The sequence below is a fragment of the Pseudomonas putida genome, from assembly GCF_050990305.1.
Lineage (GTDB): Bacteria > Pseudomonadota > Gammaproteobacteria > Pseudomonadales > Pseudomonadaceae > Aquipseudomonas > Aquipseudomonas putida_AH.
The window spans coordinates 4,408,204-4,523,546 of the sequence record NZ_CP158817.1 but is presented as its reverse complement, the minus strand read 5'-3'; the positions used below and the strand labels follow the sequence as shown (position 1 = coordinate 4,523,546).

Annotated in this window: 78 protein-coding genes and 2 pseudogenes (1 of these 80 running past the window's edge); 32 read left to right on the top strand and 48 right to left on the bottom strand. The window is 60.6% G+C overall.

Annotated features, from left to right (window positions below; genetic code table 11):
• From ABTV22_RS20225 to ABTV22_RS20210, 4 genes are all read left to right on the top strand, one after another.
• A protein-coding gene (locus tag ABTV22_RS20225) for an amino acid adenylation domain-containing protein (RefSeq protein ID WP_433736261.1) crosses the window boundary here: on the top strand, positions 1–6,783 show its 3' portion. 4,302 nt of this gene lie to the left of the window's left edge; the window shows 6,783 of its 11,085 coding nt (coding positions 4,303–11,085); its start codon lies off the left edge, out of view; it ends in the stop codon at positions 6,781–6,783.
• On the top strand, positions 6,783–18,530 hold the full coding sequence (locus ABTV22_RS20220) for a non-ribosomal peptide synthase/polyketide synthase (protein WP_433736260.1): 11,748 nt from the start codon (positions 6,783–6,785) through the stop codon (positions 18,528–18,530). Before ABTV22_RS20225 ends, ABTV22_RS20220 begins: the two co-directional genes overlap by 1 nt.
• 236 nt (positions 18,531–18,766) lie before the next feature.
• Complete coding sequence (locus tag ABTV22_RS20215) at positions 18,767–19,723, top strand: alpha/beta hydrolase (protein WP_433736259.1); 957 nt, start codon at positions 18,767–18,769, stop codon at positions 19,721–19,723.
• Between the two features lie 569 nt (positions 19,724–20,292).
• The gene (locus ABTV22_RS20210; RefSeq protein WP_433736258.1) at positions 20,293–20,592 is read left to right on the top strand and encodes a DUF6124 family protein; all 300 of its coding nucleotides are present in this window, start codon (positions 20,293–20,295) and stop codon (positions 20,590–20,592) included.
• A gap of 212 nt (positions 20,593–20,804) precedes the next feature.
• Here the strand turns inward: ABTV22_RS20210 and ABTV22_RS20205 are convergent, their stop codons facing one another.
• The 6 genes from ABTV22_RS20205 to pvdM all read right to left on the bottom strand — a co-directional run bounded on the left by ABTV22_RS20205 (position 20,805) and on the right by pvdM (position 29,293).
• Positions 20,805–23,285 carry a TonB-dependent siderophore receptor gene (locus ABTV22_RS20205; RefSeq protein ID WP_433736257.1) on the bottom strand — a complete coding sequence of 827 codons (2,481 nt, stop codon included), beginning with the start codon at positions 23,283–23,285 and terminating at the stop codon, positions 20,805–20,807.
• A gap of 215 nt (positions 23,286–23,500) precedes the next feature.
• Positions 23,501–25,150, bottom strand: coding sequence for a cyclic peptide export ABC transporter (locus ABTV22_RS20200; protein WP_433736256.1), 1,650 nt, complete (start codon positions 25,148–25,150; stop codon positions 23,501–23,503).
• Positions 25,151–25,335: 185 nt separating this feature from the next.
• Positions 25,336–25,500, bottom strand: coding sequence for a hypothetical protein (locus ABTV22_RS20195; RefSeq protein WP_433736255.1), 165 nt, complete (start codon positions 25,498–25,500; stop codon positions 25,336–25,338).
• Positions 25,501–25,613: 113 nt separating this feature from the next.
• On the bottom strand, positions 25,614–26,474 hold the full coding sequence (gene pvdO, locus ABTV22_RS20190) for a dihydropyoverdine dehydrogenase (protein WP_433736254.1): 861 nt from the start codon (positions 26,472–26,474) through the stop codon (positions 25,614–25,616).
• A 148-nt stretch (positions 26,475–26,622) separates the two neighbouring features.
• On the bottom strand, positions 26,623–27,915 hold the full coding sequence (locus tag ABTV22_RS20185) for an aminotransferase class V-fold PLP-dependent enzyme (RefSeq protein ID WP_433736253.1): 1,293 nt from the start codon (positions 27,913–27,915) through the stop codon (positions 26,623–26,625).
• A gap of 28 nt (positions 27,916–27,943) precedes the next feature.
• Positions 27,944–29,293, bottom strand: coding sequence for a pyoverdine-tailoring dipeptidase-like protein PvdM (pvdM, locus tag ABTV22_RS20180; RefSeq protein ID WP_433736252.1), 1,350 nt, complete (start codon positions 29,291–29,293; stop codon positions 27,944–27,946).
• A gap of 238 nt (positions 29,294–29,531) precedes the next feature.
• Here pvdM and pvdP point away from each other — a divergent pair, with 238 nt between their 5' ends.
• Together pvdP and ABTV22_RS20170 are read left to right on the top strand one after the other, a co-directional pair.
• Complete coding sequence (gene pvdP / locus ABTV22_RS20175; RefSeq protein ID WP_433736251.1) at positions 29,532–31,151, top strand: pyoverdine maturation tyrosinase PvdP; 1,620 nt, start codon at positions 29,532–29,534, stop codon at positions 31,149–31,151.
• Between the two features lie 301 nt (positions 31,152–31,452).
• On the top strand, positions 31,453–31,884 hold the full coding sequence (locus tag ABTV22_RS20170) for a hypothetical protein (protein WP_433736250.1): 432 nt from the start codon (positions 31,453–31,455) through the stop codon (positions 31,882–31,884).
• A 101-nt stretch (positions 31,885–31,985) separates the two neighbouring features.
• Here ABTV22_RS20170 and ABTV22_RS20165 read toward each other — a convergent pair whose 3' ends face one another.
• Genes ABTV22_RS20165 through ABTV22_RS20155 form a run of 3 tightly spaced genes read right to left on the bottom strand, consistent with a single transcriptional unit; the run spans position 31,986 to position 36,534 of the window.
• Positions 31,986–33,380, bottom strand: a complete 1,395-nt coding sequence (locus ABTV22_RS20165) for an efflux transporter outer membrane subunit (protein ID WP_433736249.1) — start codon at positions 33,378–33,380, stop codon at positions 31,986–31,988.
• Positions 33,381–33,387: 7 nt separating this feature from the next.
• The gene (locus tag ABTV22_RS20160; protein ID WP_433736248.1) at positions 33,388–35,361 is read right to left on the bottom strand and encodes a MacB family efflux pump subunit; all 1,974 of its coding nucleotides are present in this window, start codon (positions 35,359–35,361) and stop codon (positions 33,388–33,390) included.
• Positions 35,362–36,534 carry an efflux RND transporter periplasmic adaptor subunit gene (locus tag ABTV22_RS20155; protein WP_433736247.1) on the bottom strand — a complete coding sequence of 391 codons (1,173 nt, stop codon included), beginning with the start codon at positions 36,532–36,534 and terminating at the stop codon, positions 35,362–35,364.
• A 1,074-nt stretch (positions 36,535–37,608) separates the two neighbouring features.
• Between ABTV22_RS20155 and ABTV22_RS20150 the strand changes: the two genes are divergently transcribed.
• The 6 genes from ABTV22_RS20150 to ABTV22_RS20125 all read left to right on the top strand — a co-directional run bounded on the left by ABTV22_RS20150 (position 37,609) and on the right by ABTV22_RS20125 (position 47,449).
• Positions 37,609–38,091: a sigma-70 family RNA polymerase sigma factor gene (locus ABTV22_RS20150; RefSeq protein ID WP_433736246.1), complete on the top strand. Its 483-nt coding sequence runs from the start codon at positions 37,609–37,611 to the stop codon at positions 38,089–38,091.
• Between the two features lie 147 nt (positions 38,092–38,238).
• Positions 38,239–39,576, top strand: coding sequence for a lysine N(6)-hydroxylase/L-ornithine N(5)-oxygenase family protein (locus ABTV22_RS20145; protein ID WP_433736245.1), 1,338 nt, complete (start codon positions 38,239–38,241; stop codon positions 39,574–39,576).
• A 551-nt stretch (positions 39,577–40,127) separates the two neighbouring features.
• On the top strand, positions 40,128–42,845 hold the full coding sequence (gene mgtA, locus ABTV22_RS20140) for a magnesium-translocating P-type ATPase (protein WP_433736244.1): 2,718 nt from the start codon (positions 40,128–40,130) through the stop codon (positions 42,843–42,845).
• A 229-nt stretch (positions 42,846–43,074) separates the two neighbouring features.
• Positions 43,075–43,488, top strand: a complete 414-nt coding sequence (locus ABTV22_RS20135; protein WP_433736243.1) for a response regulator — start codon at positions 43,075–43,077, stop codon at positions 43,486–43,488.
• 94 nt (positions 43,489–43,582) lie between these two features.
• The gene (locus ABTV22_RS20130; RefSeq protein ID WP_433736242.1) at positions 43,583–44,209 is read left to right on the top strand and encodes a response regulator; all 627 of its coding nucleotides are present in this window, start codon (positions 43,583–43,585) and stop codon (positions 44,207–44,209) included.
• Positions 44,210–47,449 carry a transporter substrate-binding domain-containing protein gene (locus ABTV22_RS20125; RefSeq protein WP_433736241.1) on the top strand — a complete coding sequence of 1,080 codons (3,240 nt, stop codon included), beginning with the start codon at positions 44,210–44,212 and terminating at the stop codon, positions 47,447–47,449.
• Positions 47,450–47,470: 21 nt separating this feature from the next.
• On the opposite strand, the gene dkgB is transcribed toward ABTV22_RS20125, so the two are convergent.
• Positions 47,471–48,274: a 2,5-didehydrogluconate reductase DkgB gene (gene dkgB, locus ABTV22_RS20120; protein ID WP_433736240.1), complete on the bottom strand. Its 804-nt coding sequence runs from the start codon at positions 48,272–48,274 to the stop codon at positions 47,471–47,473.
• A gap of 447 nt (positions 48,275–48,721) precedes the next feature.
• On the opposite strand from dkgB, the gene ABTV22_RS20115 reads away from it, so the two are divergent.
• The 3 genes from ABTV22_RS20115 to ABTV22_RS20105 all read left to right on the top strand — a co-directional run bounded on the left by ABTV22_RS20115 (position 48,722) and on the right by ABTV22_RS20105 (position 51,891).
• Positions 48,722–49,588, top strand: coding sequence for a pirin family protein (locus tag ABTV22_RS20115; protein WP_433736239.1), 867 nt, complete (start codon positions 48,722–48,724; stop codon positions 49,586–49,588).
• Positions 49,589–49,748: 160 nt separating this feature from the next.
• Positions 49,749–51,194, top strand: coding sequence for a mechanosensitive ion channel domain-containing protein (locus ABTV22_RS20110; protein WP_433736238.1), 1,446 nt, complete (start codon positions 49,749–49,751; stop codon positions 51,192–51,194).
• A gap of 256 nt (positions 51,195–51,450) precedes the next feature.
• Positions 51,451–51,891 (top strand): carboxymuconolactone decarboxylase family protein, encoded by a 441-nt coding sequence (locus ABTV22_RS20105; RefSeq protein ID WP_433736237.1) that lies wholly within the window; start codon positions 51,451–51,453, stop codon positions 51,889–51,891.
• A gap of 147 nt (positions 51,892–52,038) precedes the next feature.
• On the opposite strand, the gene ABTV22_RS20100 is transcribed toward ABTV22_RS20105, so the two are convergent.
• The 4 genes from ABTV22_RS20100 to ABTV22_RS20085 all read right to left on the bottom strand — a co-directional run bounded on the left by ABTV22_RS20100 (position 52,039) and on the right by ABTV22_RS20085 (position 57,585).
• Positions 52,039–53,631 carry a DHA2 family efflux MFS transporter permease subunit gene (locus ABTV22_RS20100; RefSeq protein ID WP_433736236.1) on the bottom strand — a complete coding sequence of 531 codons (1,593 nt, stop codon included), beginning with the start codon at positions 53,629–53,631 and terminating at the stop codon, positions 52,039–52,041.
• On the bottom strand, positions 53,628–54,749 hold the full coding sequence (locus tag ABTV22_RS20095) for an HlyD family secretion protein (RefSeq protein ID WP_433736235.1): 1,122 nt from the start codon (positions 54,747–54,749) through the stop codon (positions 53,628–53,630). Before ABTV22_RS20095 ends, ABTV22_RS20100 begins: the two co-directional genes overlap by 4 nt.
• 245 nt (positions 54,750–54,994) lie before the next feature.
• Complete coding sequence (locus tag ABTV22_RS20090) at positions 54,995–55,930, bottom strand: choline ABC transporter substrate-binding protein (RefSeq protein ID WP_433736234.1); 936 nt, start codon at positions 55,928–55,930, stop codon at positions 54,995–54,997.
• Positions 55,931–56,103: 173 nt separating this feature from the next.
• On the bottom strand, positions 56,104–57,585 hold the full coding sequence (locus ABTV22_RS20085; RefSeq protein WP_433736233.1) for an aldehyde dehydrogenase family protein: 1,482 nt from the start codon (positions 57,583–57,585) through the stop codon (positions 56,104–56,106).
• A gap of 202 nt (positions 57,586–57,787) precedes the next feature.
• Here ABTV22_RS20085 and ABTV22_RS20080 point away from each other — a divergent pair, with 202 nt between their 5' ends.
• Positions 57,788–58,540 (top strand): class II aldolase and adducin N-terminal domain-containing protein, encoded by a 753-nt coding sequence (locus ABTV22_RS20080; protein ID WP_433736232.1) that lies wholly within the window; start codon positions 57,788–57,790, stop codon positions 58,538–58,540.
• Positions 58,541–58,843: 303 nt separating this feature from the next.
• On the opposite strand, the gene ABTV22_RS20075 is transcribed toward ABTV22_RS20080, so the two are convergent.
• From ABTV22_RS20075 to ABTV22_RS20055, 5 genes are all read right to left on the bottom strand, one after another.
• The gene (locus ABTV22_RS20075) at positions 58,844–59,905 is read right to left on the bottom strand and encodes a GlxA family transcriptional regulator (RefSeq protein ID WP_433736231.1); all 1,062 of its coding nucleotides are present in this window, start codon (positions 59,903–59,905) and stop codon (positions 58,844–58,846) included.
• Between the two features lie 9 nt (positions 59,906–59,914).
• Complete coding sequence (locus tag ABTV22_RS20070; RefSeq protein WP_433736230.1) at positions 59,915–61,576, bottom strand: choline dehydrogenase; 1,662 nt, start codon at positions 61,574–61,576, stop codon at positions 59,915–59,917.
• 143 nt (positions 61,577–61,719) lie between these two features.
• Positions 61,720–62,889, bottom strand: a complete 1,170-nt coding sequence (locus tag ABTV22_RS20065) for an aromatic ring-hydroxylating oxygenase subunit alpha (RefSeq protein WP_433736229.1) — start codon at positions 62,887–62,889, stop codon at positions 61,720–61,722.
• A 237-nt stretch (positions 62,890–63,126) separates the two neighbouring features.
• Positions 63,127–63,381, bottom strand: coding sequence for a hypothetical protein (locus tag ABTV22_RS20060; RefSeq protein ID WP_433736228.1), 255 nt, complete (start codon positions 63,379–63,381; stop codon positions 63,127–63,129).
• 35 nt (positions 63,382–63,416) lie between these two features.
• On the bottom strand, positions 63,417–63,803 hold the full coding sequence (locus ABTV22_RS20055; protein ID WP_433736227.1) for a DUF6124 family protein: 387 nt from the start codon (positions 63,801–63,803) through the stop codon (positions 63,417–63,419).
• 393 nt (positions 63,804–64,196) lie between these two features.
• Between ABTV22_RS20055 and ABTV22_RS20050 the strand changes: the two genes are divergently transcribed.
• Together ABTV22_RS20050 and ABTV22_RS20045 are read left to right on the top strand one after the other, a co-directional pair.
• Positions 64,197–64,796 carry a helix-turn-helix domain-containing protein gene (locus ABTV22_RS20050; RefSeq protein WP_433736226.1) on the top strand — a complete coding sequence of 200 codons (600 nt, stop codon included), beginning with the start codon at positions 64,197–64,199 and terminating at the stop codon, positions 64,794–64,796.
• Positions 64,786–65,655 (top strand): queuosine precursor transporter, encoded by an 870-nt coding sequence (locus ABTV22_RS20045; protein ID WP_433736225.1) that lies wholly within the window; start codon positions 64,786–64,788, stop codon positions 65,653–65,655. Before ABTV22_RS20050 ends, ABTV22_RS20045 begins: the two co-directional genes overlap by 11 nt.
• A 52-nt stretch (positions 65,656–65,707) precedes the next feature.
• On the opposite strand, the gene queC is transcribed toward ABTV22_RS20045, so the two are convergent.
• The 3 genes from queC to ABTV22_RS20030 all read right to left on the bottom strand — a co-directional run bounded on the left by queC (position 65,708) and on the right by ABTV22_RS20030 (position 69,595).
• The gene (queC, locus tag ABTV22_RS20040; protein ID WP_433736224.1) at positions 65,708–66,403 is read right to left on the bottom strand and encodes a 7-cyano-7-deazaguanine synthase QueC; all 696 of its coding nucleotides are present in this window, start codon (positions 66,401–66,403) and stop codon (positions 65,708–65,710) included.
• Positions 66,404–66,486: 83 nt separating this feature from the next.
• Positions 66,487–67,521 (bottom strand): hypothetical protein, encoded by a 1,035-nt coding sequence (locus ABTV22_RS20035; protein ID WP_433736223.1) that lies wholly within the window; start codon positions 67,519–67,521, stop codon positions 66,487–66,489.
• Between the two features lie 28 nt (positions 67,522–67,549).
• The gene (locus tag ABTV22_RS20030; RefSeq protein WP_433736222.1) at positions 67,550–69,595 is read right to left on the bottom strand and encodes a lipase family protein; all 2,046 of its coding nucleotides are present in this window, start codon (positions 69,593–69,595) and stop codon (positions 67,550–67,552) included.
• Between the two features lie 487 nt (positions 69,596–70,082).
• Here ABTV22_RS20030 and ABTV22_RS20025 point away from each other — a divergent pair, with 487 nt between their 5' ends.
• Complete coding sequence (locus tag ABTV22_RS20025) at positions 70,083–70,433, top strand: hypothetical protein (RefSeq protein WP_433736221.1); 351 nt, start codon at positions 70,083–70,085, stop codon at positions 70,431–70,433.
• Between the two features lie 396 nt (positions 70,434–70,829).
• Here ABTV22_RS20025 and ABTV22_RS20020 read toward each other — a convergent pair whose 3' ends face one another.
• Complete coding sequence (locus tag ABTV22_RS20020; RefSeq protein WP_433736219.1) at positions 70,830–72,011, bottom strand: acetyl-CoA C-acyltransferase family protein; 1,182 nt, start codon at positions 72,009–72,011, stop codon at positions 70,830–70,832.
• A 20-nt stretch (positions 72,012–72,031) separates the two neighbouring features.
• Positions 72,032–72,790, bottom strand: a complete 759-nt coding sequence (locus ABTV22_RS20015) for an enoyl-CoA hydratase-related protein (RefSeq protein WP_433736218.1) — start codon at positions 72,788–72,790, stop codon at positions 72,032–72,034.
• A gap of 218 nt (positions 72,791–73,008) precedes the next feature.
• Between ABTV22_RS20015 and ABTV22_RS20010 the strand changes: the two genes are divergently transcribed.
• From ABTV22_RS20010 to ABTV22_RS20000, 3 genes are read left to right on the top strand one after another with little or no spacing between them, the layout of a single operon-like run.
• Positions 73,009–74,115, top strand: a complete 1,107-nt coding sequence (locus ABTV22_RS20010) for a polyamine ABC transporter substrate-binding protein (RefSeq protein ID WP_433736217.1) — start codon at positions 73,009–73,011, stop codon at positions 74,113–74,115.
• A gap of 30 nt (positions 74,116–74,145) precedes the next feature.
• On the top strand, positions 74,146–75,579 hold the full coding sequence (locus ABTV22_RS20005) for an aminotransferase (RefSeq protein ID WP_433736216.1): 1,434 nt from the start codon (positions 74,146–74,148) through the stop codon (positions 75,577–75,579).
• Complete coding sequence (locus tag ABTV22_RS20000; RefSeq protein WP_433736215.1) at positions 75,576–76,484, top strand: helix-turn-helix domain-containing protein; 909 nt, start codon at positions 75,576–75,578, stop codon at positions 76,482–76,484. The genes ABTV22_RS20005 and ABTV22_RS20000 overlap by 4 nt, the downstream gene beginning before the upstream one ends.
• A gap of 133 nt (positions 76,485–76,617) precedes the next feature.
• Here the strand turns inward: ABTV22_RS20000 and ABTV22_RS19995 are convergent, their stop codons facing one another.
• The 16 genes and pseudogenes from ABTV22_RS19995 to paaF form a co-directional block, all read right to left on the bottom strand.
• Positions 76,618–76,932, bottom strand: a complete 315-nt coding sequence (locus ABTV22_RS19995; protein ID WP_433736214.1) for a hypothetical protein — start codon at positions 76,930–76,932, stop codon at positions 76,618–76,620.
• Positions 76,933–77,533: 601 nt separating this feature from the next.
• Positions 77,534–77,674 (bottom strand): annotated as a pseudogene (locus ABTV22_RS19990) (DNA-binding protein); the annotation flags it as partial.
• Between the two features lie 413 nt (positions 77,675–78,087).
• Positions 78,088–80,142 (bottom strand): phenylacetic acid degradation bifunctional protein PaaZ, encoded by a 2,055-nt coding sequence (gene paaZ, locus ABTV22_RS19985; RefSeq protein WP_433736213.1) that lies wholly within the window; start codon positions 80,140–80,142, stop codon positions 78,088–78,090.
• Between the two features lie 138 nt (positions 80,143–80,280).
• Positions 80,281–81,357: a 1,2-phenylacetyl-CoA epoxidase subunit PaaE gene (paaE, locus tag ABTV22_RS19980; RefSeq protein ID WP_433736212.1), complete on the bottom strand. Its 1,077-nt coding sequence runs from the start codon at positions 81,355–81,357 to the stop codon at positions 80,281–80,283.
• Between the two features lie 32 nt (positions 81,358–81,389).
• The gene (gene paaD / locus ABTV22_RS19975) at positions 81,390–81,923 is read right to left on the bottom strand and encodes a 1,2-phenylacetyl-CoA epoxidase subunit PaaD (protein ID WP_433736211.1); all 534 of its coding nucleotides are present in this window, start codon (positions 81,921–81,923) and stop codon (positions 81,390–81,392) included.
• Complete coding sequence (gene paaC / locus ABTV22_RS19970) at positions 81,910–82,671, bottom strand: 1,2-phenylacetyl-CoA epoxidase subunit PaaC (RefSeq protein WP_433736210.1); 762 nt, start codon at positions 82,669–82,671, stop codon at positions 81,910–81,912. The genes paaD and paaC overlap by 14 nt, the downstream gene beginning before the upstream one ends.
• 8 nt (positions 82,672–82,679) lie before the next feature.
• Complete coding sequence (paaB, locus tag ABTV22_RS19965) at positions 82,680–82,961, bottom strand: 1,2-phenylacetyl-CoA epoxidase subunit PaaB (RefSeq protein ID WP_007943393.1); 282 nt, start codon at positions 82,959–82,961, stop codon at positions 82,680–82,682.
• Between the two features lie 133 nt (positions 82,962–83,094).
• Positions 83,095–84,084 (bottom strand): 1,2-phenylacetyl-CoA epoxidase subunit PaaA, encoded by a 990-nt coding sequence (paaA, locus tag ABTV22_RS19960; protein WP_433736209.1) that lies wholly within the window; start codon positions 84,082–84,084, stop codon positions 83,095–83,097.
• Positions 84,085–85,088: 1,004 nt separating this feature from the next.
• Positions 85,089–85,883: pseudogene (locus ABTV22_RS19955) on the bottom strand (AMP-binding protein); the annotation flags it as partial.
• A 147-nt stretch (positions 85,884–86,030) separates the two neighbouring features.
• A complete protein-coding gene (locus ABTV22_RS19950) occupies positions 86,031–87,494 on the bottom strand; it encodes a hypothetical protein (protein ID WP_433736208.1) in 1,464 nt (487 codons plus the stop codon).
• 231 nt (positions 87,495–87,725) lie between these two features.
• A complete protein-coding gene (gene paaK, locus ABTV22_RS19945; protein WP_433736207.1) occupies positions 87,726–89,051 on the bottom strand; it encodes a phenylacetate--CoA ligase PaaK in 1,326 nt (441 codons plus the stop codon).
• Positions 89,052–89,150: 99 nt separating this feature from the next.
• Positions 89,151–90,362: a 3-oxoadipyl-CoA thiolase gene (gene pcaF, locus ABTV22_RS19940; RefSeq protein ID WP_433736205.1), complete on the bottom strand. Its 1,212-nt coding sequence runs from the start codon at positions 90,360–90,362 to the stop codon at positions 89,151–89,153.
• Positions 90,355–90,804: a hydroxyphenylacetyl-CoA thioesterase PaaI gene (paaI, locus tag ABTV22_RS19935; RefSeq protein ID WP_433736204.1), complete on the bottom strand. Its 450-nt coding sequence runs from the start codon at positions 90,802–90,804 to the stop codon at positions 90,355–90,357. The genes pcaF and paaI overlap by 8 nt, the downstream gene beginning before the upstream one ends.
• On the bottom strand, positions 90,797–92,314 hold the full coding sequence (gene paaH / locus ABTV22_RS19930) for a 3-hydroxyacyl-CoA dehydrogenase PaaH (protein WP_433736202.1): 1,518 nt from the start codon (positions 92,312–92,314) through the stop codon (positions 90,797–90,799). The genes paaI and paaH overlap by 8 nt, the downstream gene beginning before the upstream one ends.
• Positions 92,315–92,317: 3 nt before the next feature.
• Positions 92,318–93,109 (bottom strand): 2-(1,2-epoxy-1,2-dihydrophenyl)acetyl-CoA isomerase PaaG, encoded by a 792-nt coding sequence (paaG, locus tag ABTV22_RS19925; protein WP_433736201.1) that lies wholly within the window; start codon positions 93,107–93,109, stop codon positions 92,318–92,320.
• 45 nt (positions 93,110–93,154) lie between these two features.
• Positions 93,155–93,928 (bottom strand): 2,3-dehydroadipyl-CoA hydratase PaaF, encoded by a 774-nt coding sequence (gene paaF / locus ABTV22_RS19920; RefSeq protein ID WP_433736200.1) that lies wholly within the window; start codon positions 93,926–93,928, stop codon positions 93,155–93,157.
• Between the two features lie 350 nt (positions 93,929–94,278).
• On the opposite strand from paaF, the gene paaY reads away from it, so the two are divergent.
• The 3 genes from paaY to feaR all read left to right on the top strand — a co-directional run bounded on the left by paaY (position 94,279) and on the right by feaR (position 96,943).
• Entirely contained in the window at positions 94,279–94,878 is a 600-nt protein-coding gene (gene paaY / locus ABTV22_RS19915) for a phenylacetic acid degradation protein PaaY (RefSeq protein ID WP_433736199.1), read from the top strand.
• A gap of 141 nt (positions 94,879–95,019) precedes the next feature.
• Entirely contained in the window at positions 95,020–95,943 is a 924-nt protein-coding gene (gene paaX, locus ABTV22_RS19910) for a phenylacetic acid degradation operon negative regulatory protein PaaX (RefSeq protein ID WP_433736198.1), read from the top strand.
• An 85-nt stretch (positions 95,944–96,028) separates the two neighbouring features.
• Positions 96,029–96,943 (top strand): transcriptional regulator FeaR, encoded by a 915-nt coding sequence (gene feaR, locus ABTV22_RS19905; protein ID WP_433736197.1) that lies wholly within the window; start codon positions 96,029–96,031, stop codon positions 96,941–96,943.
• Positions 96,944–97,134: 191 nt separating this feature from the next.
• On the opposite strand, the gene ABTV22_RS19900 is transcribed toward feaR, so the two are convergent.
• A complete protein-coding gene (locus ABTV22_RS19900; protein WP_433736196.1) occupies positions 97,135–97,878 on the bottom strand; it encodes an anti-sigma factor family protein in 744 nt (247 codons plus the stop codon).
• Positions 97,871–98,383: a sigma-70 family RNA polymerase sigma factor gene (locus ABTV22_RS19895; RefSeq protein ID WP_433736195.1), complete on the bottom strand. Its 513-nt coding sequence runs from the start codon at positions 98,381–98,383 to the stop codon at positions 97,871–97,873. The genes ABTV22_RS19900 and ABTV22_RS19895 overlap by 8 nt, the downstream gene beginning before the upstream one ends.
• Before the next feature lie 168 nt (positions 98,384–98,551).
• On the opposite strand from ABTV22_RS19895, the gene ABTV22_RS19890 reads away from it, so the two are divergent.
• On the top strand, positions 98,552–99,520 hold the full coding sequence (locus ABTV22_RS19890) for a metallophosphoesterase family protein (RefSeq protein ID WP_433736194.1): 969 nt from the start codon (positions 98,552–98,554) through the stop codon (positions 99,518–99,520).
• Between the two features lie 14 nt (positions 99,521–99,534).
• Positions 99,535–99,843: a cupredoxin domain-containing protein gene (locus ABTV22_RS19885; protein WP_433736193.1), complete on the top strand. Its 309-nt coding sequence runs from the start codon at positions 99,535–99,537 to the stop codon at positions 99,841–99,843.
• Between the two features lie 232 nt (positions 99,844–100,075).
• Here ABTV22_RS19885 and tynA read toward each other — a convergent pair whose 3' ends face one another.
• Positions 100,076–102,364: a primary-amine oxidase gene (gene tynA, locus ABTV22_RS19880; protein WP_433736192.1), complete on the bottom strand. Its 2,289-nt coding sequence runs from the start codon at positions 102,362–102,364 to the stop codon at positions 100,076–100,078.
• Between the two features lie 629 nt (positions 102,365–102,993).
• Here tynA and ABTV22_RS19875 point away from each other — a divergent pair.
• The 4 genes from ABTV22_RS19875 (at position 102,994) to ABTV22_RS19860 (ending at position 108,744) form a co-directional block, all read left to right on the top strand.
• A complete protein-coding gene (locus ABTV22_RS19875) occupies positions 102,994–104,388 on the top strand; it encodes an MFS transporter (protein WP_433736191.1) in 1,395 nt (464 codons plus the stop codon).
• Positions 104,389–104,589: 201 nt separating this feature from the next.
• Positions 104,590–105,090 carry a sigma-70 family RNA polymerase sigma factor gene (locus ABTV22_RS19870; RefSeq protein ID WP_433736190.1) on the top strand — a complete coding sequence of 167 codons (501 nt, stop codon included), beginning with the start codon at positions 104,590–104,592 and terminating at the stop codon, positions 105,088–105,090.
• Positions 105,091–105,235: 145 nt separating this feature from the next.
• Positions 105,236–106,219 carry a FecR family protein gene (locus ABTV22_RS19865; protein ID WP_433736189.1) on the top strand — a complete coding sequence of 328 codons (984 nt, stop codon included), beginning with the start codon at positions 105,236–105,238 and terminating at the stop codon, positions 106,217–106,219.
• A 98-nt stretch (positions 106,220–106,317) separates the two neighbouring features.
• Positions 106,318–108,744: a TonB-dependent siderophore receptor gene (locus ABTV22_RS19860; protein ID WP_433736188.1), complete on the top strand. Its 2,427-nt coding sequence runs from the start codon at positions 106,318–106,320 to the stop codon at positions 108,742–108,744.
• 208 nt (positions 108,745–108,952) lie between these two features.
• Here the strand turns inward: ABTV22_RS19860 and ABTV22_RS19855 are convergent, their stop codons facing one another.
• Positions 108,953–110,104 carry an MFS transporter gene (locus ABTV22_RS19855; RefSeq protein ID WP_433736187.1) on the bottom strand — a complete coding sequence of 384 codons (1,152 nt, stop codon included), beginning with the start codon at positions 110,102–110,104 and terminating at the stop codon, positions 108,953–108,955.
• A 168-nt stretch (positions 110,105–110,272) separates the two neighbouring features.
• On the opposite strand from ABTV22_RS19855, the gene ABTV22_RS19850 reads away from it, so the two are divergent.
• On the top strand, positions 110,273–111,265 hold the full coding sequence (locus tag ABTV22_RS19850) for a diaminopimelate epimerase (RefSeq protein ID WP_433736186.1): 993 nt from the start codon (positions 110,273–110,275) through the stop codon (positions 111,263–111,265).
• A gap of 104 nt (positions 111,266–111,369) precedes the next feature.
• Here the strand turns inward: ABTV22_RS19850 and codA are convergent, their stop codons facing one another.
• The 4 genes from codA to ABTV22_RS19830 all read right to left on the bottom strand — a co-directional run bounded on the left by codA (position 111,370) and on the right by ABTV22_RS19830 (position 115,327).
• Positions 111,370–112,614 carry a cytosine deaminase gene (gene codA, locus ABTV22_RS19845; RefSeq protein WP_433736185.1) on the bottom strand — a complete coding sequence of 415 codons (1,245 nt, stop codon included), beginning with the start codon at positions 112,612–112,614 and terminating at the stop codon, positions 111,370–111,372.
• A gap of 187 nt (positions 112,615–112,801) precedes the next feature.
• Positions 112,802–113,632, bottom strand: coding sequence for an alpha/beta fold hydrolase (locus ABTV22_RS19840; protein ID WP_433736184.1), 831 nt, complete (start codon positions 113,630–113,632; stop codon positions 112,802–112,804).
• Between the two features lie 196 nt (positions 113,633–113,828).
• Positions 113,829–114,185, bottom strand: a complete 357-nt coding sequence (queD, locus tag ABTV22_RS19835; protein ID WP_433736183.1) for a 6-carboxytetrahydropterin synthase QueD — start codon at positions 114,183–114,185, stop codon at positions 113,829–113,831.
• Positions 114,186–114,247: 62 nt separating this feature from the next.
• The gene (locus tag ABTV22_RS19830) at positions 114,248–115,327 is read right to left on the bottom strand and encodes a patatin-like phospholipase family protein (RefSeq protein WP_433736182.1); all 1,080 of its coding nucleotides are present in this window, start codon (positions 115,325–115,327) and stop codon (positions 114,248–114,250) included.
• Between the last annotated feature and the right edge of the window lie 16 nt (positions 115,328–115,343).

The window sequence follows — 115,343 nt, the reverse complement described above, 5'->3', positions numbered from 1 at the left end:
ATCACCTTCAACTACCTGGGGCAGTTCGACCGTCAGTTCGATGAGGGCGCACTGTTCACCCCCTCCAGCGAAGGCAACGGCATCGCGCAAGATCCAAAGGCACCGCTGGGCAACTGGCTGGTGGTCGAGGGGCAGGTCTACGGCGGCGAGCTGTCCCTGAGCTGGGGCTTCAGCCGCGAAATGTTCGACATCGCGACCATCCAGCGTCTGGCCGACGACTACGCCCAGGAACTCAGCGCACTGATCGAGCACTGCTGTGCCCTTGAGTCACCGCAGGCCACGCCATCGGACTTCCCGCTGGCGCGCATCGATCAGGTGCAACTCGACGCACTGCCGTTGGCTGTCGCCACTCTCGAAGACCTGTACCCGCTGTCGCCGATGCAGCAGGGCATGCTCTTCCACACCCTGCACGAACCCGAGGTCGGCGCCTACATCAGCCAGTTGCGCCTCGATATCGGCGGCCTGGACACCGAGCGTTTCGCCCGATCCTGGCAAGCTGCGATCGAACGCCACGCCATCCTGCGCAGCAGCTTCCACTGGCAAGGCCTGGACACCGCGCATCAGGCGATTACCCGTCAGGTCGCGTTGCCCCTCGAAGTGCTGGAAGCCACCGATACCGATGCACTGGCCGCCGCCGAACGCGCCCAAGGTTTCGAGCTGGGCACGGCACCGCTGTTTCGCCTGAAGCTGGTGCGCACCGACGCCAATGACTGGCACCTGATCTACACCAGCCATCACATCCTGATGGACGGCTGGAGCAACGCGCAGTTGTTGGCCGAAGTGATCCAGCACTACGCCGCCGGCCAATCGCTGCCGACGCCCACCGGGCAATACCGCGATTACCTGGGCTGGTTGCAGCAGCAATCGGCCGAGGCGGGCGAGCAGTTCTGGAAAGCCGCGCTGACACCACTGGAAACCCCGACGTTGCTGGCCGAAGCCCTGCGTCCACCGGTGGGCGGCGAGGGTACTGGCGAACATCACGCAAGTCTCGACAGCCGCGCGACCCAACGTCTGGCCGAGTTCGCCCGCGAGCAGAAAGTCACCCTCAATACCCTGCTGCAAGCGGCATGGAGCCTGTTGCTGCAACGCTATACCGGCCAGGATTGCGTGGTGTTCGGCGCCACCGTGGCCGGGCGTTCCGCGCCGTTGCCGGGGATCGAGGAGCAGCTCGGCCTGTTCATCAACACCTTGCCGCTGGTGTGCGCGATCAAGCCGGACCAAACCGTCAGCCAATGGCTGGGCGAACTGCAAGGCCTGAACTTGGCCATGCGCGAGTTCGAACAGGTGCCGCTGTACGACATTCAAGGTTGGGCGGGGCAACAGGGGGCGGCACTGTTCGACAGCCTACTGGTGTTCGAAAACTTCCCTGTGGCCCAAGTGCTGAAACAAGGCGCGCCGGCCGGGCTGTCGTTCGGCAACCTGCACAACCACGAGCGCACCCACTATCCGCTGACCCTCGGCGTCGAACTGGGCGAAGGCCTGGGCCTTGAGTTCAGCTACGACGCGGCGCGGTTCAGCGCCAAACAAATCGCCCAGCTATCGGCCAGTTTGCAGCAGCTGCTGACGCAACTGATGATGGCGCCGGACGCCGCGTTGGGCTCATTGGAGCTGCTCGACGTCGACAGCAAAAACACGGTACTCGCGATCAGCCAACCACCGGCAATCGAGTTATCCACAACGCTGCTGGCCCACGAACAAATCGCCGAGCAAGCCGCTGCCCATCCGGATGCACTGGCGTTGCAGGTCGAAGGTCAAACCCTCACCTACGCTGAACTCGATGCTCAAGCCAACCACCTGGCCCAACGTCTGATCGACCACGGCGCCGGCCCCGGCAAGCGTGTCGGCCTGGCCATGCGTCGCGGCCCGCAACTGATCGTCAGCCTGCTGGCCGTCCTGAAAAGCGGCGCCGCCTACATCCCCCTCGACCCGAAATACCCCACCGAACGCCTGTCCTACATGATCGAAGACAGCCGCCTGGACCTGCTGCTGCACGACTCCCAAGACACCACAACCCCTGTGGGAGCGGGCTTGCTCGCGAAGGCGGCCTTACAGTCGACATCTATGTTGAATGTACCGGCCTCTTCGCGAGCAAGCCCGCTCCTACAGTTTTTTGTGTCGCGCCTTGGCACGGTGACCGACATGCCCCCTGTAGGAGCCGAGCTTGTCTCCGGGCGGCGTTCCGACGATAGCGTCCGCCCAGCCACCGAAGATCTGGCCTACATCATCTACACCTCCGGCTCCACCGGCCAACCCAAAGGCGTCGCCATCACCCACGCCGCCTTGCGCGAGTTCTGCCAAACCGCCGCCGACTACTCAAACCTGTCGTCCACCGACCGCGTCCTGCAATTCGCCACCTTCAGCTTCGACGGCTTCGTCGAACAATGCTTCCCGGCACTCTGCGTCGGCGCGGCACTGATCATGCGCGGCGACGACCTGTGGGACGCCGGCCGACTGGCCAGCGAAATCGTCGAACAAGGCGTGACCGTCGCCGACTTGCCCGCCGCCTACTGGTTCCTGCTGGCCCGCGAATGCGCCAGCGGCACGGTGCAACACCTCGGCAACTTGCGCCAAGTCCACGTCGGCGGCGAAGCGATGTCGGTGGAAGGCCTGCGCCTGTGGCATCAGGCCGGCCTGAGCCACGTGCGCCTGCTCAACACCTACGGCCCGACCGAGGCGACGGTGGTGTCCAGCGTTCACGAGTGCCAGTTGAGCGATGCCAGCGACGCTTTCGGCATTCCCATCGGTCACGCCATCGCCGGGCGTTCGCTGTACGTACTGGATTCGGCCGGTCAACTCTTGCCTGCCGAGGGCGTCGGCGAATTGTGCATCGGCGCCCCGGCCTGCCTGGCGCAAAGCTACTTCAACCGACCGGCACTGACCGCCGAACGCTTCCTGCCGGACCCGTTTGCCCGCGAACCGGGGGCGCGGCTGTACCGCAGCGGCGACCTGGCGCGCTACAACGCCAACGGCGATCTTGAATACGTCGGGCGCATCGACCATCAGGTGAAGATTCGCGGTTTGCGCATCGAAATGGGCGAGATCGAAGCCTGCCTGCAAGCCCGGGATGACGTACGCGAAGCCGCCGTCATCGCCCAGGACGGCACGCAGCTGGTGGCCTATGTCGTGGCCAGCGGCACGTTGGTTTGCCAAGCGGTTTATCTGGAAGGCCTTAAAGCCGCGCTGCGCCAGTCGCTACCGGACTACATGGTGCCCAACCACATCGTCCTGCTGGACAAACTGCCGCTGAACAACAACGGCAAGCTCGACCGCAAGGCCTTGCCACGGGCGCACGCCAACACTGCACAGCGCGCGTTCATTGCCCCGGTCGAAGGCCTGGAAACGCAACTGGCGCAGATCTGGCAGGAAGTTTTGCAGGTCGAGCAAGTGGGCCGCGACGACAACTTCTTCGAGCTGGGCGGGCACTCGTTGCTGGTGCTGCAAGTGATCTCCCGCGTGCGCCAGCAACTGCAACTTGAACTGTCGGTGAGCAGCCTGTTCTCCGCCGCGAACCTGAAGGCATTTGCCGAGCGTGCCGCACAAGCGACGGCCAGCGCTCAACCGCCGCTGCAACGCGCAGCGGACGATCTGCCGCGCATCTTGTCCTACGCCCAACAGCGCCAGTGGATTCTCTGGCAACTGGACCCGCACAGCGCGGCCTACAACATTCCGGCGGCGCTGCGCCTCAAGGGCTCGCTCAATCGCGCGGCTTTGCGTAAAGCCTTCGCGCAGTTGCAAGTCCGCCACGAAACCCTGCGCACCACCTTCGAACAGGACGGCCAGCAAGTCCGTTCGGTGGTACACATCGACTTGCCGTTGCAATTCAACGAACAGCCAATCGATGAATCGGCGATCAACAGCGCCGTGGCCGACGCCATCGCCCAACCGTTCGACCTGCGCCACGGCCCGCTGTGGCGTGTGCTGTTGCTGCAAGTGGGCGCCGAAGACCATGTGCTGGTGCTCACGGTGCACCACATCGCCGCCGATGGCTGGTCAATGCAGGTGATGGTCGACGAATTCAGCGCGCTGTATCAGGCGGCCGTTGAACAGCGTGAAGCCGGCCTTGCACCACTGCCGGTGGCCTACAGCGATTACGCCCGCTGGCAGCGCGACTGGCTGGAAGCCGGAGAGGGCGCGCGACAACTGGCCTGGTGGCGTGAGCAACTGGACGGCAACCAGGCACTGCTGCAATTACCCAGCGAACTGAGCCGCCCGGCTCGTCGCAGCGAGCGCGGTGCCAGCCTGACGCTCAACGTGGATCGCCAGTTGCTCGCCGGTCTGCACCAGCGCGCGCAGGAGCAGCAAGTGACGTTGTTCATGCTGTTGCTGGCCAGTTTCCAGACCTTGCTTCATCGTCAGAGCGGGCAGTCGGGCATCAGCGTCGGCGTGCCGAGTGCCGGACGTTCACGCCTGGAAACCGAAGGCCTGATCGGCTTCTTCATCAACACCCAGGTGCTGCGCGCCGAGATCGATGGGCAGCAACCATTCAGCGCGTTGTTGCAGCAAGTCAAACGCACCGCGTTGGCAGCGCAAGCCCATCAAGACCTGCCGGTCGAGCAACTGGTCGATGCCTTGCAGCCGGACCGCAGCCTCAACCACAGCCCGCTGTTCCAGGTGCTCTACAACCATCAGCAACAGCTGGGGGCCAGCGTCGAACGTACCGTGGCCGGCTTGCAGGTCGAGCGCCTGCACTGGCAGCAACACACCGCGCAATTCGACCTGGTACTCGATACGCAAGAGCAGGGCGATGAGCTGGACGCGAGCCTGAGCTACGCCACCGATCTGTACGACGAAGCGTCGATGCAGCGCTTCGCCGAACAATGGCTGAACCTGCTGCGCGCAGTAGTTGCCGACCCGCAGCAGCGCATCGCCGAACTGCCGCTGCTGCAAACGCAGCAATACGGCGACTTGATCCAGCACTGGAACCCGGTGTTCGAGGTACAACCGAAGTCGCCAACCCTTCATCAGTTGTTCGAAGCCCAAGCCGCACAACGACCCACCGCCATCGCCCTGAGCCACGAAGGCGAGCACCTGAGCTACGCCGCCCTCAACGCCCAGGCCAACCGCCTGGCGCGCAAGCTGCGCGAGCAGGGTGTCGACCCGGAAGTGAAAGTCGGTATCGCCACCGAGCGGGCGATTCCACTGGTGGTTGGCTTGCTGGCGATCCTCAAGGCCGGTGGCGCCTACGTGCCGTTGGACCCGCAATACCCGGCCGAGCGCCTGAGCTACATGATCGAAGACAGCGGCATCGCGCTGCTGTTGACCCAGTCGCACCTGATTGACGGCTTGCCGGTCCGGGACGACGTGCAAGTGCTGGACCTGACGTCCTTGTCACTGGAAGGCTACGCCAGCGACAACCTGCCCACCCTGTCGACCCCGGACAACCTGGCCTACGTCATCTACACCTCCGGCTCCACCGGGCGGCCGAAGGGCGCGTTGCTCAGCCATGGCAACGTCGGGCGTCTGCTGAGCGCCACCGCCGCCGAGTTCAACTTCGGCGCGGATGATGTCTGGACCCTGTTCCATTCCTACGCCTTCGATTTCTCGGTATGGGAACTGTTCGGTGCGCTGTGCACCGGTGGGCGTTTGGTGATCGTGCCGTACTACATCAGCCGCGAGCCGCAGGCGTTCCACCAACTGCTCTGCGACGAAGGCGTGACGGTGTTGAACCAGACCCCGACTGCGTTCCGCCAGTTGCTGCCGATTGCCTGCGCCAGCCCGCAACACCTGGCGCTGCGTCAGGTGATATTCGGCGGCGAAGCGCTGGAAGTCGCCAGCCTGCGGCCATGGTTCGAACGCTTCGGCGACCAGCAACCGACCTTGGTGAACATGTACGGCATCACCGAAACCACGGTGCACGTGACCTACCGCGCGATCAGCCGGGTCGACCTCGACGCCAAGGCGCAAAGCCCCATCGGCCTGCCGATTCGCGACCTGCGCTGGTACTTGCTCGACAGCCAGTTGCAACCCGTGCCGGTGGGCGTGGCGGGGGAGTTGTACATCGCCGGCGCCGGTCTGGCCCGGGGGTATCACGGGCGCTCTGGGCTGACCGCCGAGCGCTTCGTGCCGAGCCCGTTCGACCCGGCCCAGCGTCTGTACCGCAGTGGCGATCTGGCGCGCCAGCGCGGCGACGGCAGCATCGATTACCTGGGCCGCATCGACCAGCAAGTGAAGATTCGCGGTTTCCGCATCGAGTTGGGCGAAATCGAAGCGGCGGTGCTCGCTCAACCGGGTGTGCGTCAGGCGGTGATCAGCGTGCACGCCGGCGACGGCGGTCCACAGCTGTACGCCTACGTGGTGGCCGAACAGACCCCATCCGATCCGACCATCTGGCGCGACGAGATGCGCGCCGCGCTCAAGGTCGATCTGCCGGACTACATGGTGCCCAGTCATTGGCTGCTGCTCGACGACCTGCCATTGACCGGCAACGGAAAACTCGACCGCAAGGCCTTGCCGCTGCCGGATGCCGAAGCCTGGAATCGCTCGTTCGAAGCCCCCGAAGGCGAACTCGAACAGCAACTGGCCGCGATCTGGGCCGAAGTGCTGGGCGTGGCCCGGATCGGCCGGCGCGACAACTTCTTTGAATTGGGCGGGCATTCGCTGCTCGCCGCCCAGGCCAGTGCCCGCGTGGAACTGGAGCTGGGCATCGAGCTGCCGCTGCGCGCGCTGTTCGAAAGCCACGACCTTCAGGCATATGCCGCCCTGGCCGGGCAACACGCCCCGACTGACAACGATGCACGTCTGGAGGCGCTCGAGTCGCTTTTGGACGAGATGGAGTTCAATTGATGGAACACAGCACTGCCCAGCGTATTGCCACCCGTTTTGCGGCCCTGCCTGCGGACAAGCGCCGAGAATTTCTGCTGAAGATGCAGGAACAGGGCGTGAGCTTCGGCCAGTTGCCGATCCCGCCCGCCGCCGAGCCACTAGCGACCTTCGAGCTGTCTTACGCGCAGCAACGCCAATGGTTCCTCTGGCAGCTCGATCCACAAGGCAGCGCCTACAACATTCCCGCCGCCTTGCGCCTGCAAGGTCCGCTGAATGTGCTGGCGCTGCAACACAGCTTCGACGTGCTGCTGGAGCGTCACCAGAGCCTGCGCAGCCGTTTCGTCGAGGATGACGGGCGAGTGATGCAAACACTGGCGTCGTCCGCCTCGCTGTCCATCGAGCAACATGATTTGCGCGACGAGCCGCAACCTTTCGAGTCGGCGATGAAAAAGGTCGAAGAAGAAATCGCCCGGCCGTTCGATCTGCAACACGGCCCGCTACTGCGCGTCAGCCTGCTGCAACTGGATGCCGAGGACCATGTGCTGGTGCTGACCCTGCACCACATCGTCACCGACGGTTGGTCGATGGGCGTGCTGGTGGAAGAGTTTTCCCGTCTCTACGCCGCCCATTGCCAAGGGCATGGCGCGGAACTGGAAGCGCTGCCGATTCAGTATTCGGACTATGCCGCGTGGCAGCGTCGATGGATGGAAGCGGGGGAGCTGGAGCGTCAACTGGACTGGTGGAAGGAGAAACTCGGCGGCGAACAACCCCTGTTGGAACTGCCCACCGACCGCCCACGCCCGGCGCAACCGAGTCAGCAGGGTGCACGTCTGGATTTTGCCCTGGATAGCGTACTGTCCAGTGGTTTGATGGCACTGGCCAAGCAGCGCGGCGTCACGCCGTTCATGCTGTTGCTGGCGAGTTTTCAGACCTTGCTCTACCGCTACAGCGGCCAGTCCGACCTGCGCATCGGCGTACCCATCGGTAACCGTAACCGCGCGCAAACCCAACGCCTGATCGGCTTCTTCGTCAATACCCAGGTGATGCGCGCCGAGCTAGATGGGTGTCTGCCGTTCAGCCAGTTGTTGGAGCAGACACGCGCCGCGTCGCTGGATGCCCAGGACTATCAGGACCTGCCGTTCGAGCGTCTGGTGCAGGCGCTGCAAGGCGAGCGCAGCCTCAGCCACAGTCCGCTGTTCCAGGTGATGTTCAATCACCAGCAAGCCCGGCCGGCAGCGGTCAGTGGCTTGCTCGCCGGCCTGCGCGTCGAAGCATTGAACGCAACGGCGCCCACTACCCAATTCGACCTGCAACTGGACACCCAGGAAGAGGGCGACCAGTTGTTCGCCAGCCTGACCTACGCCACCGAACTGTTTGACGCCGAGCGCATCGAGCATCTGGCCCGGCATTGGCGCAACTTGCTGGCCGGCGTGTTGGCTAACCCGCAAACCCCGATTGCCGAATTGCCGTTGCTGGACGCCGACGAGCGCCTGCATATCCTCGATGACCTCAACGACACCGCCACGAGCTATCCCGGAGAAGTTTGCGTACAGCGGCATTTCGAAGAACGGGTCATCGAAAACCCTGACGCGACGGCATTGGTGTTCCAGGGCCAGAGCCTGAGCTATGCCGAACTGAACCGGCGCGCCAACCGTCTGGCCCATCACCTACGTACCCAAGGTGTCGGTCCGGAAGTGATCGTCGGCATCGCCTGCGAGCGCTCCTTCGAAATGGTCGTCGGCCTGCTGGCGATCCTCAAGGCCGGCGGCGCCTACGTGCCGCTGGACCCGGAATACCCCCGGGATCGCCTGAGCTACATGATCGAGGACAGCGGCATATCGCTGTTGCTGACCCAGGACCATTTGCTGGCGCAACTGCCGACCCCGGACAGCGTGCGCACCCTGTGCCTGCAAGCGGACGCCGACTGGCTGAGCGAACTGCCGGCTACCGATCTCGTCAATCTGGCGCTGGCCGAAAACCTCGCCTACATGATTTACACCTCCGGCTCCACCGGCAAACCCAAGGGCGCCGGCAACCGCCACATTGCGCTGCACAACCGCCTGGAGTGGATGCAAGCCGCCTACAACTTGCAGTCGAGTGATCGCGTGCTGCAAAAAACGCCGTTCAGTTTCGACGTGTCGGTGTGGGAGTTTTTCTGGCCGCTGATGAAAGGCGCGACGCTGGTGATCGCAGCTCCCGGCGAACATCGCGACCCGCAACGCCTCGCCGCGCTGATCATCGAACAGGCGATCACCACGCTGCACTTCGTGCCGTCGATGCTTTCGGCCTTCATCGCCGCCGACGAAGCGCTGGCCTGCACCTCACTGACCCGGATCATTTGCAGCGGCGAAGCGCTGCCGATGGAGCTGCAACGCCAGACCTTGCGCAGCCTGCCGCTAGCCAACCTGTACAACCTGTATGGCCCGACCGAAGCGGCCATCGACGTCACCCATTGGACCTGCGTCGAAGAGGGACGCGACAGCGTGCCGATCGGTCGGCCGATCGCCAACCTGCGCACCCTGATCCTCGACAGCGAACTGCAACCGTTGCCGTTGGGTGCGGTGGGTGAGTTGTACCTCGGCGGCGTCGGCCTGGCGCGCGGTTACCACCGTCGCGGTGCGCTGACCGCCGAGCGTTTCGTGGTCGACCCGTTCGGCAGCGGCGAGCGCCTGTACCGAACCGGTGACCTGGCGCGCTACCGCGCCGACGGCGCCATCGACTACTGCGGGCGCATCGACCATCAGGTGAAAATTCGCGGCCTGCGCATCGAATTGGGGGAAATCGAAGCGCGGCTGCAAGAACACGCCGAAGTGCAGGAGGCCGTGGTGCTGGCCCTCGACAGCCCGAACGGCAGGCAACTGGTGGCCTACGTCGTGCCGCAGGATCGTGCGCTGGTTAGCGCCGATGCCGAACGCCAAGGCGCGTGGCGCGAAGCCCTGAAGAGCCATCTGCTCGTTAGCCTGCCGGACTACATGGTGCCGGCGCAGACCGTGCTGATCGAACAAATGCCCCTGAGCCCCAACGGCAAACTGGAGCGCAAGCGCCTGCCGGCACCGACCGCACAGATCAGCCAGCGCGCCTTCGAAGCGCCACGCAGCGAGCATGAAAAAGTCCTGGCGCAGATCTGGCAGGACGTTCTGGGCGTCGAGCAGGTCGGGCGTCAGGACAACTTCTTCGAACTGGGCGGCGATTCGATCATTTCGATTCAGGTGGTCAGCCGTGCGCGCCGCGCCGGCCTGAGCCTGCAACCGCGCGACCTGTTCCAGCAGCAAACCCTGCAAGCCTTGGCCGCCGTAGTCAAGGAACAAGCCGCACCGCTGGCGCAACAAGGGCCGGTGGACGGTGTGCAAACACTTACGCCAATCCAGCGCTGGTTCTTCGAAGAACCGATCCCGCAACGCGCCCACTGGAACCAGGCGGTGTTGCTGACCCCGCGCGAAACCCTCGACCTGCCACGCCTGCAAGGCGCCTTGCAACGCTTGCTCAAGCAGCACGACGCCCTGCGCTTGCGCTTCAGTCAGGTCGATGGTCAATGGTCGGCGCGCTACGTCGGTGCCGACAGTGCCGACGTCATCGACATGCTCTGGACTGCCCGCGTGGCCAGCGATACCTCGCTGGAATCGGTGTGCGACGAAGCCCAGCGCAGCCTCAGCCTGCAAGACGGGCCGTTGCTGCGGGTGGCGCTGATCGGTCAGGCGGACGGTTCGCAACGCTTGCTGTTGGTCATCCACCATTTGGCGGTGGACGGTGTTTCGTGGCGGGTACTGCTGGAAGATTTGCAGGCGGCCTATCAAGGTCAGGAGCTGCCACCGAAGACCAGCGCATTCCAGACTTGGGCGGACAAACTCGAGGCCTATGCACGTTCCGAAACGGCCAACAATGAATTGCACTGGTGGCAGGACCATTTGGCCGGGGCCAGCGATTCGCTGCCCGCCGCCCATGCGCAGGCCAGCCAAGCTGGGCATCTTCGTCAGGGCGTCAGCATCGGTCTGACCCGTGAACAAACAACGCAATTGCTGCAACAGGCCCCGGCGATCTACCGCACGCAAGTCAACGACCTGCTGCTGACCGCGCTGGCCCGCACCCTCAGCCGCTGGACCGGCCATGAATCGGCACTGATCCAACTCGAAGGCCATGGCCGCGAAGACCTGTTCGACGACATCGACCTGACGCGCACCGTGGGCTGGTTCTCCAGCCTGTTCCCGGTTTGCCTGACGCCGACTGCCGATCTGGCGGGTTCGATTAAGGCTATCAAGCAGCAATTGCGCGAAATCCCCGGCAAAGGCCTGGGCTACGGTTTGCTGCGCTACATGGGCGATGCCACCGCACAAGCCGCGCTGGCCGCGTTGCCGCAAGCAAGGGTGACCTTCAACTACCTCGGCCAGTTCGACCAGAGCTTCGCCGAAGACGCGCTGTTCACCCCGGCTCGCGAGTCCAGCGGCGCCGCGCAATCGGCGGACGCACCGCTGCCCAACTGGCTGTCGGTGGACGGTCAGGTGTATGGCGGTGAACTGAAGCTGGACTGGACCTTCAGCCGCGAATGCTTCGACCGCCGCGAGATCGAAACGCTGGCCGCCGACTTCCACACTCAATTACTGGCGCTGATCGAGCATTGCCTGAGCGAGGGCGCGGGCGGCGTGACCCCGGCGGACTTCCCGCTGGCGCGTCTGACTCAGGCGCAACTCGATGGCTTGCCGGTCAAGCCTGCGCAGATCGAGGATCTGTATCCATTGTCGCCAATGCAGGCGGGACTGCTGTTTCACAGCCTGTACGAGTCTGAATCCGGCGCCTATGTGAACCAGCTCAGCGTCGAAGCCCGAGGTTTGGATGCCGAACGTCTGGGCCGCGCCTGGCAAGCGGCGCTCGACAGTCACGCCATCCTGCGCAGCAGTTTCCACTTCCCCGAAGGTTTCGAAGCGCCGGTACAGCTGGTGCACCGTCATTTGCAACTGCCGATGACCTGCCTCGACTGGCGTGGCCGTGACGATCAGCAACAGGCGCTGGCGCAACTGATCGACAGCGAACGCCTGCAACTCGACCCAACCCGTGCACCGCTGATGCGGCTCGCACTGGTGCGTCTGGACGATGAACGCCAGCAGCTGATCTACACCCACCACCACCTGTTGCTCGATGGCTGGAGTAATTCGCTGCTGCTCAGCGAAGTGCTGCAACGTTACGCCGGGCAGCAAGTGCAGGCGCCGACCGGGCGTTTCGCCGACTACATCGGTTGGCTGCAGCGTCAGGATGCCGAGGCTGATGAGTTGTTCTGGCGCGGGCAATTGGCGACGCTGGATAACCCGACCCTGCTGGCCGAGAGCCTGGCCTACAACAATCCTTCGGACACTGAATTTTCAGACCTTCGCCAGACCTTCGACGTCGCCACCAGCCAGCGCTTCAACAATTTTGCCCGTCAGCAAAAAGTGACGCTCAACACGCTGGTACAGGGCGCCTGGGCATTGCTGCTGCAACGCTACAGCGGTCAACGCAGCGTCGCGTTCGGCGCCACGGTGGCGGGGCGTCCGGTGGACTTGCCGGGCGCGGAAAGCCAGCTCGGCCTGTTCATCAACACCTTGCCGGTGATCAGCAGCCCGGATGCGGTGGAAAGCGTCGAGCAATGGCTGAACCGATTGCAGGCGCAGAACCTGGAACTGCGTGAACACGAATTCACCGCGCTGGGCGACATCCAGCGCTGGGCCAGGCGTGCCGGCGAGCCGTTGTTCGACAGCCTGCTGGTGTTCGAGAACTTCCCGGTGGCCGAAGCGCTGCAACAGGGCGCGCCGGCGGGCCTGAGCTTCTCCATCCCGCAGAACCACGAACGCACCAACTTCCCGCTGACCATTGCCGCCACCGCCGAAAGCCAGTTGTGCCTGAACTGGAGCTACCAGTGCAGCCACTTCAGCCATGACGCCATCTTGCGCATGAGCGAGCACCTGGCGGCGTTGCTGGCAGCGATGGTTGCCGCGCCACAGACGGCCCTAAGTGAACTGGACCTGCTGACCCCGCCGGAGCGTGCGCAACAGTTGATCGAATGGAACCCGGCGTTCACCGCCGAGCAAAACCCTTTGTGCGTGCATCAGTTGATTGAAGCCCAGGCCGAGATTCGCCCGAATGCCACGGCGCTGATCTTCAACGATCTGGAGCTCACCTTCGACCAACTCAATCGCCGTGCCAACCAGTTGGCCCATCGCCTGCGTGAACTGGGCATCGGCCCGGAAGTGCGGGTCGGCCTGGCGATGCAGCGTTCGCCCGAGATGATCATCGGCCTGCTGGCGATCCTCAAGGCCGGCGGCGCCTACGTGCCGCTGGACCCGGCCTATCCGGCGGAGCGCCTGAGTTATCTGATGGCGGACAGCGGCATTTCCCTGCTGGTCAGCCAATCCTGGCTGCGGGAAAAGCTGCCATTGCCCGAAGGCTTGCCAGTGCTGGACATCGACCGCGAACCGCAGGCGACCATGCCCGAGACCAACCCGGTCAACCTGACCTGCGGCGAAAACCTCGCCTACCTGATCTACACCTCGGGCTCCACCGGTCGGCCCAAAGGCGTGAGCGTGGCCCACGGCCCGCTGGCCATGCACTGCGTGAAGATCGGCGAGCTGTACGGCATGACCCCGGACGACCGCGAACTGCAATTCGCCTCGATCAGCTTTGACGGCGCCCACGAACGCTGGCTGACCCCGCTGGTGTTCGGTTCGGCGGTGATACCCCGCGACGATGAGTTGTGGAGCGTGGAGCGCACCTGCGCCGAGATCGAAAAACACGGCATCACCATCGCCTGCTTCACCCCGACTTATCTGGGGCAGATCGCCGATTTCATGGGCGAAGCCGGGCGTGATCTGCCGATCCGCTCCTACACCCCGTGCGGCGAGGGGATGGCCAAGCATGCGTTTGACGAAGTGCAGCAGGTACTGCAACCCAAGCGCCTGATCAACGGCTATGGCCCGACCGAGACGGTGATCACGCCGCTGATCTGGCTGGCCTATCCGGACACCGAATTCGACTCGGCCTTCATGCCGATTGGTCGGCCGGTGGGCAATCGCAGTGCCTACATTCTCGATGGCGGCTTGCAGCCATTGCCGGTGGGTGTGGCGGGCGAGTTGTACCTGGGCGGCGAGGGCGTTGCCCGTGGTTATCACCAACGTCCGGAGCTGACTGCTGAACGTTTCGTGCCTGATCCGTTCGTGCCGGGTGGGCGTCTGTATCGCAGTGGCGATTTGGCGCGGTTCCGGGCCGATGGCGTGGTGGAATATCTGGGCCGGATCGACCAGCAGGTGAAGATTCGCGGTTTCCGTATCGAACTGGGTGAAATCGAAGCCTGCCTGGTCGAACACGAAGGCGTGCGTGAGGCCTTTGTGATTGACCGTGACGGCCCGGCGGGTCGTCAGTTGGTTGGCTACGTGGTGCCTCGCGATCCGCTGGCCGATGAACAGGCTTTGCGTGACGCGTTGACCGCGCACCTGCGCAGCCGGTTGCCGGCGCACATGTTGCCGGCGCATTTGATGTGCCTGGCGGCGTTGCCGCTGACGCCGAATGGCAAGCTGGATCGTCAGGGCTTGCCGGCGCCTGAAGCGACTCGCCAGCGTGAGGCTCAGGTGGCCGCTGCGTCGCCCGCAGAAGCGTTGTTGGTGGAGATCTGGAAGGAGTTGCTGGGTCTGGAGTCGGTGGGCGTCACCGAGAACTTCTTCGAGCTGGGCGGTGACTCGATCATCTCCCTGCAAGCGGTGAGTCGCGCCGGGCAGCGTGGGCTGGTGTTCAGTCCGAAGCAGTTGTTCGAGCAGCAGACCATTCGTGCCCTCGCGGCGGTGGCCAGTAGCCGCGAAGCCACGCTGGTCGAAGCGCCGAAGGTTGAAGCCTTTGCGCTTGTAGCGCACATCGATAGGGCGGCCCGTGAAGGTCTGCAGGATCTGTATCCACTGTCGCCCATGCAGCAGGGCATGTTGTTCCACTGCCTCGATTCACCGGAACTCAACCCTTACGTCAACCAGTTGAGCGTCGAGGTCGACGGCTTGCAGGTGCCGCGTTTCCGCGCGGCCTGGCAGGCGTTGATCGAGCGTCACGAAGTGCTGCGCGCGGCTTTCCGCTGGCACGATGGTTTGGCCGATCCGCTGCAAGCGGTGTTCGCCGAAGTCGAGTTGCCTATCGAAGAGCTCGACTGGCGCGAACGCACGGACACAGAACGTGCGCTGCGCGAACTGGCAGAAGCCGAGCAGGCCAAGGGCTTCGACCTGAGCTGCCCGCCGCTGATGCGCTTCGTGCTGGTGCGCCTGGATGAGGCGCGTTACCAGATGATCTGGGTCTACCACCACCTGCTGCTGGACGGCTGGAGTGCGTCACGTCTGCTGGGCGAGATGCTGCGCCTGTATCACCACGACAGTCTGCCGGCACTGACCGGTCGTTACGCCGACTACATCGCCTGGCTGCAACGCCAGGACGACGCACAGGCCGAAGGCTTCTGGCGCGAGCGCCTGGCGCAGCTTGAAGCACCGACCATTCTGGCCAAGGCTTCGGGGGCATCGGGCGCCGGCCACGGCGTAATGTACAGCGACCTCGACGCCCAAGCCACGGGCAAGCTGCACCGCTTCGCCAAGCGTCAGCGCGTGACCTTGAACACCTTGGTGCAAGGCGCCTGGCTGTTGTTGCTGCAACGCCACAGTGGTCAACGCAGTGTGGCGTTCGGCGCCACGGTGGCAGGGCGTCCGACGGGGTTGGCCGGGGCGCAGGACATGCTCGGGCTGTTCATCAACACCTTGCCGGTGATCCAGACCCTCGACCCGCAGCAACGGCTGGGCGAGTGGCTGCGCCAGTTGCAGGACTACAACCTGAGCGTGCGCGACTACGAGCACACGCCGCTGTCCGATATCCAACGCTGGGCCGGGCAAGGCGGACAGGGACTGTTCGACAGCATCATCGTCTTTGAGAACCATCCGGTGGATCGTGCCTTGAAGGGCGGTGAGGAGGGCGAGTTGCGCTTTACCGATGTCGGCAGCGGTGGTGTGACCAACTTCCCGATGGACTTGATGGTCAGTGCCAACGATGAAGGTTTGGAAGTCGAGTATTTGTACCTGCGTGATCGCTTCAGCGAGGTGGAAGTGGAGCGGATTCGTGCACAGTTGGAAGGTTTGTTGCGTGCGTTGCCGGAGGATGCGGATTGTCTGCTGGGCAATATCGGTTTGCCCGAGGCGCGTTTGAGCTTGCCGCAGGCGTCTGATGATCAGGCTGATTTGTTGGAGAGCTTCAATCGGCATGTGCTTGAGCAGCCGGAGAAAGTCGCGCTGTTTTGCGAGGATCGCGAAGTCAGTTATGCACAGCTTGAGGTGCAGGCCAACGGTCTGGCGCGGGAACTGATCGCTCGCGGTATCGGCGCCGAAAGCCTGGTGGCGGTGGCATTGCCGCGCTCCGAACGCACGATTGTCGCGTTCCTTGCGGTGCTCAAGGCCGGTGCGGCTTATCTGCCTTTGGACTTGGCGTATCCAGCGGAACGACTGGCTTACATGCTCGGCGATTCGGCGGCGAGCCTGCTGATTTGCGACAGCGATCTGGGTGAGCGTCTGACTCTGGCCGACAGCCCGCCGCGTTTGCTGCTCGATCAACTGAACGTTGCCGACGGCGTTGCATGCCCGATTGCCAACCCGCTGCCGGGGCATCTCGCCTACCTGATCTACACCTCCGGTTCCACCGGCCAGCCCAAGGGCGTGGCCGTGGCGCGGGGACCGATTGCCCGGCATTGCCGAAGCATCATCGACCTCTACGAACTGGCCCCGCACAGCCGCGAACTGCATTTCATGTCGTTCGCTTTCGACGGTGCCCAGGAGCGCTGGCTCAGCGTGTTGCTGGCCGGTGGCAGCCTGGTGATCCGCGAGGACAACCTGTGGACCCCGGAACAAACCCTGCAAGTGCTGCATCGCCACAACGTCACCGTGGCCTGCTTCCCGCCGGCGTACCTGCAACAGATGGCCGAAGTGGCCGAACGCCTGGGCAATCCGCCGGCGGTGCAGGTGTACTGCTTTGGCGGCGACGCGGTGCCGGATGCCAGCTTCGAACAGGTTAAGCGCGCGTTGCGTCCACAGCGTCTGGTCAATGGTTACGGCCCGACCGAAACCGTGGTCACACCGCTGCTGTGGCGTGCCGAGGCCAGCGAAAGCTGTGAAGCGGCTTACGCGCCGATTGGTCGTGGGGTGGCGGGGCGTGGCCTGTACATCCTCGATGCCGATCTCAATCCGTTGCCGGTAGGCGTCAGCGGCGAGCTGTATTTGGGCGGCGAATGTCTGGCCCGTGGATATCACCAGCGCCCGGGCCTGAGCGCCGAGCGTTTCATTCCCGATCCGTTCGAGGCTGGCGGGCGCATGTACCGCACCGGTGATCTGGTGCGCCAGCGTGAGTGCGGCTTGTTCGACTACCTCGGGCGGCTGGATCAGCAAGTGAAAATTCGGGGTTTCCGCATCGAACTGGGCGAGATCGAAGCGCGCCTGCGCGACTGTGCCGATGTGCAGGATGCCGCCGTGGTCGTACACGACACGCCGACCGGCAAACAGTTGGTCGGTTATGTGGTGGCGGTTGGCGCGGTCGGGCTGGATCGTCGCTTGAAGGCCGAGCTGCAAGCACAACTGCCGGACTACATGGTGCCCGCGCGGATCCTGGTGCTGGAGCGCTTCCCGCTGTCGGCCAACGGCAAGCTTGACCGCCGCGCACTGCCGCAGCCGGAATGGGCGCTGGGTGGTTATCGTGCACCGCGCAACGCCCTGGAAACCGCGCTGGTTTCGATCTGGCAAGCCGTGCTCGGCGTACCGCAAGTGGGCATCGACGACAACTTCTTCGAACTGGGCGGTGATTCGTTGCAGGTGCTCAAGGTCATCTCGCGGGTGCGCAGCCAGCCTGAGTTGGGCTTCGAACTGAAGCTGCGGGATTTAATGCAGAAACCGTGCATCGCCGAACTCAGCGGTTATCAGGCCGTCGAGGCTTCGAGCGCGCCGGACCCGTTGCTGGCCTTGAATGGCCGGGTCGGCAACGTGCCTGCGCTGTTCTGCCTGCACGCCGGTTTCGGCACGGTATTCGACTACGAACCGCTGGCGCGGCGACTGGAAGGCCGGCGCACGGTATACGGCCTGCAATGCCGGATGCTGCTCGATCCGCAGTGGCAGGATGAGTCGTTGTTGGCCATGGCCCAGGCCTATGCGCAACGGATTCGCGTGCAGCAACCGGAAGGTCCGTACTACTTGCTGGGCTGGTCGCTGGGTGGTGCGCTGACGCAGTTGGTGGCCCATGAACTGGAGGCGCAAGGTCAGGCGGTGGCCTTCGCTGGGCTGGTCGACAGCTACGTGGCAGGCACGGCGGAAGCGGGGGACTGGCGTGAAGATCTGGCGGACTTCCTGAAGTTTGTCCTCGGTCATCCGTTTGAAGAGGCACAGGCGCTGATTGCCTCGAAAACCGTCGATCTCAACGAACGTGACGGCGCCGCCGTGGTGATCGAAGCGGCCATGCACGGCTCCAACGGCCATGCAGCATTGGGTGCGAGCGAGCTGACGCAAATCTTTGCCACCGGTTCATCCCTCAAGCAACTGGCCCTGGCGCAACGGCGACTGCCGAAAGTGCAGGTCGCGGCGCACCGCTGGTGGGTGGCCGGGCGTGACGACGAGCGCCGGGTGTTCGAGGCGCAGGTCGGCCGTCACGGTGTGGATCGGTTACTGGCCGGTGGGCACTACGAGTTGCTGCGCGGCGAGCAATTGCTCGACGAGCTTGAACAGCTGTTAGAACACCGCACGGCCACTGCCTAAAAATGGCCCTGGGGATTTACCTGTGGCGAGGGGATTTATCCCCGTTGGACTGCGCAGCAGGCCCGCTTTTTTGGAGGCGCTTGAACAACTTTTAGAGCGCCGCCAAGCCATCGCCTAAAACACAATCCCCTTGTAGGAGCGAGGCTTGCCCGCGAAGGCGTCCCCGAGATCGCCTTCGCGGGCAAGCCTCGCTCCTACAGGTCCTATTTTCGCCGATCTATTTAAGGATTCCCCCCATGCCCGTACTACCAGAACTCGAAGCCTTCCTCGAACTCGCCGAATTCGGCCGCCTCACCGGCAAAAGCCGCCCCATGCACCAACAAACCCCGCAACAGGCACGCATCGACTTCGAAGCCGCCTCAAGCTTCCTCGACACGCCACTGGACACCATCACCTGCGAACACTTCACCATCCCCGCCCGCGACGGCCACAACCTGCCCGCACGCCTGTACCGCAACGGCCCAACAGTCGAAGGCCTGCAACCGGTGATGCTGTACTTCCACGGCGGCGGCTACGTGGTCGGCAGCCTCGATTCCCACGATGCACTGTGCCGTCGCCTAGCCGCCCAGGGCGGCTTCGCCCTGCTGACCGTGGATTACCGCCTGGCGCCAGAATGGAAATTTCCAACCCCGGTGCAGGACGCTTGCGACGCCGGCAACTGGCTGGTGCGCGAAGGTGCTGCATATGGTTTGGACACAACACGCGTGGCACTGGCCGGCGACAGCGTCGGTGCAACCCTGGCCACCGTCCTGTCGCTGATCGCCGTCCGCCAACCGCAAGAACTGACCCTCAAACCCAAGGCCCAACTGCTGGTCTACCCGGTCACCGACGCCACCACCCACCGCGCCTCCCACCGGGATTTCGCCGAAGGCTACCTGCTGGAAACGCCGACGTTGGATTGGTTCTACGGCCACTACGCGCGCACCCCCGAAGACCTCGCTGACTGGCGCTGCTCGCCCTTGCTGGCGGACGATCTGTCGGGTGTGGCCCCAGCGCTGGTGTACCTGGCCGGGCATGATCCGTTGCATGACGAAGGGCTGGCGTATGCCGAGCGGCTGCGGGCGGCGGGGAATGAGGTGACGTTGCTGGAGCAGCCGGGGATGACCCATGACTTTTTGCGCATGGCGGGGTTTTTGGGGGAGGTGGCGGGGATTCATGCCGAGGTGGCGGGGTGGGTGCGGTCGCGGTTGTGAAGTCAACAGAAGATCAAAAGATCGCAGCCTGCGGCAGCTCCTACATTGGAATGCGTTCTCCTGTAGGAGCTGCCGCAGGCTGCGATCTTTTTGGTGGGTTCACTGCCATCATCGCGGGCAAGCCTGCTCCCACAGGATTTTTGCCGAACACAACATTTGCGAACGACTCGGTAACTGTGGGAGTGGGCTTGCCCGCGATGGCGGCATTACAGATACCTAATATCTTGCGAGCAGGCTCCGTCCGGAAAGCTTGTTTAACGGCTGTCAGCGTTACTTCATGAAAGCCACAGTTTCTTGCGTCGTTGCCTACGGTTACGCCAGAATCCGCCGGCTTGTGCGCCTTGGGGTCGGGTTTTATCGTTTGCCGGTCGCTGAAAAAGACAGCGATCGGGTTTGGTAGCCCGTCCCGATATGGCGCACAGCGTCACCTTTCTATGGTGACCATGCGCAGGGCACCTTCGGGTGCGCCGGGTTTGCCATATGGGCCGGTCTACCAACCTTCGTATGGTCACCACCCTCGTTTGGTAGCGAGGGTGATGGCTCCATCAGTCCCATATGGAGTTTCATCTATGTTCAAGCCAACCCCCAATCCCCCGGTAATCGACCCCGATCGCATCCCCTCAGCCGCCGACATCAACGCCACCCCCCGCACCCTCGACACCACCTTCATCGTCAACCCCGACCTCGACACCGAAACCCTGCTGGCCCATGCCTGTGAATCGCTGGCGTCGGCCAATGTCATGACCCTGGATCTGGCGGATCGCATGGAGGGGAGCAGTCGTAATACGTTGTTGGGGATTGCTCAGGTGATCATGTTGGGGGAGTTGGCGGTGAATCGGGCGTTGGATCGGATTGAGTCGGCGCAGTAGCCGATGTTTGATCGGGTTTTTGTGTTGTTTCGACAATCGCCTTCGCGGGCAAGCCTCGCTCCTACAGGTCATGCGCCTCCCATACGAACACTGATTATCTGTAGGAGCGAGGCTTGCCCGCGATGGCGGCGTCACAATCACCGCAAATCCCACAGCCAAAAAAAATGCCCGCATCTCTCAACGCGGGCATTTTTCATTTCAGCTCAACCCACTCAGAAGTCGTACTTCGCCGTGAGCGTCAGGTTGCGCGGTTCGCCGTAGAAGGTGGTGCCGAAGTTGCCCAGGCCCGTCAGGTATTGCTTGTCGAAGATGTTGTAGGCGTTGGCGGTGAAGCTCAGGTGTTCGTCGTACTGGAAGCGGGTCATCAGGTCGACGAGGGTGTAGCCGCCTTGCTTGAGATTGACCGTGGAGCCTGTGCCGGCGCCGTCCACGTTCGGGTTGAAGGTCTGGCCGTAGAACGCGCTCTGCCAGCTGACGCCGCCGCCGACGGTGAACTGATCCAGCGCGCCCGGCAGGCGGTAGGTGGTGAAGGTGCGGAACACGTGTTCCGGCTTGGTGGAGGCCAGCGGGAAGCCGAAGATGCGCTGCTCGTCCTTGTCGCGAGTACGGGCGTAGGTGTAGCCGGCGGACAGGTTCCAGCCTTCGGCCAGCTCACCGGCCATTTCCAGTTCCACGCCGTTGGTGGTGGCACCGGAGGTTGGCTTGTAGACGTCCTGGCCGGTATCGACGTTGGTGGTGACGTACTGGGCGACGTTGTCCTGTTCGATGCGGAAGAAGGCCAGGCTGGCGTTCAGGCGGCCTTCGAAGTAGGCCGCTTTCAGGCCGGTCTCGTAAGCGTTGCCTTCCACCGGTTCCAGGGTCTTGCCACTGGCATCCTTGTAGATCTGCGGCTGGTAGATGCTGGTGTAGCTGGCGTACGCCGAATAGGTATCGTCCAGGTCGTAGACCACGCCGGCGTAAGGCGTGACCACGCCGTGTTCCTTGTAGCTGGCGTGGGTGTCGGCGAGGTTGGCGCCTGGATAGTAGGTGTAATCCTCGTTGTACTTGTAGGTGCTCACGCGACCGCCGAGGATGAACGAAAGGTCATCGGTCGGGCGCAGGCGGGTGGCCAGGTAAGCGCCGTTCTGGCTCTGGGTGCGCTCGTACTTGCCGTTCTTCGGAAACTCCTGTTTGGGCAAATGGCCTTCCCAGTCGAAGATGTTGCCCGGCACGAGTTCGAAGGCGCTGGTGTCGTAGGTGGCGCCGGTCTGACGGGAATGGGAGGTCATGAAACCCGCCACCAATTCATGCTCGCGGCCACCCAGGGAGAAGGGGCCGGAGACGTTGATGTCCGCCGTGTTTTGCACGCGATGGCCTTCCCAGCGACCCCAGTAAAAGAACATCCCTTCGCCGGTGGCGCGGTCCGGGTTGCCGCCACTGGCCGAGGCCAGTTGGGTGTCGTGATTGGTGGTTTTCTGGTCGAGGCTGAACTTGAGTTTCCAGTCGTTGGCCAGCGCTTGTTCCAGGGAGGCGAAGTAGGTGGTGCTGTCGAAATCGCGACGGCTCCAGTCGGTGCCGGGGTTGAAACTGCGGGAGAAGTCGGTGCGGCCACCGTCGGTGAAGAACGGCGAGTTACCGGTCCAGGAGCTGCCACGCGGGGTGGCGCTGGACTTGTCGACGCCGACGGTCAGCAGGGTGTCGTCGGTCAGGTCGGCCTCGAGAATCCCGTAGTACAGGTCTTTCTTTTGGCTGTAGTGGTCGATGTACGAACCCTTGTCCTGATAGGCGCCGACGAAGCGACCACGCACGTTGCCGGTTTCGGTCAGCGAGCCGGAGATGTCGCCTTCGGTGCGGTAGTTGTCCCAGGAACCGACGGTGCCGCTGACCGAGGCCTTGAAGTCCTTGGTCGGTTTTTTGCGCACCAGGTTGACGGTGGCGGACGGATCGCCAGCACCGGTCATCAGGCCGGTTGCGCCCTTGATGACTTCGACGCGGTCCAGGCTCGCGGCGTCGTCGCTGTTGTTCGGGTTTTCACCGTAGACGCCGTCGTAGGGAATGTTCACGCCGTCGTACTGGAAGTTGGTGATGGCAAAGCCACGGGTGGAGAACTCGGTACGGTCGCTGTCGTACTTTTGCATGGTGACGCCCGGCGTGTTGCGCAGGACATCACCCACACTCTTTGAGCCTTGATCGTCCATCTGCTGGCGAGTGACCACGGTGACCGATTGCGGGGTTTCGCGAATGGTCAGCGGCAGCTTGGTGGCGGTGGTGGTAGCGCCGGTGGTGTAGGAGCCGGTGTCCTCGGTGACCAGGCCCAGGGCCTGCCCGGAAATGGTGGTCGCGCCCAGTTGCAGGCTCGAACCGCCGCCGGAAATCAGGGTCACGCTGTTGCCATTGATCTGGAACGAAATGCCGGTGCCCTTGAGCATCTCGGTCAGCGCCGCCGAAGGCTCCAGCGAACCAGACACCGCGCGGGACTTGATGCCCGCCACCTGGTCCGGGCTGTAGAGGATCTGCAGGTTGGTCTGCATGCCCAACTCGGTCAGCGCGGCGGACAGTGGCTGCACGGCGATGCTCACTTTTACAGGTGCTGCAGTGGCCATCGTGCTCCCCAGCAAGGTGGCGGTCAGCAGAACGCTGGTCAGTAGGGTCCGGGGCAAAGAAGGACGCTGTACGGCCAGCGCGAGACGTGTGCGGCGTGGAAGAGATCGCATTACTTACCAGTGCTCCTGAAAAAGTGTCGTGCAGAGTTTTTGTTAATGGGAATTATTATTAAGACGGAGCATTGACGGGAAACCGGAAAAGAAACCTGCAAATTTTTTGAACACCTGATCCGTAGGAGCCGGCTTGCTGGCGATAGCAGTGGGTCAGGCGCATCAATGGCGATTGTTGGGGCGCAATCGCCAGCAAGCCGGCTCCTACAGGTTTCTCAGGCGGGGGTTAGTTCGGTGACCACACGGCCGCTCTCCATGCGCACCAACTGATCCGCCACGTCGAAATAGCGGTCGTCGTGGGAGATCACGATGAGGGTCTTGCCCAGGCGCTTGAGGTCCGGCAGCAGCTCGGTGTAGAAGATCCGGCGGAAGGTCGGGTCCTGGTCGGCGGCCCACTCGTCGAACACCAGCACCGGGCGTTCTTCCAGCCAGGCGTTGACCAGCGCCAGGCGCTTGCGCTGGCCGGTGGAAAGGTCGGTGGTGGTGAAGTTGCCGTCCTTGACGCTGACCTTGTGCGCGATCTCCAGGCGTTGCAGGTATTGGTTGGCGTCTTCGGGGATCTGCACGTCGCCCTGGACCACGTCGTCGAACAGGTAGTAGTCGGCGAAGATGGTGGTGAACAACTGGCGATAGTCGTCACGGTTGTGCGCGTCGATGGCCTCGCCGTTGACCCGGATCTGCCCTTGTTGCGGTGTGTACAGGCCCAGCAGCAACTTGATCAGCGTGGTCTTGCCGCAACCGTTCTCGCCGACGATGAAGGTGATGTCGCCCTGTTTGATCGACAGGTTGACCGGCCCGAGCTGGAACGGCGCGGCGCCGTCCACCGAGGGGAAGGCGTAGCGCACGTCCGCCAGTTGCAGCTCGTGCACAGCAGGTTTGACCTTGCCCTGATCGCTGAGCAGCAGGTGCGGTTCAGGGGTGGAAAATTGCTCGGACAGTTCGGCGATGCGGCGAAAGGCAATCTGCGCGCGGCTGACAATCGGCAGGGTGCTGATCAAATGCTCCAGCGGGCCCTTCATGTACAGCAGCACCAGCACGAAGCCGCTCATCACCGTCTTGTCGGCGCTCGGCCAGAAGGTTTGCAGGGCCAGGGCCAGGCCGATCACCACGAAGAACAGCATCGAACCGAAGGTCTTGGCGATGACGAAGGTGTTGATCGAACGCACCTGGGTGTTGCAGATGAACTCGGCGGTGCCTTTGATCCCTGAGCTGAACATGCGCTGGCGGCGCGGGCGATGAATGCGCAGCTCCTTGGCGCCTTCGGCGATGGCGTTGTAGTGCTTTTGCAGTTCGTCCTCGGCCTCGCGGGCGGCCATGAAACCTTGCACGCCTTTGCTTTGGGCGTAGGCCTGGATCGCGGTGCCGATCAGAATCGCGGCGATCATGATCAGGAACATCGGCCACGACAGCATCGCCAGGTAACCCATGCAACCCAGGGTCACGGTGACCGAAATCGCCAGCGGCGCGAAGGCGAAGGCGAAGTCGCTGATGGTGTCGACGTCGTGGGTCAGCACCGGGATCAGGCGGTGACTGCGATAGCGCTCGATTTGTTCGATGGGCGCAGACAACACCTTCTCGCCCAACTGTTTACGCAGCCTGGCGATGATGTGCTGGCCGACGTAGTTGGTGCCGATGTCCGAGCAGATCGAACTGGCCAGCGCCAGCAGGCACAGGCCGGCGAACAGCGCGACCACGCCCTGGGTCAGGCCGCTGTCCGAATGCAGGGCATTGTTGATGGTCGCCAGCAGCACCGTGACGCTCAGGCCGCCGACCATGCCCAGGACAATGGACGCGGCGACGATGAGTCGAAAGGGTTTGAGCAGGGCGAACAATTCGCCGATGGCGCCTCGGGTGGGCTGGGTCATGGAAGACAGTTCCTTGGGTCGGAAGGCAGATACCCAGTAGAACGTCTGGTCGCGGGGTTAATTTAGAGGGCCACACAACCGCCTGTAGGCGCTGGCTTGCTGGCGATGACGCCGGGCCAGCCAGCATCACTGTTACCGAACACACCGCTACCTGTAGGAGCCGGCTTGCTGGCGATGACGCCGGGTCAGCCAACATCACCGTTACCGGACACACCGCTACCCGTAGGAGCCGGCTTGCTGGCGACGACGCCGGGCCAGCCAACATCACTGTTACCGAACACACCGCTACCTGTAGGAGCCGGCTTGCTGGCGATGACGGCGGACCAGCCAACATCACTGTTACCGAACACACCGCTACCTGTAGGAGCCGGCTTGCTGGCGATGACGCCGGGTCAGCCAATATCACTATTACCTGGCACACCGCCATCGCCAGCAAGCCGGCTCCTACGGAGATATGTGTGGGTTAGAGATCACGCACTACGCGAAAGCCCATCCAGTCGCCACGCTCCTGCGGGTACTGGCTGTTGCGGTTGCCCGAGCGGGAGAATACCGGCGCCTCACCCCAGTCGTTGCCGCGGATGCGCACGGATTCGCAGTTGGGCTCCAGCCAGGCGCTGCCGTCGGTAGGGGCGCCGATGTAGTTGGGGTGCTCGCAGTCTTCCACCCACTCATAGACGTTGCCATGCATGTCGTACAGGCCGAAGGCGTTGGGCGGGTAGCTACCTACCGGCGAGCTGTAGCTGTAGCCGTCCGCCGGGCCGTAGGTGTTGGCGTGTTTGGCGATGCTGTATTCCTTGCCTTCGTCGAAGGGGAAGGGGAACGGGCCTTTGCTGCCGCCACGAGCGGCGTATTCGCGTTGGGCCTCGCTGACCATGTGGTACTGCTGTCCGGTCTTTTTCGACAGCCAGGCGACATAGTTCTTCACGTCATCGAAGTTCATGCACACCGCCGGCTGGCGCGGGCTCTGCGGGTAGCGCGGCTTGCTGGCGATGCATTCGCGGCCTGGGCGGGTATCGCCGTTGGCGATGGTCACGCCGCTCTCCTTGACGTAGCTGTCCCACTCGCCGGCGGTGATCTGGAAGCGGCTCATGGCGAAGGACTTGGCGAAGGTCACATCATGCATCGGGCCTTCATCGGGTTCGCGACCGACTTCATCGTCGGGGGTGCCCATGGTGAAAGTACCGGCGGGGAGTACGACCATTTCCGGGCAGTTGCGGCAGTCCTTGAAGACTTTTCCGGGTTGAGGGGTAGTGGCGGCGAGTGCGGTGGCGGTCATGAGGGCGGACAGGGTGAGTAACTTGAGCGGGAGGAAGGAACGGGCCATGAGTAATCTCGGATGTAAAAGAAAAACTGGGTGCAAACCGAACCCGTAGGAGCCGGCTTGCTGGCGATAGCGGCAAATCAATCAACATTGCTGGCGGCTGACACACCGCTATCGCCAGCAAGCCGGCTCCTGCAAAGGCGGTTTAGCGTCAGGCGGTTTTGTTGAGCAGGGCCATGAAGCGGTCGATTTCGTTTTCGCTGTTGAGCAGGCCTGGGGCGATGCGCACCACGGGACCGGCGTCGCGCTCCACGGCATCGCAGACCACGCGGTTGTGCATCAGGCCAGTGGCGATTTTTTCGCAGTCCTGCTCCTTGACCCGAAAGAAGGTGAAACCGGCGGAGAGATCGGGACTTTGTGGCGTCACCAGTTCGATTCGCGGTTGTTCCAGCAGGCGGTTCTTGGCGTAGGTGTTGAGTTGGTGAATACGCTGTTGCACCTCGGCCTTGCCCAAATCCAGATGCAGCTTGAACGCTTCGTCCGCCGCCCAGCGATGCTCGAAGCTGTGATAACCACCAGGAGTCATGATGGTCGAGAAGGTGGTGGCTTCGGAGAAGGTCGGAATGATCGGCGTAACGTCTTTGAGCTCGGCCGAGCGGGCGCAAATGATCCCGGTGCCACGGGGGCCGAACATCCACTTGTGGGTGCCGGCGATGAAGAAGTCGCAGTGCATGTCGGGAAACTCGAGGTCCTCGACGCCAAAACCGTGGACGCCGTCGACCACAAACAGGATGCGGTCCTTCTCGTCGCGCTGGCGGTTCAGTGCTTCGACCAGCTTGCCGATGTCGCCGATCGGCAGTTTCACACCGCTGCCCGACTGCACCCAGGTCATGCCCAGCACGCGGGTCTCGGGACGGATACCTTTGGCAATCGAACCCAGCACTTCATCCACGGAAACATCGCGGCTGTTCTCGAACAGCTTGAGCTTGCGCACCTTCGTGCCCTGGCGTTGCTGGCGATATTCCAGGGTGTAGTTGGTTGAGTAATGCTCGTGCTCACTGACGAGGATTTCCTGATCCGGACGCACATGGATGCCGCCGTAAATCATCGACAGACCTTCGGTGGTGCTGCCGGTGAGGGCGATCTGTTCCGGCATGGCATTGAGGTAGCGACCGGCCCAGACCCGCACGTTGTGCTCGCGTTTCTCGGTTTCCTGCAGGTCCCAGTCCATGGCGCGGCCGGGGTTGCGGTCAATGTTGGCGCGGTGCAGGTCGATGGCGTTGCGCACCGGTGTGGGGTGCGAGGTCACCAGGAAGTTGGCGAAGTGCAGGTAGTCCGGGTCCTGGTTGAACAGCTGGCGCAATTGCGCCCATTTGCCCTTGGGCAAGGGGGCGGGCTGCTGTTGTAGATCGCCGGCCAGGGCTGGCAGATTCACGCCGGCAGTCAGGGGCAGGCCGGCGGCAAGAATACTGGCCTGCTTGAGGAAGGAACGACGGTTGGTCATGGCTTGGGTTCGCTTGTTCAAAAGGGATTCAGTTTTTCGCCACCGGTCGGGCGGACTTCTCGACCTGGTCCCAGACCCGCAGGAAATTGCCGCCCCAGAGCTTGGCGATGTCGGCCTCGCTGTAGCCGCGGCTGATCAACTCGGCGGTTACGTTGCGCGCCTCGCTGACGTCCTTCCAGCCATCGAGGCCGCCGCCATCGTTGAAGTCGGAACTGATGCCGACATGGTCGATGCCGATTTTCTTCACCGCATAATCAATCGCGTCGCCGTAGTCCTTGAGGGTGGCCTTGGGTTCTTCGTCGACGATGGCGTAGAGCTGGCTGGCGTATTCGCCGAAGCGTTGTTCGGACCAGACGGTGATCACCGGATCGCCCGGCATCAGCGCCATTTCCAGCCCTTGCAACGGTTGCAGGTCGAAGCGCGCGCGCAGGGCGTTGAGCTTGTCCTGGGTGGTCTTGCTCAACGGCTTGATGTAGGTCGGGAAGCCGACGATCTGCACCACACCGCCGCTGTTCTTGATCAGCTGCATTTCCTGGTCACTGAGGTTGCGCGGGATGTCCACCAGGCCACGGGGCGCCGAGTGGGACGCCACCATCGGCGTGCGGCTCAACTGCGCGACTTGTTCCAGGGCCTTGGTCGACATCTGCGACACATCAATGATCACCCCGAGGTCGTTGAGGCGATGCACGGCCTGCTTGCCGATCTCCGACAGTCCCCCAAGGGCGTCCCGGGAATCGTTGAAGAACGGCAGCGGCCGCGACGAGTCAGCCCAGGCGTTGTTGCCCACATAGCTGAAGCCGAACATGCGCATGCCGCGAGCGGCCCATTTGTCCAGGGCATTGAGGTCGTTGCCCAGCGGGTAGGCGTTGAGCATGCTCATGAAGATCGCAAACTTGCCTTCGCCGTGCAGGCGACGGAAGTCGTCCGGGGTGTAGGCGATGGCCACTTGGTTGGGGTAGTCGCGCACCATCGTGGTGATGATCTTGTAGCGGGTTTCCTGCTCAAAGCGCGCTTCTTCGATGAAACCGGCAGTGGGGCGGTGCGGCGCGTTGGGGCCGTTCCAGATTTCCGGCCAGCCGAAGATCGTCAGCGCAGCACCGGACAGCCGTCCGCGCCCGCTCTTGACCAGGTCGAACTGGCCGCTGCCGTCCTTGTCCGCTTCATTGCCGGCGGTGCCGAAGTCCATGGGCACGGTGATGTGGCTGTCGAACGAGAGCAAGCGCTCGTGCAGTTCATCGGCCTGTTTCATCACCTTGGCCGGGTAGCCGGGATTGTCCTTGAACCAGTAATCCCAGGCGGCAAAGCCTGCACCGGCGCTGATCGCCAGGGCCAGCGGCAGGCCGATGAAAAGAACCTTTTTCGAGCGTGGTTTTGTCATTGCCGTCTCAGTCCGTTTTGCTATCTGGGAGGAACGAGCAATAGAGGGAGGAATTTAGTGTTTGAGATGGCCGCCTCGCCAGCAAGCCGGCTCCTACGGGTTTCAGGGGTGTTCTGTGATGTGTGCACGCCACAAATACTGTAGGAGCCGGCTTGCTGGCGATGCGCTTAAATTTTGAAGGGCAACAAACGTTCTAGCTGGGATAAGGCCTGCTTCCATGGCTGACACAGGTAGGGCAATGACGATTTCTCGACGAGGGTTCATGGCGGGCCTGGCGCTGACTGGCGCGGTCGTGCCGGCGGCTTTTTATGGGCATCGCCAATGGACGAAACCGGACCCGACGATCACCCCTGGCGAAGCGTCGTTCGATGTGGCGGATGTGGCCGGCCAGCGTCTGGCGGATACCTTGCGCGGTGTCTGGCAGATCCGTTTCGAAGGGCGTGATGCGGGCCTTGAAGGCTTGCCGCCAGACGGGCTGGAAGCGTTTCTCGACATCGGCCACAAGGGGCGCGGGCTGATCGGTTTTCTGGATACTGCTGAGCGTCTGCGCTCTCATGAAGAACCGCGATATCGGGTGCTCGGCGATCTGACCGGGGCCAACTCGGCACAATTGAGCTGGCGGTTGCTCAGCGCCAACGGCACCTGCGATTACGAATTCAGCATGGCACTGGACGAAGTCTGGGCCGCGTTCGGCAACGCTGGCAGCGGCTCGCTCAGCGGGCGGGTGCTGGATCTGGATCGGCCGTTGATGCTGACCGCCCAGGACAATCGCTTCATCGCCGTCAAGCGGGTATTCCCCGAGGCACGCGAGCGAACCGGTTTGAATGCACCGCTGCTGGCCTGGCTGACGTCCGCCGAACATCGCCTGTTTCACCAGCTCTGGCATGCCTCTCGGGACAAATGGCACACCCTGTCCGAAGACAAGCGCGAGGCCTTGCGCGGCATCGGTTGGCAGCCCGGCCCCAGGGACAAGGAGCGCGATGCCCGTGGCGCGCGCAAGGACCGTAATGGCTCCGGCGTGGATTTTTTCTTTATGCACCGGCACATGCTCGGCACCGCGCGTTCCATGCAGGACTTGCCGTCGTGGACGCAGTTCCCGCTGCCGCAACCGGAGCTGGCAAGGGACCGCATCGGTTTCGCCCATTACTGCGATAACCATGACGGCACCGCGTTGCCACCGACCTGGCTGGCCGAGGACGATGACGAGTACTCGCAGTGGGTCGCCGACATCAAGACCGCCGAGACTTACCACAGCAATTTCCAGGTCTGGGAGTCGCAGTACCGCGACCCGCGTTACCTGTCGAAGCTGACCCTGGGGCAGTTTGGTTCGGAGGTCGAGCTCGGCCTGCACGACTGGCTGCACATGCGCTGGGCCTCGGTGCCCCGGGATCCGTCCAACGGCCAGCCGGTGCCGTTCGCCCGTGATCCCTCGGACTTTTCCGCGCGCTGGTTCGCACCGGAAAACGACTTCCTCGGCGATCCGTTTTCCTCCCATGTGAACCCGGTGTTCTGGCACTTCCACGGCTGGATCGACGACCGCCTGGAAGACTGGTTCCACGCCCATGAGCGCTTTCATCCGGGGGAGGTCAGCCGGCTTGAGGTTAATGGCGTGCCATGGTTTGCGCCGGGGCGTTGGGTTGAGGTCGATGATCCGTGGCTCGGTCCGGACACCCATGGTTGCAGCACCACGCCGGGGTTGCAGGCGGGCCGGTCGGTGGAGATGGACCCGGAGACCATGAAGCTGGCGCTGCGGATTACCTTTGGCGAGGATGAGAGGAAGTTGAAAGATTTGTTCCGGAAAGTTCCACAGCGGCCTTGGTATGCGCGGAATCTGAAGGCCAGAACTGTTTCCAATTAAGCCGCCGGACATATAAGTGCCATATGCTTAATATGGTTTTAAGCTGGATTTAAAGGGCGAGGCATCAAATACAATGTTGGTGGCGAGGCTTGCGCCAACTTAATTTATAGGAGTTGAGTGAGGTTTTATACTGTCATAAATACTAGTTCAGATGAATGGGGTGGTCTTGTGTCGGGAAGTTTTTAGTTGGTCTGAATTGTTGATTATTCTTGGTGTTGAATTTGACCTTGCTGCTGCAGCGGTCTAGATTTCGATCGTTGTACATAATATTTTATTCAATATGCAGAGAAGGGTTGGTAAAATGGATATTAAGGATATTGAGGATTGGCTGAAAAACAAATCCCCGGATGCGCCCCATGTAATTGGAGAGCTTGCTGTAGACATAGATGGTGTGCACAAGCGCTTCCCTGCAAATTTGCTGTCAATAGAAGGTAGTATATTTGCGTACTTTGGTTCTCCAATAGGCGAGCATCTGATAACAGATGGCTATTTTGCTATACGGTGTCCGTACAGTGATATTGGAAAGGACATCGATTTGCCACAAGTGTATAGTTACCTTGCCTTTAAACAAGCGTCTACATGGTATCAACCGGAGGGTGGGACTCTAAAGGTCAATTATGATGAATCCCGTATTCATGTTTATGGGGGGTTTAATGCCAGATTTTCCGAAGGGTCTCCGGTTACAACGATGATGAATGGGGTATTCAGTATTTCTTGGTTTAAAGGAGCTTGATTCCAGTTGTTCGGGTGGGGTGGTGAGGCTCAGAGGGTGAGCATTGAGGGTGGCAAATTGGTAGTGGAACATGCGAAATTGTAGTTGCCGATTTACTGCAACTACTGTACTTGCCACCCCCCGCCTAGCGCCTTGTACAACGCAACACTGGCCTGCAACCGCGACAGCCGCAACTGCACATTCAAATCCTGCGCCGCATACAGCGTGCGCTGGGTCTCCAGCACTGTCAGCAGATCCTCGGCCCCCGCCTGATAGCGGCTTTGCGCAAGGTCGAACGCGGTTTGTGCCTGGCGCAATTCTTCACCTTGCCACTGCCGCTGTTCGTCCAGCCCACGAATGCCGTTCAGGGCTTTTTCCACGTCGGCAAAACCGTTGATGATCGCACCGCGATAGGTTTGCAGCAGTTCCTCCTGGCGGGCCGTGGCCTTGTCGCGTTCGGCGCCGAGGCGGCCGTTGTTGAACACCGGGGCGAGCAATCCGGCGGTGAGGTTGTAGAAGGGACTGCGCAGGATGTCGTGGGCGCGATCGGCACCGGAGCCGATTTGCGCCGTGAGGGTCACGGTGGGCAGCATGGCGGCGCGGGCCACGGTGACGTCGGCCTGGGCGGCAGCCAGTTCGGCTTCGGCGCGGGCGATGTCCGGGCGGCGGCTGAGCAATTGGCTGGGCACGCCGGCGTCGATGGCCGGCCATGCCAGTTGATCGAAGTGTTCCTGGCCCAGGGACAGCTCTTGCACCGGGCGGCCGAGCAGGGCGGCGAGGCTGATTTGCGCCTCCTTGGCCTGTTGCTGCACCAGCGGCAATTGCCGTTGCTGGGCCGCCACCAGGCTTTTCTGTTGGGCCAGTTCCAGGGCGGTGGCTGAACCTGAGTCGAAACGGGTTTGCACCAGTTTCAAGACGTTCTGCGCATTGGCCAGGTTCAGCTCGGCAATGCGGCTCTGCTCCTGTAGCGACAGAGCCTGTGCGTAGGTATTGGCGACGCCGCTGAGCAGGGTCAGCTCCACCGTCGCCTGATCGAACTCGCTGGCCTGCAAGGCGAATTGCGCACTGTCCCGGGAGGCGCGCTGGCCGCCCCAGAAATCGATTTCGTAGCTGGCGGTGAGGTCGGCGGTGAAGTAGTCGACCGCGTCGTTATCGCTGTCGGCGTCGAGCTGGCTATAGCCGCTACCGCGCAGCAATTTCTGCCGGTTGGCGTTCAACCCAGCCTTGACTTCCGGCAACTGCGAGCCACCGGCAACCACCGTTTCGGCCTGTGCCTGGCGCACCCGGGCGATAGCGGCGGCGAGGTCATAACTGCCGACCCGAGCCTGCTCCACCAGATGTTCCAGTTGCGGGCTGCCGAAACGGTTCCACCATTGCGCGTTGCTGCGGGCGGCACTTGGGTCATGGGGTGATTGCCAGGAGGAGGGCGGCACGATGCCGCTGTCCGGGCGCTGGGCAGGGGTGCCACAGGCACCGAGCAGCAGGCAAAGGGTCAACACACTCAGTTGCGGCTTCATCAAGAGATCATTCACTGGTCAGGGCCGTCACAGGATCGAGTCGGGCAGCTTTGCGGGCCGGCATGAAGCCGAAGACAACACCGGTGACCAAGGCGCAGCCGAAGGCGCCCAGCACCGCTATCAGGGAAAACGCTACGGCGACTTCGCTGAGGATCAGCACGCCGCCGACGATCAGCGCGAGGGCGATCCCGGTCAGCCCGCCGACTACCGAAAGCATCACCGCTTCGGTGAGGAACTGGCGCAGGATGTCGCGCTGGCGGGCGCCGGTGGCCATGCGGATACCAATCTCGCGAGTTCGCTCGCGCACGGTCATGAGCATGATGTTCATCACCCCGATGCCGCCCACCAGCAGCGAAATCGCGGCAATCGAGCCGAGCATCAGCGACAGGGTGTTTTGCGTGCGCGCTTCGGCCTGGATCATCGCCGCATTGTTGGTCAGCTCGAAATCCTTCTTGCCGTTGTGCAGGCGCAGCATCAGTTGTTCGATGGCGTGCTCGGTCTCCTTGACCTTGCGCGCATCGGCGGCGGCAATCGCGATGTACTCGGGGTTGTGGGTGCCGAACAGCCGCACGCTGGCGGCGGAATACGGGATGGCGATGCGGTCGTCGCTGTCGGAGTCGCCGGAGCTGGCGCCTTTTTCCGCCAGCACACCCACCACCTGGAACGGCACGTTCTCGATGAGGATGTACTGGCCGATGGGGTTGGCCGCGTCCTTGAGCAGTTTGCTGCGGACCTTGTGGCCGATCACCGCCACCGCTGCGGCGTTCTGCTCGTCGGCCTCGGTGAAGTAGCTGCCTTCGACCACCGGCCAGTTGAAGATCGCCGGGAAATTGGTGTCGTTGCCGCCGACATAGCTCAGGTGATCGAGGTTGCCGAAACGCACCCCGGCCTCCTGGCCGTTGACCGGCATGATCCGCATCACTTGCGGCAAGCTGGCCACGGCCCTGACCTCATCGAGCGTGATGATGCCCTGCGGCGTGCGCGGGTTGGGCGCCGAGCCGCTGAGGTAAATGATGTTGGAACCGAAGGCGCCCATCTGCGCCATCACCTGGCGCTTGCTGCCTTCGCCGACGGCCAGCATCACCACCACCGAAGCCACGCCGATGATGATCCCGAGCAGGGTCAGCGCAGTGCGGAACTTGTTGATCCACATCACCCGCCAGGCCGCTTGCACGGCATCGACCAACTCGCCTTTCCAGGCGCCAGAGGCTTGCGCGCCTTCGCTCAAACGCTTGCGCAGGTCCACCGCTTGCAGGGCGCCGGGGTTGGCTGAGTGTTGCGCGACGGGATTGTCCTTGGCGCTGTCGCTGATGATCAGGCCGTCGCGGATTTCGATGATGCGCTTGGCCCGCGCCGCCACTTCGCGATCGTGGGTGATCAGGATCACCACGTGGCCTTGGCTCGCCAGCTCGTCGAGCAGCGCCATGACTTCCTTGCCGCTGTGGCTGTCGAGGGCGCCGGTGGGTTCGTCGGCGAGGATGATGTGGCCGCCGTTCATCAAGGCGCGGGCGATGGACACCCGCTGTTGCTGGCCACCGGAGAGCTGGTGCGGACGGTTGCCGGTGCGTGTGGCCAGGCCCAGGCGCTCGAGCAGGGCGGCGGCGCGGACGTGACGCTCGGCGGCCGGTGTGCCTGCGTAGATCGCCGGCATCTCGACGTTTTCCTGGGCCGAGCCGGACGGGATCAGGTGGTAGCCCTGGAACACAAATCCGAAGGCTTCGCGACGCAACCAGGCCAGTTCATCGCTATCGAGTGCGGCGACGTTTTCTCCGGCGAAGCGGTATTCGCCCGAAGTCGGGCGGTCGAGGCAGCCGAGGATGTTCATCAGCGTCGATTTACCGGAACCGGAAGCACCGACAATCGCTACGAATTCACCGGCATGGATCGACAGGTCGATGCCGCGTAACACGTGAACTTCAGGGGCGTCGCCGCCGCCGTAGGCTTTGCGGATGTCTTGCAGTTCGATCAGGGGTGTGTGCATTCAACCGCCACTCCCGTCGGCTGGACCGATCAACAGGTGATCGCCTTCCTGCAAGCCGTCGAGGATCTGCACCCGCAGGCGGTCGCTGATGCCGGTGCGTACGTCGCGTTGTTCGATGCTGCCGTTTTGCGCGACGACTTGTGCAGTCTGTTGATCGGCCTGAGTGCCGGCTTGCAAGGCGGCAATCGGTGCGGTCAACACGTTCTGCGCCTGATCGGAGACGAAAAATACCTGGGTGGTCATCTCTGCCATCAGGGCGTTGTCGGCGTTGTCGACGTCCAGTAGCACGGTGTACAGCACCACTCGGGCGCTGCCGCTTTTGCTGGAGCTGGCAGGGCTGCCGCCGCCCTGGCTGGTCTGGTCGAGGGGCTTGGGCGGTACCGGCAGGATCTGCCTTACGGTGCTTTTCCAGCGTCGGGTGCCGCCGCTGAGGGTGGTGAACCAGGCGTTCATGCCGGGTTTGACATGGCCGATGTCGGCCTCGGAAACCTCCGCCCACACGGTCATCGGCGACAGCTTGGCGATGCGCAGAATCAGCGGCGTTTGTTGTTGGGCGTTGAGGGTTTGGCCTTCCCGGGCGTCGAGGGCGACCACGGTGCCGGACATGGGGGCGTAGATCCGCGTGTAACCCAGTTCGGCCTGATCGCTGCGCAGGCTGGCCTGGGCCTGGCGAATCTGCGCCTGGAACATGTCGATGCGCGCCTGGGTGGCACGCAGTTCGGCCAGGGCGGTCTGCACGTCTTCTTCGCGGGTCGCGCCGCCGGCCTTGAGGTTCTGCTGGCGCTGGAATTTCTGTTGCGCGAGATCGTGTTGTGCCCGTTGTTCCTGGAGCTGCGCCTTGAGGTTTTCGATGGAGAAGCGTCCGGCATCGAGCTTGGCCTGTTGCGTGGACGGATCGATCTCCACCAAAAGCTGGCCTTCCTTGACCAGGTCACCCACTTCCACATGGATCTTGTGGATCTGCCCGGACGCCTGGGCGCCGACGTCGACGTAGCGCCTCGGCTGCAGGGTGCCCAGGGCGGTGACGCTGCTTTCGATATCGCCACGGCTGACTTGCACGGTGGCGAATTGGTCGCGGCCGGGCGAGATGAATTGCCAGGCGGCGACGGCGACAACGGGGATCAGACTGAGTGCTACAAGCAGGGCGCGTCGGGTCTGGCGGGGACGTTTCATGCAGGGTTCCAGAACAATTGAACACTGCCGTGGAGGCGGCAGGAACGGGGGGCTGTCCTGTAAACGATGGGTGCGTCGTGGAATTTAGGCCGGGAAACATGGTGATACACCTGCCGCGATCAACTGTAGGAGCGAGCATGCTCGCGATGGCGGCCTGACAGCCGACCTTTGTGTTTGTTGATTGGGTACATATCCATTGCTGCGGTAACGGCGGCTTATGGTTTCGCCCTTACGGCGAGTCCCTTTTTCAAACGCCAAAAAGGAACCAAAAGGCTTTGCCCCAGCGTCCGGCCCCTCGCCAAGGCTCGGCGTTCCTTCGCTCCGGCATTCATCCGGGGGCATCGCCCTCCGGTTGGCTTCGCTGGCACCTACATGCGATGTGTTCGACTGCGTCGAACGGCGCTGCGCGCCAATCCCCGGATAAACGCCTCCACTCAGCCTCCCGAAGGGGCGGGTGGATCAAAATCAAAAGCCGCTAGGCGAGCTGACACTCGACCTGATGGTTGACGCGGCTTCGTGTAGGAGCTGCCGAAGGCTGCGATCTTTTGATCTTGCTTCTAAAAATCAAAAGATCGCAGGTGGGCACATACCTGTAGGAGCGAGCATGCTCGCGATGGACGCCAAAACACCGCGGGGTGTCAGGCTGCCAGCGTCATCGTTGACGACCATCGCGAGCATGCTCGCTCCTACAGGGGCCGCGATCTGCTTTGGCTTTGGCTTTGGCTTTTGATCTTGATCTGCCCCGTCGGAATACCGGAGCGAGGGAACCCTGAGCCTAGGCGAAGGGCCGTACGTCAGAGGATAAAAGCGTTTGGTTACTTGGCGCTTTTCCAAGTAACCCGCCGTAAGGGCGGAACCAATAGCAGCCGTTACCGCAGCAACGGATATGTACCCGGTCAACAAAACACAGGCCGCCTCCGAGACTATTTATCGACCAACACAAAGCAACGCTTTAAATCTATATGAGAATTACTATAAATTACGCACCTCAAATTGCCACTATCGTGCCACTGCCTGTTCCGTGAACGAGAAGTAGGCTCAAAGACAGAAACCGCACCCGTGCGGACGGGAGTCATGTTGGAAAACTACTATCGAGAGCTGGTGTGTTTTTTGAACGCCAAGCTCGGCAACCGCCAGGTGGCCGAAGATGTGGTGCATGACGCTTATCTGCGTGTTCTGGAACGCTCCAGCGACACGCCAATCGAGCAGCCCCGGGCATTCCTTTATCGCACGGCGCTGAACCTGGTGATCGACGATCACCGGCGCAATGAATTGCGCAAGGCCGAGCCACTGGAAGTGCTCGACACCGAGGAGCGTTATTTCACGCCCTCTCCCTTGAGCAACCTCGATCATGGCCAGCGCCTGGACATGCTCCAGCGCGCCCTGGCGGAACTGCCACGGCTGTGCCGCGAGAGCTTCATGCTGCGCAAGCTCGATGGCCTGTCCCACCCCGAGATCGCCGAACGCCTGGGTATTTCCAAGGCGTTGGTGGAGAAGCACATCGTCAATGCGATGAAACATTGCCGGGTGCGTATGCGGCAATGGGATGGCCATTGATCTCGCCCGGTTTGTGAAAACTTCGTTAAATTTCATTTCACTGTCCTCGTTCCTAATCAACAGACGATCTGCTGTCCTGCTCAAGGCCGGTCAGGTCACTTAGGTTCAGTCCCCGCAGCGGTGGGGTTCATCCAGAGGACACTGGAAATGACACAGGCAATTGCATCGCCCCTCGTTCACGACCTGATCGGCGTCGGTTTCGGCCCTTCCAACCTGGCACTGGCCATCGCGCTGCAAGAGCGTGGGCCGACCCACGGCGAGCTGGATGTACTGTTCCTGGACAAACAGGCCCACTACAGCTGGCACGGCAACACGCTGTCGACCCAGAGCGAGCTGCAGATTTCCTTCCTCAAAGACCTGGTGACCCTGCGTAACCCGACCAGTCCTTACTCCTTCGTTAATTACCTCAAGGCCCACGGCCGCCTGGTGGACTTCATCAACCTGGGCACTTTCTATCCGTGCCGCATGGAGTACAACGACTACCTGCGCTGGGTCGCCGGCAAGTTCGAAAGCCAGAGTCGCTACGGCGAAGAAGTGCTGACCATCGAACCGGTGCTGCATAAGGAGCAGGTCGAAGCGCTGCGGGTGATTTCCCGCGATGCCACGGGCCATCAACATGTGCGCACCGCCCGTTCGGTGGTGGTCAGCGCCGGTGGCACCCCACGGATTCCCGAAGCGTTCAAGGCGCTCAAGGAGGACGCTCGCGTGTTCCACCATTCGCAGTACCTGGCGCAGATGGCCAAGCAGCCGTGCGTGGACAACCAGCCGATGAGCATTGCGATCATCGGCGGTGGGCAGAGTGCGGCGGAGGCCTTCATCGACCTCAATGACAGCTTCCCGTCGGTGCAGGTGGACATGATCCTGCGTGGCTCCGCGCTGAAACCGGCGGATGACAGCCCGTTCGTCAACGAAGTGTTTTCACCGGAGTTCACGGACCTGGTGTTCAACCAGCACAGCAGCGAGCGCGAACGCCTGGTTAACGAGTACCACAACACCAACTATTCGGTGGTGGACATCGACCTGATCGAACGCATCTACGGCATTTTCTATCGCCAGAAAGTGTCGGGCATCGCGCGCCACGTGTTCCGCACCCTGACCACGATCGAGAAGGCCACCGCCACCGAGCGCGGCATCGAACTGGCGCTGCGTAACAACGCCACCGGCGAAGTCACGGTGCATCACTACGACGCCGTGGTCCTGGCCACCGGTTACGAGCGCCAGATGCACCGCAAATTGTTGGCGCCGCTGGAACAGTATCTGGGGGACTTCGAAGTCGACCGCCATTACAAACTGATCACCGACGAACGCTGCAAGGCCGGCATCTATATGCAGGGTTTCTGTCAGGCCAGTCATGGCTTGAGCGATACCTTGCTGTCGATCCTGCCGATTCGTGCCGATGAGATTGCCGGGTCGTTGTATGACCATGGCAAGAAGCGTGGGCATAGTCGGTCGGTGGTGGATTTGTTGTTGGCGACAGCCAGCTGAAATCTTTGGTGGCCCTGAAGTCGCCATCGCCAGCAAGCCGGCTCCTACGGGGGAGCGCCATTCTGTGCCATCGCCAGCAAGCCGGTTCCTACGGGGGTAGCGGCATTCTGTGCACCGGCTCCTACGCAATGGTATTGAACCCGTAGGAGCCGGCTTGCTGGCGATGGGGCCCTGATTCCTGAACCCATCCTGAAGAACCCCGCGATTCCCCCTGCAAGGTTTTGTAACAGGTTTACTCTCCAAATACCGGGGCGTAAGCTTCGCGCGTTTTCATCAATAGCGGAGACCCACAGTGGGTACTTGTTCGAGTGACAGTAGTCGGCCGGTTTCGATAACCGGCACATCCTCGGCCAGATAACGCACAGTCCTTCTTGTGCCGTTGTCTCGCCGTAAAAGCGAGCAGCGGCTTCCCGATCACGGCCATTTGCGGCCTGTGTCCCGACGTCCTCTCATCGACGCTGAACCGTGCGTGATGTTCGACCTTAAGTCGTCATTGCGGCGCACCGACACGCCTGCTCGACGGTTTCCCGGCTGACCCTGGGGGAACTGCCATGAACCTGACCCTGCTCAAGGAATTCTTCGCCGGATTCCTGCGCACTCGCCACATTGCCCGGCACTTCCGTCGCCTGGCGCTGCTGGAAACCTTCACCGACACCACGGTCAGCCGCGAGGTGCCGCCGACGTTGGCACAGACGCTGGTCAGCGCTGCCGGCAGCGACACCGGCCCGCTGCTCGACAGGTTGGGCAGCCACACCGATGGCTTGAGTGAGCAGGAAGCCGAGGCACTGCGCGAGCAATTCGGCCTCAACGAAGTCGAGCACGAACAGCCGCTGCCGTGGTGGACCCACCTGTGGCACTGCTACAAGAACCCGTTCAACCTGCTGCTGACCTTGCTGGCGGTCATCTCCTGGCTGACTGAGGACATGAAGGCGGCCATCGTGATTTTTTCCATGGTGGTGCTCTCGACCTTGCTGCGCTTCTGGCAGGAAACCAAATCCAACCAGGCCGCCGATGCACTCAAGGCGATGGTGAGCAACACGGCTACGGTGCTGCGCCGGGATTTGGAAAACAGCAGTGCCCTGCGTATCGAGCTGCCGATCAAGGAACTGGTGCCGGGGGACCTGATCGTGTTGTCCGCCGGCGACATGATTCCCGCCGATTGCCGGGTGCTTAGCGCCAAGGACCTGTTCGTCAGCCAGGCGGCCATGACTGGCGAGTCGATGCCGGTGGAGAAATTTCCCCGTCAACAGGACAGCGACACCCTCAATCCTCTGGACCTGGACAACATTCTGTTCATGGGCACCAACGTGGTGTCCGGCACGGCCATGGCGGTGATTCTCACCACGGGCAACAGCACGTATTTCGGTGCCCTGGCGCAACGGGTTGGCGCCACTGACCGGGCGCCGACTTCGTTCCAGACCGGGGTCAACAAAGTCAGTTGGCTGTTGATCCGGTTCATGTTCGTCATGGCGCCGCTGGTGTTGTTCATCAATGGCTTCACCAAGGGCGACTGGATGCAAGCGCTGCTGTTCGCGCTGTCGATCGCCGTGGGCCTGACCCCGGAAATGCTGCCGATGATCGTCACCTCGACATTGGCCAAAGGGGCGGTTTTTCTGTCGCGCAAGAAAGTCATCGTCAAGCGCCTGGATGCGATCCAGAACTTCGGCGCCATGGACGTGCTGTGCACCGACAAGACCGGCACCCTGACCCAGGACAAGATCTTCCTGGCACGCAATGTCGATGTGTGGGGCAACGATTCCGATGACGTGCTGGAAATGGCCTACCTCAACAGCTACTACCAGACCGGCCTGAAAAACCTGCTGGACGTGGCGGTGCTCGAGCACGTGGAAATCCATCGTGAACTGAAAGTCGGCACGGCGTTTCGCAAGGTCGACGAGATCCCGTTCGACTTCACCCGTCGGCGCATGTCGGTGGTGGTCGCCGAGCGCGATCAACCGCATCTGCTGATCTGCAAAGGGGCGGTGGAGGAGGTGTTGGCGGTGTGTTCTCGTGTGCGTCACGGCGAGATGGATGAAGCACTGAGCGCTGAATTGCTGGCGCGGATTCGTCAGGTCACGGCGACATTCAATGCTGAAGGCTTGCGGGTGGTGGCAGTGGCGGCTCGGCCGATGATCGAAGGACGCGATGCCTACAGCCTGGCCGATGAACAGGAACTGACGCTGATCGGCTATGTGGCGTTCCTTGATCCGCCAAAAGAAAGCACCGCGCCGGCACTCAAGGCCCTGGCCGAACACGGCGTGGCGGTGAAAGTGCTGACCGGCGACAACGAACTGGTCACCGCGAAAATCTGCCGCGAAGTCGGGCTGGAACAGCAAGGCCTGCTGCTGGGCAATGATGTCGAACGCATGACCGACGCCGAACTGGCGGTGGCGGTGGAGCACACCAATGTCTTTGCCAAACTGACGCCGTCGCACAAGGAGCGCATCGTGCGCCTGCTCAAGGGCAACGGCCATGTGGTCGGCTTCATGGGCGATGGGATCAACGACGCCCCGGCCCTGCGCACCGCCGACATCGGTATTTCGGTGGACAGTGCCGTGGACATCGCCAAGGAGGCGGCGGATATCATCCTGCTGGAAAAAAGCCTGATGGTGCTGGAGGAGGGCGTGCTGGAAGGGCGCAGGACCTTCGCCAACATGCTCAAGTACATCAAGATGACCGCCAGTTCCAACTTCGGCAACGTGTTCTCGGTGCTGGTGGCCAGTGCGTTCATTCCGTTCCTGCCAATGCTGCCGATGCACCTGCTGGTGCAGAACCTGCTCTACGACATCTCCCAGATCGCCATCCCGTTCGACAACGTCGACGCCCAGATGCTGAAGAAACCGCAGCGCTGGCAGCCGGCGGATGTCGGGCGGTTCATGCTGTTTTTCGGGCCGATCAGCTCGGTGTTCGATATCACCACCTTCGCCCTGATGTGGTACGTGTTCGACGCCAACACCCCGGACCACCAGACCTTGTTCCAGTCCGGCTGGTTCGTGGTCGGGCTGCTGACCCAGACGTTGATCGTGCACATGATTCGCACGCCGAAAGTGCCGTTCCTGCAAAGCCGCGCGGCGACGCCATTGATGGTGATGACGGGGATCATCATGGCCGTGGGGATTTTCCTGCCGATGGGGCCGCTGGCGCACTACTTCAAACTGCAGGCGTTGCCGTCGCTGTACTTTGTGTTCCTGCCGGTGATCCTGCTGGCGTACATGGGCCTGACCCAGGCGGTGAAGGGGTTCTACATTCGGCGGTTTGGCTGGCAATGATGTTGCCCGCTTCCCTTGTAGGAGCGAGCCTGCTCGCGATGGAGGTCAACGATAACGCGGGTTGTCTGAATGATCGCGGTGTTCGGGCGTTTTTCGCGAGCAGGCTCGCTCCTACAGGGTAGTCCGTATCCAATGGGGGGTGGTATTTCGGAAAAGTCCTACAGAAAGCCCCGGAGGTCTTCCGTAGCCTTGCGCGCTCATTCATTCGGGCCTGCCTGCGGGGGCTATCTTGTCGAACAAGTCATTACGCATCCTGATCGCGGACGAACAACACTTTAACCGGTTGAGAATCGAGCGTTGGTTCAATCAGCTCGATTATTACCGGATTGCACCGGTGCAAAGCCTGGATGAGTTGCTGGCATGGGTGGACTACGCCAGCGAGCCGTTCGATCTGCTGGTCATCAATGCGGCGTTCACGGGCAACAGGCTGAATCTGCTGGACTATTGCCTCGATCATCATCAGTTAAATCGCGTTTTGATCTACGACGGCCAGCAGGCACGGCTGCCGCTGATTCCTGCCTGTGAGCAGAAAAAGGTTCAGGTGAGCCACGCGGTGTTGCCGGACCTTGCGTCTCTGCGCCAGCAGATGGCGCTCGTCGATCGACATTTACCGCTTGTCGGAACTGTCATTTCTATCAGGTAGCCCGACGCAGATATCCATGCCAAGGTCTGAGCGCAGCCACTGCGTCCGATGCGTACTTTGGCCCAATCGTCGTGTTATTGCCCAGGGAGTTGCCATGAATTCAGTGCTGATTGTGGATGATCATCCGGTGATTCGCGGCGCGGTCAAAATCGTACTCAGGCAGGAAGGATTCAAGCGTATCCATGAAGTTGAAAGCGGCAATGAAGTCTTGCCGGCGATACGCGAACACCATCCGGAATTGGTGGTGCTGGACCTGGACATTCCGTATCTCGACGGGCTGGAGGTGCTGGCACGGATCCAGGCCAGCGAAATAGGGTGCCGGGTCGTGGTCTTCACGTCCAAGCTGGCAGAGTTCTTTCAGGATCGCTGCATGCGCGCGGGTGCCGCGGCCTATGTTGCCAAGACCAACGATCTGCAACATCTGCAAAAAGCCGTTCATGCCGTGAGGGGTGGTTACACCTATTTCACCCAGCTTCCATCGAGTTCGGTGTCGATGAGCTTATTTCAGCGAAGCGAAAAGCAGATGATCGACAATCTGTCGGACCGCGAGATGACAATCTTCCAGTACCTGGCCCGGGGCATGAGCAACAAGGCCATCGCCGAAGATCTGCATTTGAGCCACAAAACCGTCAGCACCTACAAAACCCGCTTGGTCGAGAAACTCAATGTGGAGTCATTGGTGCATCTGCGAGATCTAGCCCTGCGCAATCACCTGATCTGAATGAACAGCCTCCGACACCTGTGCCGCCTGAAAAACCTGCTGGTATTTGGCATTTGCCTATGGGCAACAACGCTCAGTGCGCAGCCGCAATCCTTGACGTTGCTGGGACGTTCCAGCGTGGAAGGGTATGGCGTCAAACTGTCGCAGGCCGATGCTCGCTGGTTGCGACAGAAGGCTCGATTGACCCTTGCTGTCTCGGCCCCCGACTATCCGCCCTTTGATATCACCACCAGCGGCCAGGCGCTTGAAGGGGTAACGGCGGACTACGCCGGCCTGCTCCGGCAGTTGCTACAGGTGGAGGTCGAGGTACAGCGTTACGCGTCCAGGGCAGAGGCGGTCCGGGCGATCAAGCAGGGGACGGCGGACCTGTTGGGAACGGCCAATAGCTATGAGGCGCAGGATCCGCAGCTGCAAATGTCCAGCGCCTATGCGGTCGATCAACCGGTCCTGGTGACCCGCACGGACTCGCCGCCATTGCCTGCCCCGACATTGGCCGGCAAGCGACTGGCGACTCTGTATCACTACTTACCCGAACAACGGGTGCAGCAGTTCTATCCCCAGGCGAATGTTCAGCTTTTCCCTTCGGCGCTCTCGGCGGTGGGCGCGGTGGCGTTCGGTCAGGCCGATGTCTACCTGGGCGATGCGATCAGCGCCCATTACCTGATCCGCAAAAACTACCTCAACAATGTCCAGCTGGCCGACTTTTCGAGTATGGAATCGGGGCGCTTCGCCTTCGCCATGGCCGCCGACAACCGCCGGTTGTTGCGCATCGTCAACCAGGCATTGGCGGCGATCACGACCAACGAGCAAATGAACATCCTGCGGCGCTGGGGAGCGAGCGGGGTGTCGATGCCGGGCACGCAATCACTGCAACTGAGCGTGGCCGAGCAACGCTGGCTTGATCGACACCCTCGCGTGAGCGTGGCGATCAACGAGAACATCCCACCGATCACCTTCATCGACAGTGACGGTAAATATCGCGGGATCGGCGTCGATGTCTTGACCAAAATCAGTCTGCGCACCGGGTTGCAATTCGACATCCGCGCCATGCGGTCAGTGAGTGAAATGGTGCAGGGCATCAAGAGCGGTGAGGTCGATGTGTTGGCCGGCATCGGCTTAAGCACTCGACGTGAAGAGGACTTGCTGTTTACCCGAGCCTTCCTGACCAGTCCTTCCGTGCTGGTCACTCGCGTGGCGCCGAACAGCCCCGGGACCCTTGATGAAATGGCCGGAAAAACCCTGGCATTGACCCTCGGTAATGTGGCTGGCGAGTTCGTGCGGCAACACTTCCCGTTGATCCGCCTGGTGGAGGCGCCGCTGTCGGCGGACGCCATGGAAATGGTTGCCCAGGGCAAGGCCGACGGCAGTATCCATTCATTGATCGGCGCCCGTTACCTGATTTCCCGGCAATACCGCGATCGCCTGCAGGTGACCAGTACGGTGGGCACCGATCCGGCGCGCAGTACCCTGGCAACCAGTCAACAGGCGACCGAGTTGCATTCGATCCTGGACAAGGCCTTGCTGAGCATCCCGCCTGAAGAAATCGAGGAACTGACGCTGCCCTGGCGCAATGACTTGATGGTGGAGCAAAGCCCCTGGCTACGACATCGACAAGCCATTCTCCAGGGATTCGCCGCCATCGGCGTCTTGCTGGTACTGGCCCTGAGCGCGATGGCCTGGCAGCGTCGACAGATTCGCCAGCGCCAGCAATGGCTCAGACAATTGCAGGACGCCAAGGACGCCGCCGACGATGCCAACCGGGCCAAGACCACCTTCCTGGCCACCATGAGCCATGAGATCCGCACGCCGATGAATGCCCTGCTGGGCATGCTTGAGCTGGCACAGAATCAGGCCGACAAGGGCATCACCGACCGCGCGGCCATCGAAGTGGCATCCAATGCCGGGCAACAGCTGCTGGCATTGATCGGCGATATTCTGGACATCGCCCGTATCGAGTCCGGGCATTTGTCGCTGGCGCCGGAGCGGGCCAATCTGCACGGCTTGGTGGTGTCCGTGTGCCGGGTCTTCGAAGGCCTGGCACGGCAGAAAAATCTGCAATGGCGCGTCGAGCTGGACGCGCACAGTGACCGCGACGTGCTGATCGACCCCACGCGTTTCAAACAGGTGCTGTCCAATCTGCTGAGCAATGCCATCAAGTTCACCCACGAAGGTGAGGTCAGTCTGACGTTGCAGGTTGTGCCCGCGCCGCCGGACCGTCTGGCGATCAATGTGTGTGTCGAGGACAGCGGCGTCGGCATAAGTGCCTATGACCAACAACGTCTGTTCAGCCCGTTCGTGCAGGCCGGGAACAACCCGCAATCCGGTCGGCAGGGTTCCGGTCTGGGATTGGTGATCAGCCGTTCGTTGTGCGAAAAGATGGGCGGGCGCCTGCAACTCGACAGCGTGCTGGGGCGCGGCACGCGCGTGGATATCCGTCTTGAACTGGTCGCATTGCAGGCGCTGCCCGCCATTGAAGTGTCTGAGGGTGAATCGCTGCCGAGGGTTCGCTCACTGAAGATTCTGGTGGTCGATGATTACCCGGCCAATCGCTTGTTGCTTTCGCGCCAATTGAGTTACCTGGGGCATCAGGTGGAGGTGGCAGAGGATGGTCAGCAAGGTTTCGAGCAATGGCGTGAACAGGCCATCGATCTGGTCATCACCGATTGCAACATGCCGCTGGTCAGCGGTTATGAACTGGCGGGTGCGATTCGCGATGAGGAGCGGTTCCTGGTGGGCTCGCCGACCGTGATCCTGGGTTTCACTGCCAACGCCCAGCCCGAAGAGAAAATTCGTTGTATTGAAGCGGGTATGGACGACTGCCTGTTCAAACCGATTCGGCTGGTCGAACTGAGTGCCTGGTTGGCCAACAGATTTTCCGGCGAGTCGGCAGACGCGGCCGAAGCGGTTGCCGCGGCCGAGATCGACCTGGGCGGGTTGCGGCAATACACGGGCGTCGACAATGAGCTGATCGAAGAGCTGCTGCGCGACCTGGCCGTGACCAACCGTGATGACCGCGTGCGTCTGTTGCAAGAGCATGCCAGTGGCAACGACCACGCCTTGCAGGCGCTGGCGCACCGCATCAAGGGCGGGGCGCAGATGGTCCGGGCATATCGGCTGGTCGAGTGTTGCGAGCAACTGGAACGTGCCTGCGCCGAGGGCGATGCCTCACTGATCGACGCTGCGGTCGATCAGTTACATCAGGCTATGACGCGTCTGGAACACCATCTTGAGCAAGGCTGAAGATTAATCTCCCCCCGCGTTTCAATCCCAGAGCGGTGCAATACCTTTCGGGCTGGTCAGGCGATGGCCGCGATCCAGGCCGGCGATCAATGCCATGTCGGCATCGCTCAGCTTCATGGCGCAGGCCTTGAGGTTGCTGGCGAGGTTGGCGGTTTTGGTGGAGGAAGGAATCACCGCATGCCCCAATTGCATGGCCCAGGCCAGGGTGACTTGCGCCGGGGTCGCTTGCAGGCGGTCGGCAATCTGGGCAATGACCGGGTCCTTGAGCACTTCGCCATAGGCCAGGGTCATGTACGAGGTGATGTGGATGCCCTGGCTGTGGGCGAACTCGACGACCTTGCGGTTTTGCAGGTACGGGTGCAGTTCGATCTGGTTGGTGGCGATGTGCTCGGCACCGACGGCGGCGATGGCTTGTTGCATCAGGTCGACGGTGAAGTTGGAGACACCGATCTGGCGGGTCAGGCCCAGGCGCTTGGCTTCGAGCAGGGCTCCCATGAATTCTTCGACCGGCACGGCATCTTCCGGCGACGGCCAGTGGATCAGGGTCAGGTCCAGATAATCGGTCCGCAGTTTTTGCAGACTTTCTTTCAGGCTTTCGATCAGGCGATCGCCAGCATAGTTGGCGACCCAGATCTTGCTGGTGATGAACAGGTCTTCACGAGGAATGCCGCTGGCCGCAATGGCCTCACCGACCTCGGCTTCGTTCTCGTAGATTTGCGCGGTGTCGATGGTCCGGTAGCCCAGTTCAAGGCCAGTGCTGACCGAATCGATGACCACTTGGCCTTGCAAGCGAAAGGTACCCAGACCGAAAGCGGGGATAGACATGTAGGACTCCAGAGGTTGCAGTGGGAATGGGCACGAGTATCCGCGCTGGCACCCGTGAGAAAAACCGCTGGATGGGCAAAGCAATGTTTACCGCAGGTCAAGAATCTGGAGTCAGTCTGATGAGTTGGTGGTGTTCAGTCCGGCGCCATCGCGGGCAAGCCTTGCTCCTACAGGGCTGGGGGTGTTCGCGATATTTTTGAACAATACACGTCCGTAGGAGCAAGGCTTGCCCGCGATGGGGGCGGCTCGGTCCTCGTGCCTTACCCAGCGCTTCAAAAATCATGCAGGTCGTTGAGTCAGTCGCTTACTTGCGCCCGCCCACATCATAAGCTCGTGCTGATCATCGTTCTGCAGGTGGAACGATGAAGCCGGTTTTTGCTGTCTAGCGCCATATTGTTCATGGTTTTAAGCTGTATTCATGGCTTTACCCACTTTTCAGGAGACACCATGAAAAACATCATCGGTATCTACACCAGCCCGCGGGCCCATTGGGTCGGCGACGGTTTCCCGGTTCGCACACTGTTTTCCTACGACAACCTGGGCAAGCACATCAGCCCGTTCCTGTTGCTGGATCACGCCGGCCCCGCGCAATTTACCCCGACGACCGAGCGGCGTGGCGTGGGCCAGCACCCACACCGTGGGTTCGAAACCGTGACCATCGTTTACGAAGGTGAAGTGGAACACCGCGACTCCACCGGCAGCGGCGGCAAGATCGGTCCCGGCGATGTGCAATGGATGACAGCGGCTTCAGGGATTGTTCATGAGGAGTTTCATTCCGAAGACTTCGCCAAGCGCGGCGGCACCCTTGAAATGGTCCAGCTGTGGGTCAACCTGCCCGCCAAGGACAAAATGGCCGATGCCGGTTACCAGGGCATTTTGGATCGCGATATCCCGCGCATTGCCCTGAAGGACAATGCCGGCAGCGTGCGTCTGATCGCCGGAGAGTTCGACGGCCAACAGGGGCCGGCGCGCACCTTCACACCGATCGATGTCTGGGACTTGCGCCTCAATGCCGGCAAGTTGCTCAGCCTGGATCTGCATGAAGGACGCAACACGGCGCTGGTGGTCCTGCGCGGTTCGGTTCAGATCAATGGACTTGAATCGGCGCGTCCGGGGCAGTTGGCACTGTTCGAACGCGATGGCGACCGACTGACCCTTGAAGCCAGCGAGGACGCGGTGGTGCTGCTGCTCAGCGGCGAACCGATCGACGAGCCCATCGTCGGTCACGGCCCGTTCGTGATGAACACCGAGCAGGAAATCCACCAGGCCTTCGCCGACTACCAGTCCGGGCGCTTCGGCCGGATGCAGGGTTAAGCAACCCCATCGCCCCCCCTGTAGGAGCTGCCGAAGGCTGCGATCTTTTAATCTTCGGCGGCTTTCAATTGGTTAAAAACCAAGATCAAAAGATCGCAGCCTTCGGCAGCTCCTACAATGTATGCGATATTGCATTAATGGCCCTTGCTGGAGTTGCTTGATGCTGTCATTGCTCGCCGAACACCCGCTGATCTGTGCCCTGATCCTGCTCCTGATCGATCTGGTGTTATGGCGCTTTGTCGGTGCCAGCCACCACAACTGGAAACTCCTGGTGCGGCTGGTGATTTTCTCGTTGTACAGCCTGCTGCTGTTCAACGAAGGCCTGAACCCGATGGAGCCCGCCCCCTGGGTCGACAATGTGCCATTGAACCTGGCGGCCACCGGCCTGCAAATCGCCTGGTGGTTGTTTGCCGCACGCACCCTGACAGTGTTGATTGGCGCGGTGATGATGCAACGGGTGGGGCATACCGGGCGCCTGTTGCAGGATCTGCTCGGCGCGGTGATTTTCCTGGTCGCGGTGATCGCGTCCATGGCCTATGTGCTCAATCTGCCGGTCAAGGGCGTGCTGGCCACCTCTGGCGCCCTGGCGATCATCGTCGGCCTGGCCCTGCAAAGTACCCTCAGCGACGTGTTTTCCGGGATTGTCCTGAACACCACCAAGCCCTATCAACTGGATGACTGGATCGCCATCGACGGCACCGAAGGCCGGGTGATCGACATCGATTGGCGGGCCACGCGGCTGCAAACCTCCGAAGGCAGCATGATCGTGATTCCCAACTCGCTGGCGGCCAAGGCCAAGATCACCAATTTCAGCCGACCCAGCGATATGTTCGGTGTTTCGATCAGCTTGCAGGTCAGCCCCCATGTGCGCCCGCACACCGTGATCGATGCCCTTGAGCGGGCGATGCAGGGCTGCCGCACGCTGTTGAGTTCACCTGGTCCGAAAGTGGCGCTCAAAAGCTCGAACGCCGCCGGCACGGAATATGAAATCAGCGGTTTCGTCGCTTCGATGAGCGAAAAGCGCTCGGTGCGCAATCAACTGTTCGATCTGGCGTATCGGCACTTGAAGGCCGCCGGGGTCGACCTGCTGTCGAGCGTGGAGCCCAATCCGCAGGGCGACACCTCACGGCCACGGGCGCTGCTCGAGAGCTCGCCGATCTTCTCGACGTTACGCCAGGAAGAAAAAGAAACCTTCAGCCAGAACATGAACCTGCAGACCTTCCGCGCTGGCGAGACGATCCTGGCGGCGGGGGAGGTCAGTCATCACTTATTCATCATCGAGTCCGGCGTGGTATCGGTGACATTGAGCGTGCACGGTTCGTCCATCGAAACCGGGCGCATGGGGCCGGGGGAGGTGATCGGCGAAGCGGGGATCCTGACCGAGAGCTCGTCCAAGGCTGAATTCAGCGCGAAGACCTTTTGCTCGCTGTATCGCATTGAAGAGAGTTACCTCAAACCTTGCCTGGACGCCCGCCAGGACATCAACGACGCCATGAAAACCCTGTTGGATTTCCGTTTGCACAAGGTGCAGACGCTGACTCAGGAAGTGCCGGTGGTGGTGCGTAAGAAAGGGTTTTTGCAGTGGTTGCTCAAGCGGGCGGGTTGAGTTTTACAGCGCCAGGCCGCTGCGCGGATAGCAGGCACGGCTTCGATCGTGGAGCACGCGTTTTCGTTGACGCCCATCGCGGGAAAGCCTCGCTCCTACAGGATATCCACTGTCTGTAGGGGCGAGGCTTTTGTCATTTCGCACTTTATTGAGCGGTTGTCGCCAGTGGCCTCCTCGACTTCCCGAAGATTGGCTATTTGTACAAGACGTCGGTGGGACTAACGTATCTGCACACCCACTTGTCCTGGAGCCTGTCATGCAGTCCCGTATCGATTTCTACACCGCAAGCCCTGATGCCCTCAAAGCCATGATTGCCCTGGAAACCGCCGTTTCCAAACTGCCACTGGAAAAGCCCCTGATCGAACTGGTCAAGCTACGCGCCTCGCAAATCAATGGCTGTGCCTTCTGCATCGACATGCACACCACCGATGCCATCAAGGGCGGTGAAACGACCCGTCGCCTGTTTGCCGTCACCGCTTGGCGCGAAGCACCGTTTTTCACCGACCGCGAACGCGCCGCCTTGCTGTGGACCGAATCCCTGACCCAACTGAGCCTGACCCACGCTCCGGACGAAGACTACGAGTTCGTCAGCAAACAGTTCACGCCCAAGGAAATGGTCGACCTGACCGTGGCGATCAACACCATCAACAGCTGGAATCGCTTGGCGGTGGGCTTCCGTAAAATGCCGCAAGCCTGAAATCCTCTAATAACTGTAGGAGCGAGCCTGCTCGCGATGGCGGTCGGTCAGTCACATCAACGTTGAATGTGCCGACGCCATCGCGGGCAAGCCTCGCTCCTACAGTCGGTGGAGATCCTGTAGGAGCGGGCTTGCCCGCGATAGGGCTCAATGCGCATCCGCACTCGGCGCTGGCGGTGGTTGCACCTTGCGCATCAAGGGGACCATCGCCGTGGCGATGATGAAGCAGGCCATGATCATCAGGAACGCGTCGCCATAGGTTTGGGTTTGCGCTTCGCGGTAGGTCAGCAGCCATAGTTGGTGGAGGCTCGCCGTGACACCGACATCGCCGCTCTGGCCGAGGGTGGCGAAGTTGTTGCCGACTTGCGACAGCCACTGGTTCATTGCTTCATTGGTGCTGTTGAGGTTTTCCGCCAACCGGGTGAAGTGCAGGTTGGTGCGATCGTTGAGGATGGTCGCGCAGGCAGCGATGCCGATGGCGCCACCCAGGTTACGCATCAGGTTGAACAATCCCGAAGCATGTTTGAGCCGCGCCGGTGCCAACCCGCCCAAGGTCAAGGTCACCGCCGGTGGCACTGCCAGTTGCTGTGCAATCCCGCGAAAGGCTTGTGGCAGCATCAATTCCCTGGCGCCCCAGTCATGGGTGATCGGGCTGAAATCCCACATCGACAGGGCGAACAGTCCAAGGCCGGTCATCATGATCCAGCGCAGGTCGACGCGGTTGGCCAGAAAGGCATACAGCGGAATCGCCATGAGTTGGAACACACCGGTGGAGAAAACCGCCAGACCAATGTCCAGCGCGCCATAGCCGCGTACCCGACCGAGAAACAGCGGCGTCAGGTAAATGGTGGCGAACAGGCCGATCCCGGTGACGAACGAGAAGAAACAGCCGAGGGCGAAGTTGCGATCCTTCAGGGCACGCAAATCGACGATCGGATTGGCCACGTGCAGGGTCCGGCCGATGAAGGCCAGCCCGGCCAAGCCGCTGATCCACGCAGTGGTCAGAATCGTGCGGTCACTGAACCAGTTCCAGCGCGGGCCTTCTTCGAGGGTGTATTCCAGGCAACCGAGGAACAACGCCAGAAACACCATGCTCAGATAGTCGGCGCCCTTGAGCAGCGACAGTTCCGGTTGGTCGATCTTCACCAGCATCGGCACGACCACTGCGACAAATATCCCCGGCACCAGGTTGATGTAGAACAGCCAGTGCCAGGAGGACACGTCGGTGATCCAGCCTCCGATCACCGGGCCGAGGGTGGGGGCCAGCGAAGCCACGGCTCCGATGGTGGCGGCGGCAATCACTCGCTGCTTGCCATTGAAGAAAACGAACGCCGTGGTGAACACCATCGGAATCATCGAACCGCCGACAAAACCTTGCAGAGCGCGGAAGGTGATCATGCTCTGGATGTTCCAGGCCACGCCGCAGAGCAGGCTGGTCAGGGTGAAACCCACGGCGGAGGCACAGAACAGCCAGCGCGTGGAGAACACCCGCGACAACCAGCCGGACAGCGGGATCACAATGATTTCGGCGATCAGGTAACTGGTTTGCACCCAGGCGGTTTCGTCGGTGCCGGCCGACAGGCCACCGCCAATGTCACGCAGCGAGGCCGAGACAATCTGGATGTCCAGCAACGCAATGAACATGCCGACGCACATGCTGGCGAAGGCGAAGACCTTGGTCGCCGTGGCCATGTCCGCGGCATTGAACGGTTGCGCCGGGACGGCGAGGGCGCGGCTCATGGCGCGCTGGCCACGGCTGGCGCATCCGGCGCTTCACGGGTGTCCACTTGCGCGGTGACCGACAGGCCCGGACGCAGGTGACCGAGCACGCTGTCGGCCGGATCAAGGTGAATCCGCACCGGCACCCGCTGCACGATCTTGGTGAAGTTGCCGGTGGCGTTTTCCGGTGGCAGTACGCTGAATTGTGAGCCGCTGGCCGGCGCCAGGCTGTCCAGATGACCGTGGAAGGTCTGCCCCGAAAGCACGTCGGCATGAATCACCACGCGCTGCCCCGGCACCATGCGCGCCAGTTGGTCTTCCTTGAAGTTGGCGTCGACCCATAACCCACTCGATGGCACCACCGACAGCAATTGCGAACCGGCCTGGGCATAGGCGCCGACCCGCGCCCGGCGATTGCCGATTACGCCATCGACCGGTGCCCGCAGTTCGGTGTAACCGACATTCAGTTGCGCCAGGTCACGTTCGGCCTTGGCTTGAATCAAGGCGGCGCGGGCTTGCTGTTTCTGTGTGGCGATTACGTTCAACTGCCGTTGCGTCGCCAGCAGTTCAGCCTGGGCGCGGCTGCTTTGGGCCTGGGCGGTCTTGAACGTGGCATTGGCCCGCTGGGCGCTTTCCACCGAAACAGCGTTGGTGCTGACCAGTTTTTTATAGCGGGCATCGTCATCCCGCGAACGGGCGGTTTCGGCCCCGGCGGCATCGATACCGGCGCGGGCCTGGCCGATGACCGCCTGTTGCAGTTGTTCGATGGCGTCGAGATTGGCCAGCAGGGCCTCCTGCGCCGCCACTGCGCCTTCGGCCTTGGCCAGGGTGGCGCGGTAATCCCGGGAATCGAGGCGGATCAGCACATCGCCGGCCTTGACCTTCTGGTTGTCGGTCACCAGCACTTCGTCGATGTAACCGGCGACCTTCGACCCGATCACCGTCACGTCGCCGCCGATGTAGGCGTCGTCGGTTTCCTCGATGAAACGGCCGGTGGTCCACCAATGAGCGCCATACACACCGGCCAGCACCAAGGCAGCGATGCCGACGGTAGGCAAAAGCAGGCGTTTGAGCAGGGGAGGCTTGGGCGTGATTACCGGGACAGCCAGGTCGGGCTCAACGGAAGGCATGCTGGTCATGGAGGGCTACCTGTAGGAAACGGCATTTAATTACGCATGTAATATGACGCATGTCATATTTAGTCGCAATTTATTTTTGCTGCCGATCGTCAGGTGGTATCGCAGGGGAATGAGATGGGGTGATCGCTGAAGAACTACTGTAGGAGCGAGCATGCTCGCGATAGCGGTTTATCAGTCAGTGCTTTATTGACTGGAAGGACGCCATCGCGAGCATGCTCGCTCCTACAGGGGGTTGGTGTTATCAGTTATTGGGCGGCCAACCGCGCACTGGCCATCGCCAGTCCATCCTTGCCATCGCGGCTGCTCACGCCGGAAAGCCAGGCCTGCAACACCGCCGGGTTGGCCTTCAACCAGGCTTTTGCTGCCGCCCTCGGTTTCTGGTTCTGATTCAACACCGCATCCATCAACTGGTTCTCCATTGCCAGGCTGAACTCCATGTTCTGCAGGACCTTGCCGACGTTGCTGCATTCAGTGAGGTAGCCCTTGCGCACGTTGGTGTAGACCGTGGCCTGGCCGTAGTTCGGGCCGAAGTAGTCATCACCGCCACTGAGGTACTTCATCTTGTTGCGGGTGTTCATCGGGTGCGGTTCCCAGGCCAGGAACACCATCCATTCGTTCTTGCGGGTGGTGCGCTTGAGTTGCGAGAGCATCGCCGCTTCGCTGGATTCGATGATCTTGAAGTCCTCCAGGCCGAAGGCGTTCTTATCGATCATGCTCTGGATCAACCGGTTGCCGTCGTTGCCCGGTTCAATGCCGTAAAGCTGGCCGTTGAGTTTGTCCTTGAATTTGGCGATGTCGGCAAAGTCATGCAGCCCGGCGTCGTACACGTAGTCGGGCACGGCCAGGGTGTATTTGGCGCCGTGCAGGTTGGCGCGCACGGTCTCCACGGTGCCGGCGTCGCGGTAGGGCTTGATGTCGTTTTCAGTGGTGGGCATCCAGTTGCCGAGGAACACGTCCAGTTCCTTGCCGGACGACAAGGCGCGGTAGGTCACCGGGATCGACAGCAGGGTGGTTTTGGTCTTGTAGCCCAGCGATTCCAGCACTTCGCTGGCGACGGCGGTGGTGACGGTGATGTCGGTCCAGCCGACGTCGGAAAAGCGCACCGTGGCGCAGGATTCCGGTTCGGCGGCGTGGGCGAGCAACGGAATACTGAGGGATGCAAGCAAGAGCAAGGCTTTCATGGATCGACTCCTCAAGGTGCTGTTGTTCTTGTTTTGGAATTTCACAAACTTTGCTGTGGCGAGGGGATTCATCCCCGTTGGACTGCGCAGCAGTCCCCTTCTGTTTAGGGATAAGCGGGGCTGCTTCGCAGCCCAACGGGGATGAATCCCCTCGCCACAGGGTTGTATTCGCTTTAAGTGGTCGGTTGATCGACACCAAACCAATTCAGCGCCGCCGGCTGGGTATTGAGGTAGATGTGCTTGAGTTCGGTGAACTCATCGAGCCCGGCCCGGGACAGTTCGCGACCAATGCCGCTGGACTTGTAGCCGCCCCATGGCGCCTGCGGGAAAGCGGCGTTGTAGTCGTTGATCCACAGGGTCCCGACCCGCAACCGCTTGGCCATGCGGTACGCCTTGCCAATGTCTCGGGTCCAGACGCCGGCCGCCAGGCCATAGGGCGTGTCGTTGGCCAGCTGCAGGGCCTGGGCTTCGCCGCTGAAACGCTCGACAGTGATCACCGGGCCGAAGATTTCTTCCCGGGCGATGCGCATATCGGCCGTAACGTTGCCGAGCAAGGTTGGGCGCAACCAGAAGCCTCGATCGAACTGCTCGGGGATCGTGCCACCGGCCAACAACGTCGCGCCTTGTTCGACGGCACCGGCAATCATCGTCAGGATCAGGTCGCGCTGGCCGGCGGAAATCAACGGGCCCATTTGTGTGGATTGATCGAGGCCACTGCCCAGGCGAATTCTTGAGATGCGTTGCTGTAATGCCTCGACAAACCGATCATGAATGCTGTCTTCGATCAACAGTCGCGAGCCGGCCGAGCAGATTTGCCCGGCATTGAAAAACACCGCGTTCAGTGCCTGATCCAACGCCACCTCGAAATCGGCGTCGGCAAACACGATGTTCGGATTCTTGCCGCCCAGTTCCAGGGCCACGCGCTTGAAGTTGCCGCTGGCGGCGCGCATCACCTTGCCCCCGGCACCCGCACCACCGGTCAGCGACACTAGGTCTACGTCATGGCTGGCGGCGAGTACTTCACCGACATCCCCGCCGCCGCACAACAGATTGAATACACCGTCGGGTACACCGGCCTGGGCCAGCAGGGCGGTCAGGCGATGTGCCGTCATCGGTGTCAGGCTGCTGGGTTTGAACACCACGGTATTGCCGGCGGCCAGGGCCGGGGCGATTTTCCACACCGCTTGCAGCAGGGGGTAGTTCCACGGTGCGATCAAGGCGCACACGCCCACGGGTTCGCGCTGGTTGAAGCTGATGACATGGGCCGGCGCATGGCTGTTGACGCTGGCGCTTTCGCTTTCCAGCAGTGCCGCGTAATAGCGGAAGGTTGCCACCACGTTGCCGATGTCGCCAAGGCTTTCGCCCAGGGTTTTACCGGCGTTGAGGGTTTCCAGGCGGGCCAGGTGCTCGGCGTCCTGTTCGATCAAGGCAGCGATTTTTTGCAGCAGTTGTGCGCGTTCGGTCACCGGCATTGTCGGCCAGGGGCTGTGATCGAACGCCAGGCGCGCGGCGTCGATGGCCTGCTGTGCATCCACGGCATCGGCGACGGCCACCTGTGCCAGCACTTCCTCGGTGGCAGGGTTGATCACATCGCGATAGCGCTGCACCTGTGGCGCCTGCCAATGGCCCGCGATGAACAAATGAATCTGCAGCATGGGCGTCTCCAGCCAGGTGGGTCGTGGCCGTCACTATGGCGGTGGGCGCGGGGGCGCTCTTGATCAAACGCGGCATAAGCGCGCCGTTTTCCAGCAATTGCGGCGCTGTGAAATAACGGCAGTCAATGTCGTTTCCCATCAAGTGCGCGCAAGACGCGTCTCTACACTGCCAGGCAACCGATCAACCTCTGTGGAGTACGGGATGAGTCAATCCGTTGAGCAACTGAGAATTCGCCTGGCCTGTGCGTTTCGCTGGGCCGCGCGGCTGAACTTGCACGAATCCATCGCCAATCACTTCAGCGTGGCGGTGTCCGGGGACGGTCGGGAGTTTTTGATCAACCCTTACGGCAAGCACTTCTCACGAATCAGGGCCAGCGATTTGCTGCTGGTCAACGCCGATGACCCGGCTAGCCTCGACCGCCCGGACGCGCCGGACATTACTGCTTGGGCCTTGCACAGCGCCTTGCATCGCAACCAGCCCCATGCCCGATGCATCCTGCACACCCATTCGAAATATGCGACGGCATTGGCGTGCCTCAAGGATTCGCGGCTGCCGCCCATCGAGCAGAACTGCATGCGTTTTTTCGAGCGCGTGGTCATCGATGACGGTTTTGACGGAATGGGGCTGGGGGACGAGGCCGAGCGGGTCAGCCGCCTGTTGGGGGGCAAGCCGATTCTGTTGATGGGCAATCACGGCGTGTTGGTGGCGGCACCGAGCATCGCCCAGGCGTTTGATGATCTGTATTACTTCGAGCGGGCGTGCGAGACCTACATCACCGCGCTGTCGACGGGGCGTGAGTTGCGCATCGCCAGCGATGACATCGCGCGCAAGACCTGCCGGCAATGGCTCGAGTATCCGGGCTTTGCCGACAAGCATTTCAATGCACTGATGGGAATTCTGGACGAAGAGGAACCTGAGTACCGCCTAATGACTGCCGGTCACCGGGATCTGTAGGAGCCAGGCTTGCCGGCGAAAGCGTCCTCAAAAGCGCCTTCGCCGGCAAGCCTGGCTCCTACGAAAAGCAAAAAGCGAAATGCAGTTGCGTCAGAGCGCCTTCGCTGGGGCAGGAGCCCGAGTACCGCCGTGTGACCGCCGAACAGCGAACCCCGTAGGAGCCAGGCTTGCCGGCGAAGGCGTCCTCAAATACGCCTTCGCCGGCAAGCCTGGCTCCTACGAAAAGCAAAAAGCGAAATGCAGTTGCGTCAGAGCGCCTTCGCTGGAGCAGGAGCCTGGCTCCTACGAAAAGCGATTGCCTCACTACACCTTGGCCGGTCGTTGCTCCTTGCGCAGCGGCTGGCGCATCACGGGGGCGGTCCAGACCTGGCTGCGGTCTTCGCTGGGGGGGCAACCGAAGCGGGCGCGGTAGGTGCGGGAAAAATGTTCCAACGAACCAAAGCCCGAGCAGGCGGCAACCTGGGCCACGCTCAGGCGCGTCTGTTGCAACAAGCTGTGGGCCTTGGCCAGCCGCAGGGTGAGGTAATACTTGAGCGGCGACAGGCCGGTCTGATGTTTGAATTGCCGTTCCAGTTGCCGTCGCGACAACCCGACCTGGCCGGCAATCGCTTCGCAATCCAGCGGCTCTTCCAGCGCCTGTTCCATCAACTGCACCGCCCGGCGAATCTTGTTGCCGTACATCCCGGTGCTGGTCAGGCCGCCGTCGAGCTGGTTGTCCGCCGGCGCCCGCACCTGGCCCATCAGCAAGTGCATGCCGATTTCCCGGGCCAGTTCGCTGTCGACACTCTGTCCGATCCAGCCCAGCAACATGTCCAGCGTGGTGGTGGCGCCGGCGCAAGTCATGCGTTGGCGTTCCAGGGTGTAGAGCTGCGGCTTGGCATGGACCCGTGGATAACTTTCCTGAAAGCCCTGCAAGTTGTCCCAATGCACCGCCGCTTCATAACCGTCGAGCACACCAGCCGCCGCCAGCAACTCGGTGCCGGTTTCCACCCCCATCAACACCGCACCGAACAGCGCCTGTTTGCGCAGCCAGCTCTTGAGCGCCAGGTTGCGGCTGTGTTTGTGCACATCGAAACTGGCGATCACCAGGCACACATCAAAGCCCTGATCGGTCTTCAGACCGTCATTGGCGACGGTGGTCAAGCCGTTGCTGGCTTGCACCGGTGCGCCGTCCAGCGACAACAACGACCACTGAAACAACTCACGTTGGCTCAGCCAATTGGCAATCGCCAAAGGCTCCAGCACCGCAGCCAGGCCGAAGTTGGAAAACGACGGTAGCAGCAACACCGCGACCCGCAACGGCGCGACATCGCCGCGCCGCCAGGTGAAACGGGTTTGAGTGTCATCGAACGATTGATTGCTCATGTGTGATCTCTATCGTTGCCGTGTCTGCCATTGCGGGTGAATCCATGCTGGTGCATCCGATGCCGGCAAAGATTGCCTGCCACGAATCATGTCACTGGCTTTCTCCGCGATCATCACCGTCGGCGCATTGGTGTTGCCGCTGACGATAATCGGCATGATCGAGGCGTCCACCACCCGCAAACCGTCGAGGCCATGCACCCGCAAGTGCGGGTCGACCACCGCTTCGGCATCGCTGGCCGGGCCCATCTTGCAGGTGCCGCTGGCATGGTAGCCGGTTTCCGTGACTTGTCGGGCCCAGGCATCCAGCGCTGCATCACTTTGCGCGTGGGCGCCGGGTACCAGTTCCTCGCCCCGGAACGCCGCCATCGCCGGTTGCGCGATGATCTCGCGCACCAGCCTGGCACCTGCACGCATGTCCGCCCGATCCTGCTCGGTTTTCAAGTAATTGAACAGGATGCGCGGTGGTTGTTTGGGGTCGGCACTGTTGAGCGTGACGCTGCCCAGGCTGGTGGGGCGCATCAGGTCGATGTGGATCTGGAAGGCATGGCTTGGCACCAGGTCGACGCTGCCGGGTTTCACCGCCAGCGGCATGAAGGTCAGTTGCAGGTCTGGGTGTTCGACGCCGGCCCGGGAGCGGATGAACGCCCCGGCTTCAAAATGATTGCTCGCCGCCAGTCCGTCGTGGGTGGCGAACCAGCGGGCACCGATCCACCATTTGCCCGGCGCGGTGGTCCAGGGGTATAGCGATACCGGTTTTTTGCACAGGTACTGCACGACAGTGTCCGGGTGATCGTTGAGGCGCCGGCCGACGCCGGGCAGGTCCTTTTTGACCGTGATGCCCAGATCGCGCAATTCAGAGGCCGGACCTACGCCTGACAGCAACAACAGCTGTGGTGAGTTGATCGCACCGGCGGTCAGCAGCACTTCGCGCCGGGCAAACACCTGATGGGTTTCACCGCTCTGTTCGTACTCGATACCAATCGCGCGTTGGCCTTTGAACAGGATGCGCAACGCCAGGGCATCGGTGCTCACGCGCACATTGCCCCGGCCCAGCGCTTCACTCAGATACCCGCGCGAGGTGCTCCAGCGCCGTCCGTTGCGGGTGGTGCGATCCACCGGGCCGAAGGCTTCCTGGCGATAGCCATTGAGATCGTCGCTCAAACCATAGCCAGCCTCGGCGCCGGCCTTGAGAAACGCCGCGCATAACGGCGTTTGCGTGTCGCCGGGGGTGACGTGCAGATGCCCGGTCGCCCCGCGATAATCATCCGCACCATCGGCATGGGCCTGTGCCCGTTTGAAGTACGGCAGCACGTCCTGATAACTCCAGCCGGTGCAGCCCTGTTCGGCCCAGGCGTCGTAATCACGGGCATGGCCACGGATGTAAACCATGCCATTGATCGACGACGAACCGCCCAGGGTCCGGCCGCGAGGCGTGCCGATACGGCGGCCGTTCAGGTACGGTTCCGGCTCGGAGCTGTAGCTCCAGTTGTAGCGCGTACCGCCGACCACCAGCCCGACGGCGGACGGCATGTCGATGGTCCAACTCTTGTCCGCCGGCCCAGCTTCCAACAGCAGGATTTGCACGGCGGGGTCCTCGCCGAGGCGATTGGCCAACACGCAGCCGGCGGACCCTGCGCCCACGATCAGGTAATCAAACTCATGGTTGGCCATGGTTCGTTTTGCTCCATAAATGAAGGGTCACAACACCGATCCCCTGTAGGAGCTGCCGCAGGCTGCGATCTTTTGATCTTGTCCTTTAAAAGCAAAGTCAAAAGATCGCAGCCTGCGGCAGCTCCTACAGGATGTGGGTGGGTTCAGATCGCGGAATCTCCATGAATCCCGTTGAACACCAACCGGTGGAAGTGGTGCACCAGATGCTCGCTTTCATTGCTGCGCTGGGCATCGATCATGTAGCGGCCCTGGTCATAACCCAGTGAACGCAGGCCTTTCTGCACCGAAATGTTCAGGGCAATGTCTTCCGGCCCCAGGTCCTCGTTCATCCACTTCATGCATTGCTCGCTGACTTTCGCGGTCTCGGCGTTGCTGGAGTAGTAACCGAAGCGCAGCAGCGAGCGCTCGGCGTCCAGTGGAATCATGATGAACGACCCCAAAAACTCCGAGAACGGGAAGGTGTAGAAGGTGTTGTTTGGCCACATGCCGATGTTGAAGAAGCACTCGTCCGGGTTCAGGTCCTTGCGCAGCGGCACGCCGTAGGCTTCGGTCACCGAGAGATTGGCCGGGGCGATGTAGGTCCACCAGTTGTCGCGTTTGGTCAACTGATAGCCCTTGAAGTCGATCAGCTTGGCCAGGTCGATATGGCACGGCCCCGACAGCTTGAAGTGATAACCCTCGATGGAGTTGTCCATGATCACCTTCCAGTTGGCCGGCACGATCACGTCTTGTTCCTCGATCAGGCGCATGTTGGCCAGGTCCGGGAACACCCGGCGCATTTCTTCATCGGCACCGGGGAATAGGTCCCGCAGCGACGGGGCTTTCGGGTCGAGGTTGAAGTAGATGAAACCGCCCATTTCCTCGGTGCGGATCTGCGGAATGTTGAACTGCTGCAACTCGAAGTTCTTCATCTTCTCGCAACGGGGCGCGCTGCGCAGGCTGCCGTCCATTTCGTAGCACCACGAATGATAGGCACAACGCACCACGCCTCCGGTGGTGCCGCGACGCTCTTCGAGCAGGCGATTGCCGCGATGCTGGCAAACGTTATGGAAGGCATGGATCTGCCCCTGCCGATTTTTGGCCACCACCACGCTCTGGTCGAACAGATCCGTCACCACATACTGCCCAGGCTCGGCAAACTCACTCACGTGCCCGGCCACATGCCAGGCGTGCATGAAAATATTGTCGCGCTCGGCCTTGAACAGGGTCTCGTCGTAGAAATAGCGCGAGGGCAGGGTGAAGGCTTCTTCCGGGTCCTGATGATCCCAGCCATCGATCGAACTGTGAGCCTTGAGGGTGTGGTTGTTTTGCATGGGGACAATCTCCTCGGTGCCTGGCGCCGCACGGTACGGCTTGCTGTTGTGGGTCCTAATCTAGGGGGCGAGGAAGTGGGGGGATTGATGGAAAGCGACCAGTTGCAGGGGGAAAACATCAAAGGGAGATCCGCTGCAAAGCGAAAAGATCGCAGCCTGCGGCAGCTCCTACAGGAGGACGCGTTCCAAATGTAGGAGCTGCCGAAGGCTGCGATCTTTTGATCCGCTTAAGGACAATTAAACCAAAAGTTGCGCCTGCAAGCGGCGCCCGATGACATCCATCAAGTCACAACCGTCGCACAGTGAGGTCACCAGAACTCGAGCCAATTCACTGTGAACGCCTTCGCTGAGCGCAAAGCTTTCCAGCAGTTGAGCCGCGGTACGGATGCGGTAGGCCGCGGTTTCGTGCAATACGTCCAGTGGTGCTTCGGTATCGATCAGAAGAGACGGGATTTTGCAGTCGATGCCGGTGATAGGCATGTATCGATCCATGACAAATAAACCTCCTGATGGGAGCGGACACCTGATCAACCAGCATTAGTTTTTGGCGCAGCCGCAGGCAGACCGCCCGGTGGGTCGAGGTTATCCAGCGCCCGATTAACCAAAAGCTCACCAAGCACAGCCAGTTGCTGAATAGCCAGCATCACATTGCGACGCGAGCCTTCCAGTTCGCACGCGAGATCGGTGGCCATGACGTTCAGGGACGCGAGGGTTTCGCAGGCGTGACAGAGCAAGGACTCCGTGTCGATGTTTGGAATGATGGTGAAGACGTGGCTGACAGGGTCAGGGCGACTTGGATGGCGCAAGCGCGCGCTGACCAGGGGTTCGGTGATGTCGGATAGCTTGGAAACATCGATGTCTTCAGAGGCCGAACGGTCGGGTGATTCTGGAGAGTTTGTTGTGGTCTTTTTCAATTTCGGAGCTCCTAGCAACGTTAAGAAGTGCCGGTTCCATAGCATCAATCAGATCTGGTTGACGGTGATATGAAGTTGACTGGCCGGTAATTTATTACCAGAAAATTCAGTTTGATTGATCAAAAAAATGAACATCTATGTAATTAAATGATTCATGTTTTGTTGTCTTCCCTGATTCTGTAGGTTTGTTCTTCAGGTAAGTTGTAATTTCTGTAAGAGATATCTTTCAGGTAAGTAGGCTAGGTCTGTAGGAATTAATCTTTAAATAATTGAGGGAAACATTATTTGACGGTTGTTTAGCGCGGTTGCAATATTGTTTTTGCACAGGGGTAGGGTGCAGGTCTCACAGGAAATCATCTGTGTCGGTGTTTGATGGGGAGAGGTGGTTACTTGATGCATAAAAAAGAAAAGACAGAGAAGCTGAAGAGTAATATTAAGTACTTGATAAAAAGTCGTGGCGAAACGCGGTTGTCATTGTGTAACTCCAGTGGTCTGACCAGGACGACGATTTACAACATCTTAGAGGGGAGGGTTGTTAATGTTCAACAGTCCACTATACGTAAAATATCCGATTTTTTTGGAGTGTCTTATAAAGAGATTGAAACTATTGATTTTGAAGAGAGGGAAGTGATTGAAAGTAGTATTTCCCTACTGGGAAATACAAATCCGGCGGCAGTGCCTATCATAAGAGAGGGCTTGTTACTTCAGAGTCTCGATAGACGAATCGGTGAACTGGCTGCAACTCATCCCCTTACCTACTATTTTGGTGCGGCTTGCAATTTGATCGGTGTTTTACTGGAAAATAGAATAAGTGATGTCAATGAGGCTGGTGATTTGTTAATAGTGAAAAAAGGGATGTGGGGAGGCGGTAAGGAGAATTTAGTGTGCGAAAAGGCAACTGGGAGGTTGTTTTTAACCAGTGATCCAACACCTGATTTAGGTGCCGTTTTTATTGTGGGAGAAGTAGTCGAGGAGAGGTTTAATGGTCGCTGAGCATGAATGTAGCCGATTCAAACTTCTGGGGTTTGAAAATAAAAGCCTTGCTGTAATCATGGTTATCTCCACGGGGAAGATTATCAAGATCAAGCTCAGTGATTTACTGAAAAGCGAGATTTTCGATAGCCTGAATAAAGTTGAGATAAAGGATGTGTATAGAAAGTTCTACTCGGGTGGAGCTGCATTGACGGTATATGAAATAAGTGATCGTCATGAACGGTCGTGGATGACCTATGTCGTTCTCAATCTGACGTTACTCGCTCTTTATGTTTTTACCAATATTGCTGCGGTTAAACTCATTTATATAGAGTATTTTGACGTTGTTGTGACGCCAGGCGTTTTTCTTTATCCACTGACGTTCTTGATTGTCGATCTTTTGAATGAATCTTATGGTCTAAGGCTGGCGCGAAGAGCTATATATTTTTCCTTCGTGAGCAATGCTCTTATATTGCTCGCGCTAACTTCGGTTAGCCATTTTCCAGGCCTGTCGGGGTGGAAGCTTGATGGGCCTTATGGTGAGGTTGTGGAGCATGTTTCATCTGTGTTGGTTGCCTCGTCGGTCTCTTTTCTTTTTTCGGAATATGTTAACTCGTATTTGCTGTGCAGGATAAAAGAGCTCACCCGTTCGCGCTTTCTATTCTTGAGGGTTTTTTTCAGTACTTTTTTTGCGGTGATAATAGATAGTTTTGTTTTTTGCTTTATTGCGTTTTATGGGGTTATGGAAAGTAGTAAGATCCTTGAGATGGTCTATGTTCAAGTAGTCATTAAAATGTGTTTTGCTGTTTTCAATGTGCTGCCCGCTTACGGAGCAAGGTCATTATTCAGGAAGTACGTAACAGAAAATCAAGCCGCATAAGGCAGAGGGCATGAATCAATTGGTATTGGTTCATGCCCTACATGCCTATTCATTAGTTCAGGTTTATTTTTTGACTCAGGCTTTTCATTGTTCCCGTTTTGCTCTCCAGAAACTCATTCAGCCCCTTGGCCCGTAGTTTACAAGCGTCGCATTTTTCGCATCCGCTACCCAATATCCCGTTGTAGCAAGTCAACGTGTTATCGCGGACAAACTCCAGCCGGTTGTAGTGGTCGGCCAAGGCCCAAGTTTCGGCCTTGTTCAGCCACATCAGCGGCGTCTCAATGTGCAGTGCGTAGTCCAATCCCGACTCAATCGCGGAGTTCAGCGCTTTGACGAACTGATCTCGGCAATCGGGGTAGCCGGAAAAGTCGGTTTCACAAACGCCAGTGATAACCGTCTGCGCTTGCACTTGATAGGCATAAATAGATGCCAGGGTTAAAAACAGAATGTTCCTGCCGGGTACGAATGTGCTTGGCAGTTTTTCTCCGGAGCTGATGGTGGGGACCGGGATGTTGTCGCGGGTCAGGCTGCTGATTGCCAGTTCATTCAATAGTGACGTGTCCAGTACTTTGTGAACCTTCACGCCCAGCTTTTGGCAGAGCTGCCGCGCCACATCAATTTCCGCGCGATGGCGTTGGCCGTAGTCGAAGGTAATACAATGAACTTCATCGTAGTGCGTCAATGCGTGGATCAAGCAGGTGGTGGAGTCTTGTCCGCCGCTGAATACGATAACTGCCTTATTGGTCATGCTTTGTTCATCCTTGTGATACTTCCATCGTTGAGTTGCAAAGTTGGGTCACGCCTCCAGAGCTGGTTTTCCTGACAAAGGCATTACCATTTGTCCACCGGGAACTCGACTTTGCGTAGCGGATGCGCGCTGTCCGGCAATGGTTCTGTCCGCCCATTGGCGCCGCTCCTGCCCTGATAAATCTGGCCGTCCTGGCCCACCAGCCGATAAGCAAATGGTCGAAGTGGATTGCCCCATTCGTCCACGATGACGTAACGCCCGTAACCCGGTTTGTCAGACTCGGGATGCCAATCGGGCAGTAATTGAGGGCGACGGTCAGGACACTTGTCGTAACGTCCGGGGACGAAACAATCGCGGGCGCGACCGGTGCGGATGGTTTGTAGTTTCAGGAAGTTGGGACGCCACTCACCATCAGATACCAGGCTGCCGTCGGGGTAGGTGAACTTAGTAAAGCTGCCTATCTTATGTACTTTAGGACCCTCTGAGTTGACGACAAAATCAGTGTGCAGGACAGGCTCGAAATAAACCTTTCGCGCCGTTAAAGCTTGATAGCCAAGATAAATATCGCCCTCACCTGCCAAGCTGACATATTTGCGATAACCACCTATAAAAGTCTCACTGATCCAAGGGTAATACTCTTTTTTGATAGTCAAATTCCCTTCAACTTCTTTTCCAGTGCTTCCGCGCGGCGAGTTGTTGTGATCGAACACGACTACAACACCTCCCCCCCCACCTGGAATAACGTTTTCGCCAAAACGTGCCGTATCACCATAAGTGACGCCGAAGGTCACGTTACTCAAGCGCCACTGACAGGCTCCACCGCCATTCACCGACAGTTTGGCCTCATAGAGATCGCTTTGCCCTTGGCGCACTGGTTGTATGTCAGTGCTCTGGTAGCTGTCCCGCTGATACGGCTCGCCACTGGCGTGTCGGTCGGTGAACGTGCAGAGGGTCGACCGGTATTTGACCTGCATGGTTTCCGCTACGAGCTCCTTGGGCACTTTCACCATTACGATGATCTGCTCACTGTCCGCGGGGGGAGCCAGGCTGTAGTCCTTGGCGCATCCGCTCAGGCTGAAGGACAGGGAGAGTAAAGCGATTGGCATCTTTGCGGTCATGGTGTCGTCCTTGGCTGAGGTAGCGCGTTCATTCGTAGGTTTTCGGGTAATAGGCGTGAGGGTCGGCCACGGTGTCGAAGCGCTGCAGTGACTCGACGCCGCCCTCAATCTGCCTTGTGATGAGGAGGGCGTGGCCAACCTGGTTGTGCAACTCAAGGAAGAGGCGATTACGGAACAATTCGTCCTCGTGAATCCTTCCGTAATGGCTTTTCATCTGCTCTTCGAATTTGCGCCTCTCTTTCTGCAGCTTCAGCAAGGGCTCACGCTCGGGGGTGATCGACTCCAGCAATTGGCTGTACATGAAGGGTTGGTATTTCGTCATGAAGTGATGACCGAGACCGAGTAGCCCGCCATTTTTGGGATTGCCATGGGCCGGGAAGAACCGGGCCAGGTTCTCGGCATTCAACGATTTGAACAGACGCTCATGTGCTTGCTCGGCTTGCTGGTCGTGTTCCGGATCCAGATGGGGCACCAGGTACAACTTGGCCTTTTCCTGCAATCGGTAGGCGATGGTGTTGTGATAGGGCGCGCCGAGCCCCTCTTTGTTGCGATAGGCCGGATAGTCCGAGCCGCGTTCATGCACGTGCTGTTCGGCCTTGTAAAACATGGCGATCTGACCGTGATGGCAGAAGGGGTCGCCATATTTGAACAACGAGCTGGTCGTCAACTGAACGAGCGACCAGGTAAACCCCAAGGTGGTGCCCAATGGGCCATACAAGTCGTACAGGTAGTTATCCAGCGCCGCTTCGGGCGGAACGCTGGGGATGAGGTCGGTGTCGTTGACGTGCCGGAAGTGCTGAAAGCCGCTCAAGGACTTCATGGCCTTGAGAGTAAAGGTGCGCGGCATGCCGTAGGTGTAAAGCAGTGGATTCTGGTCTTTTAGGGATGCCGCGTGAATCAACCCGAGAGCGCCACCAAGACTGTGCCCGCAGATGAACAGCCCTCTACCTTCGATAGCTTCCGGGATTGCCTTACCCAAATCTATCGCATAAATCCTCCTGACCACTTCAAATGCATCGCGAAAACCCAGATGCACACTGCCCTCTGGAACCAGATCAGCACAGGGCACCTTGGACTCACAAACGGCCGCGACCTCCGGCTTGACCGGGCGAAAAGTTACATCGGTGAGCAGATCGGCCAGACCATCCATTTCAGTTCCGCGCCACGCCACCAGCACTTGGGATGCACTGATGGCGTAGTACAACTGGGTATGTCCTTCCGGCGGTACCGCCTTGGCGGTGTCCAGGGATTTGACCGTTATGTAACGACTGCTGAAAGGCACATCGATGACCAGGCAAGGCCAGTTCTGGCCGTTGTCCCATATCCGTGGTGTGCGCGACAGGTCCAGGCATTGCTGCTGGAAAAATTCCAGAATTGATCCGTGGTCTTTATCGGCTTGTGTGCTGTACGCCAAAATGCTCATCAACCCCAGGTTATAAGCATTGGCCAGGCTGTACTCCACCTGATGGTGCAAGACCAGCAACCAGGCACGGAACGGGCAAACCTCCAACACATGACGCCGATCCAATAGGTCATCACTGACGGTAAAACCACCAAAACTCGGGTCCGGAAAATGAAAAGCCGGGAGCTGATCGGGGTCCGTCAAATCGGGCTTGAAATTCGGTTGTCGATCACACAACTGCCCAATGCGCAGATAGTGATAACCATGACCGTCCGCAAGCGCCTGCTTCTCAATCGGCGAAAACCCCGAACGTTGTGGCCCATACAGCGGAGTACGATCACCTAAACCCGGTCGGCGCGGTTCGGCCCGTTCGGCACGCAGACGACGCGTCTGCAGTTGCTCGGCCAGCGGATCGGCCTCGATTTTCAGGGTGATGGACAACGGATACAGGTCGTCGATACGGATCACGCCCCGGGCGTCGCTCACGCCAACATATTCATCGGCAAAGCCGTCTCGAGTGGCTTGATTCACTGCCCGCCAGGGCATGGCGACCAACGGCTCGCCCAGTTCGTCCAGCAACTGAAATTCGATCCAGTAACGCTTTTGTTTGCCCGCAACGGTAATGGTTTTGAATGGGTTGAGCGTGTCTGTACGGTGCAGGTAGTCGTTCATATCATTCCTTGAATATGTTTGTGGTTGAAACAGCCGTTATCGCAATTAAACGCAGTGCGATAGTTCTTGATCATTCGAGGTGAATGCTTCGGGCAGTCGAAGAAAGATGGGGCCTGTGGGGAGGCTGCATTTCCACCTTCATTCCTGTGCGCTCGACAGCTTTCGGGGAGTGGATACATGTTGAAAAGAGGAAAATTCTGGCATGCGCGTAGGACGCGTCTGTCTTTAGGCTTGTCGGCCTGTAGGAAGTATTGCAGCGCGATTGAAGGAGTGAGGCGAGGGGCGGCTTCTGGAGGTGTTGGGGGTCGAGCCGAGGGTTTATCGGGTCATAAAAATAGAGTCATAACGACTACTTTGTGTCGTTTTGACCGCACTTTTGTTTGGTCATTGTGACATCACATTTCTTAAGTCATTGAAAGTTATCCATTTGGTATTTGGCACGCTTAATGACCCGCATGCTGCGATGCCCCCGTAGAAGGACTTCGCCATGTCTCACTACATCCCCTTGAGTTTCACGTTCTGCCTGTTGCTTTCGCCTCTGTGCATGGCCGACCAGGTCGTGCGCGAAGTGCCTGATACCACCGCCGGCAAAGGTTACGGTGCCCTGACCGGTTTTATGATTGGCGCGGTGGGTGGGCCGGTTGGCGCATTGGTTGGTGCTGGCGCGGGATTTTTTGCCGGTAGTTTGGTTCAGGAGGCCACTGGTCTCACGCAAACCGCTTACGAAGTGAAGGACGCGAAGGGTGAAGTCAGTACGGTTCGCTCACCCAATGTCCATTACGCGCCGGGTCAGCAGGTGGCGCACAAAGGGCCGCACCTGGTGCCGCCGGGCAGTTGAGTTGTCGATTGCTGTTGCAGGACCTCCCCCCTTTACGGGCAAACGAGCGCATCTCGTTTGCCCGGTTTTTTATGGGGCCTGACACCTAATCTCGTGTGAACGCATCATCCCCCGTAGGAGCGAAGCTTGCTCGCGAAAAACGTCAGGGCACCGCGGGCATTCAGGCAGCACGCGTAATCGTTGACGACCATCGCGAGCATGCTCGCTCCTACAGAGGATGCGTTCACACGGGATCAGGCCGCCTCGTTTCGGTTTTGCGCAGAGGGCAAACCAGGATGGATGCTTGTAGGAGCGAAGCTTGCTCGCGAAAAACGTCAGGGCACCGCGGGCATTCAGGCAGCACGCGTAATCGTTGACGTCCATCGCGAGCAAGCTTCGCTCCTACAGGCTTTTGTATCAGGCGCGTTCGAAAATCGCCGCAATGCCCTGACCACCACCAATGCACATGGTCACCAGCGCATAACGCCCACCGGTGCGGTGCAGTTCGTGGATGGCCTTGGTGGCGATGATCGCGCCGGTCGCACCCACTGGGTGACCCAGGGCGATGCCCGAGCCGTTCGGGTTGACTTTGGCCGGGTCGAGGTCCAGTTCCTGGCTGACGGCACAGGCCTGTGCGGCGAAGGCGATGTTGGCTTCGATCACGTCCATGTCGGCGACGGTCAGGCCGGCGCGCTTGAGGGCGATGCGGGTGGCCGGGACTGGGCCCAGGCCCATCAGTTCAGGCTCGAGGCCGGCGTGGGCGTAGCTGACCAGGCGGGCGAGGGGGCGCAGGTTGTTGACCTGGACCGCGTTGCCGGTGGCCATGACCAGTGCGGCGGCACCGTCGTTCAGGCCCGAGGCGTTGCCGGCGGTGACCGAACCGTCTTTCTTGAACGCGGGCTTCATCGCAGCCAGCTGTTCCAGTGTGGTGGCGCGAGGGTGCTCGTCGACGTTGAACAGCTTGGTGCCTTTGCGATCCTGGATTTCAACGGTCGCGATCTGGTCGGCGAAGTAGCCGTTGGCAATCGCATGGGCCGCGCGTTTCTGGTCTTCGAAGGCCAGGGCGTCCTGCATTTCGCGGGTGATGCCGTTGCGTGCGGCGACGTTCTCGGCGGTGATGCCCATGTGGAAGTTCTGGAACGGGTCATGCAGGATGCCGAGCATGTAGTCGACGGCCTGGACGTTGCCCATGCGCGAGCCCCAACGGGCCGATGGCAGCAGGTACGGGCCGCGGCTCATGGATTCGGCACCGGCACCGATGGCGATCTCGGCATCGCCCAGCAGCAGGGTTTGCGCGGCGCTGACGATCGCTTGCAGGCCGGAACCGCACAGGCGGTTGACGTTGTAGGCCGGGGTTTCTTTCGGGATGCCGGCGTTCATCGCGGCAACGCGGGAGATGTAGGCGTCGCGGCATTCGGTCGGGATTACATTGCCCATCACCAGATGGCCAACGAGCGCCGGGTCCACGGCGGCGCGGTCCAGCGCGGCCTTGACCGCAGTGGTCGCCAGGTCGGCCAGGGGCACGTCCTTGAGCGAGCCGCCGAAGGAACCGATGGCGGTACGGGCGGCGCTGACGACGAAGATTTCTGGGGTGTTCATGACGGGTTTCCTTTCGGGATTTACTTATCTGTACTGCGATTGAGCAGTGCGTTCAAGGCGGTTTTGGCTTCAGTGCTGTTCAGGCGCTGGATGAACAGCTGGTTTTCTTCGCGCAGGGTGGCTTGCAATTCGGCCATGCCGGCCTGCTTCATCAATTTGCGCGACTCAAGCAAGGCTTGCCGGGGCATCGCCAGAAAGCGCCGGGCGATTTTTTCCGCCGCTGCCAGGCATTGTTCGCCGTCATCGAAGGCTTCGCTTGCCAAGCCCCAATCCAGCGCTTGGGCGCCACTCAGGCCGTCACCCAACAGCAGCAGGCGTGCGGCGCGGGCCTGGCCAAGCAGGCGCGGCAACAGCAGGCTGGCACCGAACTCGGGGCACAGGCCCAAATTGACGAACGGCATGCGCAGTTTGGCGTTGCGGGTCACCAGCACCTGATCGCAATGCAGCAACAGGGTGGTGCCGATGCCGATGGCCGCGCCGCACACCGCCGCGATCAGCGGTTTTTGCAAGTGAGTCACGGCGCGCATCAGGCGGAAGGCCGGGCTGTCCAAATGGGTCGGTGGCTCTTGCAGGAAGTCCACCAGATCGTTGCCACTGGTAAAGCAGTTCGGGCCACCGGTCAGGATCACCACCTGCACCGCGTCGTCCTCGTCCGCCGCGAACAGCAGATCGGCCAGGCGCGTGTACATGGCGTTGGTCAGGGCGTTGAGCTTGTCGGGGCGATCAAGGGTCAGCGTCAGCACGCCATCGCAGTGTTCTTGTTTGATCAGGTCAGTCATGCACGGCGCCTGCGGAATCGATTTTGGCGGCCACTTTAAGCGTCAGGCAAACCCGGCAGCTATGACAAAACGGGTCAACCAGCCTGAAGTTTTTTGCCATGTTTGCCGGCAAATCGGTCGACACACCCATTCGGGGTATGGTGCCGGCTCATGAATCACCCAATAGTAGGTTCACCGCTCATCCAGAGCCGGACTCGCTGAAATAAGGTGCATTTGCTATGGGCAAGACACTGCTTAAGGTGATTTCCAGTCTGTTTGTTGTACCGCTGACCCTGAACGCTTACGCAGCGCAAGTGAACGACAGCAATACCCTCAGGTTGTACAACTGGGCCGATTACATCGGTGAAAACACCCTGGCCAACTTTGAAAAAGCCACGGGTATCAAAGTCATTTATGACACCTTCGACGCCTATGAAACGGTGCAGGCCAAACTGCTGACCGGTCACTCCGGCTACGACCTGATCGTCTTGAATGCCTCCCTCGCGCCACCGCTGATCAAGGCCAAGGTGTTCCAGCCGCTGGACAAAAAGCTGCTGCCGAGCTGGAGCAATCTGGACCCCAAAGTCCTGCAGGACCTGCAAGGCTTCGACCCGGGCACCACCTACTCGGCGCCCTACACCTGGGGCAGCAACGGTGTGACCTACAACGTCGACAAGATCAAGGAACGCATGCCGGACGCGCCGATCGGGTCGCTGGCAATGATTTTCGACCCGAAGATCGTCTCCAAGTTTGCCGACTGCGGCGTCACCCTGCTGGATGCACCTACCGAGGTGATTCCGCTGGCGCTGAAGTACCTGGGCCGTGACCCGCGCAGTGCCGCGCCCGAAGACCTCAAGGCCGCCCAGGATGTGCTGTTGTCGGTGCGGCCTTATATCCGCAAGTTCGACTCGGTCAATTACCTGACCAGCCTGCCCAACGGTGATGTGTGCATGGCCATGACCTGGTCCGGCGACTACGCCACCGCCATGGCCCGCGCCCAAGAGGCGAAGAAGCAGATCAACCTGGCCTACTTCATTCCCAAGGAAGGCTCGCTGATTTGGTTCGACAACATGTACATCCCGGCGGATGCGCCTCACGTGGCCAACGCCCACAAGTTTCTCGACTACCTGATGCAACCCCAGGTGATGGCCGATGTGAGTGACTACATCAACTACGCCAACAGTAACGCGGCGGCCACGCCCTTGCTCAATGCCAGCGTGCGAGATAACCCGGCGATCTATCCCGATGAAGACGTGCGGCAACGGCTCTTCCCGCAGAAAACCCAGGACGCGAAAGACATGCGCGCCATTACGCGGGTGTGGAGCACGGTGAAGAGCGGGATCTGATCGTCCAATTGTTCAGTTTGAGGTTTGTGTATGGCTACTCCAATCAAGGCTACCCCGATCAAGAAAGTCTTCTCGCAGGCTGAAGAAGCTGCATTGGTTAAGGCCGACAAGGCCCACCACATGCACGGTTACCACATGTTCGACGAACACGCCGAACAGGGTTCGCTGAATATCGTCGCGGGCGAAGGCACCTACATCTACGACACCCAGGGCAACCGCTTCCTCGATGCCGTGGGCGGCATGTGGTGCACCAATATTGGCTTGGGCCGCGAAGAAATGGCCCAGGCCATCGCTGATCAGGTGCGACAGCTGGCTTATTCGAATCCGTTTTGCGACATGTCGAACAACGTGGCGATCCAGCTGTGCGAAAAACTCGCCAGCCTGGCGCCCGGTGACCTTGATCATGTGTTCCTGACCACCGGCGGCTCCACGGCAGTGGACACGGCTTATCGCCTGATCCAGTACTACCAGAACTGCCGTGGCAAGACAGAGAAGAAGCACGTTATCGCCCGTTTCAACGCCTATCACGGCTCGACCACCCTGACCATGTCCATCGGCAACAAGGCCGCCGACCGGGTGCCGGAGTTCGATTACGCCAACCCGCTGATCCATCACGTGTCCAATCCCAACCCTTACCGCGCGCCGGAGGGGATGGACGAGGCGCAGTTCCTCGAGTTCCTGGTCAAGGAGTTCGAAGACAAGATTCTGTCGATTGGCGCGGACAAGGTCGCCGGCTTCTTCGCCGAGCCGGTGATGGGCTCGGGCGGGGTGATCATTCCGCCCAAGGGTTACCTCAAGCGCATGTGGGAGGTTTGCCAGCGCTACGACATCCTGTTCGTCGCCGACGAAGTGGTGACGTCGTTCGGGCGCCTGGGCAAGTTCTTCGCGTCCAAAGATGTGTTCGACGTGCAGCCGGACATCATCACCACCGCCAAGGGCCTGACCTCGGCCTATCTGCCGCTGGGTGCCTGCATCTTTTCCGACCGCATCTGGAAGGTGATTGCCGAACCGGGCACGGGCCGCTGCTTTACCCACGGTTTCACCTACAGCGGCCATCCGGTGTGCTGCACGGCGGCGCTGAAGAACATCGAGATCATCGAGCGGGAAAACCTGTTGGCCCATGTCGAGGATGTCGGCGGCTATCTGGAACAACGCTTGGCCACGCTGCAGGATCTGCCGCTGGTGGGGGATGTGCGCTGCCTGAAACTGATGGCCTGTGTGGAGTTCGTTGCCGACAAGCGCACCAAGTCGTTGTTCGCCGACGAGATCAACATCGGCGAGAAAATCCATTCGCGGGCTCAGGCCAAAGGACTGCTGGTGCGGCCGATCATGCACCTGAACGTGATGTCGCCACCGTTGATCCTGACTTATGCACAGGTGGATGAGATCGTCGAGATCCTTCGCGAGTGCATCCTGGAAGTGGCGGCCGAGCTTCAGGCGAGCGGCCAGTACGCCGGCCAATGACTTCATCGCTCAGGCTTTTACCAACGGCCTGCTCTCCCGCTAGACTGCGGGGCATGAGCAAACCAGACGACGATACGCTGATCGCGATGCCCTTCGGGGCATTGCACAAATGGCATGGGGGAATGCGCGAGGCATTCGCCCATATCGACGAGCCCGACGCCCTGCAATATTTGGCGTCGGCGTTGGCGCAACTGGTGTCCATTGAGTCGATGATGATCAGCCTGGAGCGCAAGGACCGTCCGCCGCAATTGCTGCATCAGCGGGGGATTGCCGAGGAGTATCAGGTCTCGATTCTCGAGCGCTATTTTTCCGGCGGCTATTTGCTCGACCCGTTCTGTTTCGCGGTGGAGCAGGGGTTGGCGCAAGGCTTCTATCACCTGGAAGAAATCGCGCCGGACAACTTTTTCGACAGCGACTACTACAAGACTTACTACCTGAATGCGGGTTGTTCGGAAGACAGTTACTACATCGTCGACACCGGCAATGACACCAAGATTTCCGTCAGCCTGTATCAGGGGTTCGGCGGTGAATGCCTGCGCGTTGAACAGCTGAACCTGCTGCGCGCCGTCGAACCGCTGGTGCGCGAATTCGTCAGCGAATTCAGCCGGCGCGGCATGCTGCGTAATTGCTTGATTCAGTGTGATGGCGACCAGAAATCGCCCGACGACCTCAAGCATCGGGTGCAATCGGCATTCGAACAATTTGGCAGCGACCTGCTCACCGAGCGCGAGCGAGAAGTGGCGCATATGGTCCTGCGGGGCCACTCGGTGAAATCCACCGCCAGCCAGATGAACATCTCGCCCGAAACCGTGCGCATGCACCGCAAGAATCTGTATCTGAAGCTGGACGTGGGTTCGCAGTCGGAGCTGTTTGCGCTGTTTATCGAGTGGTTGCGCGGGCATTGATTGCCCGGCAAAACCCATCACCCTGTGGGAGCGAGCCTGCTCGCGAAAGCGGTGGATCTGTCGATAAATCATCGCCTGACAGTGCGCCTTCGCGAGCAGGCTCGCTCCCACAAGGGGTCTCCAATCGGGGTGGTCAGCGTGCCCGCAACCGTCGCCCGACCACATCCAGCACATCGCAGCCATCGCGCAACGGGATGGCGCAGAGCAATGAAAAGTCGCTGAGAATGAAGGATTCGCACTCGATCGAGCCGCGCATGGACAGGTTTTCCAGTACCTGGGTGACGGCGCGGATTCGGTAGTTGGCGGCGTCCATCAGGACGTCGAGCGGGGCGAGGGTGTCGACGAAGAGGGTGGGCATGTCGGTGCAGTTGCCGGTCAGTGCCATGAAGCGGTTGTCGGGGTGAGGGGTTGGTTTTTCGTAGGGTGGATCAGGATGAATGGATTTCATGCTTTTGGACTCTAGAGACGGGGAAACGGAGCTACCAAAAGCCTTCCTACGGGCTAGGGTGGCAGCCATGTACGGGGTAGGAATATCGAGTCCCTAGCACCTCGACCACGCCGAAGCGTGCCCGTACATAGCCGCCGCAGCTGATAGTACGGACGCATTTAGACGGCCGCAAACCAAGTAACTGGCGCCAACGTGGTACTAGAGAATCTAGAGGTTCCTACACCCCATCACTGAATTTCAGCGACCGCCAAAGACTATCGATTGAGCACCTTTCAAACCAGTTCACGCCAATCGCCACAATTCGAAGGAAATCTCCGAAGACCTCGCCCAGAAATGTCCTAGGACCTACGGAGTGAAGGTCTGCAAAACGGGGGCGGGGGATTGTGGCTGAGGGGACACGGGCATGAACGAAGCCTGGGAAAAACAGAAATGTCCTACGCCAATTGACACTTGGATCACCTCAACCCCTGTAGGAGCAAAGCTTGCTCGCGATGGCAGTGTGTCAGGCAACGATGATGTCGGCTGGTACTCCGTCATCGCGAGCAAGCTTTGCTCCTACAGGTGTTGTGGTTGACCACTCGATCTGTGATCAATCTTCGGCGCGGGCCTTCACCACGTATTCGACGGCACGAAGAAATTCCTCATTGTCACCATCAGCCAGCACCTGGGACAGGTATTCGCTGATGGCCTCATCGCTGTCGAGCAGGGTCGCCATGTCGAAGGTCGTCAAAGCCTGGCTCATGGTTAAACCTTTTTTGCCATTTGTATTGGTTGCGCGACTGTACCCAAATGGATGCGACCAATTCACAGAAAGATCATCGGATTCCCGATGATCTTTCTGTGAATTGGGTAGGGCTGTTTGGTGCGGCAAGGATCCTCTGTAGGAGCGAGCCTGCTCGCGAAAAACGTCCAGACGACGCGTTCAGCCAGACAGCCCGCGTTATCGTTGGCCTCCATCGCGAGCAGGCTCGCTCCTACAGTGGTTTTGGGTTGGCCGAAAATTTGTAACCACCCAAAAAACTGTAGGAGCAAAGCTTGCTCGCGATGGCAGTGTGTCAGGCAACGATGATGTCGACTGGTACAGCGCTATCGCGAGCAAGCTTTGCTCCTACAGGAGGGTTGACCACAGGATCTGTGGTCAACCAAAAGCGTGGATCAATCCTCGCGCTTCACCACCAGCGTCAGAATGTCATAGCTGGCCACCAGTTCACCCAGCTGGTTGGTGACTTCCACGTCCCACGCCACCACGCCTTGCGGAACGCCCTGCGGGCTCTTCTTGCCCTGGTCGATCTTGCGTTTGCAGGTCAGGCGCGCCTGGATGGTGTCGCCGATGCCCACCGGGTTGATGAAGCGCAAGGTGTCGAGGCCGTAGTTGGCCAGGACCGGACCCACGCCTGGGGATACAAACAGACCAGCCGCCGCCGACAGTACGAAGTAACCATGGGCGATGCGCTTGCCGAATTGCGATTCCTTGGCCGCGATGTCGTCGAAGTGCATGTAGAAGTGGTCGCCCGACAGGCAGCCGAAGTTCACCAGGTCCGCCTCGGTGACGGTGCGACGGTGGGTCAGCAGCGATTCGCCGATCTGCAGGTCCTGGAAGTAGCGACGGAACGGATGCACTTCGGTCTCGATGACCTGGGCGCCGCGTACGTACTCGCCGGTAACGGCCGCCAGCATGGTTGGTGAACCTTGAACGGCAGCGCGTTGCAGGTAGTGTTTCACCGCACGCAGGCCGCCGAGTTCTTCACCGCCACCGGCACGACCCGGACCGCCGTGCTTGAGTTGCGGCAGCGGCGAGCCGTGACCGGTGGATTCGCCGGCGCAGGTGCGGTCCAGTACGTGCAGGCGACCGTGCAGGGCAGCGGCCACAGGAACGACTTTGGCGGCGATCTTTGGATCCTTGGTGATCAGGCTGGCCACCAGGCTACCTTTGCCGCGAGCGGCCAGGGCCAGGGCTTCGTCGATGTCGTCGTAGGCCATCAGGGTGCTGACCGGACCGAACGCTTCGATGTCGTGGGCGCCGCCTTCGGCGTGCGGATCGCGCGCCTGCAACAGGGTCGGGGCGAAGAATGCGCCCTTTTCGACGTTTTCGCCGCGCGGGTTGAAACCGTCACGGGCACCGAACAGCAGGTCGCTGCTCTGCAACAGCATTTCCAGACGCTCGGCGACGTCTTTTTGCTGATCGTGGGACGCCAGTGCGCCCATGCGCACGCCTTCTACCGACGGATCACCGACCACGACTTTGGCCAGACGGTCACGCAGACGGGTGGCGACGGCATCGATGTGCTTGGCCGGAACGATGGCGCGGCGGATGGCGGTGCATTTTTGCCCGGCCTTGGTGGTCATTTCCTTGGCCACTTCCTTGACGAACAGGTCGAACTCTTCGTCGTCCGGGGTGACGTCCGGGGCGAGGATTGCGCAGTTCAGCGAGTCGGCTTCAGCGGTGAATGGCACCGAGTTGCGAATCAGGTTCGGGTTGACCCGCAGCTTGGCCGCGGTGTCGGCGGAACCGGTGAAGGTCACCACGTCCTGGCCTTGCAGGCGGTCCAGCAGGTCTCCAGTGCCGCCGATGATCAGCTGCAGGCTGCCCGCAGGCAACAGGCCGGATTCGTCCATCAGGCGCACCACGGCTTCGGTCAGGTAGCTGGTGGCGCTGGCAGGCTTGACGATGCACGGCATGCCGGCGAGGAAGCTCGGCGCAAACTTCTCCAACATGCCCCAGATCGGGAAGTTGAAGGCGTTGATGTGTACGGCCACGCCGCCACGAGGTACCAGGATGTGGGTACCGGCGAAGGAACCCATTTTGCTCAGCTGCATGGCCGGGCCTTCGTGGACCACGTTGCCCGACGGCAGCTCGCGGGAACCGAGGCTGGCGTAGGTGAACAGCGTGCTGTTGCCGCCTTCGATGTCGATCCAGCTGTCAGCACGAGTGGCGCCGCTGTGGTGGGAGATCGCGTAGAGCTGTTCCTTGCGCTCGGCCAGGTACAGGGCCAGGGCTTTGAGGCGCTGGGCGCGTTGCTGGAAGTCCAGGGCCATCAGGCCGCTGACGCCTTGGCGGCGACCGTGTTCGATGGCTTCGGCGAAGTCCGGGCGCTCTTCATGAGTAAACGCAATATCGCGTCCGTCGATGGCACTGCGCAGGACTTGCGCGCCTTGCTGGCCGATCCAGCGGCCGGCGATGAAGCTTTGCAGGGTAGGGGCGTGGGACATGGATTTGACTCTCAAAAGTATGACCGCTGTGGGAGCGAGCCTGCTCGCGAAGAGGGCATCACCGTCAGCATGGGAGGTGGCTGACCCACCGATTCGCGAGCAGGCTCGCTCCCACAGGGTTTTGTGTTGTTCTTATGGTTAGAGCTGATCGAAGTCCAGCACCACCTTGTCGGTGATCGGGAAGGCCTGGCACGACAGGACGTAGCCGGCGGCGACTTCGTAGTCTTCCAGGGCGTGGTTGCTGTCCATTTCCACTTCGCCTTCGATGACCTTGCACTTGCAGGTCGAGCACACGCCGGCCTTGCACGAATAGGGCAGTTCGGCACCCACCGCGTTACCGGCATCGAGGATGCTCTGGCTGTTGCGCGGCAGGTCGAAGGCCAGGGCGCGGCCGTCGCTGATGACGGTGACGTGGCTGACCGCCGAATCGTGCTGGCGGGCGGCTTCGCGGGCTTCGCGTTTCTGCTGGCTGCCGGCGGCGGCGAACAGTTCGAAGTGAATGCGCTCAGGCGCCATGCCCTTGGCCTTGAGGCTGTCGCGCACGGTTTCGGTCATTTCCTGCGGGCCGCAGATGAAGGCGGCGTCCAGGGCTTTCACGTCGAGCCAGCGGCTGAACAGCTGCTCGCATTTCTCGGCGTTGATGCGGCCGTTGTACAGGTCCACGTCCTGCTGCTCGCGGCTGAACACGAAGATCAGGTTCAGGCGTTGCAGGTAACGGTTTTTCAGGTCTTCGAGCTGCTCGCGGAACAACGCGCCGGAGCTGGAGCGGTTGCCGTACAGCAGGGTGACGCGGCTGTGAGGCTCGGTTTCCAGGGTGGTCTTGATGATCGACAGGATCGGCGTGATGCCGCTGCCGGCCGCAACGGCCAGGTATTGGCCATGGCGAGCCGGGTCGAGCTCGACGCTGAAATGCCCGGCAGGCGGCATGACTTCCAGGGTGTGCCCGGCTTTGAGGTGTTCATTGGCATAGGCGGAAAAACGCCCGCCGGCCACGCGCTTGATCGCCACGCGCAGTTCACCGTCGTTGACGCCGGTGCAGATCGAGTAGGAGCGGCGGACTTCTTCGCCATCCATTTGGGTGCGCATCACCAGGTGCTGGCCCTGGGTGAAGTGGAAGCTGTCCTGCAGGTCTTGCGGAATCTCGAAGGCGATGGACACCGCGTCACGGGTCTCGGTGCGCACGTCCTTGATGGTCAGGCTGTGAAATTTGCTCATTGTTGTTCTCCAGCTGGACGGCGGCTCGCCGCTCAGATGCACTTGAAATAGTCGAACGGTTCCCGGCAATCGATACAGCGGTACAGCGCCTTGCAGGCGGTGGAACCGAACTCGCTGAGCACCTCGGTGTGGACGCTGCCGCATTGCGGGCAGGCGATCACCGGGCTTTCACCGAGCAGGCTACGCTTGCTGGTGCTGCCGTCCGGCGGGGCAATGCCGTAGGCGCGCAGGCGTTCGCGGCCGCTGTCGCTGATCCAGTCGGTGGTCCAGGCCGGGGTCAACCGGCGCTCCAGGTTTGGCGCGCGAAAACCGGCCTGTTCCAGAGCCTGGCGAATATCGCCTTCGATCACTTCGGTAGCCGGGCAGCCGGAGTAGGTCGGGGTGACCACTACGTGCAGATGCCCGGCTTGCCAGTCCAGATCGCGGACGATGCCCAGGTCCACCACGCTGACCACTGGCACTTCCGGGTCCATGACCTCGGACAGGACCGCCCAGGCGTCAGCCAGGTCGGTCGGTTGTGCCGGCCGGGCGCCGAGGTCGCTGACAATCAGATCACCAGGTTGCATCGGGGTACGCTCGTGGGAGGAACTGCATCTCGGCCAGCAAGATGCCGAGGTGTTCAGTGTGCAGTCCCTTGCGCGCGTTCAGGTAGAAGTGGCTTGCGGCAGCCGGCACCGGCAGGGTGGCGCTGGCGAAAATCGCGTCGACCTTGGCTTGCCAGGCGCGAGCGACCGTGGCGATGTCCGGGGTGATACCGGCTTCGCACAGGCGCTGTTCGCTGTCATCGGCGGTGATCAGTTCGACGGTGAAACGCCAGACTTCCGGGATGGCCGCGAGCATGCGCTTGTGGCTTTCTTCGGTGCCGTCGCCCATGCGCTCGACCCACTCGCCGGAGCGGCGCAGGTGATAGGTGACTTCCTTCACGGCCTTGGCGGCGATGCCGGCGATACGCTCGTCGCTGGACTGGGTCAGGCCCTTGAGGACTTCCAGGTGCCAGGCGTCATACAGGAACTGCTTGAGCATGGTTACCGCGAAGTCGCCGTTGGGTTGTTCCACCAGCAGCAGGTTGCGGTAAGCGCGCTCGTCGCGGCGGAACGCCAGGTGATCGGCGTCACGGCCATCGTCCAGCAACTCGGCGGCGTAGTCCAGCCAGTTGCGGGCCTGGCCCACCAGGTCGAGGCCGACGTTCATCAACGCCAGTTCTTCTTCCAGTGCCGGGGCCTTGCCACACCATTGGCATAGACGCTGGCCCTGGATCAGGGCGCTGTCGCCCAGGCGCAGCAGGTATTCGATCAGATCGGTCTTGTTAGTCATGGTCGATCTCACATGTGCCCGACTTCGGCCGGCAGCTCGTAGAAGCTGGCGTGGCGGTAAACCTTGTCGTCCGACGGATCGAACAGCGGGTCTTTTTCATCCGGCGACGAAGCGGTGATCAGCGCCGAAGGCACGACCCACAGGCTCACGCCTTCACTGCGACGGGTGTAGAGCTCGCGCGCGTTCTCGATGGCCATGGTGGTATCGGCGGCATGCACGCTGCCGACGTGCTTGTGGTTCAGGCCGTGCTTGCTGCGCACGAAGACTTCGAAGAGGGTCCACTCGGACATGACATTCACTCCACATCAGTTGCCCTGTAGGAGCTGCCGCAGGCTGCGATCTTTGGCGGCTTGGAAGTCGCCGAAGATCAAGATCAAGAGATCGCAGCCTTCGGCAGCTCCTACACAGGGTTTGTTAGCCGGATCAGGCGGCGTTCTTGTTTTGTTTTTTGCGGGCGTGGGCGACAGCGGCTTCGCGAACCCAGGCGCCGTCTTCAATCGCCTTGCGACGGGTGGCGACGCGTTCGTGGTTGCACGGGCCGTTGCCCTTGAGCACTTCGTAGAATTCGTCCCACTGGATTTCACCGAAATCGTAGTGGCCGCGTTCGGCGTTCCACTTCAGGTCCGGGTCAGGGCAGGTGCAGCCCAGCAGTTCCAGTTGCGGGATGGTCTGGTCGATGAAGCGCTGGCGCAGTTCGTCGTTGCTCTGGCGCTTGATTTTCCAGGCCATGGATTGGGCGCTGTTCGGCGAGTGTTCGTCGCTTGGGCCGAACATCATCAGCGCCGGCCACCAGAGGCGGTTGATCGCGTCCTGGACCATGTCTTTTTGCGCCTGGTTGCCGTGACGCATCATGGTCAGCAGGATTTCGTAGCCCTGACGCTGGTGGAAGCTTTCTTCTTTGCAGATGCGGATCATCGCCCGGGAGTACGGACCGTACGAGGTGCGCTGCAATACGACCTGGTTAACGATCGCCGCACCGTCCACCAGCCAGCCCACCGCGCCCATGTCGGCCCAGTTCAGTGTCGGGTAGTTGAAGATGCTCGAGTACTTGGCCTTGCCGCTGTGCAGCTTGTCGATTTCCGCATCGCGGTCGGCGCCCAGGGTTTCCATGGCGCTGTACAGGTACAGGCCGTGACCGGCTTCGTCCTGGATCTTGGCCATCAACTGCAGCTTGCGCTTGAGCGTCGGCGCGCGGGTGACCCAGTTGCCTTCGGGCAGCATGCCGACGATTTCGGAGTGCGCGTGCTGGGAAATCTGCCGAATCAGGGTTTGCCGATAAGCATCTGGCATCCAATTCTTGGCTTCGATCTTAATTTCTGAATCGATTTTTTCCTGGAATGCGCGTTCCTGGTCGGACATCTCCGACAGGTCTTTTATGCGTTTTACGCCTGTTTCTACTAGCTGTGCGTACATTTCGATCTCCGGCCTCTTTTTTGTTCAAGGGCATTTCGAGGGCATGGATAACTTTATAAGCGATACAGAAATTAATATCAAACGGAAAATATCGTGTCGTATGTGTTTTTGTATCGGTTTGGGATGAATGGTCGGTTTTTGGTTCGGGGTTTTGTGTGCATATCCGTTTCTTCGGTAACGGCGGCTGGCGGTTTCGCCCTTACGGCGACTTACTTTTTTTCAAACGCCAAAAAAAGATAAGCAAAAAAAGGCTCGCCCCGAGCGTCCGGCCCCTCGCCAAGGCTCGGGGTTCCTTCGCTCCGGCATTCATCCGGGGGCATTGCTCTACGGTTTGCTTCGCTGCACCTCCCTGCAATGTGTTCGACTGCGTCGAACGGCGCTGCGCGCCATTCCCCGGATGAACGCCTCCACTCAGCCTCCCGAAGGGGCGGGTAGATCAAGATCAAAAGCGGCAGGCGAGCTGACACTCGGCCTGTTGAGTGGTGAAGAGCGGGCGGGCATTGGCTTGCTTTTGCTTGCTTTTCTGTAGGAGCGAGCCTGCTCGCGATGGTCGTCAACGAAAACGCTGGCAGCCTGACACCCCGCGGTGTTCTTTCGTCCATCGCGAGCAGGCTCGCTCCTACAGGGGTATGCGGGCGTCAGACAAAGCCAGGTCGGCTATCAGGCCGCCTCGGCGGCTGTTGCGGTGCACGCCCCCTCGAGAGGCCGAGTGGAGGTTCTGCGCAGTGGGCACCTCGGCATGGATGCCGAGGTAGCCGCCCCCGGCCATGGATGGCCGATGGCGGCGGGCCCACGGAGCAGGACCGGAGCGAGGGCATGCCGAGCCTAGGCGAGGCACCGAACGACAGGGGCAAAAGCGCTTGGTTACTTGGCGCTTCTCCAAGTAACTCGCCGTAAGGGCGAAACCAATAGCAGCCGTTACCGAAAAAACGGATATGCCCCCAATCCCAATCCCAAACCCCAAAAAAAACCCCGCATAAGCGGGGCTAGAAGGGGTGCAGCAGTCATGCTTTAGGGCGGTTATCCACAACGTGGCTGGCCTTGCCCTCGGAACGCTTGATCGAATGGAACGGCCGCAGGACGATCTTCGTGCTGATCCCGATGTAAGTCTTTATGTGCTTGCTCAGCTCACCACAAACAGCTTTTTGCTGTTCGTCGGTGATGTGCTGATGTTCAGCCTTGAGTTCGATATGCACCTCAACGCTGTCCAGGTTGCCATTGCGATACAGATGGATTTCGTAGCACTCGGCAAGCTGTTTGATTTTCAGCACTTGCTCTTCGATCTGCGTCGGGAACACGTTGACGCCGCGGATGATCAGCATGTCGTCGCTGCGTCCGGTGATCTTGTCGATGCGACGCATCGGGCGTGCGGTGCCTGGCAGCAGGCGCGTCAGGTCGCGGGTGCGGTAGCGGATCATCGGCAGGGCTTCTTTGCTCAGGGAGGTGAACACCAGTTCACCCATCTGGCCGTCTGGCAGTACTTCGCCGGTGATCGGGTCGATGATTTCCGGGTAGAAGTGGTCTTCCCAGATGGTCGGGCCGTCTTTGGTTTCGGCGCATTCCATGGCGACACCTGGCCCCATGATTTCCGAGAGGCCGTAGATGTCCAGGGCGGTGATGCCCATGCGCGCCTCGATGGCGCTGCGCAGTTCGGCGGTCCACGGCTCGGCGCCGAAGATGCCCAGGCGCAGGGCCAATTTGTGCGGGTCGATGCCCTGACGCTCGATTTCATCGGCGATGTTGAGCATGTAGGACGGCGTGACCATGATGATGTCCGGCTGGAAATCCTTGATCAGTTGGGGGATGCCCCCATCCAATTGTGGGAGCGAGCAGGCTCGCTTGTATGTTTAGACTTGAAGGGGTGGGGCCACCTGCGATCTTTTGATTTCAAGAAGCAGGATCAAAAGATCGCAACCTGCGGCTGTTCCTTTTTCAGTTCAATGGACTTAACGCAACACAGAGCCGCCCATGGACTTCATTTGCTTAAGCACATTTTCCAGCGAGACATTGTTTAACTGGCATTGTGTTTTCAACTCGTCTGAGAACTTTTGAAACCCCTCAATGAAAGCAGCTTTCGGATCCTTCAGGAGGGGGGCGCTTTTCATTTTATCGAGTGCCAGGTGCGAAAAAACACCAGAGAAAGACTCGATATCCCCCGCCACATCGGACGAGCCGAAAGAACCATTTTTACTGATTAGCTCCAGTATTGCGTGCTCTCTCTCTTTGGTGGACAGACTGCTGGAATCGAAGCCTTTACTCAGTGGGTTATTGGGTTTTCCTGCTTCAATCATTGGCGTAGAAGGCGTGATCGCAGGGAACTCCTCAAAAACATCGATGGTGCTATTCAGCTTACTGCACAGGGCAAGTCCAGCCTCGCTCAGTTTTCCATTGTCAAAGAATATTGCCCCAAACCCTTCAGGGTCCTGTTCTGCGCAGTTTGATAGCAAGCGGTACAAATCGGGAGCGTTCTTGGAAATGACCTCATCGGTTGGGCGGGCCAGTCCGGCCAGGTTATTGCGTTGGGTATCGCAAATGGCCAGGGTATACGCCATGGCGATAAGGTCTGGGCTTGCTTCGCCCCGCTCTACAGGCAGGGCATCACTGCGCAACATAGCCTCGATGGTCGTTCCAAGCCCAGGCTTGCCGCCTCCACCCACGCCAGGCATGAAATTGAAGGCTGTGCCCGCGGGAATAATTGCCCCGGCGACTTTAAGCAGGGCTTCTTGCCCGGCCTCATCGACTCCCGCCTCTTTGGCCAAAGTGCTCAGTGCCGCAGCGGTAGCAATTTCATTCAGCCCCCAGTGCCTGGCGTTGCCGACCCCCATGCCCTCGTCTTTGATCTGCACATGATCATGAAAAAAGGCAAGCATGCCGGCCAAATCCTGACGGGGGTGATCCTCAAAAAAATGTCGAACATCGCTCTCCATTTCCCGGGCATGGCCCATCCTGCCACTTTCGTGCGTAGCCTTGTGATAGGGCATTTCAAGTGCATTCAAGATGTCGTCCAGCCGGGTTTTACCTTGGCTATCCATTTCACAGTTAAAGCGAGTGTTTACCTGGTTTGCTGCATCTTGCGCCTTCGAGAGATCGTCCCGGTTCAGACTGCTCAAAAGATTGTTGGTCAGGTTGCTGACAACTTCAAACTTAGCCGCATTGCCTACAGTGACCTCACCTGCCTGCGCCAGCAAAAAACTTATATTAGAGGCCAGGGTTTGCGCTGCCTGACTTGGGTCGGGGCATGCGTTGCAGATATTCTGGAATTTCTCCAGGCAGTATTCAGGCAACGTCGCATCGGGGATGTTCAGGGCATTAAAAACAGTGGAAGAGACTGTCGCAGTCTGATTTTCCCTGCTTGCCTCCAAGTATGTGGGCGCTACTGATGGAGTTAATTGGGGCGCTATCGCTAACATGTTTTTCTGCTCAGGACGCTATAAATAGAGCAAAAAAAGGTACTGGCTTTATTCGGGGGTACGCTTTCACAAAGCACTCAAACTGTCGGGCTCGTGCCTCGGTCAACCGAGTTCAGCTATCCACTGGCTGCTTGGCCTCAGCCTCCTCTCGTCATGGCGATCCGAATGTCGCTACTTTGCTTTGCGGCAAAAAAAAACCCCGCATAAGCGGGGCTAGAAGGGGTGCAGCAGTCATGCTTTAGGGCGGTTATCCACAACGTGGCTGGCCTTGCCCTCGGAACGCTTGATCGAATGGAACGGCCGCAGGACGATCTTCGTGCTGATCCCGATGTAAGTCTTTATGTGCTTGCTCAGCTCACCACAAACAGCTTTTTGCTGTTCGTCGGTGATGTGCTGATGTTCAGCTTTGAGTTCGATATGCACCTCAACGCTGTCCAGGTTGCCATTGCGATACAGATGGATCTCGTAGCACTCGGCAAGCTGTTTGATTTTCAGCACTTGCTCTTCGATCTGCGTCGGGAACACGTTGACGCCGCGGATGATCAGCATGTCGTCGCTGCGTCCGGTGATCTTGTCGATGCGACGCATCGGGCGCGCGGTGCCTGGCAGCAGGCGCGTCAGGTCGCGGGTGCGGTAGCGGATCATCGGCAGGGCTTCTTTGCTCAGGGAGGTGAACACCAGTTCACCCATCTGGCCGTCTGGCAGCACTTCGCCGGTGATCGGGTCGATGATTTCCGGGTAGAAGTGGTCTTCCCAGATGGTCGGGCCGTCTTTGGTTTCGGCGCATTCCATGGCGACACCTGGCCCCATGATTTCCGAGAGGCCGTAGATGTCCAGGGCGGTGATGCCCATGCGCGCCTCGATGGCGCTGCGCAGTTCGGCGGTCCACGGCTCGGCGCCGAAGATGCCCAGGCGCAGGGCCAATTTGTGCGGGTCGATGCCCTGACGCTCGATTTCATCGGCGATGTTGAGCATGTAGGACGGCGTGACCATGATGATGTCCGGCTGGAAATCCTTGATCAGCTGTACTTGCTTCTCGGTCTGGCCACCGGACATCGGGATCACGGTGCAACCCAGGCGCTCGGCGCCGTAGTGCGCGCCCAGGCCGCCGGTGAACAGGCCGTAGCCGTAAGAGATGTGCACCTTGTCGCCCTTGCGCCCGCCGGCGGCACGGATCGAGCGCGCCACCACATTGGCCCAGGTGTCGATGTCGTTCTGGGTGTAGCCGACCACAGTCGGTTTGCCGGTGGTGCCGCTGGAAGCGTGCAGGCGCACGACCTCGTTCATCGGCACGGCGAACATGCCGTAGGGGTAGTTGTCGCGCAGGTCGGACTTGGTGGTGAACGGCAGCTTCGCCAGGTCATCCAGGGATTTGATGTCGTCCGGGTGCACGCCTGCTTCATCGAAACGCTGACGGTACAGCGGTACGTTGTTGTAGGCGTGGGTCACACTCCAGCGCAGGCGTTCGAGCTGATGCTGGCGCAGCTCGTCGATGCTGGCGGTTTCCATGGGGTCCAGCACAGGATCGAGCATGGATTGGGAGATTGGCATGTTCATGGTTTCACTCGAATTGTTTTTGTGTTCAAGCCCCTTCTCTGCGGGGCTTTGAGTGCATGCCCCAAGGATACCTCTGGTCTCCTTGGGAATCGCGGTTCTTTAGTGGGATAGTCGCTCGATGACCAGCGCGATCCCTTGGCCAACGCCGATGCACATGGTGCACAGGGCGTAGCGGCCATTGCGTTCCTCAAGCTCGTGCAGCGCGGTGGTCACCAGACGTGCGCCACTCATGCCCAGCGGATGGCCCAGGGCGATGGCGCCACCGTTGGGGTTGACCCGTGGATCGGTGTCGCTCAAGCCCAGCTCACGCAGCACGGCCAGGCCTTGGGCGGCGAAGGCTTCGTTGAGCTCGATCACTTCCATGTCCGCCAGGCTCAGGTTGGCCAGTTCCAGCACCTTGCGGGTGGCTGGCACCGGGCCGATGCCCATGATCCGTGGTTCGACACCAGCGGTGGCCATCGCCACCACGCGACCACGAGCGGTCAGGCCGTGACGTTGGGCGGCTTCAGGGCTGGCCAGCAGCAGGGCGCAGGCCCCGTCGTTAACGCCCGAGGCGTTGCCGGCAGTGACGCTGCCGCCTTCACGGAACGGCGTGCCGAGTTTGGCCAGTTGCTCCAGGGTGGTATCGCCGCGCGGGTGTTCATCCTGCTCGACAATTTTGGCCGGGCCTTTGCGCTGTGGGATTTCCACGGCGACGATTTCCTTGGCCAGGCGTCCATTGGCCTGTGCGGCAGCAGCGCGTTGTTGGCTGCGCAGGGCGAAAGCGTCCTGGTCGGCACGAGAAATGTTGAATTGCTCGGCGACGTTCTCGGCGGTTTCCGGCATCGAATCAATGCCGAAGCCTTTTTTCATCAGCGGATTGACGAAGCGCCAGCCGATGGTGGTGTCGAAGATTTCAGCCTGACGGGAAAACGCCTGCTCGGCCTTGCCCATCACCAGCGGTGCGCGGGACATCGATTCGACGCCGCCAACCAGCATCAGGCCGGCTTCGCCACTGCGAATCGCACGGGCGGCCGTGCCGATCGCGTCCAGCCCGGAGCCGCACAGGCGATTGAGGGTGGTGCCTGGCACGCTGACCGGCAACCCGGCCAGCAGCGCCGACATGCGCGCCACGTTGCGGTTGTCTTCGCCGGCTTGGTTGGCGCAGCCGTAGATCACATCGTCGACCTGGCTCCAGTCCACTTGCGGGTGACGGCGTTGCAGTTCACGCAGCGGCACCGCGCCGAGGTCGTCGGCGCGCACGCTGCTCAGAACGCCGGCGTAGCGGCCGATGGGCGTGCGTACTGCGTCGATAATCAGGGCGTCATTCATTCGGGGTCTCCTGCGCCAGCACCGGGCCGCGCACTTTGTAGGATTTGCCGTGGAACAGGGCGATCAACTGGCCCTGCTGGTTTTCAATGCGTACGTCATAGTTGCCGGTGCGGCCGGAGCGGCTTTGCTCGATGCAATCGGCATTCAAGGTGTCGCCCAGGCGTGCCGGGGCGACGTAGTCGATGCTGCAGCCGATGGCCACGGTGGCTTCGTTGTAGCTGTTGCAGGCAAAGGCGAAGGCCGAGTCGGCAAGGGCGAACAGGTAACCGCCGTGGCAGGTACCATGGCCTTGCACCATGTCGGCGCGCACGGTCATGCCCACGCGAGCGGTGCCGGGGCCGGCGGACAGCAGGCGCATGCCCATGGCCTGGCTGGCGGCGTCGCGCTGGAACAGCGACTGCGCACATTCACTCGCCAGGGTCATCGCTTCATGGTTAGTCATGGAAATTTCTCCCCTCGGCTACGCGGCGACGCAGCAACAGCGACGGCCGGTAGCGTTCTTCGCCATAGGCGGCCTGCAGGTTGTCCAGCACGCTCAGGATGTGCGGCAGGCCAACGGCATCGGCCCAGGCCAGAGGGCCTTGCGGGTAGTTGACCCCGGCGCGCATGGCCAGATCGATGTCGCCGGCCGAGGCCACGCCTTGCAGCAGGGCGTCGGCGGCTTCGTTGGCCAGCATCGCTACGGTGCGCAGTACGGCCAGGGCCGGGCTGTCGCTGAGCAGGCTGACCTTGAGACCGGCCTGTTGCAGCAGAGCAACGCCTTGCTCGAGGGCCAGCGGATCAATGCCCGCTGCGTAGCTGATAGCAATGCGTTTGGCCGTGGTGTAATCGCCCGCCAGATCCAGCAGGATCAGGTTGCGCAGGCCGTCTTCCTTGGCGCGCTGACAGGCCATGCGGCCGTCACTCAAGGCCAGCACTGCGTCACCGACCCGCAGCAAGCCACGGCCGTCGCGCTGGATGACGTTGACGCCGTGTTCACGCAGGCGAGCCAGCAAGCCCTGGGCAATACCCAGATCGCCTTCGACGAGGCAGGCTTCGACGCTGGCGCTGCTGGTGATTTCAGCGGCTTGTGGGCGTTCGGCGCCTTGGGCGTAGCTGTAGAAACCTTGTCCGCTCTTGCGACCGAAACGGCCGCCGTCCACCAGTTCTTTCTGGATCAACGAAGGCTGGAAGCGGGTGTCCTGGTAATAGGCGTCGAACACCGAGCAGGTCACGGCGTAGTTGACGTCATGACCGATCAGGTCGGTCAACTCGAAGGCGCCCATGGCAAAACCACCGGCTTCGCGCATCAGCGCATCCAGGGTCGGGCAGTCGGCGGCGCCTTCCTGCAACAGACGCAGGCTTTCGGCGTAGAACGGACGGGCCACACGGTTGACGATGAAGCCGGGGGTGGAGCGGGTGTGTACCGGTTTCTTGCCCCAGGCCTTGGCGGTGTCGTACAGGCATTCGGCGAGGGCCGGATCGCTGGCCAGACCCGAGACGATTTCCACCAGCGCCATGACCGGCGCCGGGTTGAAGAAGTGCAGGCCGAGCAGGCGCTGCGGGCGTTTGAGCTTCGCCGCGATGCTGGTGATCGACAGCGACGAGGTGTTGCTGGCCAGGATGCAGTGATCGCCGCAGATGTCTTCCAGCTGGCTGAACAGTGCGCGCTTGACCTCAAGGTTCTCGACGATGGCCTCGATGATCAGATCGCAATCGGCCAGGGCTTCGATCGCTTCCACCGCTTGCAAGCGAGCGACGGTGGCGCTGCGTGATTCGGCGGACAGCTTGCCGCTCTCGACGCGTTTGCTCAGTTGCTTATCAATGCCTTCGATGGCTTGGGCGGCGGCGCCCGGACGGTTGTCCAGCAGCAATACCGAATGGCCGGCCTGCGCGGCGACCTGGGCAATGCCGGCACCCATGGCGCCGGCGCCGATCACGGCAACGCGTTCAGTTTTATTCAGTGCGGTCATGTCTCAGCGTCCCTTGAAGCTTGGGGTGCGTTTTTCCATGAAGGCACTGACGCCTTCACGGTAGTCCTCGCTGCGCCCGGCCAAGCGTTGCAGGTCGCGTTCCAGCTCCAGCTGTTCGTCGAAGCTGTTGCTCATGCTGGCGTTGAGGCTGCGCTTGATCAGGGCCAGTCCGTAGGTCGGCTGGGTGGCCAGGTGTTGCGCCAGCTTCAGCGCTTCGTCGCGCAGTTCGGCGTCGTCCACGCAGCGGTAGATCAAGCCCCATTGCTCGGCCTGTTCAGCGGTTAGGCGGTTGCCGAGCAAGGCGAGGGCCTTGGCGCGGGCCATGCCCACCAGACGTGGCAGGGTCCAGGTACCACCGGAATCCGGGATCAGGCCGATTTTGCAGAAGGCCTGGATGAAGCTGGCCGAACGAGCAGCGAGCACCAGGTCACAGGCCAGCGGAATGTTGGCGCCGGCACCGGCGGCCACGCCATTGACCGCGCAGATGACCGGCATCGGCAGGTCGCGCAGTTGGCGGATCATCGGGTTGTAGAACTTCTCGATGGACTCACCCAGGTCCGGCACGGCAGCGCCCGGCGCGACGTTGCGGTCGCTCAGGTCCTGGCCTGCGCAGAAACCACGGCCTTCGCCGGTCAGCAGTAGCACGCGCACGTCCGGGTTCTGTCGCACCTGCTTGAGCGCTTCCTTCACTTCGCTGTGCATCTGAGTGTTGAAGCTGTTCAGTTGGTCCGGGCGATTGAGGCTGAGCAGGGCGACGCCGGCCTCGATGGAAAACAGGATGTGTTCGAAGTTCATGATCTTGGCGCTCTCTGAGAGGTCGTTCGTATTCGGTGAGATCTATTACTGGCCGGTAAACGTCGGCTTGCGCTTTTCCTGGAACGCCGCGATGCCTTCGTTGCGATCGCGAGTGCCGGCCAGCACGGTGAAGGCGTGGCGCTCGAAACGCAGGCCGCTGGCAAGGTCGGTGTCCATGGCCTTGAGCAGCGCTTCCTTGGCCAGGCGCACCGCCAGAGGGGCCTTGGCGGCGATCTGACGGGCGACCTCAAGGGCGCGTTCGACAGTGAATTCAGGTTGCGTGATTTCGCTGACCAGGCCGGCGCGCTGGGCCTGGCGAGCGTCGATCGGCTCGCCGGTCAACACCATCTGCATGGCCATGGATTTGCCGACCGCGCGCAGCAGGCGCTGGGTGCCACCGGCGCCGGGCATGATCCCGAGGTTGATTTCCGGCTGGCCGAAGCGGGCATCTTCACCGGCAATGATGATGTCGGCGTGCATCGCCAGTTCGCAGCCACCACCGAGGGCGAAGCCATTGACGGCGGCGATCAGCGGTTTGCTGAAGCGGGTGATGGCCTGCCACGAAGCCTGGCGCGGGTCGTCGAGGATGCCGACCAGGTCGCGTTCAGCCATTTCCTTGATGTCGGCGCCGGCGGCGAAGGCCTTGCGGCTGCCGGTGATGACCACGGCGCGGGTATCGGGATCAGCTTGGGCAACGGCGAGTTCGTCCGCCAGTTCGCCCAGCAATTGGGTGTTCAGGGCATTGAGCGCTTGCGGGCGCTGCAGGGTAATCAGGCGCACGCCAGTGTCGAGTGTTTCGACGGTCAGGGTTTGAGGCACGGCGGTTGCCCTCACGGTGTACGCACGGCGGTCATGCCGGCTTGTTATTGGATCGGCTGCAGGGGCCGGTTTTGTCGGAGTATACCTATAACGTGATACGTAAAATCAACATTAAAATTGATTTAATGTGTCCTATTGTCGGATTTATGGTTTTTAAGGGTGGGCTGAGAGTGACAGCTACTAGTGGTTGAAGTGCCGAAACTATTGGTTTTATCGCGGGTTTCTGGCCGTTCGCGAGCATCCCGCCGAACGGTCTGTTCAAGTGATACGATTTTTTGTCTTTGTGCTGGCAAAAGCGATGTGATACAAAATAAGTCAAATTCTGCATCGCTTTGTGAAGGAACCCGCCAATGACCTGCTACAGCCTCAATGGCCTGACCCCGGTGGTCGACCCCAGTGCTTATGTGCACCCGTCAGCGGTATTGATTGGTGACGTGATCATTGGCCCGCATTGCTATATCGGGCCGTTGGCGAGCCTGCGCGGTGATTTCGGGCGGATCGTGCTGGAGGAGGGGGCCAACCTGCAGGACACCTGCGTGATGCACGGCTTCCCCGACAGTGACACGGTGGTTGAGCGTAATGGCCATATCGGTCATGGCGCGGTACTGCACGGTTGCCGGATCGGTGCCGACGCCCTGGTGGGTATGAATGCGGTGGTGATGGACAACGCGCGTATTGGTGCGCGCTCCTTTGTGTCGGCAGCAGCGTTCGTCAAGGCCGGTTTTGAATGCCCTGAACAGTCGCTGGTGATGGGCGCACCGGCCGTCGTCAAGCGCACCCTCAGCGATCAGGAAGTGGCGTGGAAGCAGGCGGGGACCCGTGAGTATCAGGAGCTGGCCAAGCGGTGCCTCACGCAGATGCAAGAGTGCGAACCGTTACCTGCGCCGGAAGCGGATCGGCCGCGGATGAGTGACCGTGGGCTGCGGCCCAAGGGCGCCGGTCCCCTGTAGGAGCAAAGCTTGCTCGCGATGGCGGTGTGTCATTAAACATTGTTGTCGACTGACACGACGCTATCGCGAGCAAGCTTTGCTCCTACAGGTGGGTGCGCTCTTTCGGTATATTCCTTTTCTTTTTTCCAGCCCGGTACGCCCATGTCGTCCCTGACACCTTTGAACCATCTGATTACCCGTTTCCAGGAGCAGACGCCAATTCGCGCCAGCTCCCTGATCATCACGCTGTACGGTGATGCCATCGAGCCCCATGGCGGGACGGTCTGGTTAGGCAGCCTGATTCAGTTGCTCGAACCCATTGGCATCAATGAGCGCTTGATCCGCACCTCGATTTTCCGCCTGACCAAGGAAGGTTGGCTGACCGCCGAGAAAGTCGGCCGTCGCAGCTACTACAGCCTGACCGGCACCGGCCGCCGTCGATTCGACAAGGCATTCAAGCGGGTCTACAGCACCAGCATGCCGGCCTGGGATGGTTCCTGGTGCCTGGCGATGCTGTCGCAGTTGACCCAGGACAAACGCAAACAAGTGCGCGAAGAACTGGAGTGGCAAGGTTTTGGTGCGATTTCGCCGGTGGTGCTGGCTTGCCCACGCAGCGACCGCACCGACGTCAACGCCACCCTGATCGACCTTGGCGCCCAGGAAGACACCATCGTCTTTGAAACCACCGCCCAGGACGTGTTGGCCTCCAAGGCCCTGCGCCTGCAAGTGCGCGAGAGCTGGAACATCGAAGAACTGGCGACTCACTACAGCGAGTTCATTCAACTGTTCCGACCGCTCTGGCAAGCGCTTCGCGAGCAGGAAAACCTGCAGCCGGCCGATTGCTTCCTGGCGCGGATCTTGCTGATTCACGAGTACCGCAAGCTGCTGCTGCGCGATCCGCAATTGCCGGACGAGTTGTTGCCCGGCGATTGGGAAGGGCGCGCGGCCCGGCAGCTGTGCCGCAACATTTACCGCCTGATTTACGCCAAGGCCGAGGAATGGCTGAACAGTGCTCTGGAAACCGCCGACGGCCCGTTGCCGGACGTGGGCGAGAGTTTTTATCGACGGTTCGGCGGGTTGAAATAACCCGTTGTCGTCCAGGGAGTGTCGCTGTTCAGGAGAACCCGTAATTTGACGTAGACAATAAAAATAAGCCTGCGAGAGGCCTGCCATGATTTCTATAAACGCACAGCGCCAGGATGGGTTCGATCAATGGATCCATCAGATCAACCAGATCTGTGGCGCCTTCAATGCTCAACCCCTGGGCGCCGGGTTTACCGGGCAGATCCGGGAATACCGCAGCGATGCCCTCAAGCTGAGCTTCGTCGATGCCTGCCAGGCGCGGTTGTACCGCACGCCACAGCAAGTCGCGGCGGCCGAGGGCGGCAAGTACTTCGCGGTGTTCCAGCTCGATGGCACCGCGGGCATGGCCCAAGGCGACGACAAGGTATTGCTGTCTGCCGGTGACATCACGCTGATCGATGCCGCGCGGCCCAGCGATTTCACCTACAGCGAAAACTCCCGGCAGTTGTCGCTGATCCTGCCGTCGCAACTGGTGGAGCAGACCCTGCGCTTCAACCAGGTCAAGTGCGGCCACCGGATCGTCGCGACATCGCCCATCGCCATGCTCTCGCACCGTTTGATCCTCGATGCCACGCGTCAGCCTGAATTGAGCCGCCAGGAAAGCGAAGCCACGTTGGAGGCGATTGTCAGCCTGCTACGCCCGGCGATCAGCCAGACCGACGACTGCATCGACCTGCATGAGCGCACTTTCCGCAAGACCCTGAGCTTCATCGACCAGCACATCCGCTCCGAAGAACTGTGCCCGGAATGGCTGGCGCGGGAAGTCGGCATATCCACTCGTGGCCTGTACCGGATGTTCGCCAAGAAAGGCCTGGTGGTGGCGCGCTACATCAAGAACCGCCGCCTGGACCTGTGCGCCGAGTCCCTGCGCCAGTCGGGCAAGGAGCAGAAGTTGTCGGTGTTGGGGTATTCGTGGGGCTTCTCCGATTCGAGCCATTTCTCCACCGCCTTCAAATCGCGCTTCGGCATTGCGCCGGGGGAGTATCGCAAGCAGCATGCGTAAGTCCTTTTGTAGGAGCTGCCGAAGGCTGCGATCTTTTGATCTTGCTTTGAAAAATCAAAAGATCGCAGCCTCGTTCCACTCGACAGCTCCTACAGAGGAATGCGTAGTGTCAGTCGACATCAATATCGCCTGACATACCGCTATCGCTGGCAAGCCAGCTCCCACAGGGTTTGGGAGGCGTACCGAAAAGATCAGGCACCGTTCTTGAGCAACTGGCTCAGCGCCTCCAGCTCACCTTTCTCCACATCGGAAACCAGCACATAGCGCATGTGGTTCTGTTGCCAGGACACGACATTGAAGCCGCGAATCGATTGGTTTTGCTGTGGTTTGTCGGCCTCGGGCGTGGGCAGGATGAACACGTTGATGATGTGCTTGTTGCGCCCGTAACTCAGGGCTGCCGTTGTCTGGTGTTGCAGATAATCCAGGCGTCCGCCCAATAGTGGAAAGCCTTGCGCGGTGTAATCGAACACCGGCGGCGAGAAGTCGAGCTTGCCGGTGAACCAAGGCTTCACGGTGTGGCGGTCGGACGACACCACGTCGTTCAAATGCTCGCCCATCAATGAGCGAACGTGGCTGGAGACGGCCTCGTCCATCAGCGGTTGTTCGCTGGCGGGCGTCGCCACATAGAGCATCACCGCCAAAGCCATCGCCGCCGTTGAAAACGCCGGTGCGAACCAGCTTCGCCAACGCTCGATGAAGCGGGGTTTTGCGGGCTCGGCGGGGAATACGCTGGCGGCCAGCGACGCCGGCGCCCGGTAATACACCGCGCTCTGCTTCACGCCCGCCACCAACAGCTTCGCCTGATCATGCAGGCGCGCGCATTCGGCACACGCGGCCATATGCCCGGCTACATTCGCCATGGTCGCCGGATCAAGTTCCTTGTCCAGATAGCCATGTATCAGCGTCTGGCAAACCGTGCAGTCGAGTTCATTCATGATCGTGCAACTTCAGTAGTTCGAGCTTGAGCATGGCGCGGGCTCTGGCCAGCCTCGACATGACCGTACCAATGGGGATGTCGACCACCAGAGCGATGTCCTTGTAGGGCATTTCTTCGAGCTCCTTCAGAACGATTACCTCGCGAAACCCCGGCGGCAGGGCGCACAACGCCTGCTGGATCAGCGCCGCATTTTCGGTGTGAATGGCCAACAGTTCCGGGGTCTGACTGTGGCTCGGCGTCTCTTCGCCTTCGGAAAAATTGTCGTCCAGGGTGACCCAATGATGGCCGGCCGAGGCCTTGAGCCAGGTGTAGCTTTCGTTGCGCACGATGGTCAGAAACCAAGCCTTGGCATTGCCGCCGACGAAGCGCTGCGAAAAGCGGAAGGCGCGCAGGGCGCTTTCCTGCACGACATCGTGTGCGGCGCTGTCGTTGCCCGTGAGCCAGCGCGCAAGGTTGTAGGCCGCGTCCAGGTGGGGCGCAAACAGTTCCTCAAATGGCTTCATAGTGGTTCCCGCACTTTCCCACCCCTATAACTGCGCCACGCCGGGATTTATTCCCTAGAAAAAATGTTTTTTTCGACCGGGAATAAAGACCCGTCCCACAAGGTTTTACCTCGTGTCAGTTGCATCACTACTGCTGCATTAATGTAGTTCGCCTGCGAGGAAATACCGATGGACATGCATTCAAAACACCAACGACGCGTTGACGGCCCCTTGAACCCGGACCGTCGAACGCTCTTGAAATGTTCGGCGTGGGCAGGGGCGGGCGTGATCTGGGCGCTGTCTGGTGGCATTCCCCGGGCGTTCGCCCTGGATGACTCGGGCAATGTCACCGACCCGAAAGCGCTCGCCAGCACCTTCCATTTCGTGCAGATCAGCGATTCGCACATCGGCTTCAACAAAGAGGCCAACCCGGAGCCGGTGAAGACCTTGCAGGTGGCCATCGACAAGGTCATCGCGTTGCCCAAACGCCCTTCGCTGATCCTGCACACCGGTGACATCACCCACCTGTCCAAGGCCGAAGAGTTCGACACCGCCGCACAACTGCTCAAGGGCCTGCCGGCCACCGTGCACTACGTGCCCGGCGAGCACGACACCCTGGACGAGGGCGGCGGCAAGCTCTATCTGGAGCGTTACGGCAAGGGCACCAAAGGCAACGGCTGGTACAGCTTCGATGACCATGGCGTGCACTTCATTGCTTTGGTGAACGTCTTCAATTTCCAGGCAGGCCATGAAGCGAACCTTGGCGCCGAGCAATTGGCCTGGCTGGCCGACGACTTGCGCGTGGTGAGCAGCAGCACGCCAATCGTGGTGTTTACCCACATTCCGCTGTGGACGATTTACCAGCCGTGGGGCTGGGGCACTGAGGATGGCGATCAGGCGATTGCCTTGCTGCGCAAATACGGTTCGGTGACGGTGTTGAACGGGCATATCCACCAGGTCATCCAGAAAGTCGAAGGCAATATCACCTTCCACACGGCGCGCGGCACGGCGTATCCACAGCCGGCACCCGGCACGGCGCCGTCGCCGGGGCCGATGACGGTGGCGGCGGATCAATTGCGCAATTATTTGGGCGTCACTGATGTGCGGGCGACCCAGGGTGAACATCCGCTGGCGCTGATTGATTCGACGCTGGTTTAGGGGAGGGGACGGGTATGAAAACGCGATTACTGGCGGTTGCCTGCCTGATGCTGTCGATGCCGGTGTGGGCTCAGGATGTGAAGGTCGATATCAAGGCGTTCATGTACGGTCCCAAGGACATGACGGTGCCCGTAGGAACCAAAGTGACCTGGGTAAACGACGACGAAATCCCGCACACGGTGGCGGAGACGCACAAGGTGTTTCGCTCGGGGGCGCTGGATACTGGGGACAGTTATTCCTGGGTGTTCAACACGCCGGGGGAGTATGAGTATTTTTGTGCGCTGCATCCGCAGATGATCGGGAAGATTGTGGTTACCCAATGACCTGCCGACCCCTGTGGGAGCGAGCCTGCTCGCGAAAGCGGTGTGTCATTCACAATAAATGTTGACTGACACGACGCCTTCGCGAGCAGGCTCGCTCCCACAGTTTTTGTGCCCAAACTCATACCCTGTAGGAGCAAAGCTTGCTCGCGATGGTGTGTCAGCTGCACTGCTGTTGACTGACACGACGCTATCGCGAGCAAGCTTTGCTCCTACAGGTTTGCGTGTTGCCTGGTTATTTCGGTGCGTTGAGGTTCAGGGTCGGGGTTTCATCGAAGAAGTTCCACGGCTTGAGCAGCACATGCACCCACTCGGTCGGCATGATCGGCCACTCTTCGGCACGGGCGATGTGGGTGGTGCCGGTGGTCAGCCAGACCACATCGTCGGTGTTTTCGATGGATTGGTTGTCCTGGGTGAACTGACCCAGGCCCGAGTCTTTGTCCGAGCGGTTCGGGTATTTGCCTTCCGGGTACTTCTCTTCAGGGTTGTACTGGGTCACCCAGAGTTGTTTGTCCATGAAACTCAGGCGGTGGTACAGCCATTCGTCCTTGCCGAAGTTGGCGCCCTTGGCCACCGGGTGTGTGCCGCCGGCATACGGAATCAGCTGGTAGGACACCGGGTTGCCGACCTTGTTTTCCTTGCTGAAGTTGGTCAGCAGACGCACGGTCGAGGGGTCGAATTTCTGCGCCGCTTGCTGTTCGGTGCTGACCACCTTGGTTTCGGTCTGCATGGTGCTGGTACGTGGGCCGCCACGGTCGTTGGGCAGCACCACCGGGTTCACTTCCACCAGCGAATTGCTCTCGCCGTCCACGTCCATGTCCAGGCGGAAGTTGTAGATGTGCTGGTGCGTGGTACCGACGATGTTGTGGTCGAGCAGGGTGCCGTAGCGCGTGTCTTCCTTGGCGGTTTCCTCGTGCATGGTCTTGGACTTCACGCCCTTGACCGCTTCAATGCCGGTGGCGCCGGCGTCGATGCCGATAGTGCCGTTCTGCTGGAAGACCCAGTCGACAATGTAGTCGTAGTTGCCGACGGTGCTGATCCAGCGCACCACCAGCTCACGGCGCTCGATACTGAGGTTGGGCTGGCCCATTTCCTGGTGCTTGTATTCGGGGCCGGCATAGCGCTCGAACACCGCCATGGCGTGGGGAATTTTGGTTGGCGCGCCGGTGTAGTCGGCGATGGTCGCGTCCAGCAGCACGGCGTTTTCCGGGGCGTCTTTGCCACGGGCGATCGGTGAGGTCAGGGTGCCCATGCCGTAGTCACCAGAATCCAGGTAAGCCTTGAAGTACCAGCCGACATCCGGGTCGCCGTAAGGCACGATCATGCCGCCGAGCGAACCCTCGTACATGATCTTGCGTTTCTTGCCTTTGTCGTCGTAGGTGACGGTGGACAGGATCGGCCCGACCCGCGAATCGAGGCGTACGTGGAAGTCCCAGTTCTGCCAGTGAATGCTGTTGCCGCTGATGGTGTAGTTCTTGCCCTCGGGCTCGGTGATTTCCAGCGGCTTGACCGCCACGCCCTTGCGCCCGCGTCCGTCATAGGGCGTCGGTTTCATCGGTACGGGAATCAGCGCCTCGTCTTCGATCTTGATCAGTTTCTTCTGTTCCAGATCGACAATCGCCACCAGACCTTCGATCGGGTGCGCCCAATAGTTGCCATCGCCAACATCCTGATAGCTGACGATCTTCAGCAGGCGCTTGTCCTGGGCCAGGCCGTCCTTGCCGTCGAAGTAGCCGACGGTCAACGGCGTGGCCACCACCTTCTTCACATCGTTGATGCCACGCTTGGCCAGGGCCTGGGCGTATTCCGGGCTGGTTTCGACCGCGTTCTGCACGGTGGCGAAGTCGTCCAGCAACACCATGCCGTGGGCACCTTCAATGGGTTTCCAGGATTTGAGTTGCTTGCTGTCCAGGTCCACCAGCGCTTCGATCACGTGCTTGCCGTCCAGCACCACGATGGAGGCTTCACGCGGCTGGGTGACGTTTTGCCCGGTAAAGACGAAGTTCCACATCTGGTCCTTCGGCGGCGCTTTGACCGTGACTTCGGTGAAGCGGAAACCCGGTTTGTAGTTTTCCGATTTCTTGACGATGTCCACCGCCGTGGTGATTTCGTCCGCGCTCAAGGGGTTGAGCGGGTTAGGGCGGGTCTCCACCACGAAGGTGGTGTCCAGGCCGGATTGGAACACCTGATTGATGAAGTCCTTGGACATGAAGGCGGTCTTGTCCTTGAACACCACCGGTACCGTCAGCTCGATGGGTTTGCCGTTGAGCATGGCCACTTTGCTGTTCGGTTTGACCTTGAGGTACACCCCGTCCTTGGCAATGGTGAAGACGTCGGTGTAGTCGTCCCATTTGACCGTGGCGCCAAACTCTTCAAGGCCTGCTTGCAGCGGCACCATCTCGGCGTGACCGCCGTGGGCCTGGGCATTGCCTGCCCAGTAAGGCAGGCCGAGGGTGCCCAGGGTGATCGCCAGGGCGAGCCGGGCCAATGGATGTCTATTAATTGATTTCAGGGAGGTGAACATTCTGGGTTCCTTCGGAATAACCGATATCAGGCATGCCAGCACTTTGCTACAGATGGAGAATAGCTGCATTGGCATTCCTGCCAAAGTCCCTTGGATCCATGCCTGATTGAACGGGGTGGGGCGGCCACTGAAGATAATTCTTGATGTTGTCGTACAACAAAGAGGGGCATCATCGTCCACGTTCAGCCACGCCATTGGAGTGAGCGAGGCTCTTAACGCTGGGTTTAGAGCGTTTGTTTACTTGGCTTATTCAAAAATATTTCGATTTTTTCGAGCTATTAAGCCGTTCGGGTCTAAAGGGTTTTTGTTGACAGTGCCCTATGGGATGACTATAAATTTCACAAGTCGTACGATGACGTATGACGGTAGCGCGTTTCCTAAAAATAAAAAGAGCGGCAACACCACCATGAATCCAATCGTCTCCCTCTCGCCCGCGAAACTCCCCCTTTCAAACATCGAAAATGACGGCTTCTCCGTCTATCCCAGTGCATCCGCTACAAGTGGCAGTACGCAGACAGCCCGCGTGAGAAACCGCTGACAGAGCGATCAGTCGTCTGATTCGCAGCCTGTTGTCTGATCTCGTTTGCCCCGAGAGATCATCACTACAAACCTACAATTAAAGTGATGCCATGAACCTGAATGAGCCCCTTATCGCGCAACGCGTCGGCCAGACTGTCGGCAAATTTCGATGGACCATTTGTGCGCTGTTGTTCTTTGCGACCACGGTCAATTACCTGGACCGTCAGGTACTCAGCCTGTTAGCGCCGGACCTGTCGAGGCAATTTGGCTGGAGCAATACCGATTACGCCAACATCGCCGCTGTCTTCCAGTTCACCTACGCGATTTCCATGCTGTTCGCAGGCCGTGTGGTCGACAAGATCGGCACCAAGGCCGCTTTTGTGGTGGCGATCTGCATCTGGTCGACCGGCGCGGTCATGCACGCTTTTGCCGAGCCCATGGGCGAGGGCATCGCAGCCATATCCGGGGCGCTCGGCATTGCAGTCATCCCAGTCTCGATTGCTGGTTTCATGTTGTCGCGCGCCGTGCTGGCGGTGGGTGAGTCGGCCAACTTTCCGACCGCCATCAAGGTCACCGCTGAGTACTTCCCGAAGAAGGAACGCTCCTTTGCCACCGGTATCTTTAACTCCGGCGCCAACGTCGGGGCGATCCTGGCACCGATTTCCGTACCGCTGATCGCCGGCGTGTGGGGCTGGCAAGCTGCGTTCATGGTGATCGGCATGCTGGGTTTCATCTGGATGGGCGTCTGGCTTGCCGTGTACGAAAAACCGGAAAATCAGAAACGCCTGTCGGCAGGTGAACTGGCGCACATCCGCAGCGATCTGGACGCAGCCTGCGCGGTACCGACGAACGATGGCAAGAAAGTATCGTGGTTCAAACTGCTGAAATACCGCCAGACGTGGGCCTTCGCCTTCGGCAAGTTCATGACCGACGGTGTGTGGTGGTTCTTTCTGTTCTGGCTTCCGACTTACCTGTCCGAGCAGTACGGCCTCAAAGGCGCGGCCATCGTCGTACCACTGGCCGTGTTGTACAGCATGACCATGGTGGGCAGTATCGGCGGCGGCTGGTTCCCGAGCTATTTCATGGCACGTGGCGACGCACCGTATGACGGCCGTATGAAAGCCATGTTGGTGATTGCCTTGTTCCCGCTGCTCGTGCTCTTGGCGCAGCCATTGGGTCACATCAGTGTATGGGTCCCGGTCCTGCTGATTGGTATAGGCGCATCGGCGCATCAGGCCTGGTCATGCAACATCTTCACCACCGTATCGGACATGTTCCCGCAAAAGACCGTTGCTTCTGTGGTCGGCATCGGCGGCATGGCGGGCGGATTGGGCGGCGTGCTGCTGACCAAGCTCGGTGGTTGGGTGTTTGACTACTACAAATCGGTCGGTGAAATCCGCACTGGCTACATGATCATGTTCGCCATCTGCGCGGTGGCCTATCTGGTGGCGTGGAGTGTGATGAAGCTGTTGGTGCCTCGCCATAAGGAAATCACCGATTTGTGAGTGATGGGTTCGACGGCATGCCGAGGTTGGAGCCGGACATGTGTAACCCTTCGGAATGAACGAGGCCACTGAGTAATCAGTGGCCTTTTGTTTGTCAGGTGTTCTGTTTTTGACAGTCAGATTCGCCGTGGGGCGGCAAACGATTGCTTCGATTTAATAAGAAGCATTACTATTCACGCCCCGTTCACACAGCACGCCGCAATGACCCTCAAGTTGCCCCGCAGACACAGCTTTTTCGAGCATTACGAAGAGTTGGTTGGCACCTGGACCCGTCGCCTGAGAAATCGCTCCCAGGCCGAGGATCTGGCCCACGACACCTTTGTGCGGGTGCTCGAGTCCGATTCGGCGGCGGTGCAGCAACCTCGGGCGTATTTGCACCAGACGGCGCGCAATATCGCGGTCGATGGTTATCGGCGTGAGGATCGACGGGGCGCCATGGAGTCAGAGGCGATCGATGAAGGTGTGTCGTCGTCCGGCGACCCGGAGCATTACATGCATGCGATCCAATTGGCCGATTCCATCGAACGGGCGCTCACCGAGCTTCCGCTCAACTGCCGCAAGGTGTTTGTCTGGCAGAAGATCGAAGGCCTGACCCAGGCCGAAATCGCCGAACGCCTGGGTCTGTCCAAGAACATGGTGGAAAAGTATATGATCCGCGCGCTGCGGCATCTGCGCGACCGCCTGGAAGGATCGCAATCATGATGCGCGGTGCTCTGTGTAGGAGCTGCCGCAGGCTGCGATCTATTGATCTTGATCTTTGGCAAATTCGGCGCGACCAAAAGATCGCAGGCTCCTGCAGGGGGCGGATCTTTTCTACCTTTTCATCCCCGGCCAAACAGGAACTTCCATGATGGATACTCGTGATTGTGCGTGCGGGCAGACAACGGTTCGCGACGAAGCGGCGCGGTGGTTTGTGCGTTTGCAGGAGCCGGCCGTGGATGTCGACCTGTATCGCCAGTTTGAAACCTGGCTGGACGAGCACCCTCAACACCGAAACGAATTCGACGTGCTCCAGGGCGTATGGAAAGCCGCCGACCTGGTGCCGGCGGCACGTCTGCGGGCGCTGTGCGAAGAAGCGCCGGCTCGCGGCAAACGTCGGCCGATCCTGCGTTACGCCGTGGCCGCCAGTGTGCTGGCCGTGGCGCTCGGGTTGGGCCTGTTCAGTGGCTTGAATCATCCCTCGCCGTATACGGCGGAGTTTTCCACAGCCCTGGGTGAACGCCGCCAGGTGGCCTTGCCCGATGGTTCGACGGTCGATCTGGACAGTCGCAGCCGGATTCAGGTGCATTTTGAAAACGATCGACGTGGCATTGAGCTGACCGAAGGCGAGGCGATGTTCAGCGTTCAGCACGACACCAGCCGGCCGTTTGTCGTTGAAACCGGAACCGGCAAGGTCACGGTCACGGGCACCCGTTTTGATGTGCGTCGGGGCAGTGCCGATACCCGGGTTGTGGTGGAGCAGGGCACGGTCAGGGTCCAGGGGCGCTCGGCGGCTGACGATGATTTCATCAGCCTGACCGCCGGGTTGGGCACTCATGTCGATGCCCAGGGCAAGGTTGCGGCGGCTTACGCCGTCAATCCCGCCGAAATGACGGCCTGGCGCAACGGCAAACTGGTGTTCAACAACGCCAGGCTGGCGGATGTCGCCGAGCAGGTTTCCCGTTATCGGCAGCAGCCGCTCAAGGTCGGCAACGCGGCGCTGGGCAATCTGCGCCTGACCAGTGTGTTCAATGTCGACAACACCGATGCCTTGCTCAAGGCCTTGCCAAACATCCTTCCCGTGGCTGTTCGCACCCTCGATGACGGCAGTCAGGAAATAATTTCAAAATAAAATTCAGGTTTTTTTCGAGTTCATCGTCTTCCTGTTCAACTGCAACTGGTTTGCATTAACAAACGCACACTCTTGCGATCCACAGGACTACGTTCGACGTGAAAAAATCCACCGTTCTCACCCCGACCTTCCCTTGGTTGCCGCTGGCGCTCGCGCTGGCGGTCAACGTGGCGATGCCCCAGGCATTCGCCGCCGACGCCATCCATATCCAGGCGCAACCCTTGGGTCAGGCCTTGACTCAACTGGGCCAGCAAACCTCGTTGCAGGTGTTTTTCAGCCCTGATTTGGTGGCCGGCAAGCAAGCGCCAGCGGTGGACGGCAACCTTTCGCCGGAAGAAGCATTGCGTCAGTTGTTGCAGGGCAGCGGTCTGCAATATTCGATCGATCAAGGTTCGGTCACGTTGATGCCGGCACCGAACCAGGCGTCGGGCGGCCCGCTGGAGCTGGGCGCAACCGACATCAAGGTGGTCGGCAACTGGCTCGACGATGCCGATGCCGAGCTGGTACAGAACCACCCTGGCGCACGTACGGTGGTTCGCCGTGAAGCCATGATCGAGCAGGGCGCGATGAACGTCGGTGATGTGTTGAAGCGTGTACCGGGCGTGCAGGTGCAGGATGCCAACGGCACCGGCGGCAGCGACATTTCCCTCAACGTCGGCGTGCGCGGCCTGACTTCGCGCCTGTCGCCACGCTCCACCGTGTTGATAGACGGCATACCGGCGGCGTTCGCGCCTTATGGCCAGCCGCAGTTGTCCATGGCACCGATATCCTCCGGCAACCTCGACAGCATCGACGTGGTGCGCGGCGCCGGCTCCGTGCGTTACGGGCCACAGAACGTGGGCGGTGTGATCAACTTCGTGACCCGTGCGATTCCGGAAAAAGCCTCGGCTGAAATCGGCACCACCCTCGAGACGTCCCAGCACGGTGGCTGGAAGCACATCGACACTGCGTTCATGGGCGGCACCGCCGACAACGGCATGGGCGTGGCGCTGTTGTATTCCGGCGTGAACGGAAACGGTTACCGTGAGCGCAACAATGGCAACGACATCGACGACGTGATCCTCAAGACTCATTGGGCGCCCACCGATGTCGACGATTTCAGTCTGAATTTTCACTACTACGACGCCAGCGCCGACATGCCCGGTGGCTTGACCCAGGCGCAATACGATGCCGACCCGTTCCAGTCCGACCGCAACAACGACAACTTCAGCGGCCGCCGCAAGGACGTGTCGTTCAAGTGGGTCCGCCAGCTCGACGACCGCACCCAGGCCGAAGTGCTGACTTACTACACCGACAGCTTCCGGGGCAGCAATATCGCCGCCCGCGACCAGAAGACCCTCGGCTCGTTCCCGCGCACCTACTACACCTACGGTATCGAACCCAGGGTGTCCCGTGTGTTCGACGTCGGCCCGACCACCCAGGAAGTCAGTGTCGGTTATCGCTACCTCAAAGAAGGCATGCACGAGCAAGCCAGTCGCCTGGGGCTCAACAGCAGCAACGAACCGGTGGTGACCAAGACGTCGGACGGCCATGTGTACCAGGACCGTACCGGTGGCACTGAAGCCCATGCGGCGTATATCGACAACAAGATCGATGTCGGCAACTGGACCATTACGCCGGGGGTGCGTTTCGAACATATCCAGACCGAATGGCATGATCGCCCGGTGCTCGACACCGCCGGCAAGCCTGTGCCGGAAAAACGTCGCAGCATCGAGAGCAACGAGCCGCTGCCGGCGCTGAGCGTCATGTACCACATGTCCGAAGCCTGGAAATTGTTCGCCAACTTCGAGACCTCGTTCGGCGCCCTGCAATATTTCCAGCTCGGCCAGGGTGGCGTGGGTAACGAAACGGCCAACGGCCTGGAGCCGGAAAAAGCCAAGACCTACGAGATCGGCACGCGCTACAACGATGGTGTGTGGGGCGGTGAAGTGACGCTGTTCTACATCGACTTCGATAAAGAGTTGCAGTACATCAGCAACGATGCGGGCTGGACCAACCTCGGCGCGACCACCCACCGGGGCATCGAGACGTCGGTGCACTACGACATGGCGGCCCTGGACCCACGCCTGGAAGGTCTGACCGCCAATGCCGGCTACACCTACACCCGCGCGGTGTATGAAGGAGAGATCCCAGACTTCAAGGGCCGCGACCTGCCGTTTTATTCGCGTCAGGTGGCCACGGCCGGCCTGCGTTATGACATCGAGCGCTGGACATACAATGTCGATGCCTTTGCCCAATCCAAGCAGCGCTCGCCGGGTGTAGCGGTGAACGCCGACGGCAGCTTCAGCAACAACTACATCACCGAAGGCACCGCCGATGGCCAGTTCGGCGACATTCCGGGTTACGTCACCTGGAACGTGCGTGGCGGCTATGACTTCGGTCCACAGGTGTCGAACCTGAAAGTCGGCGCCGGGGTGAAAAACATCTTCGACAAGCAATACTTCACCCGCTCCAGCGACAACAACTCGGGCATGTACGTTGGCGCGCCGCGCACGTTCTTTGTGCAGGCCAGTGTTGGGTTCTGATCGTTAAAATCAAAAGATCGCAGCCTGCGGCAGCTCCTACATCCGGGATGGCGTACATCACCTTCCCGGCAATGGCTACCGCCGCACGGGTTCCGCACGTGACTCTGTAGGAGCGAGGCTTGCCCGCGAAGAGGCCAGTAAGTTCGACATCGGAGCTGGCCTGACACACCGCCTTCGCGGGCAAGCCTCGCTCCTACGGTGATACGTTTTAGACTTTCAATACCTTCCCGCCAATGGCGACCGCCAGCAGCAACACCGCCATCAACCCAAAGGCAAAACTCAAACTGCTGCCATGGGCGATAAACCCGATCACCGCCGGCCCGGCGAGAATGCCGGCATAACCCAGCGTGGTAATGGCCGGTACGGCGATGCTTTCGGGCATGACCGTCTGCTTACCCACGGCGGTGTACAGCACCGGCACGATGTTCGAGCAACCGGCGCCCAGCAGGGCATAGCCCACCAGCGCCGCTTCCCAACTCGGGGCGAAAGTCGCCAGAAACAGTCCGAGCGCAGCCGTGGTCCCACCGAAGACAATCACTCGCGTCGCGCCAAGACGCCGCACGATCGAGTCCCCAGTCAAACGACCCACGGTCATGGTCAGCGCAAACGCCGCGTAACCCAACCCGGCATAAGCCTTATCGATCCCACGCTCCTGCGCCAGGAACACCGCGCTCCAATCCAGCGCTGCGCCTTCGGCGAGGAACACGATGAAGCACATCCCGCCGATGAACAGCACGATGCCATGGGGCACGGCGAACGCCGGTCCCGAACTTTCACTGCCATAAGGCAGCAAGTGGGGCGCTGCTTTGGCCAGTGCGACCAGCAGCAGAACGATCACCACCGCCATCGCCCCCAGCGGAGAAAGCCCAAGGCCGAGCATGCCACTGACACCGGCTGCGCCGACGATCCCACCGAGGCTGAACATGCCGTGAAAACCCGACATCATGTTTTTGCCGCTGGCTCGCTCAACGATCACCGCTTGCAGGTTCACCGTCGAATCCACCGTCCCCAGGCCCGCACCAAACACAAACAACGCGGCGATCAACGCCGGGATCGAAGACACCGTGGCCAGTAGCGGCAACGCGAGACAAATCAGCAAGGTCCCGCCGGTCGCCACCTTGCGACAACCGAAGCGCGTGGCCAGCAGCCCGGCCATGGGCATCGCCAGGATCGAGCCCACCCCCAGGCACAACAGCAACAGGCCGAGCATGCCTTCATCCAGCCCGGCCCGGACCTTGGCATACGGCACCAACGGCGCCCACGCGGCAATGCCGAACCCGGCGATGAAAAAGGCGATGCGCGTGGACATCTGTTCCAGGCGCCCAGGAACGAACGAGGTCTGGGTGTTGAGGTTGGTCATATCGATCCTTGGCAAAAACGTCGCGTCTCCAAGGGACAGTGATCCACCGGCGTGGGTTCGATCACTGTCCTTGCGGTTTTGCGTTCCAGAAAGCTGACATCCTTGCACAGCCGGAAGGTGTTTCGCGATATGTTGAGCCATACCCATCATTCCAGCAGGGAGGGCGCCATGGCGCGGATGTACGATGCACGGGGCAATATTTACATAGTTGTGGCGCCAGAAGACTTGCGCCGCGAGGGCATTGCCTTGCCCGATCAGGCCAACGATGCCGCGCAAGACCGCGAAGCATGGTCGTTGGCAGCCATCGAAGCCTGTTGTTCCTGGGCTCCCGGCACGCAACCGCCCGGCAGCAAGGAGCATCGCAGCGATGGTTTGCTGGTCGGTCCGTTCCAGGCGTCGCCGCCCTTCGATCTGTTGATCGTCAACACCGACGGCACCCTGGCCGAGCGCAGCGGCAACGGCCTGACGATTTTCTCCCAGGCGCTCAGCGATCTGGGGCTTTTGCCGAGGGATGAGGCCTGTGTGCTCAGGGTTCATCACGACAAGGCTGATGTGATTTCACCGGGGGAAACATCGGTGAAAACGGCGCAGGTCGAAGGTGTGAACGGGTTCTGGCTGGACCTGGGCCGCCCCGGGTTCGGGCCGTCGGCGGTCAGTGCCTTTGGCGTTGAAGCGGTGGTGATGAACGGTTGCGAAGTCAGCCATGTGCAGCCGTTGGCGGCGCTCAACGCAGCATGGTCGCGCAGTCAGTTTGTGCGGGTGGGAAATCCGCATTGCGTGACGTTGGTGGATAGCGCGGATGATTTGCCGAGCAATGAACAGATGCGTGAACCGGTGCTAGGCGAAGGACTGACGCGTATCGCTTACGCCATGCCGGCGGGGGCCGGGCGGCCGTGTCCGGCGGGGATCAACTTGCAATGGGCGATGCATGCGTCCGCGCAACGGGTGATTGCGCGGGTGTTCGAGCGCGGCGAAGGGCCGACGGCCTCTTCGGGCACCAGCGCCACGGCGGTGGCCTGTGCGGCGTGGCGGGTGGGTTGGGTGAGTGCCGGGGAAGTGAAGGTGGAAATGCCGGGTGGCACGGCGCCGATTTTGCTGGAAGAAGAGCGGGGGGAATTGGGGCGGGTGAGCCTGTTTGGTACGGCGCGGTGGGTGGGGTGAATTCAAGATTGCCTTCGCGGGCAAGCCTCGCTCCTACAAAGGTCACGCGACACCCGTAGGAGCGAGGCTTGCCCGCGAAGGCGTCAGCCCAATCAATACGCGTTTCAGATCAGACCACTGAACTCCACCACCGGCATCGTCCGCTTCATCAGCACTTTGCCGCCGCGAACCGAATACAGCGGTAAGCCCTGGCTGCGAATCACCTCGTAATCGCTCGACGCCGAGAGGATCAACAAATTCGCCGGCCGTCCCGCTTCGAGGCCATAGCGATCACCCAAAGCCAGGGCCTTGGCACTGTTGTCGGTGACCAGGTTCAGTGCGCTTTGCAGGTTGCGGTAACCCAGCATGTGGCAGATGTGCAGGCCTGCCTCGAGGACCCGCAGGATGTTGCCGTTACCCAGCGGATACCAGGGGTCGACGATCGAGTCCTGGCCGAAACACACGTTCATGCCGGCTTCGAGCAACTCGTTGACCCGGGTCACGCCCCGGCGTTTCGGGAAGTTATCGAAACGCCCTTGCAGGTGAATGCTTTCGGTGGGGCAGGAGACGAAACTGATGCCCGAATGCCCGAGCAGGCGAAACAGTTTGGCGCAGTAGGCGTTGTCGTAAGAACCCATGGCCGTGGTGTGGCTGGCGGTGACCCGTGAGCCCATGTCTCGACTGCGGGCCTCTTCGGCCAGCACTTCGAGAAAGCGCGAATGTGGGTCGTCGGTTTCATCGCAATGCACGTCCACCAGGCAACCGGTGCGCTCGGCCAGGTCCATCAGAAACTTCACCGAGCTGACGCCCTGATCGCGGGTGTACTCGAAATGCGGAATGCCGCCGACCACATCGGCGCCCATGTGGATCGCTTCCTCCATCAGGTCCCGACCGTTGCGGTACGACTCGATGCCTTCCTGGGGAAAGGCGACAATTTGCAGGTCGATCAGGTGACGGCTTTCCTCGCGCACTTCGAGCATCGCCTTCAAGGCGGTCAGTTGCGGGTCGGTGACGTCGACATGGGTGCGCACATGCTGGATGCCGTGGGCGGCGAGGCTCTGAATGGTTTTCTTCGCCCTGTTTTTGGTGTCTTCCTGGGTAATGGTGACCTTGCGCTCGCCCCAGCATTCGATGCCTTCGAACAGCGTGCCACTCATGTTCCAGCGCGGCTCACCGGCGGTCAGGGTGGCGTCGAGGTGGATGTGCGGCTCGACAAAGGGCGGCACCACCAGGTTGCCGCCGGCGTCCAGGTCATCGGGCCCCAGGGTCGGAGCCTCGGTCTGCCGGGCGATGCTGCTGATCAGGCCGTTTTCCAGGTACAACTCATGCAGGCCTTCCTGATTGCGCAACCGGGCGTTGATGATGTGCATCGGGAGGGTCCTTTTCAGAATGTGTAGGCGATACCTCTACGTTAGCTTGGCCGCCGTAGTCCTTGCCAGTACGTAATTCAAATGTAGGAGCGAGCCTGCTCGCGATGGCGGTGGGTCAGCCAAAGACATTGTTGAATGTGATGCCGTCATCGCGAGCAGGCTCGCTCCCACAGGGGATTTGGTTTATTCAGGGGGATTTGTGCAGGGGTAGAAACCGCAGCAACGCGGCGACGATGGCTTCCGGCGCATCTTCTTGAACCAGATGACCGGCCTTGGCGATGGCATGGAATTGCGAGCCGGGAATCATCTGGTGCAAGGCGCGTCCGCGCTCGATGGGAATCCACTGATCCTCCGCGCCCCAGAGAATCTGCACTGGGCAGCGAATCGTCGGGTACAACCCCTCGGCCTCGCGGGTGTAGCGTTCGTCCATCTGCGCGATCTGCCGATAGAACGCTGCTTGCCCCGGATCACCCAGCCATGGCTGCACGTAGGGGGCAAGTTCAGCGTCCGGGATGTCTCGATGGATCGCGCCGCGAATATAGGTGGGCACGATGGCTCGCTGGATGTAGTCGGGCAGGCCGCTGAAGGCGGCTTCGTGCTGACGCACATGCTGCACGAACGGTGAGCCCCAGGGCGTCAGCGCCACCGGATCGATCAGCGTCAGGCTGCGGTAGTTCCTGCCGTTGAGCAGGTGGGCACGCAGGGCCGTGGCGCCACCAAAGTCATGGGCTACCACATCAGGTTGATCCAGCCCCCAGTGATCCAGAAGCTGTGCCAGCAGTTGATTCTGGACCCCGAGTGAGACGTCGCCGTCAACTTTCTCCGACTGCCCATAACCCAGCAGATCGAAGTAATGCACCCGGTGCGTGGTGATGAAGTGCGGTGCGATCCGGTGCCAGACATAGGAAGAGAAGGGTGTGCCGTGCACGAACACCAACGGTGGACCGTCACCTCGTACCGCATAGCGAACTTCGTTACCGTTGAAGCGATAGGTCTGAGCCAGCGGCCAGTCAGCCATGGGCGTGTCCTTTTGGCGATGGAAGCCAAAAAGCATAGGCATAAAAAAACAGCCCATGAAGGCTGTTCTCTATTCCCCGACAAAACGCAGTTCCCCTGTAGGAGCGAGCATGCTCGCGATGGCGGCATCACATCCAACATCTATTTGACAGTCTCACCGCTATCGCGAGCATGCTCGCTCCTACAGGGGGCGTGTTTTATTCGCCGCGATAGATGCAACCGCTGGTGCAAGTCTCGTGGATGCGAATCGCGCTGAGTTCCGGCAGCAATGGCTTCATCTCGTTCCAGATGAATTTGGCCAGCACTTCACTGGTCGGGTTCTCAAGGCCGGGAATGTCGTTCAGGTAGTTGTGGTCCAGGCGTTCATACAGCGGCTTGAAGATCGCCTTGATCTCCGAGAAGTCGCGGATCCAGCCGGTATGCGGATCAAGCTCGCCACTGAGGTGAATCGCCACTTTGAACGAGTGGCCGTGCAGGCGCCCGCACTTGTGACCTTCCGGGACGTGGGGCAGGCGGTGGGCGGATTCGAAGGTGAACTCTTTGAAAATTTCCACAGTTTTTAAGCTCTGTTCAGATGGCAATGCGGGCAGGCGGCGAGTTTACCAGTTTGTCCTGACTAAAGGGTCAGCAAGCGTTCGCCGAGGCGACCGTTGGCGGCCAGTTCGAGAAACTCATCGCCCAGCCGGCGGCTCTCATCGATCGTTGCGCGCCAGTATTTCTGCCGGCTCGGGGCGTCGCCCATGAAGCGCTTGAAGTCGTTGCGGTCCGGCAGCTTGCCGTAGGGCAGGCGCGCCAGGTATTCCTTTGACGGTGCCAGCAACAGCACGTTTTGCAAGCGCGTCGGGCAGGCGCGGCGCCAGGGCAGGGTTTTGTCGAACCAGCCGGGAATCACCCGGTCGGTGAAGTGCGGATACAGCACGATGTCGTTGCCGCTGTAGGGCAGGTCGAGGTGATAGTCCAGCAGACCACCGTCGCGGAACGTCCCGGCACCCGCTCCCGGCAAGTCGCGCACGCCTTCCATCACCATGGGGATCGACCCCGAGGCGAGCAGGGCCTGGCGCAGATTGCCGGCGTGGAGCGGGACGAAGCGCGACGGGAAGTCATTCAACGCATTGACCGGCGGGGCCAGGCGCGGGTCGTGGATGATCAGCCGCTCGAAGTGCCGCGACAGCCTGGCACGACCGCGCAGGTTGTCGGCGATCACCGACGACAGGCCCAGGCCCAAGCGACCGCGATGGTCGTCCGCCAGCAAGCCGTGGCTTCTGACCACCATGATGTTCAGGCGGTAGTGGGCGTTGTCCAGGAGCATGGCATCGCGGCCGTCGAGCAAATCGTCGAGCATTTGCCGCGAGCTTTGGCTGATCTGTGCCATGGTCACGCCCTTGGCGAAGTTCTGCCCGGTGTAGAGCTGGCCGAGCCGGCGGATGCCTTCGGCGGCGTCCGGCAGGCAAGCGCTGGCGAAACGCCAGGAACCCACCGACGCGCCAATCAGCGAGCGCTCCCGTGGCGCCGACGGCAGCCACTCACCGAACAACGCCAAATCCAGCCCCTGGATTCCAAGCGCCTTCGGCCCACCCGCAGCGCCCGGCAGCGTACCGACATCGGCGGCGCTCAGGCCTTGCTCACGAATACGCGCAAAGGCACGCGAACCGGCCTTGAGGGTCAGGGAAGGGAATTTGATGTGGATGGCGGTCATTACGGTCTCGGCTTCT

Bases quoted from the DNA above. Each gene is read 5' to 3' on its own strand.
- paaH (WP_433736202.1), bottom strand. From the start codon at position 92,314: ATGACCGCACTGAATAAAACTGAACGCGTTGCCGTGATCGGCGCCGGC.
- ABTV22_RS20045 (WP_433736225.1), top strand. From the start codon at position 64,786: ATGGTCGCTGAGCATGAATGTAGCCGATTCAAACTTCTGGGGTTTGAA.
- ABTV22_RS19895 (WP_433736195.1), bottom strand. From the start codon at position 98,383: ATGAAGCCATTTGAGGAACTGTTTGCGCCCCACCTGGACGCGGCCTAC.
- ABTV22_RS20130 (WP_433736242.1), top strand. From the start codon at position 43,583: ATGAATTCAGTGCTGATTGTGGATGATCATCCGGTGATTCGCGGCGCG.
- mgtA (WP_433736244.1), top strand. From the start codon at position 40,128: ATGAACCTGACCCTGCTCAAGGAATTCTTCGCCGGATTCCTGCGCACT.
- ABTV22_RS19885 (WP_433736193.1), top strand. From the start codon at position 99,535: ATGAAAACGCGATTACTGGCGGTTGCCTGCCTGATGCTGTCGATGCCG.
- ABTV22_RS20220 (WP_433736260.1), top strand. From the start codon at position 6,783: ATGGAACACAGCACTGCCCAGCGTATTGCCACCCGTTTTGCGGCCCTG.
- feaR (WP_433736197.1), top strand. From the start codon at position 96,029: ATGATTTCTATAAACGCACAGCGCCAGGATGGGTTCGATCAATGGATC.
- ABTV22_RS19950 (WP_433736208.1), bottom strand. From the start codon at position 87,494: ATGTTAGCGATAGCGCCCCAATTAACTCCATCAGTAGCGCCCACATAC.
- ABTV22_RS20000 (WP_433736215.1), top strand. From the start codon at position 75,576: ATGACTTCATCGCTCAGGCTTTTACCAACGGCCTGCTCTCCCGCTAGA.
- ABTV22_RS20185 (WP_433736253.1), bottom strand. From the start codon at position 27,915: ATGACCAACCGTCGTTCCTTCCTCAAGCAGGCCAGTATTCTTGCCGCC.
- dkgB (WP_433736240.1), bottom strand. From the start codon at position 48,274: ATGTCTATCCCCGCTTTCGGTCTGGGTACCTTTCGCTTGCAAGGCCAA.
- paaC (WP_433736210.1), bottom strand. From the start codon at position 82,671: ATGACTAACAAGACCGATCTGATCGAATACCTGCTGCGCCTGGGCGAC.
- ABTV22_RS19875 (WP_433736191.1), top strand. From the start codon at position 102,994: ATGAACCTGAATGAGCCCCTTATCGCGCAACGCGTCGGCCAGACTGTC.
- ABTV22_RS19900 (WP_433736196.1), bottom strand. From the start codon at position 97,878: ATGAATGAACTCGACTGCACGGTTTGCCAGACGCTGATACATGGCTAT.
- paaB (WP_007943393.1), bottom strand. From the start codon at position 82,961: ATGTCCGAGTGGACCCTCTTCGAAGTCTTCGTGCGCAGCAAGCACGGC.
- paaG (WP_433736201.1), bottom strand. From the start codon at position 93,109: ATGAACTTCGAACACATCCTGTTTTCCATCGAGGCCGGCGTCGCCCTG.
- ABTV22_RS20080 (WP_433736232.1), top strand. From the start codon at position 57,788: ATGAGTCAATCCGTTGAGCAACTGAGAATTCGCCTGGCCTGTGCGTTT.
- ABTV22_RS20115 (WP_433736239.1), top strand. From the start codon at position 48,722: ATGAAAAACATCATCGGTATCTACACCAGCCCGCGGGCCCATTGGGTC.
- ABTV22_RS20005 (WP_433736216.1), top strand. From the start codon at position 74,146: ATGGCTACTCCAATCAAGGCTACCCCGATCAAGAAAGTCTTCTCGCAG.
- ABTV22_RS20035 (WP_433736223.1), bottom strand. From the start codon at position 67,521: ATGACCGCAAAGATGCCAATCGCTTTACTCTCCCTGTCCTTCAGCCTG.
- ABTV22_RS19855 (WP_433736187.1), bottom strand. From the start codon at position 110,104: ATGACCAACCTCAACACCCAGACCTCGTTCGTTCCTGGGCGCCTGGAA.
- paaD (WP_433736211.1), bottom strand. From the start codon at position 81,923: ATGCAACCTGGTGATCTGATTGTCAGCGACCTCGGCGCCCGGCCGGCA.
- ABTV22_RS20210 (WP_433736258.1), top strand. From the start codon at position 20,293: ATGTTCAAGCCAACCCCCAATCCCCCGGTAATCGACCCCGATCGCATC.
- paaK (WP_433736207.1), bottom strand. From the start codon at position 89,051: ATGAACATGCCAATCTCCCAATCCATGCTCGATCCTGTGCTGGACCCC.
- ABTV22_RS20025 (WP_433736221.1), top strand. From the start codon at position 70,083: ATGTCTCACTACATCCCCTTGAGTTTCACGTTCTGCCTGTTGCTTTCG.
- pvdM (WP_433736252.1), bottom strand. From the start codon at position 29,293: ATGACAAAACCACGCTCGAAAAAGGTTCTTTTCATCGGCCTGCCGCTG.
- pvdO (WP_433736254.1), bottom strand. From the start codon at position 26,474: ATGGCCCGTTCCTTCCTCCCGCTCAAGTTACTCACCCTGTCCGCCCTC.
- ABTV22_RS20065 (WP_433736229.1), bottom strand. From the start codon at position 62,889: ATGCAAAACAACCACACCCTCAAGGCTCACAGTTCGATCGATGGCTGG.
- paaI (WP_433736204.1), bottom strand. From the start codon at position 90,804: ATGACTAACCATGAAGCGATGACCCTGGCGAGTGAATGTGCGCAGTCG.
- paaY (WP_433736199.1), top strand. From the start codon at position 94,279: ATGACCTGCTACAGCCTCAATGGCCTGACCCCGGTGGTCGACCCCAGT.
- paaA (WP_433736209.1), bottom strand. From the start codon at position 84,084: ATGTACGCACAGCTAGTAGAAACAGGCGTAAAACGCATAAAAGACCTG.
- queC (WP_433736224.1), bottom strand. From the start codon at position 66,403: ATGACCAATAAGGCAGTTATCGTATTCAGCGGCGGACAAGACTCCACC.
- ABTV22_RS20020 (WP_433736219.1), bottom strand. From the start codon at position 72,011: ATGAACACCCCAGAAATCTTCGTCGTCAGCGCCGCCCGTACCGCCATC.
- ABTV22_RS20105 (WP_433736237.1), top strand. From the start codon at position 51,451: ATGCAGTCCCGTATCGATTTCTACACCGCAAGCCCTGATGCCCTCAAA.
- pvdP (WP_433736251.1), top strand. From the start codon at position 29,532: ATGACGATTTCTCGACGAGGGTTCATGGCGGGCCTGGCGCTGACTGGC.
- codA (WP_433736185.1), bottom strand. From the start codon at position 112,614: ATGCACATCATCAACGCCCGGTTGCGCAATCAGGAAGGCCTGCATGAG.
- ABTV22_RS20165 (WP_433736249.1), bottom strand. From the start codon at position 33,380: ATGAAGCCGCAACTGAGTGTGTTGACCCTTTGCCTGCTGCTCGGTGCC.
- ABTV22_RS19995 (WP_433736214.1), bottom strand. From the start codon at position 76,932: ATGAAATCCATTCATCCTGATCCACCCTACGAAAAACCAACCCCTCAC.
- tynA (WP_433736192.1), bottom strand. From the start codon at position 102,364: ATGTTCACCTCCCTGAAATCAATTAATAGACATCCATTGGCCCGGCTC.
- paaZ (WP_433736213.1), bottom strand. From the start codon at position 80,142: ATGTCCCACGCCCCTACCCTGCAAAGCTTCATCGCCGGCCGCTGGATC.
- ABTV22_RS20095 (WP_433736235.1), bottom strand. From the start codon at position 54,749: ATGACCAGCATGCCTTCCGTTGAGCCCGACCTGGCTGTCCCGGTAATC.
- ABTV22_RS20030 (WP_433736222.1), bottom strand. From the start codon at position 69,595: ATGAACGACTACCTGCACCGTACAGACACGCTCAACCCATTCAAAACC.
- ABTV22_RS20155 (WP_433736247.1), bottom strand. From the start codon at position 36,534: ATGAAACGTCCCCGCCAGACCCGACGCGCCCTGCTTGTAGCACTCAGT.
- ABTV22_RS20205 (WP_433736257.1), bottom strand. From the start codon at position 23,285: ATGCGATCTCTTCCACGCCGCACACGTCTCGCGCTGGCCGTACAGCGT.
- ABTV22_RS20070 (WP_433736230.1), bottom strand. From the start codon at position 61,576: ATGGCCAACCATGAGTTTGATTACCTGATCGTGGGCGCAGGGTCCGCC.
- ABTV22_RS20100 (WP_433736236.1), bottom strand. From the start codon at position 53,631: ATGAGCCGCGCCCTCGCCGTCCCGGCGCAACCGTTCAATGCCGCGGAC.
- ABTV22_RS20050 (WP_433736226.1), top strand. From the start codon at position 64,197: ATGCATAAAAAAGAAAAGACAGAGAAGCTGAAGAGTAATATTAAGTAC.
- ABTV22_RS20215 (WP_433736259.1), top strand. From the start codon at position 18,767: ATGCCCGTACTACCAGAACTCGAAGCCTTCCTCGAACTCGCCGAATTC.
- ABTV22_RS20125 (WP_433736241.1), top strand. From the start codon at position 44,210: ATGAACAGCCTCCGACACCTGTGCCGCCTGAAAAACCTGCTGGTATTT.
- ABTV22_RS19865 (WP_433736189.1), top strand. From the start codon at position 105,236: ATGATGGATACTCGTGATTGTGCGTGCGGGCAGACAACGGTTCGCGAC.
- ABTV22_RS19830 (WP_433736182.1), bottom strand. From the start codon at position 115,327: ATGACCGCCATCCACATCAAATTCCCTTCCCTGACCCTCAAGGCCGGT.
- ABTV22_RS19890 (WP_433736194.1), top strand. From the start codon at position 98,552: ATGGACATGCATTCAAAACACCAACGACGCGTTGACGGCCCCTTGAAC.
- paaX (WP_433736198.1), top strand. From the start codon at position 95,020: ATGTCGTCCCTGACACCTTTGAACCATCTGATTACCCGTTTCCAGGAG.
- ABTV22_RS20060 (WP_433736228.1), bottom strand. From the start codon at position 63,381: ATGGATCGATACATGCCTATCACCGGCATCGACTGCAAAATCCCGTCT.
- ABTV22_RS20160 (WP_433736248.1), bottom strand. From the start codon at position 35,361: ATGCACACACCCCTGATCGAACTGCAAGACATCCGCAAAGCCTACGGC.
- paaE (WP_433736212.1), bottom strand. From the start codon at position 81,357: ATGAGCAAATTTCACAGCCTGACCATCAAGGACGTGCGCACCGAGACC.
- ABTV22_RS20200 (WP_433736256.1), bottom strand. From the start codon at position 25,150: ATGACCCAGCCCACCCGAGGCGCCATCGGCGAATTGTTCGCCCTGCTC.
- ABTV22_RS20075 (WP_433736231.1), bottom strand. From the start codon at position 59,905: ATGAGCAATCAATCGTTCGATGACACTCAAACCCGTTTCACCTGGCGG.
- ABTV22_RS19870 (WP_433736190.1), top strand. From the start codon at position 104,590: ATGACCCTCAAGTTGCCCCGCAGACACAGCTTTTTCGAGCATTACGAA.
- ABTV22_RS19840 (WP_433736184.1), bottom strand. From the start codon at position 113,632: ATGGCTGACTGGCCGCTGGCTCAGACCTATCGCTTCAACGGTAACGAA.
- ABTV22_RS19850 (WP_433736186.1), top strand. From the start codon at position 110,273: ATGGCGCGGATGTACGATGCACGGGGCAATATTTACATAGTTGTGGCG.
- ABTV22_RS20010 (WP_433736217.1), top strand. From the start codon at position 73,009: ATGGGCAAGACACTGCTTAAGGTGATTTCCAGTCTGTTTGTTGTACCG.
- ABTV22_RS20150 (WP_433736246.1), top strand. From the start codon at position 37,609: ATGTTGGAAAACTACTATCGAGAGCTGGTGTGTTTTTTGAACGCCAAG.
- ABTV22_RS20110 (WP_433736238.1), top strand. From the start codon at position 49,749: ATGCTGTCATTGCTCGCCGAACACCCGCTGATCTGTGCCCTGATCCTG.
- pcaF (WP_433736205.1), bottom strand. From the start codon at position 90,362: ATGAATGACGCCCTGATTATCGACGCAGTACGCACGCCCATCGGCCGC.
- ABTV22_RS20145 (WP_433736245.1), top strand. From the start codon at position 38,239: ATGACACAGGCAATTGCATCGCCCCTCGTTCACGACCTGATCGGCGTC.
- ABTV22_RS20090 (WP_433736234.1), bottom strand. From the start codon at position 55,930: ATGAAAGCCTTGCTCTTGCTTGCATCCCTCAGTATTCCGTTGCTCGCC.
- ABTV22_RS20170 (WP_433736250.1), top strand. From the start codon at position 31,453: ATGGATATTAAGGATATTGAGGATTGGCTGAAAAACAAATCCCCGGAT.
- ABTV22_RS20085 (WP_433736233.1), bottom strand. From the start codon at position 57,585: ATGCTGCAGATTCATTTGTTCATCGCGGGCCATTGGCAGGCGCCACAG.
- ABTV22_RS20015 (WP_433736218.1), bottom strand. From the start codon at position 72,790: ATGACTGACCTGATCAAACAAGAACACTGCGATGGCGTGCTGACGCTG.